Annotated in this window: 94 protein-coding genes and 1 pseudogene (1 of these 95 cut by a window edge); 81 read left to right on the forward strand and 14 right to left on the reverse strand. The window is 35.5% G+C overall.

The window, feature by feature from the left end; translation table 11 throughout:
- Together tnpB and tnpA are read right to left on the reverse strand one after the other, a co-directional pair.
- The coding region (gene tnpB, locus ACECE_RS28560) for an IS66 family insertion sequence element accessory protein TnpB (RefSeq protein ID WP_083878880.1) at positions 1-275 on the reverse strand (275 nt) is incomplete at its 3' end.
- Positions 269-571, reverse strand: a complete 303-nt coding sequence (gene tnpA / locus ACECE_RS0221875) for an IS66 family insertion sequence element accessory protein TnpA (protein WP_010245199.1) — start codon at positions 569-571, stop codon at positions 269-271. The genes tnpA and tnpB, both read right to left, overlap by 7 nt.
- A gap of 593 nt (positions 572-1,164) precedes the next feature.
- On the opposite strand from tnpA, the gene ACECE_RS0221880 reads away from it, so the two are divergent.
- The 36 genes and pseudogenes from ACECE_RS0221880 (at position 1,165) to hypE (ending at position 37,127) form a co-directional block, all read left to right on the forward strand.
- The gene (locus tag ACECE_RS0221880) at positions 1,165-1,659 is read left to right on the forward strand and encodes a chemotaxis protein CheW (protein ID WP_010251101.1); all 495 of its coding nucleotides are present in this window, start codon (positions 1,165-1,167) and stop codon (positions 1,657-1,659) included.
- A 57-nt stretch (positions 1,660-1,716) separates the two neighbouring features.
- Positions 1,717-3,570, forward strand: a complete 1,854-nt coding sequence (locus ACECE_RS0221885) for a methyl-accepting chemotaxis protein (protein ID WP_010251103.1) — start codon at positions 1,717-1,719, stop codon at positions 3,568-3,570.
- A gap of 338 nt (positions 3,571-3,908) precedes the next feature.
- Positions 3,909-4,814: an NUDIX hydrolase gene (locus ACECE_RS0221890; protein WP_010251105.1), complete on the forward strand. Its 906-nt coding sequence runs from the start codon at positions 3,909-3,911 to the stop codon at positions 4,812-4,814.
- Between the two features lie 39 nt (positions 4,815-4,853).
- On the forward strand, positions 4,854-7,406 hold the full coding sequence (locus tag ACECE_RS0221895) for a class I SAM-dependent methyltransferase (RefSeq protein WP_010251107.1): 2,553 nt from the start codon (positions 4,854-4,856) through the stop codon (positions 7,404-7,406).
- A gap of 18 nt (positions 7,407-7,424) precedes the next feature.
- On the forward strand, positions 7,425-8,294 hold the full coding sequence (locus tag ACECE_RS31545) for an SWIM zinc finger family protein (protein WP_051033592.1): 870 nt from the start codon (positions 7,425-7,427) through the stop codon (positions 8,292-8,294).
- 12 nt (positions 8,295-8,306) lie between these two features.
- Entirely contained in the window at positions 8,307-8,846 is a 540-nt protein-coding gene (locus ACECE_RS31550; RefSeq protein ID WP_051033593.1) for a hypothetical protein, read from the forward strand.
- Between the two features lie 41 nt (positions 8,847-8,887).
- The gene (locus ACECE_RS0221905) at positions 8,888-10,699 is read left to right on the forward strand and encodes a HEAT repeat domain-containing protein (protein ID WP_010251109.1); all 1,812 of its coding nucleotides are present in this window, start codon (positions 8,888-8,890) and stop codon (positions 10,697-10,699) included.
- An 18-nt stretch (positions 10,700-10,717) separates the two neighbouring features.
- The gene (locus ACECE_RS0221910) at positions 10,718-11,809 is read left to right on the forward strand and encodes an AAA family ATPase (RefSeq protein WP_010251111.1); all 1,092 of its coding nucleotides are present in this window, start codon (positions 10,718-10,720) and stop codon (positions 11,807-11,809) included.
- Positions 11,806-14,190: a DUF5682 family protein gene (locus ACECE_RS0221915; protein ID WP_010251113.1), complete on the forward strand. Its 2,385-nt coding sequence runs from the start codon at positions 11,806-11,808 to the stop codon at positions 14,188-14,190. Before ACECE_RS0221910 ends, ACECE_RS0221915 begins: the two co-directional genes overlap by 4 nt.
- Positions 14,191-14,192: 2 nt before the next feature.
- The gene (locus ACECE_RS0221920) at positions 14,193-15,398 is read left to right on the forward strand and encodes a VWA domain-containing protein (protein ID WP_010251115.1); all 1,206 of its coding nucleotides are present in this window, start codon (positions 14,193-14,195) and stop codon (positions 15,396-15,398) included.
- 95 nt (positions 15,399-15,493) lie between these two features.
- A complete protein-coding gene (locus ACECE_RS0221925) occupies positions 15,494-15,883 on the forward strand; it encodes a tautomerase family protein (RefSeq protein ID WP_010251117.1) in 390 nt (129 codons plus the stop codon).
- 82 nt (positions 15,884-15,965) lie between these two features.
- Positions 15,966-16,083 (forward strand): annotated as a pseudogene (locus ACECE_RS30390) (RHS repeat-associated core domain-containing protein); the annotation flags it as partial.
- Between the two features lie 199 nt (positions 16,084-16,282).
- A complete protein-coding gene (locus ACECE_RS0221930) occupies positions 16,283-16,696 on the forward strand; it encodes a hypothetical protein (RefSeq protein ID WP_010251119.1) in 414 nt (137 codons plus the stop codon).
- 453 nt (positions 16,697-17,149) lie between these two features.
- A complete protein-coding gene (locus ACECE_RS0221935; protein WP_010251121.1) occupies positions 17,150-17,608 on the forward strand; it encodes a hypothetical protein in 459 nt (152 codons plus the stop codon).
- A 73-nt stretch (positions 17,609-17,681) separates the two neighbouring features.
- Positions 17,682-18,002, forward strand: a complete 321-nt coding sequence (locus ACECE_RS28570; protein WP_010251123.1) for a hypothetical protein — start codon at positions 17,682-17,684, stop codon at positions 18,000-18,002.
- A 78-nt stretch (positions 18,003-18,080) separates the two neighbouring features.
- On the forward strand, positions 18,081-18,533 hold the full coding sequence (locus ACECE_RS0221945) for a hypothetical protein (protein WP_010251125.1): 453 nt from the start codon (positions 18,081-18,083) through the stop codon (positions 18,531-18,533).
- On the forward strand, positions 18,526-18,819 hold the full coding sequence (locus tag ACECE_RS0221950; protein ID WP_162862620.1) for a hypothetical protein: 294 nt from the start codon (positions 18,526-18,528) through the stop codon (positions 18,817-18,819). Before ACECE_RS0221945 ends, ACECE_RS0221950 begins: the two co-directional genes overlap by 8 nt.
- Before the next feature lie 165 nt (positions 18,820-18,984).
- Positions 18,985-19,527, forward strand: a complete 543-nt coding sequence (locus ACECE_RS29790) for a J domain-containing protein (protein ID WP_010251129.1) — start codon at positions 18,985-18,987, stop codon at positions 19,525-19,527.
- A 196-nt stretch (positions 19,528-19,723) separates the two neighbouring features.
- On the forward strand, positions 19,724-19,960 hold the full coding sequence (locus ACECE_RS0221960) for a hypothetical protein (RefSeq protein ID WP_010251131.1): 237 nt from the start codon (positions 19,724-19,726) through the stop codon (positions 19,958-19,960).
- Between the two features lie 87 nt (positions 19,961-20,047).
- A complete protein-coding gene (locus ACECE_RS0221965) occupies positions 20,048-20,689 on the forward strand; it encodes a hypothetical protein (RefSeq protein ID WP_010251133.1) in 642 nt (213 codons plus the stop codon).
- A gap of 394 nt (positions 20,690-21,083) precedes the next feature.
- The gene (locus tag ACECE_RS0221970) at positions 21,084-22,925 is read left to right on the forward strand and encodes a right-handed parallel beta-helix repeat-containing protein (RefSeq protein WP_010251135.1); all 1,842 of its coding nucleotides are present in this window, start codon (positions 21,084-21,086) and stop codon (positions 22,923-22,925) included.
- 98 nt (positions 22,926-23,023) lie between these two features.
- The gene (yedF, locus tag ACECE_RS0221975; RefSeq protein ID WP_010251136.1) at positions 23,024-23,359 is read left to right on the forward strand and encodes a sulfurtransferase-like selenium metabolism protein YedF; all 336 of its coding nucleotides are present in this window, start codon (positions 23,024-23,026) and stop codon (positions 23,357-23,359) included.
- 199 nt (positions 23,360-23,558) lie between these two features.
- Positions 23,559-24,593, forward strand: a complete 1,035-nt coding sequence (gene selD / locus ACECE_RS0221980; protein ID WP_026073961.1) for a selenide, water dikinase SelD — start codon at positions 23,559-23,561, stop codon at positions 24,591-24,593.
- A 15-nt stretch (positions 24,594-24,608) separates the two neighbouring features.
- On the forward strand, positions 24,609-25,718 hold the full coding sequence (gene mnmH, locus ACECE_RS0221985; protein ID WP_010251138.1) for a tRNA 2-selenouridine(34) synthase MnmH: 1,110 nt from the start codon (positions 24,609-24,611) through the stop codon (positions 25,716-25,718).
- A gap of 466 nt (positions 25,719-26,184) precedes the next feature.
- On the forward strand, positions 26,185-28,068 hold the full coding sequence (locus ACECE_RS0221995) for an NADH-quinone oxidoreductase subunit 5 family protein (RefSeq protein ID WP_010251139.1): 1,884 nt from the start codon (positions 26,185-26,187) through the stop codon (positions 28,066-28,068).
- Between the two features lie 82 nt (positions 28,069-28,150).
- Positions 28,151-29,002 carry a respiratory chain complex I subunit 1 family protein gene (locus tag ACECE_RS0222000; RefSeq protein WP_010251140.1) on the forward strand — a complete coding sequence of 284 codons (852 nt, stop codon included), beginning with the start codon at positions 28,151-28,153 and terminating at the stop codon, positions 29,000-29,002.
- Positions 29,003-29,014: 12 nt separating this feature from the next.
- Positions 29,015-29,479, forward strand: a complete 465-nt coding sequence (locus tag ACECE_RS0222005; RefSeq protein ID WP_010251141.1) for an NADH-quinone oxidoreductase subunit B family protein — start codon at positions 29,015-29,017, stop codon at positions 29,477-29,479.
- Positions 29,476-29,820, forward strand: coding sequence for an NADH-quinone oxidoreductase subunit C (locus ACECE_RS0222010; protein ID WP_010251143.1), 345 nt, complete (start codon positions 29,476-29,478; stop codon positions 29,818-29,820). Before ACECE_RS0222005 ends, ACECE_RS0222010 begins: the two co-directional genes overlap by 4 nt.
- Before the next feature lie 33 nt (positions 29,821-29,853).
- Positions 29,854-30,933 (forward strand): hydrogenase large subunit, encoded by a 1,080-nt coding sequence (locus ACECE_RS0222015; RefSeq protein WP_010251151.1) that lies wholly within the window; start codon positions 29,854-29,856, stop codon positions 30,931-30,933.
- Positions 30,934-30,938: 5 nt separating this feature from the next.
- On the forward strand, positions 30,939-31,304 hold the full coding sequence (locus tag ACECE_RS0222020; protein ID WP_010251152.1) for a 4Fe-4S binding protein: 366 nt from the start codon (positions 30,939-30,941) through the stop codon (positions 31,302-31,304).
- Positions 31,270-31,617, forward strand: a complete 348-nt coding sequence (gene hypA, locus ACECE_RS0222025; RefSeq protein ID WP_010251154.1) for a hydrogenase maturation nickel metallochaperone HypA — start codon at positions 31,270-31,272, stop codon at positions 31,615-31,617. The genes ACECE_RS0222020 and hypA overlap by 35 nt, the downstream gene beginning before the upstream one ends.
- Before the next feature lie 61 nt (positions 31,618-31,678).
- A complete protein-coding gene (gene hypB, locus ACECE_RS0222030) occupies positions 31,679-32,329 on the forward strand; it encodes a hydrogenase nickel incorporation protein HypB (protein ID WP_010251156.1) in 651 nt (216 codons plus the stop codon).
- The gene (gene hypF / locus ACECE_RS0222035; protein ID WP_026073962.1) at positions 32,305-34,689 is read left to right on the forward strand and encodes a carbamoyltransferase HypF; all 2,385 of its coding nucleotides are present in this window, start codon (positions 32,305-32,307) and stop codon (positions 34,687-34,689) included. Before hypB ends, hypF begins: the two co-directional genes overlap by 25 nt.
- 73 nt (positions 34,690-34,762) lie before the next feature.
- Positions 34,763-34,990 carry a HypC/HybG/HupF family hydrogenase formation chaperone gene (locus ACECE_RS0222040; RefSeq protein WP_010251160.1) on the forward strand — a complete coding sequence of 76 codons (228 nt, stop codon included), beginning with the start codon at positions 34,763-34,765 and terminating at the stop codon, positions 34,988-34,990.
- The gene (gene hypD / locus ACECE_RS0222045; RefSeq protein WP_010251162.1) at positions 34,977-36,023 is read left to right on the forward strand and encodes a hydrogenase formation protein HypD; all 1,047 of its coding nucleotides are present in this window, start codon (positions 34,977-34,979) and stop codon (positions 36,021-36,023) included. Before ACECE_RS0222040 ends, hypD begins: the two co-directional genes overlap by 14 nt.
- A 105-nt stretch (positions 36,024-36,128) precedes the next feature.
- Positions 36,129-37,127: a hydrogenase expression/formation protein HypE gene (gene hypE, locus ACECE_RS0222050; protein WP_010251164.1), complete on the forward strand. Its 999-nt coding sequence runs from the start codon at positions 36,129-36,131 to the stop codon at positions 37,125-37,127.
- A gap of 157 nt (positions 37,128-37,284) precedes the next feature.
- On the opposite strand, the gene ACECE_RS0222055 is transcribed toward hypE, so the two are convergent.
- Positions 37,285-38,142, reverse strand: coding sequence for an AraC family transcriptional regulator (locus ACECE_RS0222055; RefSeq protein WP_010251166.1), 858 nt, complete (start codon positions 38,140-38,142; stop codon positions 37,285-37,287).
- A 313-nt stretch (positions 38,143-38,455) separates the two neighbouring features.
- Here ACECE_RS0222055 and ACECE_RS0222060 point away from each other — a divergent pair, with 313 nt between their 5' ends.
- From ACECE_RS0222060 to ACECE_RS0222085, 6 genes are all read left to right on the forward strand, one after another.
- Complete coding sequence (locus tag ACECE_RS0222060) at positions 38,456-39,370, forward strand: NUDIX hydrolase (RefSeq protein WP_010251168.1); 915 nt, start codon at positions 38,456-38,458, stop codon at positions 39,368-39,370.
- Positions 39,371-39,406: 36 nt separating this feature from the next.
- Positions 39,407-40,081, forward strand: a complete 675-nt coding sequence (locus tag ACECE_RS0222065) for a cysteine hydrolase family protein (protein ID WP_010251170.1) — start codon at positions 39,407-39,409, stop codon at positions 40,079-40,081.
- A 51-nt stretch (positions 40,082-40,132) separates the two neighbouring features.
- The gene (locus ACECE_RS0222070; protein WP_010251171.1) at positions 40,133-41,575 is read left to right on the forward strand and encodes a nicotinate phosphoribosyltransferase; all 1,443 of its coding nucleotides are present in this window, start codon (positions 40,133-40,135) and stop codon (positions 41,573-41,575) included.
- A gap of 30 nt (positions 41,576-41,605) precedes the next feature.
- The gene (locus tag ACECE_RS0222075) at positions 41,606-42,979 is read left to right on the forward strand and encodes a Mur ligase family protein (RefSeq protein WP_083878886.1); all 1,374 of its coding nucleotides are present in this window, start codon (positions 41,606-41,608) and stop codon (positions 42,977-42,979) included.
- Between the two features lie 202 nt (positions 42,980-43,181).
- On the forward strand, positions 43,182-44,978 hold the full coding sequence (locus tag ACECE_RS0222080; protein WP_010251175.1) for a phosphoenolpyruvate carboxykinase (GTP): 1,797 nt from the start codon (positions 43,182-43,184) through the stop codon (positions 44,976-44,978).
- Between the two features lie 250 nt (positions 44,979-45,228).
- Positions 45,229-46,035 carry a ZIP family metal transporter gene (locus ACECE_RS0222085; RefSeq protein ID WP_010251177.1) on the forward strand — a complete coding sequence of 269 codons (807 nt, stop codon included), beginning with the start codon at positions 45,229-45,231 and terminating at the stop codon, positions 46,033-46,035.
- Between the two features lie 45 nt (positions 46,036-46,080).
- Here the strand turns inward: ACECE_RS0222085 and cax are convergent, their stop codons facing one another.
- Entirely contained in the window at positions 46,081-46,893 is an 813-nt protein-coding gene (gene cax / locus ACECE_RS28580) for a calcium/proton exchanger (RefSeq protein ID WP_268871033.1), read from the reverse strand.
- A gap of 251 nt (positions 46,894-47,144) precedes the next feature.
- Here cax and ACECE_RS0222095 point away from each other — a divergent pair, with 251 nt between their 5' ends.
- Positions 47,145-47,654 carry a DUF2798 domain-containing protein gene (locus ACECE_RS0222095; protein ID WP_010251181.1) on the forward strand — a complete coding sequence of 170 codons (510 nt, stop codon included), beginning with the start codon at positions 47,145-47,147 and terminating at the stop codon, positions 47,652-47,654.
- A 112-nt stretch (positions 47,655-47,766) separates the two neighbouring features.
- Here the strand turns inward: ACECE_RS0222095 and ACECE_RS0222100 are convergent, their stop codons facing one another.
- The 3 genes from ACECE_RS0222100 to ACECE_RS0222110 form a co-directional block, all read right to left on the reverse strand.
- The gene (locus ACECE_RS0222100) at positions 47,767-48,741 is read right to left on the reverse strand and encodes a hypothetical protein (RefSeq protein WP_010251183.1); all 975 of its coding nucleotides are present in this window, start codon (positions 48,739-48,741) and stop codon (positions 47,767-47,769) included.
- Positions 48,742-48,860: 119 nt separating this feature from the next.
- Positions 48,861-49,616, reverse strand: coding sequence for a protein-glutamine gamma-glutamyltransferase (locus tag ACECE_RS0222105; protein ID WP_010251184.1), 756 nt, complete (start codon positions 49,614-49,616; stop codon positions 48,861-48,863).
- Complete coding sequence (locus ACECE_RS0222110) at positions 49,610-50,605, reverse strand: hypothetical protein (protein ID WP_010251186.1); 996 nt, start codon at positions 50,603-50,605, stop codon at positions 49,610-49,612. The genes ACECE_RS0222105 and ACECE_RS0222110 overlap by 7 nt, the downstream gene beginning before the upstream one ends.
- Positions 50,606-50,806: 201 nt before the next feature.
- On the opposite strand from ACECE_RS0222110, the gene ACECE_RS0222115 reads away from it, so the two are divergent.
- From ACECE_RS0222115 to ACECE_RS0222145, 7 genes are all read left to right on the forward strand, one after another.
- A complete protein-coding gene (locus ACECE_RS0222115; RefSeq protein WP_010251187.1) occupies positions 50,807-51,706 on the forward strand; it encodes a stalk domain-containing protein in 900 nt (299 codons plus the stop codon).
- Positions 51,707-51,949: 243 nt separating this feature from the next.
- Positions 51,950-52,891 carry a metal ABC transporter substrate-binding protein gene (locus tag ACECE_RS0222120; protein ID WP_010251189.1) on the forward strand — a complete coding sequence of 314 codons (942 nt, stop codon included), beginning with the start codon at positions 51,950-51,952 and terminating at the stop codon, positions 52,889-52,891.
- Positions 52,888-53,691, forward strand: coding sequence for a metal ABC transporter ATP-binding protein (locus ACECE_RS0222125; protein WP_010251191.1), 804 nt, complete (start codon positions 52,888-52,890; stop codon positions 53,689-53,691). Before ACECE_RS0222120 ends, ACECE_RS0222125 begins: the two co-directional genes overlap by 4 nt.
- Positions 53,688-54,527: a metal ABC transporter permease gene (locus tag ACECE_RS0222130; protein WP_010251193.1), complete on the forward strand. Its 840-nt coding sequence runs from the start codon at positions 53,688-53,690 to the stop codon at positions 54,525-54,527. The genes ACECE_RS0222125 and ACECE_RS0222130 overlap by 4 nt, the downstream gene beginning before the upstream one ends.
- A gap of 104 nt (positions 54,528-54,631) precedes the next feature.
- Positions 54,632-56,986: a stalk domain-containing protein gene (locus ACECE_RS0222135; RefSeq protein ID WP_010251195.1), complete on the forward strand. Its 2,355-nt coding sequence runs from the start codon at positions 54,632-54,634 to the stop codon at positions 56,984-56,986.
- 83 nt (positions 56,987-57,069) lie between these two features.
- On the forward strand, positions 57,070-57,798 hold the full coding sequence (locus tag ACECE_RS0222140) for an ABC transporter ATP-binding protein (RefSeq protein ID WP_010251197.1): 729 nt from the start codon (positions 57,070-57,072) through the stop codon (positions 57,796-57,798).
- Positions 57,788-59,452 (forward strand): putative ABC transporter permease subunit, encoded by a 1,665-nt coding sequence (locus ACECE_RS0222145; protein WP_010251199.1) that lies wholly within the window; start codon positions 57,788-57,790, stop codon positions 59,450-59,452. Before ACECE_RS0222140 ends, ACECE_RS0222145 begins: the two co-directional genes overlap by 11 nt.
- A 68-nt stretch (positions 59,453-59,520) precedes the next feature.
- Here the strand turns inward: ACECE_RS0222145 and ACECE_RS31555 are convergent, their stop codons facing one another.
- The 5 genes from ACECE_RS31555 to ACECE_RS28590 form a co-directional block, all read right to left on the reverse strand.
- Entirely contained in the window at positions 59,521-60,363 is an 843-nt protein-coding gene (locus ACECE_RS31555; RefSeq protein WP_205410217.1) for a hypothetical protein, read from the reverse strand.
- 155 nt (positions 60,364-60,518) lie between these two features.
- Complete coding sequence (locus ACECE_RS0222160; protein ID WP_010251204.1) at positions 60,519-61,238, reverse strand: tyrosine-protein phosphatase; 720 nt, start codon at positions 61,236-61,238, stop codon at positions 60,519-60,521.
- A complete protein-coding gene (locus tag ACECE_RS0222165) occupies positions 61,231-61,971 on the reverse strand; it encodes a CpsD/CapB family tyrosine-protein kinase (protein WP_010251206.1) in 741 nt (246 codons plus the stop codon). Before ACECE_RS0222165 ends, ACECE_RS0222160 begins: the two co-directional genes overlap by 8 nt.
- A gap of 12 nt (positions 61,972-61,983) precedes the next feature.
- Complete coding sequence (locus ACECE_RS0222170; RefSeq protein WP_010251208.1) at positions 61,984-62,649, reverse strand: YveK family protein; 666 nt, start codon at positions 62,647-62,649, stop codon at positions 61,984-61,986.
- Positions 62,650-62,671: 22 nt separating this feature from the next.
- Positions 62,672-63,007, reverse strand: a complete 336-nt coding sequence (locus ACECE_RS28590) for a hypothetical protein (protein ID WP_010251210.1) — start codon at positions 63,005-63,007, stop codon at positions 62,672-62,674.
- A 266-nt stretch (positions 63,008-63,273) separates the two neighbouring features.
- Between ACECE_RS28590 and ACECE_RS0222180 the strand changes: the two genes are divergently transcribed.
- From ACECE_RS0222180 to ACECE_RS0222320, 28 genes are all read left to right on the forward strand, one after another.
- Positions 63,274-65,103: a polysaccharide biosynthesis protein gene (locus tag ACECE_RS0222180; protein WP_010251212.1), complete on the forward strand. Its 1,830-nt coding sequence runs from the start codon at positions 63,274-63,276 to the stop codon at positions 65,101-65,103.
- A gap of 155 nt (positions 65,104-65,258) precedes the next feature.
- Positions 65,259-65,417 carry a hypothetical protein gene (locus ACECE_RS31350; RefSeq protein ID WP_162862621.1) on the forward strand — a complete coding sequence of 53 codons (159 nt, stop codon included), beginning with the start codon at positions 65,259-65,261 and terminating at the stop codon, positions 65,415-65,417.
- 67 nt (positions 65,418-65,484) lie between these two features.
- Complete coding sequence (locus ACECE_RS0222190) at positions 65,485-66,144, forward strand: sugar transferase (protein ID WP_010251214.1); 660 nt, start codon at positions 65,485-65,487, stop codon at positions 66,142-66,144.
- A gap of 2 nt (positions 66,145-66,146) precedes the next feature.
- Positions 66,147-67,004, forward strand: coding sequence for an NAD-dependent epimerase/dehydratase family protein (locus ACECE_RS0222195; protein WP_010251215.1), 858 nt, complete (start codon positions 66,147-66,149; stop codon positions 67,002-67,004).
- 21 nt (positions 67,005-67,025) lie between these two features.
- Entirely contained in the window at positions 67,026-68,237 is a 1,212-nt protein-coding gene (locus ACECE_RS0222200) for a glycosyltransferase family 4 protein (protein WP_010251216.1), read from the forward strand.
- Positions 68,238-68,256: 19 nt separating this feature from the next.
- Positions 68,257-69,279 (forward strand): polysaccharide biosynthesis protein, encoded by a 1,023-nt coding sequence (locus ACECE_RS0222205; RefSeq protein WP_010251217.1) that lies wholly within the window; start codon positions 68,257-68,259, stop codon positions 69,277-69,279.
- The gene (locus ACECE_RS0222210) at positions 69,276-70,385 is read left to right on the forward strand and encodes a capsular polysaccharide biosynthesis protein CapF (RefSeq protein WP_010251218.1); all 1,110 of its coding nucleotides are present in this window, start codon (positions 69,276-69,278) and stop codon (positions 70,383-70,385) included. Before ACECE_RS0222205 ends, ACECE_RS0222210 begins: the two co-directional genes overlap by 4 nt.
- Positions 70,386-70,388: 3 nt before the next feature.
- Positions 70,389-71,522 carry a non-hydrolyzing UDP-N-acetylglucosamine 2-epimerase gene (gene wecB / locus ACECE_RS0222215; protein ID WP_010251219.1) on the forward strand — a complete coding sequence of 378 codons (1,134 nt, stop codon included), beginning with the start codon at positions 70,389-70,391 and terminating at the stop codon, positions 71,520-71,522.
- A gap of 3 nt (positions 71,523-71,525) precedes the next feature.
- Positions 71,526-73,316 carry a glycosyltransferase gene (locus tag ACECE_RS0222225; protein ID WP_010251220.1) on the forward strand — a complete coding sequence of 597 codons (1,791 nt, stop codon included), beginning with the start codon at positions 71,526-71,528 and terminating at the stop codon, positions 73,314-73,316.
- 14 nt (positions 73,317-73,330) lie between these two features.
- Positions 73,331-74,497: a nucleotide sugar dehydrogenase gene (locus ACECE_RS0222230; protein ID WP_010251221.1), complete on the forward strand. Its 1,167-nt coding sequence runs from the start codon at positions 73,331-73,333 to the stop codon at positions 74,495-74,497.
- A 23-nt stretch (positions 74,498-74,520) separates the two neighbouring features.
- The gene (locus ACECE_RS0222235) at positions 74,521-75,867 is read left to right on the forward strand and encodes a glycosyltransferase (RefSeq protein ID WP_162862622.1); all 1,347 of its coding nucleotides are present in this window, start codon (positions 74,521-74,523) and stop codon (positions 75,865-75,867) included.
- Positions 75,842-77,092, forward strand: coding sequence for a hypothetical protein (locus ACECE_RS0222240; protein WP_010251225.1), 1,251 nt, complete (start codon positions 75,842-75,844; stop codon positions 77,090-77,092). The genes ACECE_RS0222235 and ACECE_RS0222240 overlap by 26 nt, the downstream gene beginning before the upstream one ends.
- Before the next feature lie 79 nt (positions 77,093-77,171).
- Positions 77,172-79,508: a polysaccharide pyruvyl transferase family protein gene (locus tag ACECE_RS31355; RefSeq protein ID WP_010251227.1), complete on the forward strand. Its 2,337-nt coding sequence runs from the start codon at positions 77,172-77,174 to the stop codon at positions 79,506-79,508.
- Positions 79,495-81,006, forward strand: a complete 1,512-nt coding sequence (locus ACECE_RS0222250; protein ID WP_010251229.1) for a polysaccharide biosynthesis protein — start codon at positions 79,495-79,497, stop codon at positions 81,004-81,006. The genes ACECE_RS31355 and ACECE_RS0222250 overlap by 14 nt, the downstream gene beginning before the upstream one ends.
- Positions 81,003-82,157, forward strand: coding sequence for a Coenzyme F420 hydrogenase/dehydrogenase, beta subunit C-terminal domain (locus tag ACECE_RS0222255; RefSeq protein ID WP_010251231.1), 1,155 nt, complete (start codon positions 81,003-81,005; stop codon positions 82,155-82,157). The genes ACECE_RS0222250 and ACECE_RS0222255 overlap by 4 nt, the downstream gene beginning before the upstream one ends.
- Positions 82,158-82,589: 432 nt before the next feature.
- Positions 82,590-84,992: a leucine--tRNA ligase gene (leuS, locus tag ACECE_RS0222260; protein WP_010251233.1), complete on the forward strand. Its 2,403-nt coding sequence runs from the start codon at positions 82,590-82,592 to the stop codon at positions 84,990-84,992.
- A 252-nt stretch (positions 84,993-85,244) separates the two neighbouring features.
- Positions 85,245-86,051, forward strand: a complete 807-nt coding sequence (gene zupT / locus ACECE_RS0222265; RefSeq protein WP_026073963.1) for a zinc transporter ZupT — start codon at positions 85,245-85,247, stop codon at positions 86,049-86,051.
- A gap of 41 nt (positions 86,052-86,092) precedes the next feature.
- Entirely contained in the window at positions 86,093-87,943 is a 1,851-nt protein-coding gene (locus ACECE_RS30400) for a DUF4846 domain-containing protein (RefSeq protein ID WP_010251236.1), read from the forward strand.
- Positions 87,944-87,979: 36 nt separating this feature from the next.
- Positions 87,980-88,546 (forward strand): rhomboid family intramembrane serine protease, encoded by a 567-nt coding sequence (locus tag ACECE_RS0222275; protein WP_010251238.1) that lies wholly within the window; start codon positions 87,980-87,982, stop codon positions 88,544-88,546.
- Positions 88,547-88,832: 286 nt separating this feature from the next.
- Positions 88,833-90,962 (forward strand): substrate-binding domain-containing protein, encoded by a 2,130-nt coding sequence (locus ACECE_RS0222280; RefSeq protein ID WP_010251240.1) that lies wholly within the window; start codon positions 88,833-88,835, stop codon positions 90,960-90,962.
- A gap of 81 nt (positions 90,963-91,043) precedes the next feature.
- Positions 91,044-93,176, forward strand: a complete 2,133-nt coding sequence (locus tag ACECE_RS0222285) for an ATP-binding protein (RefSeq protein WP_010251242.1) — start codon at positions 91,044-91,046, stop codon at positions 93,174-93,176.
- Positions 93,177-93,239: 63 nt separating this feature from the next.
- On the forward strand, positions 93,240-93,986 hold the full coding sequence (locus tag ACECE_RS0222290; RefSeq protein WP_010251244.1) for a DUF2161 family putative PD-(D/E)XK-type phosphodiesterase: 747 nt from the start codon (positions 93,240-93,242) through the stop codon (positions 93,984-93,986).
- A gap of 316 nt (positions 93,987-94,302) precedes the next feature.
- Positions 94,303-96,396, forward strand: coding sequence for an SPFH domain-containing protein (locus ACECE_RS0222295; protein ID WP_010251246.1), 2,094 nt, complete (start codon positions 94,303-94,305; stop codon positions 96,394-96,396).
- 256 nt (positions 96,397-96,652) lie between these two features.
- On the forward strand, positions 96,653-99,175 hold the full coding sequence (locus ACECE_RS0222300) for a transglutaminase domain-containing protein (RefSeq protein WP_010251248.1): 2,523 nt from the start codon (positions 96,653-96,655) through the stop codon (positions 99,173-99,175).
- Positions 99,176-99,198: 23 nt separating this feature from the next.
- Positions 99,199-100,374 (forward strand): hypothetical protein, encoded by a 1,176-nt coding sequence (locus ACECE_RS0222305; protein ID WP_010251250.1) that lies wholly within the window; start codon positions 99,199-99,201, stop codon positions 100,372-100,374.
- Complete coding sequence (locus ACECE_RS0222310) at positions 100,331-101,320, forward strand: AAA family ATPase (RefSeq protein WP_010251251.1); 990 nt, start codon at positions 100,331-100,333, stop codon at positions 101,318-101,320. Before ACECE_RS0222305 ends, ACECE_RS0222310 begins: the two co-directional genes overlap by 44 nt.
- Entirely contained in the window at positions 101,321-102,643 is a 1,323-nt protein-coding gene (locus ACECE_RS0222315; RefSeq protein ID WP_010251253.1) for a DUF58 domain-containing protein, read from the forward strand.
- Positions 102,640-103,263, forward strand: coding sequence for a hypothetical protein (locus ACECE_RS0222320; RefSeq protein ID WP_010251255.1), 624 nt, complete (start codon positions 102,640-102,642; stop codon positions 103,261-103,263). Before ACECE_RS0222315 ends, ACECE_RS0222320 begins: the two co-directional genes overlap by 4 nt.
- 175 nt (positions 103,264-103,438) lie before the next feature.
- On the opposite strand, the gene ACECE_RS0222325 is transcribed toward ACECE_RS0222320, so the two are convergent.
- A complete protein-coding gene (locus ACECE_RS0222325; RefSeq protein WP_010251257.1) occupies positions 103,439-104,023 on the reverse strand; it encodes a helix-turn-helix domain-containing protein in 585 nt (194 codons plus the stop codon).
- Positions 104,024-104,225: 202 nt separating this feature from the next.
- A complete protein-coding gene (locus ACECE_RS30405; RefSeq protein WP_010251259.1) occupies positions 104,226-105,695 on the reverse strand; it encodes a stalk domain-containing protein in 1,470 nt (489 codons plus the stop codon).
- Between the two features lie 302 nt (positions 105,696-105,997).
- On the opposite strand from ACECE_RS30405, the gene ACECE_RS31985 reads away from it, so the two are divergent.
- The 3 genes from ACECE_RS31985 to ACECE_RS0222345 form a co-directional block, all read left to right on the forward strand.
- Positions 105,998-109,729: an OmpL47-type beta-barrel domain-containing protein gene (locus ACECE_RS31985; protein WP_010251261.1), complete on the forward strand. Its 3,732-nt coding sequence runs from the start codon at positions 105,998-106,000 to the stop codon at positions 109,727-109,729.
- A 332-nt stretch (positions 109,730-110,061) separates the two neighbouring features.
- A complete protein-coding gene (locus tag ACECE_RS31990; protein WP_010251263.1) occupies positions 110,062-113,298 on the forward strand; it encodes an OmpL47-type beta-barrel domain-containing protein in 3,237 nt (1,078 codons plus the stop codon).
- A gap of 226 nt (positions 113,299-113,524) precedes the next feature.
- Positions 113,525-115,343, forward strand: the 5' portion of a protein-coding gene (locus ACECE_RS0222345) for a stalk domain-containing protein (protein ID WP_010251265.1). The gene runs 986 nt beyond the window's last position; the window shows 1,819 of its 2,805 coding nt (coding positions 1-1,819); the start codon lies at positions 113,525-113,527; the stop codon falls past the right edge of the window.

A 115,343-nucleotide genomic window follows, 5' to 3' on the forward strand; every position in this document is an offset into this window, starting at 1 on the left:
CTAGTACCCACCTGAATTGTCTCTTTAGAGTTATCTGAAGGCCATTTAAACGTTCCCTTTTCAAGTCGTCGGAAGTATAGCCAAAATCCGTTATGATCCCAATGTAATATTTTTATCATTGTCCTGTTTTTATTGCAAAACACAAAAAGATTCGATGAAAATGGGTCGAGAGAAAAACATTGCTGAACTATTGCTGCCAAACCGTCGATAGAGCGTCTCATATCAGTACTTCCAATAGCAAGATATACTTTTTCTGTTCCACTTATGCTCAACATATTGCCTCCAAGGATTTAACTATAGTTTGCAAAAGTCTTTCGTCATATCCGTTCTCAATTTCAATTATAGCTTTACCTATTCTTATGTTGAGTTTTGATGTCATCATTGGTTCAAACTGAATTGGCATCCAGTTTGTTTTGTTAATTTCTTCCTTGTTTTGATTATCTCTTCTATATTTTCTATATTGGAAATTGAATGCTTTGATTTTCAACCCCTTTTCCCTACACCACTGAGCCTGGGTTTTTCCGCTTTTTTCGAATTCTCTAATTAACTTTTCCCATTCTTTATATAACATAAGACGCCTCCTGGTTTTTGGTGTATTATCTCATGCTAACAAATTGATTAACAGATGGGTTGTATTGTACGCTTACGTTTGGGTTGCTTTGTTTTCCAGCGCACCTTAATTATGATAATTAAGAAAAATGTTGCAAATTGTAGAATATTGATATATAATAATATATGTTGTCACTTTTGATTACTTCTTTTGGTATGTATTACATTTCGATGGATATAGTTCAAGCAGTTCTGTTAATTGTAGTACCTTATTTTTCAATTTTTAGTATTGTTGGAGTTTGTGATATATCTTGTTGATGTGTCAGATAGCAGTTAAAAGCTATTGTCTTTTTTTGCATTTTATGATGTAACTAAAATATTAGTTACCATAATTTGTGTCTCATAACGAAGGCGGTTTTTTGAGGGCGAAAAGAACAAATACAGCAAGGATATTTTAATACCAAAGCTATAGGAAATTGGTTATGTTAAAAGCATTAGCTGAAACATAGCTATTATTTGGCATTGCTCAAAATTGTGAGCAAAGTTAATTATAACAATAAAGTGCTTGATATAAAAGAAACAGAAACACAACAAATCAAAGGAAGGAGACTAACAATGAAACAAGCATTAGAAGAGAATATGATGCTGGAAGAAGATACGCAGAAGGACAAGTATCTTACCTTTGTATTGGGAAGGGAGGAATATGGAATAGGGATTAACTATGTAACCGAGATTGTGGGAATTCAATCGATTACACAAATTCCTGAACTTCCCGACTATGTGAAAGGAATTATTAATTTGAGAGGTAAAATAATTCCTGTTATTGATGTTAGGCTCAGATTCGGTAAGGAAGTGAGGGAATACACTGACAGAACCTGTACAATCGTTATCGAAGTAAAAGACATAACTGTAGGGTTAATTGTAGATGCTGTGGCAGAAGTTTCTGCTATTACCGAAAAAAATATTGTCCCTCCTCCGCAACTTAGTAGAGGCTATCATCAAAAGTACATAAAAGGTATAGGTAAAGTTGGAGACACAGTGAAGTTGCTTCTCGATTGTGACAGGCTTTTGAGTGATGATGAAGTGGAAGATTTGAGCAATATTGCATAGGTGAGTAATTGCACTTTAGTTCTAAAAATAAAAGGAATATAAGGAGGCAATATATCTATGAAGTGGTTCTATAATTTGAAGGTTTCTGCAAAATTATTAATTGGTTTTTTGACTGTAGCGGTGATAGCAGCAGTTATCGGAATTGTTGGTGTAGTTAATATCAAGAATATAGATAATGCAGATACTCAACTATATGAACAAAATGTACGTGGGTTGGAATATGCAGGAAATGCAGATGTATATTTTCAGAGAATAAGAGTTAACTCTTTTAAAATGATTATGTATAGTGATTCAGAAGAGCGTACGAAGTTTATGGATAAAATTAGTAGCTATTTTGAAAAAGTAGATGAGTATGCACAAAAATATGAGAAAGAGACTTTAACCGAAGGAGACAAGGCGATATTTGCTGAAACGAAGTCTGCGTGGCAAAAGTATAAAGCAGAAATTCAAAGCGCAATGGACATGATAAAAGAAGGAAAAGATGCAGAAGCCAAGGATCAGGTTATGGTTAAAACAGCAGCAACAATAGATTCAGTACAGGAAAGTTTTGATAAATTATTTATATATAATTCATCCGCAGCAAAAGAAAAGTCCGACAGTAATGAGGATGCAGCAAATTCAGCAATAACAACAATGATAGTTATCATTCTTATTGGTGTTCTTGTAGCGATATCCCTTGGGATTTTTATCTCGCAAATTATAAGCAAACCGCTTAAAAATATGACAGACGCTGCTCAAAAGCTCGCACTTGGAGATGTAAATGTAAGAATTGAAGCGACTACAAAAGATGAAATAGGTAATCTGATGCATGCATTCTCGAAAATGGTTGAAAATATCAGGGAACAGGCATATGCTACCGAGAAAATTGCAGCAGGTGACATGACAGTACAAGTCAAAGTTAAATCTGAAAATGATCTGATGGGTATAAAACTTACAGAGATGATAAAGACAAACAATGAAGTTCTTGGCACTATAAGTTCTGCTGCTGCTCAAGTAGCTGCAGGGGCAAGACAAGTGTCTGCTTCAAGCCAGATGCTTTCGCAGGGATCTACAGAACAGGCAAGTTCTATTGAAGAGGTTACAGTTTCTATGACACAGGTTGCGGATCAAACCAAGAAGAATGCAGTAAATGCAAATCAAGCAAACGAACTTGCATTATCTGCAAAGGAAAATGCTTTAAAAGGCAATAGCCAGATGCAGGAAATGATTAAAGCAATGACTGAGATAAATGATTCGTCAGCTAGCATATCCAAGATTATAAAGGTAATAGACGATATAGCGTTCCAGACCAATATTTTGGCATTGAATGCTGCTGTAGAAGCTGCAAGAGCAGGTCAGCATGGCAAAGGTTTTGCTGTAGTGGCTGATGAGGTTAGAAATCTAGCAGCAAGAAGTGCAAATGCTGCAAAAGAAACTACAGAACTTATTGAAAATTCAATTAAGAAGGTTGAAGCGGGAAGCCAGATTGCAAATAATACTGCCCAAGCATTAAATGAAATTGTTGATGGAGTCGCAAAAGCCGCTGATCTTGTTGGAAATATTGCTTCAGCATCAAATGAACAGGCCTCGGGTATTGCACAGATTAATCAGGCAATTTCACAGGTTGCTCAGGTTGTACAGACCAACTCTGCTACTGCAGAAGAAAGTGCTTCAGCCAGTGAAGAATTATCAAGTCAGGCAGATTTACTAAAAGAATCAGTCAGCAGGTTCAAGCTTAAAAAGGCTAGGGGTAATATGGAAATTGAGGGACTGGATTCAGATACTATCCGTGCTATTGAAGATATTGTTGATAAAAAGAAGTCTCATAGGAATTTCGAACAATACGATAGTTATATGGGAGAAGATGTTCCGGTTAAAAGTAATTTAAAGAACACGATATCACTTGAGGATAATAACTTCGGCAAGTATTAATTTATATATAGTCAAAGGGGTAAAAGCAAAATACGGAATAGATTTAGTAGACAAGTTTTATGAATGTATGGAACCAGGAGGTTACTTGTTTATAGGGCATTCTGAATCCCTAGATCGTGATATGTGATGCCAGCTATATACACAAAACATTAGATGTTTTGTGTATATTTTTTTGTTAGCCAATACCCCTAGCTATGCTAGGAAAGCTAATGAGCTTTAACTTCAAGTAGAAAAATAAAACCAATTTAAAAAATAATCTCATTGACATAGATTTTGTGGAACAATAAAATGTTAATAACAAGCTGTTAAGAACGTATAATTATATCAAGGAGATTAGGATGGATAAAAAATATATTAAAAATAGACAGGGACTTACTGAGAAGGAGTTTCTGGGGCAATACGATGCCGGAATTTATGAAAGACCATCTGTAACAGTGGATATGCTGATCTTTACTGTAATGGATGAAGAGAAAGAAAATTATAGAAAACTACCTGAAAAGTCACTGAAACTGCTTCTGGTTAAAAGGGGTGACCATCCTTTTATTGCGGATTGGGCTTTGCCAGGAGGTTTTGTATCAGTGAACGAAAGTATTGATGAAGCTGCCATGAGGGAATTGAAGACTGAGACAAATATAGATAATATTTATATGGAACAGCTTTATACATGGGGAGATGTAAAAAGGGATCCACGTACAAGGGTTATAAGCTGTTCATATATGGCGCTTATAGATAGTACAACGCTTGATGTAAAGGCCGGCGACGATGCAGATGATGCTGCATGGTTTAATGTTAGCTATGATGTGATTGAGGAGAAAAAAAACGTACAGGAAAAGGGCTTTATTTTAGAAAAGTTAGTTAAAATAACTCTTTTTAACTCTTCGGATACCATTGAGGCAATCGTAAAAGTTGTGGAAACATGTGAAGGTAGTACTACAAGAGTAAAAAGGGAGGTTACCAAATCCGAAGGACTTGCATTTGATCATGCCAAAATGATCGAGTATGCTATCGAGAGATTAAGAAATAAAATCAACTACACGGATATAGCCTTTAACCTTATGCCGGAACTATTTACTCTATCAGAGCTTCAGCAGGTTTTTGAAATTGTCTTGGGAAAAGAGCTTCTTGCTGCCGCTTTCAGACGAAAAGTTGAGGATATGGTTATTGAAACAAACCAGTTTACTAAGGATGCAGGACATAGACCTTCAAAGTTATATAGGTTTAATCCAAATTGGCGGAATGCATAATAATGTTTAAAATATAAAAATGATAGAGGGTGTATAACAATGAAACTTTACAGACCTGTAGGAATAAGTGAGCTCGAACTAATAAAACAGTCAGGCATGACTAAATTTCCGCCTAGGCTTCCGGATCAGCCGATATTCTACCCTGTTCTCAATAGAAAGTATGCATGCCAGATTGCAAGGGAATGGAACACAAAAAGTGCACCTGGTTATGCGGGTTTTGTAACTGAGTTTGATGTTGATGATGATTATATTTCAAAATTTGAAGTAAAGACTGTAGGGGCGTTTGTACACACTGAATTGTGGATTCCAGCGGAAGAACTTGATGAATTTAACAGGCATATTATCGGGGAGATCAAAGTTATAGAATCGTATTATGGTGAAAACTATAAAGGATCAAAAACAGAGATACCTGTGATGGAAAAAGCCAAGCTGGAGGAACCTGTGATAGAGGTACGTAATATAGAGATACCCAATATAGAGGTAACTAATATAGAGATAAATGAGCTGGAGGTAGCAAAATCGGAGATATATTCCTTGCAAGCTATCGAAGTACTAAAGAATGGTGACTTTAGGAGCTTAAAAAGTGAAAAATGGTTGATGTATCTAGCTTTGACGGCAGAACGGAACATCAACCTTGAGAGGCTTTATTCTCTTGAAGAGACCAGGAGCAATTATGTATTGAACTATGTTGAGAAAACCCTTAAGCTCCTTTCTGAACTTGATCTGAACAAGTATCAAAAGCATATACTTGAGGAAACATTAAAGTGGTCTGAGGTGGCAAAATCTGGACTTAAACATCAAAGGGATCAGTGGATAAAGAATGGATACAACCTCTTTGCCCATAATATCGGATCAGCACAAATTTATCAGGAGCAATCGAATGAAGCAGATCTTGATATAAAGAGGATAGTATACGATCTGATTTTAACCCATGGCTTGATTGGTCAATACATCAGAGGAGAGATTCCTTTAATGGATAATAAACCTCTCTATCAACTTGTCATAGATAATAAACTTTCGGCCAAAGAATTGAAAGAAATATTGATGGCTCTGAATTTCTGTATCATAGCTGCAGTTGATGAATATATATGGCTGGATATAAAACTACAGGTTGAAGTAGTAATTGATTTTGTAATATCGGGACGGTTTGATAAGCAATATGAATTCAAAGACCGGTTAATACGTTTAAGACAGGTGTCTGCAAAAAACGGTGAAAACTTTGAAGCTGAATTTGCGAGAGTACTATCTGATTCGAGGCTAATATTGAGAATTGCCAGGTTGCTGGATAAGGCTGATTTGTGGTATGTAGAGGCAGCAACGTATGACTTCTCCTTTGAAGAGTTTGTAAAGGTGTTTCTGATTATTGATCATGAAGTAAAGGTTGAAGAGATTAAACATATCAGTTTTGAGAGGTTCATGAAAGGTCTGTATTACCAGCATGAAGGGAAGAAGCGGGTTAATATTTATAAAAAGAGGATTATAGAAAAGTACCTTTCCGAAATCTCAATGGAGGACATATTGGAAGGCAGATTTAAAGAAAACCCCCATGTTGTGCATGAGATAGCATTCCTCGAAGATGTAGAAGATACAATGTTTTTTAACTTCAATTTTTCTGCAGCAGGGAGCAAACTGATCGACTTTTGTATTGAAGCAGAGAAATCTGATGTGCTCTATGAAAGTGCTATTATCATGTTGTTTGACCTGTTTGGACTTAGAAAAGATAAATATGACCGCTTCTATGAAGAGGAATCCTATCTTCAGACTATGAATCAGACAATAGATTATAAAAAAGTTATTTTAGATTATATTACAGGAAATAGTATTATTGATATAGGGCCTGGCGGCGGTGCGTTGATGGATCTCATATCGGAGAAGTTCCCGCAGAAGAAAGTATTTGGTGTAGATATTGCGCAGAATGTACTGGATAGTCTGAAAAAGAAAAAGCAGCTTGAGAATAGAAGTTGGGATGTACTTTACGGAGATGCTTTGAATTTAGGACAGTATATTGAAAAAGGGAAAGTGGATACAATCATTTTCTGTTCCATTTTGCATGAATTGTACTCCTATATTGAATTTAGCGGCAAAAAGTTTAACCACGACACGCTGGCAGCTGCATTTAAAAGTGCATTTGAAGTCTTACCGTCAGGAGGAAGGATTATCATACGTGATGGTATCATGACAGAACCCATTAGCCAGAAGAGAATAATAAGATTTTTATCTCAAGAGGGTATGGAATTCCTGATTAGATATACAAATGATTTTCAAGGAAGAGAAATCGAATATTCAGTAGTCGGGCAAAATGAAGTGCTTATGCCTGTAAACGATGCAATGGAGTTTTTATATACATATACCTGGGGAGAAAAGTCCTATGTTCATGAAGTTAATGAGCAGTTTGGATACTTCACTCCGAGCGGCTTCAGGGATTTCATAACAAAGGTGCTTGGCCCAATGGCAAGAATAGTAGAATTCAAACATTTTCTGCAAGAAGGTTATACGATTGCATTATCGCAGAAAATTGAGTTTTTCGATGAAAAAAGAAATCCTGTAAGGCTTCCGGATAGTACGTGTATTGTTGTAATTGAAAAAGGTTGAGGTAAGGGGGAGATTACTTTGAAAATTACTGAAGAATTCATAAATTCAATAGCTCCAAATCAGAATGCTGTTACAAATGGTTTAGGGCTTGTTAAAAAGAACAGCTTTGCAAAGCTGAACATTTCAAATGACGAGACAGTTTTGTTTGGTGAGTGTAAAGGAAGCGGAGCAAGTAATTATATCACATCTGCTGATTTTATAAATCAGGACACTCCTGTTTTCCGCTGTACTTGCCCTAGCAGGCAGTTTCCGTGTAAACATTCAATAGGACTTTTGTTTGCTTACATAAATGGAAAGAAATTTGAAGCAGCAGAAATTCCGGCAGATATATTAGAAAAGCGTGAAAAGATTGAGCAGAGAGAGGAAAAGAAGAAAGCTGAGGGTGAAAAAGGACCTAAAAAGATCAATAAATCGGCTTTGAAAAAGAAGATTGCTGCCCAGATTGAAGGCTTAGAGCTGCTTGAAAAAATCGTAGGGAATTTTGTTCAGGCTGGACTTGGAACAATTAATGCCAAGACGATCCAAATCATGAATGAACAGGTCAAACAGTTAGGCAACTATTACCTTTCCGGACCTCAAACCGTATTGAAGGATTTCTTGCTTCTGTTTGAACATGGTAATGACCGTGAGGAAATCTATTCACAGGCAGTTGATTTGCTTATTATGATGAATTCATTGTGCAGGAGGGGTAAGGAGTACTTGAATAAAAGGATTGAAGACCCTGAACTTGAGTCAGAACAAGATAGTATGATTGCTGAATTATTAGGTCATGCATGGCAGCTATCAGAGCTTAAGACACTTGGAAGGGTTCAAAACGATGTTGGATTGATACAGTTGTGTTTCAACTGTTTTGCCAGTGAAGGAAGAAATGAGTATGTGGATTATTGAATATGGATTAACTTGAAAACGGGCGAAATACAGGAAACAATAAATTACAGGCCTTTTAAAGCTGTAAAATATATACGTGAGGATGATTCCTTCTATTCGGTTGCACAGGTGAAGGAACTTTTTATATACCCGGGAGAGTTAAATCCAAGAATCAGGTGGGAAAACATGGAGATTAGAGAGGTTGCTTCAAAGGATTACAAGCTAATAAAATCATTTGCTAAAACCTCATATACTGAAGTTATAAAGACTGTAAAAAATCAGATTAAAAATCCTCTTTCAGACAAAAATCCTCTGGCGTTATTAAGCTATGCAAGGATTGGACAGGTGGAAGGGCTATTTGTTGCAGAAGATGAAAAGGGGCAGAGAGTGCTGCTCGAAGACAATTACCTTTGTTTTGAGCCTCATAATACATATATGTTGGAACTTGTTGATGAGAGTGTACTTAACAACAATTGCATGCTTGTGAGATTTCACCACAACCCGGATACCGGCAAACTTAGGGCTCAACCGTTAAGCCTGATTACTGATGACAGGATAATACGCTTGATTTGAGTTCAAAACTATTTGAAGTATAGGAACGAGGAGTTGATATAATGAGTATGGCTTTAATTTTTGAAGCACATGATGAAGTGAGAAAGCTTTTAATTGCAGGAAGTGAAATGGCAGTTGATAATTCCAAACTGAAAAAGATACTACCGGGCATGAGAAAATCGGGTGAGAGTGTTCCTGTTTTTGCAAAGTTAGCTGATGCAATCGAAGTTGCTATAAATCCCGGTACAGGAAAGTCACAGGAAAAACTTCTTGAGTTGGCAAATTTAATAAATGCAGTTGTATATACGCAGGGTGAGACTGGGGTTCAGGGCAAAATAGAAAAAGTTGATACGGCAGGATTGGATTTTTTAACGGAGGTTTCTTACAGAAAGCTTAACCCGGTGATAAGTGCATTAACAACAAAGGGCTCCGGCAGGCTTGAAGTAATAAGGCAGTTTTTTGCTGAAAGCTTTTATAAAGATTTAAGACTTGTTGTTCCTCTTATATCTGCACTTGGAGATGGTTATTCTGAGATTGCCGATTTGGCGTATGAGGTTCTGAAGAAATACGGTGATTCAATCATTCATGTTTTGAAAAAGAGTTTGAATATGAATGGCAGTAAGGGAGATGCAAGGATTATTGAACTTATTTCGGACTTGAACGGCAAAAAAGAAAAGGAGTTTTATCTTGATGCAATTGAAAAAGGATCTATAGAGGTCAAAGTTAGTTCAATTAAGGTCCTGAAAGATTTCCCGGAATGTGAAGATTTGTTGATAGAGCTATCAAATGATAAGAAGAAGGAAGTTCGTGAGGCAGCATTTTATGCTCTTGGGAAAATCAAATCAGGAAGTGCTGTTAAGTGCTTGTTTAATGCATTCAGGGGAAAGGACAGAGATATTGTCTCTGAGCCAATCAGAGAAAACGATTCGCAGGAAATTGTAAAAAGCCTTTTGGAAGAGGCTGAAAAAAGTATGGAATTGATTATGAGTTCTGATACCGGAAATAAATCCGAGAATGAAAAATTGGAAGTTGAGTATTTTGTTACGGTTTTAGATTGTATGCTTGGGAAAAGGGATAATGGCATTTTTGAGTTTCTTAAAAAATGTATTGACCTCTCGAAAAAATTGACAAAGTTCAAGATTAACAATGCAGATGATACTATAATTCGTACATCAGCAAGGAATATTCTGGCGTTTGAAAGTTATGAGGCTTATGATTTCCTAGTATCAACCTTGGGGAAATATAATAATTCAATTATAGAGTTTTCCTTAGAAGCTGCAATAAGGTCAAAATCATCTGAATATGTATTTGAAAACTATTCACCTCTGATGGAAAATGGTAAAAAGTCTTTTGAGCGTAGTGAAATTATAAAGGTTATGTCATTTTACTGCGATTTTGATGAAGCGTACCGGATTCAGGATTATTATTACTCAAACATAAGGAACTACTATATAAATACAATTAATAAATATAATATAAGATGGGATAAACGCTGGGCAAAGTTACTTTTGAGTCAGGATGAAATTTCGTTGGGTTGCAAGCTTATTTCAAGGGGTGATATGAATTCATGTTTAATTTTGCTTGAAAAACTGAAAGCCCATATGAAATTTGGCGACAGATACTTAAACTATATAATATTGGGTCTGTTTCAGGCTGGATATGAGAAAGTCAGGGAAGAGATTCTCAATGTTTTGGAGTTTAATTTCAATAACAATAAAAATTATATGAGATACTATTTGAATGACTTTGCGGGTGTAATGAAATTATTGCCAGCGAGTGATGTTCAATATATAGAGGAATTTGCAGCAAAGTTTAATAACGAAGGAACAGAAGTGCTAGCAGACGTTACATGGTATCTGAAAAATAAAAAATAAAGTGGGGGAGAATGGAAAATGGCTGAATCTAATGAAGTATTGAGGTTGCCGGCGGAGCAAATGTATGCTCATGAAATAGAGGCGTTGATTTCTGCAGAAACTGAGCGTATACCGACCGGATGGAAAATGTCGCCACGTTCAGTGCTGACTTATATAACCGGGGGAAAAGTTAAAGGAGTAGAGATTACTCCAAAGTACATAGGAAATAAAAGATTGGTTGAAATAGCTATATCTACACTTATAACTGATAGGGCGCTGCTCCTGATTGGAGAACCAGGAACCGCGAAGTCCTGGCTTTCAGAACATCTTACAGCTGCTATACATGGTGATTCTACAAAGGTTGTCCAGGGGACAGCAGGTACAACGGAAGAGCAAATTCGCTATTCATGGAATTATGCAATGCTCCTTGCTAATGGTCCATCAAAGGAAGCATTGGTTAAAAGTCCAATATTTAGAGCTATGGAGCTTGGTGGAATTGCGAGATTTGAAGAAATATCCCGATGTGCTTCGGAAGTCCAGGATGCATTGATTTCAATTCTTTCCGAAAAGAGAATTTCCATTCCTGAATTAGGATTTGAACTTCCAGCGGCGAAAGGCTTTTCAATAATAGCTACTGCAAATACACGGGACAGGGGTGTAAACGATATGTCCTCCGCTTTGAAGCGAAGATTCAACATTATTGTGCTGCCTACTCCGGGGGATATTAATACGGAAATTGAAATTGTAAGAAAACGTGTAAAAGAACTGGCAGTAAACTTAGACCTTCAAGCGTCTCTTCCTTCTGAAGATGCAATTGAGAAGGTTGTTACAATTTTCCGTGAATTGAGAAACGGTATGACTTTAGACAGCAAAGAAAAGATTAAGCCACCGAGTGGCGTAATATCAACAGCAGAGGCTATATCTCTACTTGCAAACAGTATGGCTCTTGCAGCAAGTTTTGGAGCAGGAAAGATTACAAATGAGGACATTGCTGCGGGGCTTCAGGGAGCAGTTGTGAAGGATGAGGAAAAGGATAAACTGGTTTGGAAGGAATATATAGATAACGTATTAAAAAAACGTGGTTCCGAGTGGCGTGATTTGTACAATGCTTGTAAGGAGATGAATGTGTGAAGCATACAGAAAAGTCACCACATTTTTTTGGAGTCAGGCATTTATCACCCCAAGGAGCGCATCAATTGCTTAAATTTCTTGATGAAATAATGCCCACGGCTGTACTTGTCGAAGGGTTATCCGATGCAAATCCGCAAATTGAGCATTTTACAGGCAAAGCTACCAAGCCTCCTGTTGCAATATTGGCATACACAGAGGAATTGCCTGTAAGGACACTTTTGTATCCTTTTGCAGAGTACTCTCCAGAATATCAGGCTTTCGTATGGTCAAAAAAGAATAACGCCCATGCAGAATTTATTGATCTGCCTTCCGATGTTTTTATAAATCTGGAGTATTCAAATAAAGATAGAGACAAAACTGACGGTACCGTCAAAAGCGGAGATGGCGAAACCATAGAAAGTAAAGAAGAAGCTGATTTAAATAAAATTGAAAAGGGATCAGATAGCGAAAGTGAAGCAGTATATGCCACTACGATAAAAAACAAATCTGTTTATGAAAAATGGGCTCTAATGGCAGGAGATGATGACCATGATACATATTGGGAACGGAATTTTGAACATAATTTAAATAAAGATGCATACCGCCTTGCAGTTTTTGAGTTTGGGAAGAGTATAAGGCAGTTATCCCATGACAACAGATTTGAGGAAGCCAAAAACCTTGTCCGGGAAGCTTATATGAGGAAAAGAATTCAGGATACTATCAAATCCGGTCATAAACCGGAAAAGGTTGTAGTAGTAACTGGCGCATATCATTCGACGGCACTTGGCGGGGATTTACCACCTATGACCGATGAAGAATTTTCAAGCCTTCCAAGGGTTAAGACAAAGCTTACCCTAATGCCATATTCATACTACAGGCTGTCATCAAGGTCGGGTTACGGCGCAGGCAACACTGCACCCGCTTATTACGGCATGATGTGGGAATGCTTGAGAGAAAAGGACTTTGAGAAACTTCCATCTGAATATTTTTCGAGTATGGTATCATATTTAAGAGAAAGTGGAACACACAGGTCAGTGGCGGAGGTCATTGAAGCTGTGAGACTTTCGAATACACTTGCAGCGATGCATGGAGGCAGTGCACCAACACTTAAGGACTTAAGAGATGCTGCGGTAATTTGCCTTGGATATGGTGAGTTGACAGTGGTTGCCGAGGCTATGGCACATGTCGAAGTCGGTACAGCCATAGGAAGTCTTCCGGAAGGGGTAAGCAGGACTTCTATTCAGGATGATTTTTACAGGGAGCTTAAAAGGTTGAAATTGGAAAAGTATAAGTCCCCTGTTGCGATGGATCTGGAGCTTGATTTACGTGAAAACAGAAGGGTTAAATCCGAAGAGGCGGCATTTCTGGATTTGAACAGGTCTTGCTTCCTTCACAGACTAAAAGCTCTAAACATAAGCTTTCAGAAGTATAAGCCAAAAAGTCAGGATTCGGCAACTTGGGCAGAATCCTGGATTCTTAAGTGGACTCCTGAAGCAGAAATCGAACTTGTTGAATCTGTATTAAGGGGAGAAACTGTAGAGCTTGCAGTTGCTTTTGCCTTTAAGGAACGGTTGGAAAAGTGTGAGAAAATCGAAGAAGCTGCATTGGTAATTCGTCAAGCTTGCGAATGTGGAATGATGGAGTCTATGGAGTATGCAAGAGAGGTCCTGCAGAGACTTGCTGTTGATACAGGTGCATTTAATGAGGCAGCATTTGCAGCATTTCAGTTATCCCAGGTCATCAGTTATGGGGATATAAGGAAGTTTGACTCCTCAAAGCTTGTGCCACTGCTTGAACAGTTGTTTTTAAGGTCAACACTCCTTATGCTTGATGCTGCAAACTGCGACAATACGGCAGCTGCTGGGGTAGCGGAATCTATTAATATTTTGAATACAATAGCTCTGGAATACTATAATATAGTGGATGAGGAACTATGGATCAGAAAGCTTACCGAATTGTCCGAAAGGGATGACAAAAATCCAAAACTTTCAGGCTTTGCTTGTTCGATACTTTTAGAGAGGAACCTTATGGACAGTGAAAAGCTTTCACAGGAAGTAGCGAGAAGATTGTCTCCTGGGATTGATGCAGATCTTGGAGCAGGGTGGTTTGAAGGCTTATCTATGAGAAACAGGTATGTTTTGCTTGCAAGAACAAGCCTGTGGAATCAGATTTCGGAGTATGTATCACAACTAGACAATGAACAGTTTAAGAGGGCCTTGGTTTTTCTTAGAAGAGCATTTGCTGATTTTAATACAGCCGAAAAGCGGGGTATATGTGAGAAACTTGGAGAGGTATGGGGCGTAGATAGTGAGGATGCCAGTGACCTTTTAAGCAGGGAGCTCTCAGAAGAGGAAGAGCAGAGTATATCGGAATTAAACGACTTTGATTTTGGAGATATATAATTATGATGGATATGGAACAGGTAAAACGATGGAGATTGATTCTTGGAGAAGCCGGCGAAGAAATGCTTAATTCGTTTTCAGCATCCGATATTGGGCTTAGTGAAGACGAAATTGCTATGGATGAGGCACTTGCAGCTATATATGATAAATCTACTGAGGGTGATGAAGGAGCTGCAAGGGGAAATACGGGTTCATCGAAGAGCTCGGCAGGTAAAGGATCTTCAGCCCCAAAGCTTGCAAAGTGGCTTGCTGATATCCGTACATACTTTACAGAAGATGTAGTTTCGGTCATACAAACGGATGCTATTGAACGCAAAGGTTTGAGACAGTTGCTGTTCGAACCGGAAGTGCTCAGGAATGTACAACCGGATATAGACCTGGTTGCAACCTTTATGTCACTCAAAGGGAAAATACCAGAAAAGACAAAGGAAACAGCAAGGCAGCTTGTAAGAATGGTAGTTGAGGATATCAATAAGAGAATGGAGAACGATTTGAGAAAAGCTATAACAGGTGCTTTGAACAAGAAAAATCATTCTCCAATTGCAAGTGCGGTGAGTATTGACTGGAAATATACGATAAACCATAACCTGAAGAATTACAACAAGGAATATAAAAAACTCATTCCTGAACGGTTCTTCTTTTTTGACAGGGCCAGGAAAATGAACAACTGGAATGTAATTTTGGATATGGATCAGAGCGGGTCCATGGCTGATTCAATTATTTATGGATCTATAGCCGGATCAATATTTGCGAGCATGGCATCGCTGAATACCAAAATTGTGGCATTTGATACAGCAGTTGTTGATTTATCGGAGGAGTATGGCAATGATCCGGTCGATATGCTTTTTGGAATACAGCTTGGTGGAGGGACGGATATCAATAAGTCGGTAGCTTATTGCCAGCAATTTATTACTGACCCTTCAAAAACATTATTTATACTTCTTTCCGACCTTTACGAAGGTGGAAATCAGGCTTCACTCATAAAAAGAATGGAAGAAATGCATGAATCGGGTGTAAAGGTCATTTGTCTGCTTGCATTGTCAGACAGGGGAGTACCAAGTTATGATGAGGGGCTTGCACGCAGATTATCAAAAATAGGTATTCCATGCTTTGCATGTACGCCAACTCTTCTTCCTGAACTTTTGGAGGGTGCATTGAAAGGACATGATCTAAATGCACTTGCAGAGAGAATGAAGAATACTAAGTAAAACAATAGTTTATATATTGTTAGTTGATAGATAAGTTTTGTGAAACGTATATCCATGTAGAAAGCAATTGATAAAATTATGATGGAGGAAAGTTTATGCCGTTAACAAAGATAAGTATGATTGAGGGAAGAACACAGGAAGAAAAACTCAAAGTGGCAGAGGGTGTTCATAGTGCATTAGTTACATCATTTAAGATACCTGTCGGAGATAAAAATATAAGGATAGATGAATATAAAAAGCAGGATTTTATTCTTCCTGAAGGTAAGAGTGAACAATATGTAGTTGTTGAGATATCTGCATTTTCCGGAAGGAGTACAGATGCCAAAAGACTTTTGTACAGGACAATTGTTGAAAACCTTAGAAGTTTAGGGATTAAACCAGAAGATGTTTTTATACTTTTGCATGAGGAGCCACTGGAAAACTGGGGAATACGCGGAGGAATTGCAGCATGTGATATTGACTTTGGATTTAATGTAAAGGTATAAAGGTTAAATATGTATTAGAATAACTGACTTGAGATTTATTGGTTTGGGAAGTATAATAAATCAATGCACAATTTGTAGAAAAAAGAACCCTTACAGGTATAGGGGGTTATAGGTACGATAGTGAGACTGGACTGTATTATTTGCAGAGTAGATATTATAATCCAGACTGGGGCAGGTTTATTAATGCGGATGCATTGATTACCGGCAAAAGGAAAGCCAAATTCAACAGATAAACTTTATAATCCTGATGGTAGTGTAAAGCAAGAGAGATGGTATGGTCCTGATGGAAGGGTCGTTTTTTATTTAAAAAAATTTTTGAAACCCTTGATATATAGGCAATTTATTAAACTAGAAGTGTAAAGTAGTTTACACTAACAGGCAGACCGTGAGGTGATTAATATGAAAAAGAAACATATTGTTTTTATTAGTTGTAGCTTAATAGTCTTAACTGTTGTATTGTTGTATAATATGTTTTGTCAAAATGTAAATGTTGATTTTACAGAGAAGATAACATTTAAATATGACTATTTCGAAAAGGAAATTAACGTTCAGATAACAGATGAAAATGATAAAAGTCTACTTGTTTCAATGTGCAAAGGGATGGCAATTTCAGATAGTCCTTCTTGTGGGTTTGGAACAGCAGAAATAATATTTGAAGGAAAGAACAAAAAAATATCAATATATCCAGCTTGTGATGGATGTGACTTGATGAGAGTTAATAATACAGAAAAATATTTTTCGATTGGAAAAGAAAATAGGAAAAAACTTGTTGAGATTCTTGAAAAATATGGTGCGAAATTTCCGTGTATTTAACATTAGGATAGACCATACGTGGTCTATTCTGGCTACGCGGGTCAGGGAACATCACATATCATTTAGCAGTTATTCCGAAGTTTAAGGCGGAAAAATACCTCTGTAGACTTAAACCATAGAGGTACACTTGGTTCAAAAACGCACCTTAAATTTCGAAATTGCGTGATGAACGAAGCCGCATAACTAGAAGCACATATTATGGGGATTTAATTCTCCGAAGACTCCTTTGAATTAATACTTAATAAGTAACTTACTTAAATACTGGTAGCGTATTATGGCCAAAAACCTTTATCACCCTAAAAATGGGCATATGAAACTAGGTCCATGTATGAGTCTTTTTCAGAATTATGAAGTTAGCAATTGTCTATTCCAGTAAAGCTCAGCTTTTTCAAAACGCCTGTTTACATATCATTGCTGCATTACCATAAACAAAAGTTATAGGAGGTAGAATTTATGGATATGTATACTGCATTTTCTATGATATTGGATTCAATAAAAGATAACACTGGATATGAAGATAGTATATTTGATGAATTCATAATAGGATTTGAGGACGAATATAAAAAGTGTAAGGACATTCTTTCTAAGAAGTTTTCAGCATTCTTAGAGAAGAATGAATTTTTACATGACTCCGAAATAGTAGGAGTATCAGTTAAAAGCTACGTCTCAAATCAAAAGTACTTATGTGATATTGTTATGCAAATTAAGACTTCTCAGAGAAAAGAAGTGCGCACAATTATATATAAGAAAGCTAGTAAGTTTACTGTTGAGAGGTATAAAGAAAGTGATTATAGCTGGACATGGGGGTATGGATATTTTAAAAAGCTTGAAGATAATTACATTGAACAGGGCATTATTTGCTTCCCAGGTTCACTTATAAAAATTAAATGTAAAAAGATTGTACTCGGATAAGGGAAATTAAAAAGCCTCGATTGAGTTAAACTCTTTCGAGGCCACCATTTTAAGAATAGAGGAGCAATCGAAAATGAATGAAAGAATTTTTATGAATGAATTAACTGAGCTTTTAAAAATGGTTAAAAATAAACCTGGAATGTACATAGGAAAAAAATCATTAACCCGTTTAAGAGCATTTTTAGATGGTTATATATATGCAATGTATAGATTGAACGGCAATCAAGAGTATTTATGCTTTATCCCAGGATTCCAAGATTGGATTGCTGATAGGTATGAGATTAAATCTACACATGGATGGAGTGAAATTATCAATTTTTTTTCACAAGATGAAGGGGAAGCATTTGACACATTTTATGAATTGCTTGATGAATACTTATCCGAAAAAGACTGAATAATCTTGGTTAGCCAATTTAATATGGTATAATAAGAGGGGATAAATAGTTTACTAAATCGTTATTGGAGTGTGATTATGAAAAAAAGAATTATTTTTATTAGTGTTGTAGCCATTCTTATTAGTATTTTGTTTTTAGTCATAAAAATTGCAAGTATTAATTTAATAAATAATGCTGTAATTGTTATGGATACAAAAAGTAAATATACTAAAGATAAGAATTCATATCTTTATAATGAGCCTGTATTAAGAACTATATCAAGTCAAACAAACAATCGTGATAAGGATATTATCAGATATGATAAAGTAACTTTTTCGATTCCATGGAGTGACTTTACAAAAAAGAAAGAGTATGAAGGTTCTTTAGGTGTTTTTTCTGATAAGGAGTCTATATCTGTCTATAAGAAGAAAGAAAGCATAGAAAATATACTTAAAGAGACTGTTGATTCAAAGTCTATAGATGAATTTTTAAAGTTTGATAATGGTATTTTAAAAGATGAGTATAAGCTACAAAAAAATATTTATGAGTAGCCCAGATAAAATTTCTTTTTCAAAATCTTACAAAGAAAATCTGTCTGAAAAAGTTTTTTTAACATTAAAAGATATGGAAATGGTAATGTATCTAACAAATAAAATTATCGAATTTAAAACAGAAAATATTAAAGGATTTCAGTATCAAGAAATTGTAGAGGGAAGAGTTTCATATAATATTGATTTTTACAATGATAAAGGTGATATGTATATTATGTTAATACATCGTAAAAAAATGAAACAGAGTGATATGGATTATATTTTGTCATCTATTAAGATAGATTAGATATAAAAAGATTATGATATATATTTGAAGCTTAATATTTTACTTGGTTATTTAGGTCTGTAAAGTGCCATAATTGACGAGTTTGTTTTGTTAGACTTATCAATTATTGCAATGAAATTTGACTTATTAATAAGCTTAGTAGTATGTTTTCAAAGGAGGGGTTTTTTGGATCCGTATATAGTACTGGGAATTGATCCTGATTCATCTGAAATTGAGGTGAAAAAAGCATATAGAATGCTTGCTTTAAAATATCATCCTGATAGGTGTCCAAAAGAATTAAGACATAGCTATGAAGAAAAATTTAAGGAAATTACTGCTGCATATAAAAAAATAACTGAGAACAAGGATAATGCTTTCAGTAAAAAGGAAAGTATAAATATTGTTTTAGAGGAAGTTGAAGCCAAAGACAAAATTAGAAATTGGTTTGATAATAATTTACCAGTTTTGGGGGTTTGTTTAAAAATAGGTTTCTGGACAGCTCTTATTTTCATAGTAGCTGTTCGTGCTCTTTTAATTCTAGCGGAGTATTATTCATATTTTTATTCTATTATTGATATTTGTTTTTGGTCGGTGCCGGTTCTTATATTTATGTACTTATATTTGGTTTTAAGGCGAAATTATAATTTGATACCAATTTTGCTTTTTGCATTATTAACCTCAAGTATTTTTATAGGTATAATTGAATTTTTTGTAAATTTAAGACCTTAAATAACCTTTTAACCAACACATACGAATCACAGACCAGTAAACTGATGGGAATTACCTACGGAAAGGTTATGAATATGACAGTTTATACAGGGTTACTGCCAAAAAGTATAACGATAGCGTAAGGTATAAGTATACACACGATGAAAATGTGGGCTATAAGGAAGATCTTGTAAATGGTTAAACTATAGATATAATTATGATATGGCTGATAGACGATAGACTTGCAGTTGTAGAAGATTCAAAAGGTTACAGCACAAGCTTTGAGTTTGACTTAAACAACGCACTTGACCCTCATGGTTATGCAACAAAGAGGCTGCAAGATTACGCAAGTGGAGGCTGGGCAGGTGTAACATCTAATATTCCATCATTACCATGGAAAAAAATCGGACCAATTGATAACCCAACATACATTGTAAATCCGTTTGAAGAATAAATTCAAAAAACATGACACCAAGAGAATATATTAATATATTCTCTTGGTGTCATAAAACTTATTATTGCGAGGAAAGGGGTTAACATAATGAGAAAACGCTTATTGATATTTACAATCATACCATTACTTAGCGTGTTTTTATTATTAGGAACAGTTATATATTTACATGTTACACACTGGAGTAATAAATATATTTTTGATAATACAGAAATAAAATTATCAGTTCAGGTTACAAATGTTGCTGGAGCATTTAGTGAAATAGAAAGAGAGGCAAAGAAATGGAGAAAGGATGCAATTCTGACTAATATTTTAATGTATTTTGATAATGCAGAATCTATAAGTAACCGCAAGGGGATAATTACGTATTCGTTCTACGCAAAAAATAAGAGTTTTCTCGGGAAACCCTTTGCTATATATTTTATTAAGGTAGATATGGAGAAACAGGCAATTGTTGAGCGTACTTCCTTAGGTATAAAAAACTCTAGCTCAAAAAAACAAGTAAATATTAATAATGTTAATGTTGACATTACTAATATTTTCGATATTCTTGAAAAACAAGAAGGTAAAAACTTTATTGCTAACTATCCTAGTCCGAAGGTAATAATTTCATTAAAGGATAATGAGGCTGATTTTTTTATAGAATATCAAAATAACCAAAATAAAAGTAGGGACTTTTTCAAAGTAGATATTAAAAATGCAAAAGTAAGTGAGGTTAGAAAAGCTAAGTAAATTATTCCATCTATCCAATAGGCTTCTGGACGAGGGCTATGAGGTTATTGGTTTGGATAATCTAAATTCCTATTACGAAGTCTCTCTAAAAGAGTTCAGACTAAACATACTATGCAAAAGAGAAAAATTTAACTTCATAAAAGCCTCACTTGAGTCGAAAGAATTTTCTTGTTTGCAAATACAATTAAAGATTTTGAATAAAATTCTGATATTTCAGGGACTTGTTTCGACAAGTTCCTGTTTGTTACTTACCATGCCCTTAAAAAACAAATTTTGCTGAACGATGTATTCAGTAGGGTTAGCTTTTGCATATGATAGTTATGTAGTATAATAAGTCTTATAAATAATTTGGTAATATTGATGATGTAGTGATTTATATTAGGGGAGATATATTATGAGACTGGGAAGTTTTAAAATTGATCTAAACAGGAAGACTATCATAATATCATTGATAGTTTTAGTGACGTTGGCAGCTGTTTCAATTAGTCTGATGCTAATAAGGCGCAATGAAAAAGATGTTGCAAACAATAATAATGTACCTATAGCCACCTCGCCTAGGTATGCAAGCCCTACGCCTAACAATGTAAGCCCTACCCCTAATAATGAGGTTGTCGTAAATAATGCGAAGGAATTTGCAGATGCTCTAAAGCCGGATGTATTAGTTAAGCTGATGCCTGGGGACTACGACTTGAATAAACTTGCTGAAACTTTTTCGAATGAATATTTTAAAGACGGAAAAATAACAGGGATAAAGAATGTAACTATTGTGGGCTCAGGTGATACAACTTTGGATTTTATTACATATAATACTTATTTACCTGTACTGAATATTGATAATTGCGAAAATATAGTGATAAGAAATTTGAATATGGGTCATGACCCCAAAATAGGAAATGACGTGTGTGTAGGGTATGTGGTGTTAGCGTCTAACAGCAAGAACATAACTTTTGATGGATGTATTTTATTCGGATGTGGTTTGAGGGGACTAAACCTAAATGCTGTTGATGGTTTGGAGTTTAAAAATTCAACTATAAAGGAATGTTCAAGTCAAACTATGTCTCTTAGCAATTCACGCAATCTGAAGTTTGAAGATTCCAAGTTTGTTAATAACGGCGAAGGTGTAAGTACATTAAGTTGTCAAAATATTAAGATTTCAAATTGCAGTTTTGTTGGAGATGGGTATACTCCGAATATAGTTGATAGTGATTTTTCCGTATACCTTAGTGCTGAGGGTACTTTGTTTAGTGATCTTGGTGGATATGCCTCAAGGTATTTTGAAAGCTATGATGATGGGATTTCTAATGTAAGCCTTGAAAAAGTCTGGTTTTCAAATAAATTGTTTTATGATGAAAACTTAAAAATCTATAATAATTTTAAAGAGGCAATGGGAGATACTCTGAAAGCTGTCAATATACATGATGTAGGTGAAGGAAAACAAAAAGAGGAAGCATTATGGGAAGTTATACTGAAATTGGACAAAGAAGAAAAAACAATCTCTAAGGTTGATATTTCAAAAAACATAAAGAAGTTGTCCGGCAAAATTAATGAGATAAAAGATAGTTCACCTAAACAGTATATTTTTAAGTTGTTGTCAAAAGACAATAACTGCGTAATTGAAATTACGTTCAATAAATCAAATTTGGTCAATTTTTTAATGGACAAAAAAAGGAATGATTTTGAGGGCTTTTCTGAAAGTTCTATAAAATCAAGTCTGGTACCACCTTCTAAAATATTTGGTATGGATGTAGACTATCTAAGTGGTGCTGAAGCACTTGGAATTCTTGAAAAGCTTGTAGATGTAAAAAGGGAGGTGAATGACCCTGACTATGTAAATGGCGGAGACTTCCAGAAGTTTAATTATAAAGGTACGCAAGGTTATGGAGGAGAGTGCTGTCATTATATAGACCTGGAGCAAAAGTTGCCTCTGCTGGGGGATTTTATACACTATAGTAAAATAGGAACTTTCAAAGTAAGTTGTTCATCAGGAACGGTGTATTATATAAGTGGAGAGGAAGCTGAGCAGAAGTTGGAAAAGATAAGTGAAGATATCAAGCAGGCAGTTATTGATTATGCTAAGTCAGATGTAAATACATCAGGAAGATTTGATGAAGATAAATCGGTATTTATTCTATTGGATATTGGAAAAGATAAAAAGGCTGTTGATGTGGAATTGTTTAATAATGAAGGTGTATGCGGAACAAAAAGGTATTACCTTATGAAAAAGGAGAAGTATTGAGTAGTGTCCTCGGAAGAAAACTTTACTGATAGAAGTTGATTGTATACAGCGCAAATATTTGCGACACAAATAAATAAAAATATATAAGGAGACAAGCAATGAAAAAAGCAATTATAATTAACAGTGAAGTAATGGGTAAAGGCGATGATGCATTAGGAATCAGATTAATGGGAAATTTCTTGAGGAAGCTTTGGGCAAGCAATGATAAGCCGGACATAATTGCCTTTTATAATTCAGGTGTAAAGTTGATGGGAGAAGGGTCGTCTGTTTTAGATGCACTTACTGCCTTGCATGATCAGGGTGTGGAATTGGTTGCGTGTGGTACATGTATTGATTTTTATGACCTGGATAAGAAGATAAAAGTCGGCAGAAGAACGGATATGGTTGAGATTGTATCAATTATGATGGAAGCAGAGAAAGTTGTAACTATTTAGTTACAACTTTTTAAGAATCTTAGTAAATCCTTCGAAATCAAGTTTTGCTGCGGATATAGCAACTCTATATGGAGTAAAGTGGATTGTATTCCAAAATGTGTTTAGAGTTCAGATTCTATTTAGGAATGTTTTTTGGGACTTTAAATGTGTTATAATAAAATTCAAAAGCAAGAATTTAATCAAACAGATAAGGGATGTCATTATGGAAAATATTAAGTTAACTGAATACAGCCATGGTGCCGGATGTGGCTGCAAAATCGCTCCAGCTGTTTTAGAATCAATATTAAAAACACAAAGGGATACTATCAGTTATCCTAAATTACTTGTTGGATATGGCAGCAAAGATGATGCTGCAGCCTATGATTTGGGGAATGGAACCTCAGTTTTGAGTACTACAGACTTTTTTATGCCGATTGTAGATGATCCATTTACTTTTGGAAGGATTGCTGCGACAAATGCCATTAGTGATATATATGCAATGGGCGGCAGGCCGCTTATGGCTATTTCGATATTGGGATGGCCTGTAAAAGTTCTTTCAGAAGAAATAGCAAGACTGGTTATAGATGGTGGGCGTTCTGTATGTGATGCAGCAGGTATTCCTCTTGCTGGAGGTCACTCAATTGATTCACCTGAGCCATTTTTTGGACTAGCCGTTACAGGTTTGGTTGATAATAAACAATTAAAACAAAACAATAAAGCTGTTCCGGGATGTGACATATTTATAACCAAGCCGCTTGGAATAGGCATCCTGACAACTGCACAGAAGCGGAAGAAGATAGAAGCGGGACATATAGACCCCGCAATTGATGCAATGTGTACTCTTAATAAAATTGGTTCTGAGATTTCAGCTTTAGAAGGAGTAGTTGCCTTAACCGATGTTACGGGATTCGGACTGATGGGACATTTAGGAGAGGTTTGCGAAGGCAGCGGTATTTCGGCTGAGGTTTATTATGACAGGATACCGTTACTGCCGAATACAAAAAAATATCTTGAAATGGGTTGTACTCCTGGTGGAACAACAAACAACTTTAAGAGCTACGGGCATACAATTTCTGAAATATCAGATGAGCAAAAGTATGTTTTATGTGATCCACAGACTTCAGGTGGACTGCTTGCAATTGTAAAAAAAGAAAGTGTTGCTGAGTTCTTGAAGCTAACAACTGCCCATGGATTATCACTTGAACCTATAGGTAAAACAATAGAACATGGTGATAAACTGGTCAAGGTTATATAGATGGATGTGTGAAAAATGATTGATAAAACAAGCAGTGATTTTGAGCGGATTGTTATTGAAGGAATACCCCTAATAGATGTACGTGCTCCAATTGAGTATGAAAAAGGAGCATTTATAAATTCTGTAAATTTACCAATTATGGATGATGAGGAAAGACGCCTTGTTGGGATATGTTATAAGGAGAAGGGGAACGAAGAAGCGGTTAAATTGGGACACAAATTAGTGTCTGGTGAAGTTAAACAAGCACGTATAGATGCCTGGAGTTCTTTTGTTGAAAAGAACCCTGACTGTATGCTTTATTGCTTCAGGGGAGGGCAGCGCTCAGCGATAAGTCAGGAGTGGCTATATGAAAGGACAGGAAAAGTAATAACCCGTCTTGAAGGTGGATATAAAGCTTTCCGTAACTATTTGATTAATTCACTTGAACCATCTGAACAAAATGCAATACCTGTTTTGCTTGGAGGTTATACGGGTTCGAGTAAAACGAAATTATTGAAAATGCTAGAAAATTCGGTTGACCTTGAAGGGCTTGCAAATCATAGGGGTTCAACGTTTGGAAGATATATCACGCCTCAGCCTACGCAGATTGACTTTGAAAACAATCTGGCTTATGTAATGATACATCACAAACATAAGTCGTATAAGCATATTATACTGGAAGATGAAGGCTCCAATGTCGGTAGATGCTATATTCCGAAGCCTCTGCATGGGTTTTTCAGCAGTGGGGATTATGTACTTATAGACCTCCCGGTTGAAGAACGTGTTCAAAACACTGTGAATGAGTATGTAGTCCAATCACAAGCTGATTATGTTAAGACCTTTGGTGAAGAACAAGGATTAAAGGAGTGGTTTGGCTATATAAGCAGTAGTATAGAAAGGATAAAGAAAAGGCTCGGTGGCGATCGATACAAACTCATAATGGATTCATTTGAGCAGGCATTTAAAGAACAGATGACTTCAGGAAGTTATCACCATCACGAAGGCTGGATAGAATTGCTTCTAAAGGAATACTATGATCCTATGTATTATCACCAGATACAAAACAGCACGAGGAAAATCTTATTCAGAGGAAACTATGAAGATACTTGGGAGTATTTGAAAACCCTTAATCAAATTAGGGTTTAACAGGATAGAGTAAGGAATGCCGAAAATACAACTTTGGCAATAGTTTCACGATTTGGCCTTATTTTGATTCAATTTGGCCTTAGATGGATTTTTTGACAAGATAGGTTAGATTATAAGAGATAATGCCGAAATTAATGTGAATTAGAGTAATAATATAATCTAATTAGCGCTAATAACTAATATTTGGCGAATTTGTGTAATTGGCCAAATTTAAAATATTTGTGATTCATATTATAATTATTGTGGTTGAATATGGTTTAAAATACTAAAGAACATTAAAATAGCAGGTGCTATAAGGGGGTACAATGGCGTATGCCTTTGGTAAAACGGTTATTATAATTGCCGGTAATACTAATATGAGCGTAGGTCATTTGCTTTGTAAAGATTAAGTTTCATTTATTTATCCGTATAGTACTTTTAGCTATTATGTTGTATACAATATACAAAGAGTGAAAGAAGGGGTTGGATGGCTGTACTGATTTTCTTGGTGTTATTTCCTCTAGGTGTTGCATTATTAACAGCTTTAGCACCAAATTATCAATTGAGGAATTGGGTTGTAAGAATATCCGCAGTAATAGTTGCTGTAGCAACTATAGCATTGACTGTTTTAAATTTAAAACTTGAAAAGATTTCCTATAAAGTTGATGCTGAAATTATTAATAAGATAATGTTGTGTTTGGAGCTTGCAATTGGGGTATTTATTATTTATATGGGTATAAAGTATAAAAAATACCTTGTGTCATTGCTGATGGTGCTTCAGGGAATAGTTCTATGTTGGATAGAATTTAAATTGCTTCACGGTATAGAGATAGAGTCTAACATGTTTATAGATAAGTTTTCACTAATAATGGCTATAATAGTTGGAATTATCGGAAGCTTGATATGCATTTATGCAGTAGGTTATATGGATGACTATCACCACCATCATAAAGAAATAAAAGATGAGAGAAGAAAATTCTTTTTTGTGATATTTGTTTTCTTATCAGCAATGTTTGGTATAGTATTTTCAAATAATTTGATGTGGCTTTATTTCTTCTGGGAGATAACTACATTGTGTTCTTTCTTGCTGATTGGTTATACTAAAACAGAGGAAGCAACTAATAATGCCTTTAGAGCTTTGTTACTAAACCTTTTAGGCGGACTTGGGTTTGCAATAGCTCTTGCTTATCTTGCTCGTAATGTGGGAATTATGGAGCTTGATAAAATGGTTAGTGGAGAAAAGGCTATTATGCTAATTCCGGCAGTTCTGATTTGTTTTTCCGGACTTACAAAGTCAGCTCAAATGCCGTTTTCTTCATGGCTTTTAGGTGCCATGGTAGCGCCTACACCAACATCAGCTTTGCTGCATTCAAGTACAATGGTTAAAGCGGGAGTATATGTTATAATTAGACTTGCGCCCATATTGAACGGCACAGCAGCAGGTTTTATGGTAGCTTTGGTAGGTGGGTTTACATTCTTAGTGGCATCGCTGATTGCCATTGCGCAAAGTGATGCTAAAAAAGTGCTTGCTTATTCTACAATTGCGAATTTGGGACTTATTGTTACATGCGGTGGTATTGGAACCTATGAATCTGTTTGGGCCGCTGTTTTACTCATTATATTCCATGCAGTTGCCAAGTCACTTTTGTTCCTCTGTGTTGGAACGGTTGAACACAACATTGGCAGCAGAAACATTGAGGCAATGCACGGATTAATTAAAAAGATGCCTAAGTTGGCAGTTATGATGATAGTAGGTATTGCAGGAATGTTCCTTGCACCGTTTGGAATGTTGATTAGTAAGTGGGCTGCACTAAAGGCCATAGTGGATACAAATCCTGTCTTAACAATATTCATTGCTTTTGGAAGTGCTGCTACTTTGTTCTTCTGGACTAAGTGGATGGGGAAAATTATTGCAATTCCTCAAGATGAGCAACACATGGAGAGTAAAGTAAAAAAGAGTGAGGTATTACCGTTAGGAGTGCTGACTTGTTCGACAATTTTGGTATGTCTATTGTTTCCAATAATATCATCGGTTCTTGTAAACCCATATGTGGTAGAAGTATTTGGACATGGAGCTTCAATGGATCGGGGAAATGTAATTATTATGTTGATCATGATGGGCTTGGTTTTACTGCTTCCTATAAGGCTATTCACATATGGAAAGCATATGAAAGAGGTTTCGATATACATGGGAGGAGCAAATGCTGATGAGCCAAAAAGATTCCATGGCTCAATGGGTTCAGTTCAAAAGTTGTATATGGAAAACTACTATATGGATAGGTACTTTGGGGAAGGTAGTTTGCTTAAGTTTGGCAGTGGAATTTGTTTAGCAGTTATTTTATTGATGTTGGTTTTAGCATTTATTTACTAAGGGTGTTAAAAGCTCTTAGTAAATATTAAATGCTTATATAGAGTCTTTATTTAATTATACCTTGGATAAAGGGGGAGCAGGTTTGAGAATCGCAATTGCTGTTACATTATTTATAATATTAGGGCCTTTGGTAGGTGGATTGCTATCGGGCATAGACAGAATTATTTCTGCAAGAATGCAGGGAAGAGTAGGGCCACCATTACTTCAGCCTTTTTATGATGTTTTAAAATTAGTGAAAAAGGAAACTCTTATAGTTAATAAGTCGCAGAATTTTTATGTATTTGCTTTCTTAGTAGTAATTATCTTTACGGGTTGCCTGTTTTTTGCAGGAGAAGATTTACTGCTGGTAGTTTTTGCACTGACTCTTGCAAGTATATTTCTTGTTTTGGCAGGTTTTTCGACATCGTCTCCATATAGTCATATTGGTGCTGAAAGGGAATTAATTCAGATGATGTCCTATGAGCCGATGGTGATTATTATGACAGTTGGTATGTATATGGTCACAAAGAGCTTTTATGTTTCGAGTATTGTGTCATTTGATAAGCCTTTGATAGTATATCTGCCAGGAGTTTTTCTAGGATTTCTTTATATATTGACAATAAAATTCAGGAAGTCTCCCTTTGACTTGTCAATGTCGCACCACGCACATCAGGAAATCGTAAGAGGGATAACTACAGAATTTTCAGGTAAGAAGCTGGCTATGATCGAAATTGCTCATTGGTATGAAAATGTATTTTTGTTGGGCTTTGTTTATATGTTTTTCGGAAGCAACCCTGTAGTGGCAATTATAGCTACTTTACTGACATTCTTCCTGGAGATATTTATAGATAACAGTAATGCAAGAGCAAAATGGGAGTTTACAATGGGTTCATCGTGGATTGTTGCCATAGTACTCGGAATGGGCAATATAGTTGTATTGAATTTTATTAGATAGGAGGATAAAAAAATGTCTTCTTTAGCAAAATCACCCTGGATTCTTCATTATGATGCATCCAGTTGCAATGGTTGTGATATTGAAGTGCTCGCATGTTTGACACCAATGTATGATGCAGAACGTTTTGGTATTATTAATACTGGGAATCCTAAGCATGCAGATATTTTTGTAGTAACGGGCTCTGTAAATGAGCAGAATATAGATGTTATAAAAAATCTTTATAACCAGATGCCGGATCCCAAGGTAGTCGTAGCTGTTGGAATTTGTGCTGCGACTGGTGGAATATTCAGTGAATGTTATAATATTCAGGGCGGCATTGACAAGGTTTTGCCTGTTGATGTTTATGTAGCAGGATGTGCTGCACGACCTGAAGCAATAATTGATGGCATTGTGCAGGCAGTTGGAATACTTGAAGAAAAGCACAAAAAGATGAAGAATGGCAAATCTTTAAAAGAAGAAGGTAGGGAAAAACCATGAGTGAAAAACAGGAAATGAGAGAAGTAACTGTCGATAAATTGGTCAGCACAGTGAAGAACTTTTCAACTCAAGGATATAGGCTGGTGCAGATAAGCTGTACCAAACTAAATGAAAATCTTGAAATCAACTATTCCTTTGACAAGGATTACGAATTTGTATACTTGAAGTTAAATGTCCCAATGAATGCCGAATTGCCAAGTGTTAGTGAAGTATACTGGAGTGCAATGTTATATGAAAACGAAATACATGACCTGTTTGGTTTAAAGATCAACGGGATGGCAATTGATTTTAAAGGAAATTTATATAAAACAACAGTAAAAACGCCTTTCGGCAGCTGTTAGGATAAGCGAGAAGAGAGGCAGGAGGATATATATATGTCAAAAAGAACCATTATCCCATTTGGACCACAGCACCCTGTTTTACCGGAACCGATTCATCTTGACCTGGTGCTGGAGGACGAAAAAGTAGTTGAAGCGATTCCATCAATTGGATTTGTGCATAGAGGGTTGGAAAAGCTTGTAGAGAAAAAGGATTTTATTGAGTATATTTATGTAGCTGAGAGAATATGCGGAATATGCAGCTTTATGCATGGAATGGGCTATTCCCAAGCTATTGAACAGATTATGAAAATAGAAGTGCCTGAACGTGCGGTATATTTGCGTACTATTTGGGCGGAGTTCTCAAGGCTTCACAGTCATATGCTATGGCTGGGGCTTTTGGCAGATGCTTTCGGATTTGAAAATCTGTTTATGCATTGCTGGAGGGTAAGAGAAAAGATATTAGATATAATAGAGGAAACTACAGGTGGAAGAGTAATTTTTGGCTCCTGTAAAGTTGGTGGTGTTAGAAAGGATATCGATCCTGTAACACTAAAAAGAATGAGTAAATTTGTAGTTGATCTGGAAAAGGAAATTAAAGAAATAAGCAGCATGTTTATGAACGAATACACTGTAAAACATAGATTGGTCGGTGTAGGTGTACTTTCAAAAGAAGATGCGCATACTTTAGGTGCTGTTGGACCTATGATGCGTGCAAGCGGTATAGCTCAGGATATGAGAAAATTGGGCTATGGTGCATACTCACAATTAGAGTTTGAACCAATTACACGCACAAATGGAGACAGCTATGACAGGTGTGCAGTTAGAATTGATGAGTTGTTTCAGTCAATAAGCCTGATAAGACAGGCAATTGATAAAATACCTGATGGCCCTGTTGATGTTAAAGTTACAGGAAATCCTGACGGAGAGTTCTTTGCTCGATTAGAGCAGCCAAGAGGTGAGGTTATATACTATGTTAAAGGTAACGGAACAAAATTCCTTGATAGGGTAAGAGTTCGTACACCAACATTTGCTAACATTCCTTCACTGCTTAAGATGCTTCAGGGTTGCGATTTTGCCGATGTACCTATTTTAATATTAACTATTGATCCATGTATTAGTTGTACGGAGAGGTGATAAAAATGTTTGCTTTTAATATGGCAAAAACAATCTTTGCTAATTTGTTTAGAAAACCAGCGACATTAATGTATCCTGTTGTAAAGCGTGAGTTTACACGCAATACTAGAGGGAAGGTAGAACTAAATATTGAAACTTGTGTATTTTGTGGAATATGCCAGAAAAAATGCCCTACAGGTGCTATTACAGTGGACAGAGCGAATAAGAAATGGGAGATTGAGCGCTTTAAATGCATAGCATGTAGTTATTGCGTGGAGTCTTGTCCAAAGAAGTGTCTTGCAATGGGCAATGAATATTCCAAACCAAGTGCAACAAAAGATAAGGAAGTATTTGAAGATGCACGAGTACTCGATAACGCAACAAATAGTTAAGATAGCTGAAGAAAATGCAAAAAGTCATGGGGGTGTCAGAATTGAGCGGATTGCGCTGGTGGTCGGCGAATTGTCCGGTTTCATTGGGGAATCCATTCAAATGTATTTTGACATCCTTGCAAAGGGTACATTGGCTGAGGGGGCGCAATTAGATATAACCTACATTAAGCCGCAGTTAAAATGTACTAAGTGTAATACCTATTTTTACCGCAAGAGGTTCAGCTTTGAATGCCCTGAGTGCGGTGGGATGGGTGCACCTACAGATATCGGGAAAGCGTTCTATGTTAAGGATATTGATATTTGCACAGAGTAGGGGCATTTAATAATGCACTTCCTCTGTAAGTAACTAAAGTATTGGGGGAGGACTAAATCCTATGGAACTTCAAAAAGTTGAAGTGGTACAGAATATTTACAGTGAAAACGAGAAGATTGCCTTTTCTTTAAAGGAAAAGCTCAGTCATATGGGGATTTTTGCTGTTAATGTTTTAGGTTCGCCTGGAGCTGGTAAGACCTCAACATTAAAACAAATTATTACCAGATTGCCTGATGTTAAATCCTATGTTATAGAAGGTGATTTGGAATCGGATATTGATACACAAACAATGAGATCAATTGGGGTTGATACCTATCAGATAAACACTGGTGGGGCATGCCATTTAGATGCGCCTATACTCCAATCCGCGTTAGAAAAACTTGACCCAAAGGAAAAAGGTCTTCTGTTTATTGAGAACATTGGAAATTTGGTATGTACTGCAGAGTTTGTTATAGGAGAGCATGTCAAAATGCTTATATGTTCTGTTGCTGAGGGAAGTGACAAGCCATATAAGTATCCGATAATTTTTGAAAATGCCGATGTGATTATACTGAATAAAAGTGACTTAAAACCTTATGTAGATTTTGATGATAAGTTTTTTTATGATGGTATTGCAGCTTTAAATAAAAATGCTCCTGTTTTTGAAGTATGTGCAAAGACCGGAGAAGGGTTCGATAAGGTTGTACAATGGATAAACAAGGTAAGGATTTAACAAAGGTTTATAAGATAAGAATATGGGGAACTGTTCAGGGGGTTGGTTTTAGGCCGTTTGTTCACCGTATGGCTAAAGAGCATAATCTGGGCGGTTTTGTCTCAAATGATGGAGCAAGTGTACTTATTGTTGTCAGGGCAGAAGAAAAACAGCTAATAGATTTTGTTGAAGGTATAAGGGTTAAGAAGCCGCAATCTTCAGACATTGTAAGTTTAGATGTGACTGAAATGATTTGCGGCTGTGTTGATTTAGCCTCTTGTAGTGAAATAAAAGAGGATGAATGCCTCCGAGATATTGATTTTAATCATTTTAAAATCGACTTGAGTTCTGATAATCCAGATAGCCAGGTATTTATCACACCGGATCTGGCAATGTGTGACAACTGTCTAAAAGACTTGTATGAAGTCGGTAACCTAAGATATTTACATCCGTTTATCAGCTGTATGGAGTGCGGACCGCGCTATAGCATAATGGAGAGTATTCCATATGACAGAGGAAATACTACTATGTCGGACTTTTCCATGTGCAGTTCTTGTTCAAATGAGTATAAAAGCATAAAGGATAGGCGCTATCATGCTCAAACTATTTCTTGCCATCAATGCGGCCCTCAGTTAAAATTTAGAAAAACGGAAAGCCAAGATGACATAACGGGACCTGAAGCCTTCAGATCGGCTCTTGGAATTTTGAGGCAGGGCGGAGTTTTGGCTGTCAAAGGAATTGGTGGATTCCATCTCTGCTGTAGTCCTTTTGATACAGATTCAGTTGAGATGCTCAGGGAACTTAAAGGGCGGGAAGAAAAACCCTTTGCTGTTATGTTCGATGATGTTGAACAGGTTGAGAAATACTGTATTGTTACTGATGAAGAGAAGAAACAACTTTTATCTAGGGAAAGACCTATAGTACTGCTTAGAAGAAGAGAATCGGATATATCGAAAGCTGTTTTCAAATCCAGCAGATTTCTTGGCTGTTTCTTGCCATACACACCTCTGCATAAAATGATAATAAATTCATTAGGGCCACTTGTTATGACAAGTGCAAACCTTTCAGGAGAACCAATTATTACTGACAACGATAGGATGATGTCACTAGACAGTGAAAGGTTATCTGGTGTTCTATATAATGAGAGAAGAATATTGACAGGAATAGATGACTCAGTATTAAAAGTAAGTCCTGGAAATGGTATTCAGTTTATAAGAAGGGCAAGAGGTTTTGTTCCCTTACCCGTATATTTAGGCGAAAGGGCCAGAAATTGCAGACCCATACTTGCTTGTGGAAGTGATTTGAAAAACTCTTTCTGCCTTACGCAAAACGGTTATGCTTACTTGAGTCAATACGGCGGCGATCTTGAAGAAGTCGGAAATTACATCGCATATAAGCAAAATATAAACAGGCTTAAAGAGCTTTTGCGCATTAATCCCAAGAAACTGTGCTGCGACCTGCACCCTGGATACCAGTCCTCAAAATTTGCCCGGGAGTATGGTGTTGATGTTTTAGAAGTTCAACACCACTATGCTCACATTTTGTCTGTTATGGCGGAAAATAACTTGTCTCATAATGTTATAGGAGTAGCTTTTGATGGAACGGGTTATGGAACAGACGGTAATATGTGGGGAGGAGAATTCCTTATAGCATCGCCTGTTGGCTTTAAACGGGCAGGCCATTTGATGTATGTTCCTATGCTGGGTGGAGATTCAAGTGTAAAAGAAGCATGGAAAACAGGATATTCATATTTGTACAGTGCAGGTCTGGAGGCACGTATAGATGATGAAAGGTGGCCTGTTATAAAAGCGGCGCTTACTTATAATGTCAATAAGGTAATGTCCTCAAGTATGGGAAGGTTTTTTGATGCTGTGAGCTTTTTGGCCGGTATTAAAGACTATGCAAGCTTTGAGGGTGAATGTGCCATTTTACTGGAAAATCACGCCTCGGATTATATATCATCATACAAGAAGCCTGGTATATTTGGGAAATATAATGCTGAGCAGCCTGATGAGTGGTATAAGCCGTACAATTATGATATCATTGATATGAATGGAACGTTTGTTGGTAATATGAACCGATGTATAAGGCAAATAGTCACCAAAAGTATGGATGGAGTAGAAAAAGCTGTTATAGCATGGAGATTTCACATGACTATAATTGATTATATCTTAAATATGTGTACAAGAATTCGTGAGTTATTTAAAATTAATGATGTAGCATTAAGCGGAGGAGTTTTTCAAAATTCCATAATTTTTGAAGGAGCTGTAAATATTCTCAAGCAAAATGGGTTTAATGTGTTTTTTAATACCAAAGTACCCGTTAATGATGGTGGTATTTCGCTCGGACAGGCCTATGCAGCTACGTTTGCGGATGACTGATTCTTTGATAAAATACGAATTGAGGAAGTTTAAGTTTGGATGATTTTTAATAATATTTTAGGATGTGAAAATTATGTGTGTTGCAATACCAGGAAAAGTAATTGAACTCAATGGTAAAATTGGTAAAGTGGATTTTAACGGTAATATTATAGAGGTAAATGTAAGTCTGGTTGATGTAGAAGTTGGAAGTTATGTTCTTGTACATGCAGGCTATGCGGTTGAGACAGTTAAAAGAGAGCAGGCAGAAGAACTGTCCAACCTTTTTGCAGACCTGGAGGATGCCCTAAATGATGAACCTTGAAGATATTAAGCGTTTACTAATTGAATATTCGGGGCCGGAGATAAAGCTTATGGAGGTATGTGGTACTCATACCGGCAGTATAGTAAAAAATGGTATACGCTCTATACTATCAGCAAATATCAAACTTGTATCAGGTCCTGGGTGTCCTGTATGCGTAACACCAGCGAAATACATTGATTCAGCAGTTGATTTTGCTGGTAGGAAAAACTATACGGTTTTATCCTTTGGAGATTTGCTTAGAGTTCCAGGTAGCAAATTATCCCTGTCTGAAGCTAAAGCATTGGGTGGAAGTGTTGATATTATCTATTCTCCGGAAGAGGTAATAAAAAAAGCCCTGGATAATCCTGGATATAATTATGTTTTAGCAGCCGTAGGATTTGAGACAACTATTCCGGCATATGCTCTTTTAATGGATAAGTTGGTTGAACATTCTATAAAAAATGTCAGGTTATTAACCAGTTTAAAAACTATTGTGCCGGCACTTGACTGGCTGTGCACCAATGAACCGGATATTGACGGGTTTATTGCACCGGGACATGTAGCTACAATTACCGGTACGAAGGTGTATAATTATTTGGCGGATAAATACCACAAACCATTTTCGGTTGCAGGCTTTGAAGCAGAGCATATTCTGATTTCCATATATGACCTTGCAATTCAAATCAGTAAGGATAAGGCAGAGGTACACAATTTATACAAAAGTGTAGTATCGGCTCAAGGAAATGTTCAGGCAATGGAGATTATAAATCGATATTTTGAGCCTGCACCTGCTTATTGGAGAGGTATTGGTTTGATAGATAATTCCGGATACATTGTCAAGAAGGAATATATAGATTATAGTATGAATATTTCTATGATTGATGATACAACACCAGATACGACGTCAGGCTGTAGATGTGGTGAAGTTATTATCGGAAGAATTGAACCTTGTCAGTGTCCGTTGTTTGGAAAGGTGTGTACACCATCAAAACCTGTTGGGCCATGTATGGTTTCGCAGGAAGGAACTTGCGGTATTCATTATTCTGAAGTATAGATGAATGAAGGATATTGTTTCAGATATTAAGGTTTTAACTCAATTCTGGAATTAATATCAAGATAACTAAACTACAATGCAATAGAAGAAAGTCGGGTGGAGATGATGGAAGAAAATCAAAGAATTACAATGGCGCATGGAAGCGGTGGAAGTGCAACAAGGAAACTTGTACAAGACTTGTTTTATACTTATTTTAAAAACGATGCTTTAAATAAAATGGAAGATGCTGCTGTACTTGATGTTCCAGCAGGAAAAATTGCATATACAACTGATTCGTTTGTTGTAACACCGATTATTTTTCCAGGTGGTGATATTGGCAAATTGTCAGTTTGCGGTACATTAAATGATCTTGTGGTTATGGGAGCAGTTCCTAAATATCTTACAGCTGGTTTTATTATTGAAGAAGGACTGGAAATGAATGTGCTGGAGGAAGTAGTAAAATCAATGGCGCTAACCGCAAAGGAAGCAGGTGTTGGAATTGTAGCCGGAGATACAAAGGTAATTGAAGGACACGGCGGGATTTATATAAATACCTCGGGTATAGGCTTTATTAATCAAAAGCCATTGCATACGTCAAATGTGAAACCTGGGGATGCAGTAATAGTAAGTGGTGCTTTGGGCAACCACCATGCCTGTATTCTATCGCATCGAATGAACATTAAAAATACGATTATAAGTGATTGTGCTTATCTTGGTGACATGGTTCAAAACCTTATAAAAGAAGGAATAGAGATAAAGACCATGAGGGATGTCACGAGGGGAGGTCTCGCTACTGTTTTGAATGAAATTGCTGATGGTTCTGATACTACTATAGATTTGCTGGAAGAAAATATACCTGTAGACATTGAAGTTAAGAGCTTTTGTGGCATACTTGGGCTTGACCCTCTCTATATGGGTAATGAGGGTAAACTGGTTTGCTTTGTTGCTGAAAAAGATGCACAAAGGGCATTGGGGATAATACGAAACAGCAAATTTGGAGAAAAGGCTTCAATTACTGCAACAGTTTCAAAACGGGAAAATGCTCCTGTAACAGTAAAGACCAGAATCGGTGGCAGAAGAATATTGAATGTGCTTCAAGGAGAAGGCCTTCCTAGGATATGCTAGTATTGATAAATATTTAAGTTTGTTGAAAATGAAGAAATAGTAAATGTGTAAAAAGCAGGATTACCAAAAGGTATCCTGCTTTTGACGTCATAACTAACTTAATATAAAGTCTATTAAAAAGTTTTATGCCAACATCAACCTTTAACCTTTTAAAAAGTTATTTTTTCCTGACAGGAATCCAAATTTCACTGTAATAGTTTTCATCCTGATTGCCTTTTGGATAATCGGCTGTATTGGTGTACATTTCAATATTATAACCAGCTGCAATTTCGTAATCTTTACAGTTGGGCAGCCATTCTGAGAAGATTTTTTGATTCACATCATGCAGAGCTTTTGGCATTGGACCCTTGCACGCAAAAATAGCCCAAGTATGTTTCGGAATAACCTTTGTTACAAAACCTTCAGGAACTTCTGTGGAAGCAATATAATCATCGGCAATCAAATATTCAAATTCATCTGACCCCATGCTTTCATCTATACATACCCCGTACATTCCACATACTATTTCACCTTTTCCTGATTGAAAGTGCTCTTCCCAGAACTGCGGAATTTCTGAAGATCCACTGTCATATTTGTACATCCTCGATACTCCCATGACTGTAAATGCTTCCTTTTCAATAATTTTGTAATCCATAATATAACCACCTTCCAATGAAAATTTGATTTTAAGTGAAGCATATGACTTAATCATTGCTCCATCTTTTCGAACAGCAGTAGGTGTGACGCCATGGAAACGAGTAAAAGCTTTTGTGAAACTATCTGGTGAGTCATAGCCATATTTCAAAGCAATATCAATAATTTTATTATCGGTGAAAACAAGCTCACTGGCAGCAAGAGTAAGCCTACGCTGTCTGATATACTCTCCTACTGTAAAACCACAAAGCATTGCAAATCCTTTTTGAAAATAGAACGTAGACACGTGTGCCTGCTTTGCAATATTGTCTATTGTAAGCTCTTCGGTGATATTCTCTTCAATATAGTCGATAGCTTCACTAATACCTTCAATCCATCCCATAATAGCCCTTCCTCTCTGTATTTATATCTTATTACTTTTCAGGTAGGTGTTCCCGACATTTTGTGCTGTGTTTTGTCTTGAATGCAGTATATCTCTATATTCAACGTAGTTATCACTATATCCTCCTCAAAATAACTTCACCTAAATAATGTTTTGCATAATTATACTTTTGCGTAATTTTCAATTATTTATTTGCATTAGGCTGGCCTCAACAATTTAATATTTTTTATGTAAGTACATTGACAGGAAGAATAAATAGTATTATAATGATATTAACAAACGTATAATAACAAGTACTGCGAGGGTAAAAAATATGAATGAAAATAAACTGATAAATAAACAGGGGCTTTCAGAAGAGGAATTCTTAAAGACTTATGATGCGGGCAAGTACGAGAGGCCTTCCGTAACAGTTGATATGCTGATTTTTACTATAACTGACGAAGAAAAGAAGAATTACAGGAAGCTGCCTGAAAAAGTGTTGAAGTTACTTATGATCAAAAGGGGTGACCACCCGTATATAGGACAATGGGCGCTTCCAGGTGGGTTTGTGAATATGGATGAAAGCATGGATGAAGCTGCACGAAGGGAACTGAAAGAGGAAACCAACATTGACAATATATACATGGAACAGCTTTATACATGGGGAGATGTTGGCAGAGATCCACGTACAAGAATTATAAGTACATCCTATATGTCTTTGGTTGACAGTAAAACTCTTGATGTAAAAGCCGATGATGATGCTGATGATGCTGAGTGGTTCACGGTTTCTTGCAAATTGTATCAGGAGCAAAAGACGGTGACTCAGGGGGGATATGTACTGCAAAGACTTTTTAAGTTGAATCTGTCAAATGAAGAGGATAAACTTTCTGCAACTATAAAAATAGAAAAGACTGTTGAGAACAGAGTTACAAAAATTCACAGAGAAATTGTTGAATCAAAGGGAATAGCTTTTGACCATGCAAAAATTATTGAGTACGGAATCGAGCGGCTCAGAAATAAAATAGAATATACAGATATTGCCTTCAACCTGATGCCCGAGGTATTTACGCTAACTGAACTTCAGCAGGTATATGAGATTATTCTGGATACTGAACTGTTAAAAGCAAACTTTAGAAGGAAGATTGCAGATATGGTTATTGAAACAAATGAGTATACGAAGGATGTAGGTCATAGGCCTTCGAAATTGTTTAGGTTCAATCCAAATTGGCAGAATATCTTGGAAGCATAGAGTTTTAAAATAATGAAATGAAAGGGGAAGATCAAAATGAAAAATATAAATAGGAAAGAATTTTTGAAAAGAAGTGCACAAACTCTCGGAGAAATAGTTGATATGCTTGAAGGCCTTCCGGAGATAAAACTAAAAGATTTGCAATGCAAGCAAACAGCTCTGATTATAGTAGATATGATAAATGGTTTTGCAAGGGAAGGAGCCCTTAAAAGTCCAAGGGTTGAAGACTTAATTCCCGAGATAGTTAAATTATCAAAGAAGTGCACTAAAATGGATATTAAGAAGGTGGCATTTGCAGATTGTCACACTGAAGCTTCGCCTGAGTTTGGTGCATATCCTGAACACTGTATGGTGGGAACTAGTGAAGCTGAAATTGTTGATGAAATTAAAGAGGTAGGCGGATACAAGCTTATACCTAAAAATTCAACAAATGGTTTCCATGAAGAAGAGTTTAAAAAATGGCTTGAGGAAAATCCGCAGCTAAATACCTTTATAATTACCGGAGATTGCACGGACATATGTGTTCAGCAGTTTGCAATAACGTTAAAGACATGGTTTAATATGCAAAATAAGAAATACAGGGTAATTGTTCCTGTAAATGCTGTTGAAACCTACGATTTGGGGTTGCATAACGGTGATCTTATGAATGTAATGGCTCTATACAACATGGTGATTAATGGAATAGAATTAGTTAGGGAAATTGAAATCTAGGAATATTAATGCTGTATGTGGAACGAAGACAATAAACAGGGGGTAATTTAAATGGATAAGACTAATTTAACGATGTTAACTGACTTTTATGAGTTGACCATGGCTAATGGATATTTTCAGAATGGACTTAAAGACAAAATAGCATATTTTGATATGTTTTTCAGAAAGGTACCTGATGGTGGCGGATTTGCGATAATGGCAGGTGTTGAGCAGCTTATTGAATACCTGAAGAATCTGAAATTTGAGGATAGCGACATAGAGTACCTAAGAAGCAAGAAAATATTTGGTGAAGAGTTTCTACAATATTTAAAAGATTTTAAGTTTAGCTGCGATGTATGGGCTATACCTGAAGGGACTCCTATATTTCCTAATGAACCGGTAATAACGGTGAGGGGTCCGGTTATTGAAGCTCAGTTTGTTGAAACTATGATACTTTTGACAGTTAATCACCAAAGCCTTATAGCTACAAAAGCCAACCGTATTGTAAGAGCAGCGCAGGGGCGTGATGTAATGGAGTTCGGTTCTAGAAGAGCTCAAGGCTATGATGGAGCAATTTATGGGGCAAGAGCTGCATATATCGGTGGCTGTATAGGTACAGCATGTACTATTGCAGAGAGAGATTTTGAAATTCCGGCTATTGGCACAATGGCACACAGCTGGATTCAGATGTTCCATACAGAGCTTGAAGCTTTTAAAGCTTATGCTGAGGCTTATCCTGATAATTGTACACTTCTTGTAGATACATATAATGTACTTAAGTCGGGTGTACCAAATGCAATAAAGGTATTTAATGAAGTGTTGATTCCAAAGGGATTCAGACCAAAAGGAATAAGAATAGACAGCGGAGATATCACATATCTGTCGAAGGAAGCCAGAAAAATGCTGGATGAAGCAGGATTTAAAGATTGTAAAATTGTGGCATCCAATTCGCTCGATGAATATATTATCCGTGACATTCTAATGCAGGGTGCACAGATTGATTTATTTGGTGTTGGTGAACGCCTGATAACTTCGAAATCTGAACCTGTGTTCGGTGGAGTTTACAAGCTGGTAGCCATTGAAGAGGGTGGTACTATAATTCCCAAAATAAAGCTCAGTGAGAATGTAGTAAAAATAACCAACCCGGGATTTAAACTGCTTTGGAGGCTTTTTGACAGGGATACAGGAAAAGCCATAGCAGATGTATTGACTACCAATGAGGAGATAATAGATGATAGTAAACCCTATGAGGTATTTGATCCTGAGCATACATGGAAGAGAAAGACAATAACTAACTTCTATGCAAAAAGGTTGTTAGAAAGAGTTTTTGATAAAGGAACCTGTGTTTATGAAAGCCCAAGATTAAAACATATTAAGGGCTATTGTATGGAGCAGATAGAAAATTTGTGGGATGAAGTAAAAAGGTTTGAAAATCCGCATAATTACTATGTTGACCTGTCAACCCCGTTATGGGAGATGAAGCAGAGGCTGCTCCGCGAGTATTCGGTAAAGTAGTATTTAGCTTTATAAATATAATAGTTGGTAATGGAGATAAAAGAGGAAGTGAGCAATATTTTTGAAACCAGAAGGCAGGTAGAGAGCTTTATATATAGTTCTTATTTAAGAGCAATTAAAAATATTGATATCAGGCTGCCGGATAGGGAGACTAGAACTCCCAAACTTACGAAGCAGTTGCTTAACATGGTCCAAAATCCTGATTCGAAACAAAGAAATGTACTGGTTACCGGAAGCAAGGGTAAGGGGTCAGTAAGCAGAATGATATCAAAACTCCTTGAGGCACATGGCTATCGAGTTGGCCTCTTTACAAGCCCGCACCTGGTTAATTTCAACGAGAGAATCAGAATTAACGGAATTGCAATTTCTGATGAAAATCTAATAAAGTATGCAGAAATTGTAAAGCCATATGTTGATGAAATCGAAAAAAAGTTGCCGGATAATAAGTATATTGGCCCGGTTGGGCTGACATCAGTAATGGCAATGCTATATTTTTATGATAACAAGACTGATTTTAACATTGTTGAGTGTGGAAAAGGTGCTAGATATGATGATGTGTGCATGAATGAAAGCGAGATTTCCGTAATAAACAATGTTTTTTTAGAGCATGTTCCTCAGTTGGGAAATAATCTGGCAGAAATAGCGTATAATAAAGCCGGAATTGTTAAAAGCTCACAAAAAGCAGTCTTTTCAGCTGAACAACCTAAGGAAGTCAGTAATATAATAGAAGAGACAGCAAAAAATTTGAAGATTGAACTTAAAATTTATGGGTATAACTATATAAGCAAAAATATAAAAATTTCGAGTAAAGGTACTACTTTTGATATTATTACAGCTAATAAAGAATATCCGAATCTGCAATTAACCCTTTTAGGAAGGCATCAGGCGAAAAATGCCGCTTTGGCAGTTGGTGTTGCAGAGAGCTTGATAGGCGAGTTAGATCAGATTAGGGTAAGAGAGAGTTTTAGAAAGCTAACATGGCCAGGAAGACTGGAATTAGTAAACCTAAATCCGTTGACTATTCTGGATGGATGTATAAATAGGGAGTGTGCAAGTTATGTGAAGGAAATAATAAAGGAAATTGGAAAAGAGAAGATGGTGTTTGTTATTGGTATCCCAGATGATAAGGATTTTGAAGGAGTACTAGATGAATTCAGCGAAGATGCTTATAAGATAATAATGACAACGACGAAACACCAGCATCATAAGTTTTCAAGCTTACAGCAGGTTAGAGCGTTGGAGATGATAAAGGAAAAATATTTATATAAAGACATCGTAGATGACGCAATCAGAGAAGCATATGAGATTTTAGAAGGTGGTGGCTTACTGGTTATATTAGGTACACAGTCTTTGATAAGGGAGACAAAAGAATTCTTTAATCAGGACACAACCAATTTAGACTAAAGATTGAAAAATCCCTGAATAAAAAACCTAAAACACTTGTTGAAATTTATATTTATTTGTGGTAGGATGTTACTTAGTGAAAAAATTAACTAACTGAAGGTTTATTTTCCAGTTCATTACCGAATCTTAATTAAGTTCGGTTTACACATCTGATATTGCAGTTTTGCAATAGCATATAACACTATTTGGAGGGAGAATTTTAATGAGCACAAACAATCAAAAATTACAAGCTTGGGTAAAAGAAATGGCTGATATGTGTCAGCCAGACCAGATTTACTGGTGTGATGGTTCAGAAGCAGAATATCAACGTTTGCTTAAAGAAATGGTAGATTCAGGTGCAGCTACTCCGCTTAATCCTGAAAAACGTCCTGGATGTTATCTCTTCCGCAGTGATGCATCTGACGTAGCACGTGTTGAGGATAGAACTTATATTTCTTCTAAAAAGCAAGAAGATGCTGGTCCTACAAACAACTGGGTTAATCCTGATGAGCTCAAAGCTACAATGAGAGAATTATACAAGGGCTGTATGAAGGGAAGAACAATGTATGTTATTCCTTTCTCAATGGGTCCTATAGGTTCACCTATATCAAAGATCGGTATAGAAGTAACAGACAGCCCATACGTTGTTGTTAACATGCGTATAATGACTCGTATAGGAGGCAAAGTATTGGAAACTCTTGGAGACAATGGAGAATTCGTTCCTTGCTTACATTCAGTAGGCGCTCCATTAGCTGAAGGTCAAAAAGATTCTTCATGGCCTTGTGCACCAATTGAAAAGAAATATATCAGCCATTTCCCAGAAGAAAAGACTATCTGGTCTTACGGTTCAGGATACGGCGGAAATGCTCTTTTAGGTAAGAAATGCTTTGCACTTCGTATAGCTTCTTCAATAGCTCGTGAAGAAGGTTGGTTGGCTGAACATATGCTTATCCTTCGTCTTACAGATCCAAAGGGTAATGTAAAATATGTTTGCGGTGCTTTCCCAAGTGCTTGCGGTAAGACAAATCTTGCAATGCTTGTTCCAACTATTCCAGGCTGGAAAGTTGAAACAATCGGTGATGATATAGCTTGGATGAAATTCGGAAAAGATGGACGCTTATATGCAATCAATCCTGAAGCTGGATTCTTCGGAGTTGCTCCAGGTACATCCATGGATTCAAATCCAAATGCTATGCACAGTATAGAAAAGAACACTATATTCACAAACGTTGCTTTAACTGATGATGGTGATGTTTGGTGGGAAGGTATCGGTCATGATGCTCCATCACATCTTGTTGACTGGAAAGGTAAAGATTGGGCACCAGGCGCAGAAGCTCCTGCAGCTCATCCAAACGCTCGTTTTACAGCACCTGCAGAGCAATGTCCTGTTATAGCTCCTGAATGGGAAGATCCAAATGGTGTGCCGATTTCAGCTATATTGGTTGGTGGACGTCGTCCAAGCACTATTCCATTGGTTCATGAAAGCTTTAGCTGGGAACATGGTGTATTCATGGGTTCAATCATGGGATCAGAAATAACTGCAGCTGCTATATCAGCAAATATCGGTCAGGTTCGTAGGGATCCATTTGCTATGTTGCCATTCATTGGTTACCATGTAGGTGATTATTTGCAACACTGGTTGGATGTTGGAGCAAAAGCTGATGCTGATAAACTTCCAAAAATATTCTATGTTAACTGGTTCCGTAAAGATAAGAACGGCAAATGGTTGTGGCCTGGATATGGCGAAAACAGCCGTGTTCTTAAATGGATCTGTGAAAGAGTATCCGGTGAAGGTAGTGCAGTTAAGACTCCTATCGGTTACATGCCTACAGAAGATGCTATTGATACTGCAGGACTTGATGTTAGTGCAGAAGATATGGCGGAACTTCTCAAAGTAAATAAGGAAGAATGGTTGAAGGAAGTTGAATCAATCAGAGCTCATTATGCTAATTATGGTGCAAAAATGCCTAAAGAATTATTTGCACAATTAGATGCTTTGGAAAGCCGTTTGAAAGGCTAATTTAAATAATTAAAGTATTTTAATATGAACCGGCTGATTGTTAGGCTTACAGGCTTGACATGTCAGTCGGTTTTATATTTTAAAATCAAGATATAAATTGATTGAGGTCTAACGGATATGGGTATCTTATAGATGAAAAACACTAAATAAAATTTATAAGGATGTTTTTCAAAATTAGCTAGTGTTTAAGTGCTAGGTAGATTTAACTTAAATATTAGATAATTGATTAAAATGCAGGAGGTAATTCATCATGGATACTTTGGCAGGTCTGAATCCTGTAATTCAAGCACTTATAGCGACTGGTTTTACATGGTTTATGACAGCATTGGGTTCTGCTATGGTTTTTTTCTTTAAATCTATAAAACGTAAGGTTCTAGATACAATGCTTGGGTTTGCTGCCGGTGTTATGATTGCTGCCAGCTTTTGGTCGTTGTTAGCCCCCGCAATTGAAATGTCTGAAGCAGCAGGAAATATAAAATGGTTTCCACCATTGATAGGCTTTTTAGCCGGAGGGATATTTCTAAAACTTACTGATACACTAATGCCGCATTTGCATATCGGTATGCCGGAAAAGCCGGAGGGAATAAAGACTGATTGGAAGAGAAGTATACTTCTTGTAGCTGCCATTACACTTCATAATATACCTGAGGGGCTTGCGGTGGGTGTTGCTTTTGGAGCTGCTGCTTCAGGGTTACCTTCAGCTTCTATTGCCGGTGCTATTTCGTTGGCGGTAGGGATGGGCATTCAGAATTTTCCGGAAGGTTCTGCGGTTTCAATACCTTTAAGAAGAGAGGGCTTAAGCAGAAGAAAAAGTTTTTTGTATGGGCAGATGTCAGGTTTGGTTGAACCTGTTGCCGGGGTAATCGGTGCAGCAGCAGTAATGGTAATGCAACCTTTACTTCCTTATGCATTGTCCTTTGCTGCTGGTGCTATGATTTATGTTGTTGTGGAGGAATTGATACCGGAAGCCCAGTCATCCGGAAGTTCAGATAATGCAACTATGGGTACTTTATTTGGATTTGCAATTATGATGCTTTTGGATGTTGCATTAGGTTAATAGGTGCTATTAGCAGTGATTTTTAGAAGACAGCAAAAAATAATGTTACAAGAAGAAAAAGGCAACTCCTAGAATTAAATAGGAGACAATAAGGACAACTCCTTCAAACCAGTTTGTTTTACCGTCTTGAAAGACAAAAAGTGATAGTCCGATAGAGATTAGCATAGCTACAAGTTCAAATTCGTTATAGACATAAATCATTGGATTTCCAATGATGAAACTAATGAGGATTAGAAGAGGAGCTACAAAAAGGGCTATTTGAATACTTGAGCCTATTGCAATCTCAATACATAAGTCGATTTTGTTTTTTATTGCCATTAAAATGGCAGATATGTTTTCTGCAATATTGCCAAGGATTGGAATAAGGATAATTCCTATGAAGACTTCTGGAAGACCATAGTTTTTAATTATTTGTTCAACATAATTGACCAACATTTCACTTTCTATAGCAATGAAGAAGGCGGAAAAACAAAGAATGCATAGAGATTTGGGCAAACTCCACTTGGCAACCTCAGTTGTGTTAGCCTCCACGTTTTGATTTATAAATATATTTTTATGTGTCAAAAGGGAGAATATTAAGCCTGAAACGTAAGTAACCAGAAGAGCTATAGCTATACTGAAACTTATAGTATTAAGCCCTTTAGTTATGTTTGTATTTTTTTGCATTCTGATTGCATATTGAAATGCGAATGGTATTATTGTGGTCATTGCCACAAAAAACAGCAATATAAAATTGCTTCTTGCGATATTTTTGTTAAAGGTCTGACTCTGTTGTTTTAAACCACCTAGAAATATACTAAAACCGAGAACTAATAAAATATTACAAATAATAGATCCTGACATACTGGCAAGAACCAGGTTGTAAAGGGTAAATGATTGTGCTTGTCTTTAATACAACCTTAGTTATTAGCGAAGCGAATTTTCTTGACTTTTCATAAATATATATTTTATAATATACGAGTATTAAAAAAATATTGAATTAAAACTGACACATGTGGTGCTTAGCACGTAAATCTGATTACGGTTTAAGCAGTCGTCATGTGTTTTTTTAATGTCTATAAGAAATCATGGCATCAAATTTTTAAATTAAAGGAAGGAGAATGTTATTTATGCCAACATCAAAATTTCAGAGGGTAGTTTTTGCTTTTTTGACTGTTACAATTACGGTCCATTTATTTGTGTTTTATAATCTTGCTATTTCCATGGGAGGAATGTCCAATGAGGTGTTTAAAGCATCTCGTGGTATAGTTGGAATTGAATTTGTTTTTGCGTTTTTACTTGAAGTATTTATTGTAGGATCACTAGCAGAAAAACTGGCTTTCAAAGTTGTAAACCCGGCTGAAGAAAAACCATATATCATAACAACAGCAATCATATGTGCAACAGTAGGTCTCATGTGTCCAATGATGAGCTTTATCGCAACCATTCTATATAACGGTATTAACATAGAGTTTCTTGCAAATTGGATGCAGAAAATAGTAATCAATTTTCCATTTGCACTTTTATCACAACTGTTTTTTATACAACCCTTTGTAAGATTCCTTTTTGGCACTATTTTCAAAAAGCAAGGGGAAAACAAGGAAAACCAATATGTACCAGAAAGTATGGAATTTGAGTAAATATTTGAGATAGATCAGTTTAGCCCTGTAGGAGTTTATTGCCTGCAGGGTATTTTATATATTTTGGATATTTTGGAGATAAAGAATTGTACAATTAACCTAAAATGGTCGTTTATGCGCAAAAAAATTTAAGAAGTATGAGGCATACACCTAAAACACAAAGGTAAAGAGCAGAAACGGGAAATGTAGGAAAAGCTAAAAGCAGCATTATACTTGTTGCTATACAAATAACTCCTGGGATTGTCAGCTTGTTACGGTTAATGAATTCGTTAAAGGTGCTTTTTGATATGAAAGTTTCAATAGGCAAATGCTCAATATATGGGATAGTTTCAGTTTTAGTAATAATAGGTACATATCCGGTTAAACCACAAGCATAAATTTCCAGCCATACATCATCATAGTAGTTTAGAGTATCTAGGAAATCACCACCAAAAAGAAAATTTAATTCTCTTTCATCAAAAAGAGTATATAAATCTTCTTCACCAAAAATAAGTTCCATATCCTCATCATTAAAGCAATATTGAGAACTTGTATCTAAACCCGTATTGTGCCTGTAAGCTACGAGTCTGTTTACACTTAGCTTAGTCTTCTTCTTTAACCTTATAGGTTTATATATACCGTTCCGGGCAGAAGTAACATACATAATAGTGCTTTCAGCTAAAGTTGTTGAATAGGGGATGAATTTGTTGGGGCAAATACATGAATTGCCTGAAATATAACAACAGAAGCCATGTTTATCATAAACTTTCAACCATAGTTGTCCCTTGATAATCAATTTTGATATTAAATAAATTTTGTCAAAGCGATATAAGCTAATAGTAATTTCAGAATTTAAATCAGGTTTTTCATAGCAAGAAAGTGAATCTTGAATCACATAGCAGTAATTCCGAAGATCAACCAATTTGGTTTTACTGTTGATAAAGCCTATGAAAAAGTTATCTTCAAGGACTTCGATCCATTGCTCGTCATTTTCCCAGGAAGAATAACCAAGATCTATTATTCCGCCATCTCTGATTTTCCTGATGGCATTATTGGAAAATCCTTTTCCACTATAAATGTAAGTTCCACCAATAACCATTTTTTTCATTATGTACAATGCTCCACCAATTTTTTCAATACTTCTAACATTTTACCACGAAATATAAAGGGTGTACATATGTGCTCAGATAAATAGTGGTATAGGAAACATATTCTGTAGAAATGATATCATGTATTCTTAAATAAATGAAACAGGTGTTTAAAATCTGGGAGTGTACAAGATTCAAGGAGATACGCTGATACTTCTGAACCATCCTTTCTATGAGCATTCAGAGCATGAATTATGCCATCGGAAGTTGACATACCAAGCCCGTGGCCATAGTAATAGCTATCCCCTAAATCAATAGTGTTTTCACCCTGCCACTCAGGTGTTAAAGGGTCAACATCTGGATTTCTGAAATATCTGCAGTCCCCGGGAAAGTAATCGGATGGTTTTCTATAATTAATGACAGTAAGGTTTCCATCGAGGTTTTGCCAGTCCATTAAATAAATATCAGTGAACAAACTGTTAAATAAATTATCACCGAAAGTGTCCAGTACAGCTTTGTAATAGACGATGACAATTGCAGTAGCGCATTCAGTGCCATAAATTCGTCCGTGTTCAAAAATATCATTAATGGCATCCGTGGGTTTTATATCGTCTTTTACCAAAAAGCCACCTTCCTCACTTCTCTTCCAGAAGTATTCATTACATTCTGATTCATCAAATGTTCTGAAACGTATACGGCTTCTAAGTAGCATTTTTGAAGCTTTTACGATGTTTTTTCTCATATTGAGTACAAAGAGAAGTTCTTCATTTGAAGAGAAATTGTATGTGTTAGTGCTGGTATGCATTATGCCCAGTATTTTAGCCTGGATTTCATCAGGATTAAGACTTGAGGATATAGTTTCCGGATCAATAGTTTTATCTGATATTATCAGCATAGTGTACCTCCTAATCTAGCACATGCTATTTTTAATTGTTCACTTACCGGATTATGGATCCAGTTGTTCCACAAATAGATGTTTTGATTGTGCAAAATAAATGAATAATTGGAGAGTAGAAGCTTGTTTTTTTCATCTATGCTGTTAAAAATATTCTCAATCCTTAGCTCATCTTCAGTTAGTTCACTTTCGATTATACCGTTATCAACTGATACTTTTTTGTACAGGTACTTAGAGGCTAAAGATACTTCAAAAGGTGAGGGGTTAGGCTTTTGCTGGAAGCTCTCGTCGGTATAATATAAAAATGGAAAGTTGTCTCTAAACCAATAAAATATACTTAAGTATTGCATCTCTTCATTAAGCGTATTGTTTTTGACACATGGAATAAACCTTAGGAGTTTTTTGGATATTTCAACATCCTTTTTGTCATCTGATTTCAGACCTTCTGCGAGCATCATTATGCAGTTTGGATCGCGCGATTCAAAAAATGCCCAGACCAGGTCATGAATAAACAGACCTTTTCTATTGCGATTATATATGATATCCCTGACTACAGGCAGTATTGAATTGTCTTTGTATTCCCTGACAAGTATTAAAGAACAAGAATCCAAAATTTTATCATATTGGCCCCTCAATCCGCTTTCATCTTTGCCAGTTTCAAGTATCCATTTTAGTATTGACGGTGTATTGTCGCCAATATTGCGTGATATGTAACTAAAACGGGAAAAGTTTTTAGAATTTATTGCGTTTGTAAGCATTAGAACATTTTTATTCCGTGTATTCAAGTATCGATTAATAGGAGTTCGATTAATTTGAGGTTCCAGCAAAAATAGCGATGGAAAGCTAAGCGTATCCTCATTAATTAATGAGATAGCTTTAGTAGTATCAGTTCTAAGAAATTTATAAAAATAATTGGATAATTCACGATTTCCCCTGCTGGTCCGCACTTTATCGAGGGTGCTCAAGGAGTTTGGGCTAAAATCGGGCATATAAAACCTCAAAAACAATAAGTTTACTATTACTATTAATATGCTTGCTGGCACAAGATTGGAACAGAAATGTAAAAAATATAAAATTATCATATTTGTAATAGATACCAAATCATGCATGTCAATTTCTTATTCCAAAAACTATAGATTGTATGGTAGAATAGTACATAGCCATAAAATATATTTTAAAGGGAGGTCTTGATGAGGAATTTAAAAAGAAAGGGCATTCTTATTGCTCTAGTTATTATGGTATGTTTGAGTTCAGTGTTTTATTGTGATGCGAGTACGTTAACCGAGCAGATATTTGTGACAGTAAAGGTAAACGATAAGTGTATTAAGATGGATTCCGAGCCGTACATAAAGGATGGTAGGACCTATGTTTCGGTACGTTTTATCGCAGAAGCTTTAGGAGCCAAAGTTGAGTGGTTTCCTGAAGGAAAGAAAGTTTTAATTAGAAAAAGTGATGAGGAAAAGGAAGTAAAAACCAATGCAAATGAAACTGTTGCCGGTGCGGTTTATGCTAATGAAAATGAAGCAATAAAACTACTGATCGGCAGCAAGGAATTAGTTGCTTATGGTGAAAAGAAACAAATGGACGCTGCTGCCCAAATAGTAAATGGGCGTACAATGGTACCACTAAGGTTTGTTTCTGAAAATCTTGATTGCGATGTAAAATGGGACGAACTAACCTATTCCGTATTGATTTATAAAAAAGGCATTGTAGTTCCACAACAATATATTGAAAACAGATCTTATACAGATGAAGATTTAATATGGCTGGCACGTATAGTACACGTAGAAGTTAAGGGGTTGTCAATTAATGGGAAGGTTGCGGTTGCCAATGTGGTGTTAAACAGGGTTAAGAGCCCGGAATTCCCCGATACTGTATATGATGTTATTTTTGCCAGTGGACAGTTTCCACCTGTGAAAAAAGCTGGTTTTAAGGAATTAATACCTTCAAAGGACTGTATTATTGCCGCAAAGATGGCTCTAGAAGGTGTAAATAATGTGGAAAACTGCGTGTATTTCAATAATGTAAAATTCAAAAGCAAGAATGTTACTCTTTATAAGAGAATCGATGGCGAATATTTTTACTATTAAGATGACACAGAAAATTCCACACTATAATAAACATTCTAATTTTGAGAAAAGTTATACCAAGAATTTAAAAGCTATTTTTAAACTGCCTGGACTTCACTGACCAGGCAGTTTATTTTTTTTTGAAAAGTTTGAAAAGTAAAAAAATTAGGGGAAATAATCTATAGGGGTATTACATTTACTTAAATAGGTGTATAATATAAATGCAAATGATTTGCATTTGCGAAAAAATACGTGGAGGTTTTTATGAAGTCAATCAGGATTTTACCGATAATATTAATAATGATGTTGATATTTGGTGCATGCAGCAATAATGGAACGAAAAATACAAGTAATGTTGCCGGTGGAAGCAAGGTTAAAATAGTGACCTCCTTTTATCCTATGTATATATTTACCCAAAATATAACAAAGGATATTGAGGGAGTAAGTGTAGTTAATATGGCTGAACCAAAGACCGGATGCCTTCATGATTATCAAATGTCTCCAGCAGATATGAAGACGGTTGAAGATTCTGACATTATGGTAATTAACGGAGCAGGTATGGAATCTTTTTTGGAGAAGATTATAAATGAAGCACCTGACCTTAAGATAGTTGAAGCTAGTAAAGGTCTTGAGTTGTTGAAGGAAGAAGAAGGAAATGATGTTAAGCATGAAGATGATGAATCGGAACATAATGTAAATGCACATATATGGGTAAGCATTTCTGGAGCAATAGAAGAAGTGAAAAATATAGGTGAGCAACTGGCAGTTGCTGATCCTGACAATGCTGAAAAGTATAAAAGTAATACTGAGGAATATGTAAAAAAGCTGGAGGACCAAAAGAAAAAAATGGTTAGTGCCTTAAAGGATATTAAGAATAGGAACATAGTGACATTTCATGAGGCATTTCCATACTTTGCAAAAGAGTTTAATCTGAATATAGTAGAGGTAATACAAAATGAGTCGGGCAGCGAACCTAGTGCGGGAGAATTAGCTGATTCAATCAAGAAGATAAAGGAATCGAATGTTAAAGCACTTTTTGCAGAACCACAGTATTCAACAAATACTGTAGAGACTGTATCTAAGGAAACAGGTATCAAGGTTTATGAATTGGATCCTGTTGTTACAGGTCCTGAAAATCCAGATCTGGATGCGTATGTAAAGGCTATGGATGAAAATTTAAAGGTATTGTTAGAGGCGTTGAAATGATGAGTACAAAACATAATGGATGTTGTCAGAATGGATGTTGTGGGTTGTGTTGTACCAAAATTGAAAACTTTGGAGTGACATTCGGAAAGACTCAGGTCTTAAAGGATGTCAATCTACATATACATTGTGGAGAGCTTACAGCTTTGATAGGACCGAATGGTGCTGGCAAAAGTACTCTTTTAAAAGCTATTCTTGGAGAAGTAAAGCATACAGGTGAGTTAAAGTTCATGGATTCCAAAGGGGAGAAGAATGACAAGCTGATTGTTGGTTATGTACCCCAACATTTGAACTTTGATACTGGATCACCTGTTAGTGTATTCGATTTGTTTATGTCAAGTATTGTAAGATCACCTTCGTGGCTGTACAAGCCAAAGGGGCTGAGGAAAAGGGTACAGGAAAGTCTTGCCAAAGTAAAAGCAGAATACTTGATAGACAGACGTTTAGGTGCCCTTTCCGGGGGAGAGCTTCAGAGAGTTCTTCTTGCACTGGCACTAGAGCCAATTCCACATCTTTTGCTTTTGGACGAACCCGTCTCGGGCATAGATCAAAATGGACTTGAGATGTTTTATAGTACCTTAATGGAGCTCAAAGATAGCTATGATCTTTCAATAATACTTATTTCCCACGATCTTGATCTTGTAATGGAATATGCAGATAGAATTGTACTGGTAAAGGGTACTGTTTTGGGAAGCGGAACTCCAAAGGAAATGTGTAAAAATGAAATGCTGTTAAAAACTTTCGGGATGTCATGGTATAAAGAGAACACTGATAAAGGTAATGGGGGGGATAGGAAGCAATGATTAGTTTTTGGTATTCACTTATAGACACTATCCTGCCTTTTCAATGGGTTGAGCTTGATTTTATGAAAAATGCTTTACTTGCGGTGTTGCTTATTTCTCCGATTTTCGGAATACTTGGAACAATGATAGTTAATAATAGGATGGCCTTTTTTTCGGATGCATTAGGCCATGGAGCATTCACAGGCATGGCAATCGGAAGTATTATGGGGATTTTTAATCCTGTTTTTGGTGCAATTGGTTTTTCAATAGCGTTTTCAGTGCTGATAACAATTGTCAAAAATAAAAGCAAAACTTCTACAGATACGATCATTGGTGTGTTTTCATCAATAGCCATATCAGTGGGTCTTATTCTTCTTTCTATTGGAGGAAAAAATAAATTACCAAATTATCTTTATGGTGATCTGCTTAGCATTACCCCTTCCGACATAGTTATGCTGCTGATTGTTTTTGTAGGTGTAATTGCATTATGGTTGCTTATGTTTAATAAAATGCTCCTAATCAGTGTAAATCAATCATTGGCTAGAAGCAGAGGGATCAATACTCTTGCGGTTGAGATAATATTTACATCCGCAATCGCAGTAATAGTAACTGTGGCAATTCAATGGGTAGGGCTCCTAATCATAAACTCGCTTGTAGTACTACCGGCGGCTGCAGCAAGGAATGTGACCGTTAATGTAAGGCAGTACCATTTAGTGTCCGTCCTTATTGCCCTTGTTTCAGGATTATCAGGACTTATACTTTCTTATTACTGGAATTCAACAACTGGAGCAACAATTGTTCTTTTTTCGGCATGTATATACTTTATTACACTTGCTTTAAGAAATAGAGTTGGATAATATAACGAGGCAAAACTTCTGCCTTGTTGAAATGGTGTGTTGCAATTGAAAACTATTGATTTCATATATTATACAAGAATAATTTTAATTTAAGGGTGAGGCATGTGAGGGTCAGGTTTAATTTTAAACTATGGATTTCGTTAACAGTTTTTATTATTGTATCAGGACTCTGGTGTTCAGAAAGCTTTTTAACAGTACAAGCGGCTCCGGCAGCAAAGCAGATCACGATGTCTGTGGACTGGGAGGAATTAAAATTTGATGTTCCGCCTACAATAATAGAAGGCAGGACGATGGTTCCCTTAAGGGCTATTTTTGATGCACTGGAAGCAGAGTTAGAATGGGCTGGCGCAACAAAGACTATAACGGGATATCGGGGTAATACAAGCATTAGTCTTGTTGTAGGTAGCAAGCTTGCTACAGTAAATGGAGAAGAAGTTCAGCTGGATGTGCCAGCAACTATTATTTCAGGTAGGACTCTTGTGCCGACAAGATTTATATCAGAAAGTCTTGGGGCAAAGGTTTCCTGGGATGGTAATTTACGCAAAGTTACAATACTGACGCAGGATGTAATTGATATTCCTGACAGTAATTTTAAAAAAATAATTAGAAAAAAAATAAAAAAATACTCAGGAGATATATTTTCGAGTGATTTAAAGCAGATAGAAGTTTTAGAAGCTAGAGAAGCAGATATATCCAACCTTGAAGGTATTCAGTATATGAAAAATGCCAAGTCAATTTATATGGAAGGGAATAATATTGGGGATATCAGTTTCCTATCAGGTTTACATGAACTTGAAACAATCAGCCTTAATGAAAATAAAATTGCAGATATCAGCCCACTGGCTAAGTTGACAAATCTTAAAATAGTTTATCTTCATACAAACTTTATAAGAGATTTAACACCGATCAGGTCTCTAATTAATTTGGAGGAATTGTATTTAGGTGGAAACGATATTAAAGACATCGAACCGTTATCTTCTCTTTCGAAGCTTAAGTACCTTTATCTTGGAGATAATCAGATAAGTGATCTGAGTACTCTTAAGAACTTAAGCAATCTTAAGTATTTGGACATTTATGAAAATTCTACATTGGATATATCGGCACTGAAGTCTTTGAAAAAGCTGGAAGAAGTCTATATAGAACACTATGAGGAAGAATCTGAACTGAATGATAAACTTTTCGAAAAATATAATGATATGATGGTTAAAGCAAAAGATATAGTCGCAAAGGTTGTAAAACCCGGTATGTCCGATCTGGAAAAGGAACTTGCACTTCATGACTATCTGGTTTTCAACACTGTCTATGATTATGAAAACTATCTGGCAGATACAGTGCCTGATGAATCACACGAACCTTATGGTGTTTTGGTTAAAAAGGTTGCGGTTTGTGATGGTTTTGCCAGGACAATGCAGATTTTATTGAATATGGTTGGAATAGAGAATGAGTTTGTGCATGGTGATTCAGATGGAGAAAAGGGATGGATTGGCCATGCCTGGAATATAGTTAAGATTGATGGAGAATATTTTCACCTGGATGTTACCTTTGACAATATAGATAAGGATAATACAAAAATAGAAAATGACTCCATAACTCACACATACTTTAACATATCCGACAAGCAGATAGCTATTGACCATAGATGGGAAAAAAGCCCTTATCCTTCCTGCAATGTCGATAGTGATTATTTTACACGGATAAGTGAGCTGAATGGGGACCGGATTATTAATGGAGACAATGCCTTTTACTTGGATTCAGAAAATAGTATTGTAAAATTAAATCTTGTTGATTATACATCTTCAAAGCTAACTAAGAATAGGGCTGAAAGAATAGTTTTGGATAATGATTTTATTTATTATTTAAACACTTCGGAAGAAACTGGGGATGTGATCTATAAAGTTAGAACTGATGGCGCTGATGAAACAAAAGTATATGAAGGTGACATAAACTCTCTTAAAGAGAATGACGGGGAAATTTACTTTATTGATGGAGAAGGCATACTTAACAGATTAAATGAATCCGGCACAGGAGTTCGGGAAATCAATAACGGATCAATAACATCTGTAACGTACTTTACAGAGGATTATATTATCTGTAAGGCGTATAAATGGAATTTAGGGGGCGGACTTTATAGAATATCAAAAGATACCGAGGATACAGAAATGATTGTTTCCGACATGCCTTCAGGTTTTTCGTATTCGTCCGATTCGGGGATTTTGACGTATTATTATTCTCCACTTGAAAGGGTTATTGATGACTGGATTTATTACGTTAATGAAGAAGACGGAAGCAGTTTATATAAGGTGAAAGTAGATGGAACAAACAGAACCAGGCTCAATAGCTTTGATAGCACCATAATTGATATAATTGGAGACTGGCTGTACTACCATAATAATAGTGATATGTCCAAAGTTTATAGAGTAAAAATTGATGGTAGCGAGAATAGTAAGGTGCAGGGATAGATTTAAAAAAGTAGTTTACATTCTAATGGAAATTGGTTAAGATATACACATAAACTATAAACTAACAAGAGAGGCTAATAGGTATGATCGAAGTTGTAAACATAACGAAAACCTATAGTGGAGCATTAAAAGCCGTTGACAACCTGAGTATTACAATAGAGGATGGCGAAATATTTGGTTTCCTGGGACCTAATGGTGCTGGAAAAACCACAACTATAAAAATGATAACAGGTATTTTAAGGCCTGACAGTGGAAATATAAGAATTAACGGGACAGATATAAACGAAAGTCCTTTAGAGGCAAAAAAGAAATTCGGGTTTGTGCCGGATGACCCAAACATATTTTTGAGATTAAAAGGAATAGAATATCTGAATTTTATGGCGGATATGTATGATGTGTCAGCGGGTGACAGAAAGCAACGGATTGAAAGCCTTGCTGAGAGATTCGAAATGTCCAGTGCACTTTATGACCAGATCCAGAGCTATTCACATGGTATGCGCCAAAAAATTGTTATTATGGGTGTGTTAATACATAACCCGCCTGTGTGGGTATTAGATGAGCCGATGACAGGGCTGGACCCAAAATCGTCATTTACCTTGAAGGAAATGATGAGAGAGCATGCATCCGGGGGAAATACGGTGTTCTTCTCAACGCATGTACTTGAGGTGGCTGAAAAGTTATGTGACAAAGTTGCAATAATCAATAAGGGTAAGATACTTTTTGCAGGAAAGCTTGAAGAAATGAGAGAGCATTTTAAGAACAACCAATCTTTTGAAAAAATGTTTTTGGAGTTGACTGAAAATGGGCAATAAACTTATTCTACTGACAAAAGTACTACTTAAAAATGGTTTTGGTATAAAGGCAAATGGTAAAAAGAAAATAAGGCAGATAGCTTTTATATTTCTAATTGCTTTGTGCTTTGTACCTGTTGTTACCGGTCTCATTTCTTTTATTTCTATGCTGTATGATTCACTTAAAATTATAGGGCAGGAAGAGGTAATCATAAGTCTTGGAGTTGCAATAACGTCATTTACCATATTTTTCTTCGGCGTGTTTTATATAATTAATGTCTTTTACTATTCAGATGATGTCGAAAACCTTCTTCCGCTTCCCCTAAAGCCTTCAGAAATAATAGGGGCGAAGTTTCTAGTCACGGTAATATATGAATATCTTACTGAAATTGTAATATTGCTGCCACTGTTTATTGTTTATGCCATAAAAAGTGGAGCATCGTTGATGTATTACATCTATGCATTGGTGGTTTTTGTCTTTGTTCCTGTTGTACCTCTTGCAATTGCTTCAATTATGGTTATGATAATTATGCGTTTTACTGGACTCGCTAGAAATAGGGATCGTTTTAAAATGGTAGGAGGCTTAATAGCAATGTTTGGGGCTATTGGGTTTAACTCTGTGATACAGAAGTTTGCATCACGGGGCGCTGATCCGGAGCAACTTCAGCAAATGTTTAGTCAGGGGAAGAATTCAATGGTTGATTTAGTTGCAAGAATTTTTCCTGGTGCAAGGTTTGCAGCATTAAGTATTGTCAACAATTCCAATATTAATGGCATAACTAATTTGTTTATTTTTGTTTTAATTACTTTGGTAAGCTTTATATTGTTTTTGTATATTGGCGAGATCCTATATTTTAGAGGTGTAATTGGTATTTCTGAGATGTCAGCAAAGAGAAAGAAGGTCAGCGGTGATGAAATTGGAAAGCTGAGCACCCGTAAATCAAAACTAAAGGCATGTACTCTAAAAGAGCTAAACATTCTTTTCAGGACCCCAATTTATTTTATGAACTGCGTTTTGATTAATTTTATATGGCCTATAGTTTTGCTAATACCATTATTTACTCAGTCACAGGATCTCAGTGATCTTGAGAGTCTCAAGTTTTTTTTGCAAAATGAAAAATATGCAGGTATTGTTATTGCAGCCGGATTCGCAGCAGCAATGTTTATTTCGGCATCTAATGCTGTAACATCATCATCGATATCAAGGGAAGGCCAAAATTTGTATGTAAGCAAATATTTGCCTGCTCCATATAAAGTTCAGATAATGGCAAAAGTACTTTCAGGTGTGGTTATTTCTCTTATAGGTTTGACGCTTATGCTTATAATTGCCGGAGTGCTTTTGAAGATACCATTATATATGATAATACTGATAGCTATAGCTGCTCTAGTTGGAATAATATTTATCTCTTTTACCGGAGTAATAATTGACCTGTTCAATCCAAAACTCCACTGGGACAACGAGCAAAAGGCTGTTAAGCAGAATTTGAATGTTTTGTTTAATATGCTTGTAGGTGCCATTTTTGCAGGGTTAACTGTATTTGTGTCGGTTGAATTTGAATTTGACATATTTATGGTTTGCGGTATTATTTTTATTGGGTTTGGTCTTATGGATGTTATGCTTTACAGGTTTATATCATCAAAAGGTGTAAAGTTGTTTAATGGTATTGAAGTGTAAAGGTTATATGTAGAGTATAGTAACAGGAAGGTGATGAGTGATTATCACCTTCCTGTTTTTAATTTATTCTACTTTTTGCAGCACTTATCATGTTTATGTTTCTTTAAGCACATACATATCAATAACAATATGGCTGCTAATGCAATTAATGCGAGTAGTATCAAAAGGATACAAAAACACGGAGTTATAGGACACGGAGGTTTTGGTGGACAAGTATGTGTAGGACATACAGCTGTACTTGTCGGAGTAACAGTTGGCGTCGGTGTAACAGTCGGAGTAGCGGTCGGTGTTGGTGTTTCAGTAGGCTTTGGTGTTTCAGTAGGAGTAGCAGTCGGTGTTGGTGTTTCAGTAGGAGTAGCAGTAGGCTTTGGTGTTTTAGTAGGCTTTGGTGTTTCAGTAGGAGTAGCAGTCGGTGTTGGTGTTTCAGTAGGGGTAGCAGTAGGCTTTGGTGTTTTAGTAGGAGTAGCAGTCGGTGTCGCAGTAACAGTCGGTGTAGGAGTTCCTACAGGTTTGTATATGACAGACACATGACTCACGTCGTATGGCCTGCCTGTGTTAGGGTTAATAGGAGCATACAGGAAGTAATCGCTGCGCACGTCACTAGTGTAAATATATTCGTTAAAACCTGGCCCTCCTTTTACAATTACTGCATAGATAGGTATCTGGCTAACCCAGGATACTCCTTGGCCGATATCAGTGTTTACGATGTTTACTGTTATAACTCCAGGAATAGTGAATGAATCAGGAAGAGGAGGTGTTACATCATGTTTGGAATACACATATCCAACTGGAGTTAGTACATTTGGGTCATCGTTGACTGTTCCAACAACTAAAATTACAGCTGCGGATACTGTTGCAGTGAGTAAAAACATTAGTGCAACAATAATGCTTAAAAAGCTTAGTTTTTTCACGCAAAAACATCTCCTTATTTATATATTATGTCTACTCTAAAATATGCATGGAAATGTTTATGTGTTACTTTTAGGATAGAATTTTATGAAGATAATTAATTCTGCTTACGAAATGTAATGAAAGAGAAAAATCCCAAGTAATTTTCAGTTGTTTATTATATGAATTCTTCTTCCAGTGTGATTTGAGGTGCTATAATAATCTTTTGATTATTAACAAATACTTTATCACTGTACTCTTTTCCAGCCCAATTTTTTACTGTATTATATGCCTTCAGATATATGTCATAATCCTCAAGCTTATGAGCATCAGAAGCTACAAAGTTTACTAAATTTAACTCAATAAGCTTTTTGGCAAATTTTTTGACCTTTATACCATAAACTCCAACTATGCTAGCTGCATCCAGCTGTACGAAACAGCCTGTTTCAATAAAATCAATGAATTTGCTCATGGATTTTACGAAATAGTTGTTTCTCTCAGGATGTGCTATAACAGGAACTATTCCTTCTGAGTGAAGTTTCAACAAGACTTCATTTAGATTGATCGGCATAATATCAAAGGGAAGCTCAAATAATAGGTACTTGGATCTGTTAAGGGTATACTTTTCTTTTTTGGAGATAACATCAGTAAGTGACGAACATAAAAAGACTTCATGTCCTAGAAATAATTCTATTCCAAAGCCCTTTACTCTTGACTTAAGGTCATAAAAATTATCAAGTACCCTATCAGAGTGAAAAAAGCCATTATGAAAATGAGGGGTAGCAATTAATGCTTTTACTCCAAGTTTTTCGGCCTCCAGTACCATTCTGATAGAATCTTGAATTGTTGCAGGACCATCATCGACGCCAAAAATAATATGACAATGCATATCAATCATGTTTTTTCCTCTTTTGGTCCTTAAGTAAATCGGACCATTTTTTTAAATACTTTTTTTGGGAGTTATAATAATCGTAACTTCCATAGTAGCTTTTATAATCCGATTTACTTATCTTATTGAGAACGGCCCCAAGTATATTGGCGTTTGCTTTTTGAAGCTGTTCCTTCATTCTTAACATATTTATGCGCTTTATAGCATTTGATTCAATAACAATAATTGTTCCATCCACTTGTGCAGCAATAACAGCGGCATCGATAACACTGCCAAGTGGTGGTGTGTCTATAATAACCAGATCGAATAATTTCTCAACTTCGTGAAGGAAATTGGTGAACTGGTCAGAAGATATAAGTTCGCCTGGATTATTTGTTTTTACACCGCAGGTAATAAAGCTGAATCCATCAATATCAGATTTGTTAACTATTTCTTCAAGTTTGACCTGTCCCAGTATATAATTGGTGAGGCCTTTCAAGTTGCTGCTTGTAAAATATTTGAAAGGCATTGGTTTACGTATATCTGCATCTACGTACAAAACCTTCATTCCAGCATTCGCCATAGATATCCCAAGATTTATTGAAGTTGTTGATTTTCCTTCTCCAGGGCTATAACTTGTAATAGCTATTGTTTTGATTTTTTTATTTAACCCGCAGAACTGGATATTTGCTCTTAAAACTTTGTAGGATTCCTCTGCTGTCTTGGTTAAGTTATATTTAACTGCGTAGCAAATTTCTGCCACTTATAGCACCTCCTATTTGATGTTAAACGAAGGTATAGTCCCAAGAACATTTAGTCCCAAGTATGTTTCTATATCTTCTGATGTTTTTATAGTTTCATTTATTATTTCTAATATATAGAATATGACTAGAGTTATTAAAATGCTTATTAAAAAAGTTAATACTGTATAAACCAGGGGTTTTGGTTTTACAGGACTGGTTGGTATTTCAGCAGGGTCTACAATACTTACATTATAGGTTTTAGTAAGGTCTGAAGATTTTTTTATAAAAATCTCGCATATTTTGTTTGAAATTTCCATACACCTGGTTGGATATATATCTTCTACCTTTATTTCCAATACTCTGGTGTCATTTTTTGAGCTTACAGTAATTTTTCTTGATAATGCAGCAGGAGTAATATCACGTATATTTAATTCTTCTAGAACTGTTTTTATAATAAGTTTGCTTTTTATAAGTTCCCTATAGTCATTAACCAATTGCTGATTTGTCAGCATTTCTTCATAAGTTACCTCGCTTCCTAAAACATTTTGATTAATAATATAGAGAGTTGAAGAAGCTATATATGAAGGTGTAATTAAAAATGCACTTGCAAAAGAGGCAATAGTTGACATGAAGATAGGAATTAAAATAATAAATATTAACTTTTTCTTTATCATTATAAAAAAATGTACGAGTTCCATTTAAATCTCCTTTTTAAAAATCTCAAATCTCAATTCTATGGCATTTTTTGCAAACAAATCTACCGATTATACCTAATATAACACCTAATATTATTGCTGCAAGAATGCTAAGAAGCCCATATAGCTTATCAAAATGTACCCAGTAAAAATGCTCTGCAAGATCGTCTACAGTTTTAATGCCCTTAAAACAAAATAGACCTGTAATGTTTATTATAAAAATGAATAAATCAAATATCAGTCCCACAATTACAAAACTTTTTTCTTTGCACCGGGATATTAAATAAAACAACCTTTCGGAAATAAATCCTGGAACTATGAGTAACAGGAATAAAATAATAGCACCTAACACCTTTAACATATTTCATTCTCCTTTCAATACAAATCGAAAATTATTTCATTATTATAATATTCTAGAGGGGGGGGGTGAGTTCCATGTATTTACAGAAAAATAAATATTACATTTTAAATTTTTAATTTTTAATTAACATTTATCTGGAGTATTACATAATATGAATGGTATTATGATTCAAAATATGACAAATATAACATACACATGTAGCGGTGTTGAGATCTGCTTTGTTTAGTGCTGTTTTGAGCAGATTTTTGAAACGGGAGGTAATTGATTTGAGAAATGCTAACAATAGGATTTTCTTAGTACTGGATTGTTTTCTTGTAAACATAGCATTATGTATTGGACTGATGATAAAATTTGATGCAAGTATTCCAGCATCGTTTTTGGGAGTACTTCCTATTACTTTTGTTTTTACAACAATAATAAGTATTGCAGTTTATTTTTTGTTTGGCCTTTATTCGACGCTATGGACTTATGCAAGTGTAAATGAGCATATAATGATTTTTTTTGCCACTGTAACGGCATCAATAGTGCAATGTTTTTTTGCTGCTTGCTGCGGGATGATGTTCCCGGTTATGTTGTATATTCTCAATTGGATGATTACATTTTTTTTAGTAGAAGGTATTAGAATTATAAGCCGCGTGATAAAGAATATAAAAATAGTGAAAAAAAGAAATTCTCATAAGAAAAGAATAATGATAGCAGGTGCGGGTGAAGCTGCTTCTATTTTAATTAAGGAAATGAAGAATAATCAACGCAGCACATTTGAACCTGTAGTTGCTGTGGATGATAATCCTGAAAAATATAAAACACAGATAAATGGGGTCCCTGTGATTGGTGGGAGAGAAAAAATTGTAAGAGCTGCAATGGAAATGGATATTGATGAAATAGTTATTGCTATACCCTCCATTTCAAGGAAAGAAACTGTAGATATTATAAATATATGTAAAAAAACTTCATGCAAATTAAAGGTACTTCCAAGTGTATATAGTTTGGTAAATGGAGAAGTGAGTATTAAGGAAATAAGAGATGTTACAGTTGAAGACCTTCTGCAAAGAGATGAAATTTCATTGTCAATAGAAGAGATATCCGATTATCTTAAAGGTGAAACAATTCTGGTTACTGGAGGGGGAGGGTCTATTGGTTCGGAACTATGTAGACAAATAGCATCCTATGGCCCTAAAAACCTCATCATTTTTGATATATATGAAAATAATGCCTATGATCTTCAAAATGAACTGCTTCAAAAATATAAAGACAGGTTAGATATCAAAGTAATAATTGGCTCAATAAGAGATAGAAACAGATTAGATTATGTGTTTTCAAAATATAAACCGGGAATAGTGTTTCATGCAGCTGCACATAAACACGTGCCTCTTATGGAATACAATCCTCAAGAGGCTGTTAAGAATAATATATTTGGGACACTCAATCTTGCTGAATGTGCTCATCAATACAACACGAAAAAGTTTGTATTGATATCTACTGATAAAGCGGTTAATCCAACTAGCATTATGGGAGCAACTAAAAGAGCGGCAGAATTGATAATACAGTATATGAATGCAAACAGCCAAACCCAATTTTGTGCTGTAAGGTTTGGTAATGTTCTAGGAAGTAATGGCAGTGTTATACCTCTATTCAAGAAACAGATTGAGTATGGAGGCCCCATAACAATAACTCACCCCGAGGTTACCAGGTATTTTATGACTATACCTGAGGCTGCAAGCCTTGTTGTACAATCGGGGGCAATGATGGATGGGGGAGAAATATTTGTACTTGATATGGGTAAACCGGTTAAAATATTAGATCTTGCAAAATCGTTAATTGCATTATCAGGACTAGAACCAGAAATTGATGTAGAGATTGAATATGTTGGCTTAAGACCTGGTGAAAAACTTTATGAAGAACTACTTATATCTGAAGCTGGAGTAAATATAACTAAAAACGACAAGATTTATATTGAAAAAACTAAGGATATTGATTTTGACCATTATTTACAACAAATAAAAACGTTCAATTTTGATGAAATTGATAGTAAGGAAAAAATAACTGATTTTATTAAGAGGTTAATTCCAAATTATTACAGCAATTGTAACCAATAACCAAACACTTGCATATCATATTATAAAAGTAAATCAACTCACAAGATGATCTAATATTTATAAAAAGCAAAAATCTAGCAAGAAATAATCTGTATGAGAAAACAAATTTCATAAAACAGATAACCTAACCATGCGGCTAAGAGAGGAGAAATGTTATGGAAGATTTCGACAATAGCAGATCTGATCAGAACGTTTTTATAAATGAGGTTGCCACTGAAATTGTACCGGAGATAAATATTTCTATACCGTTAGGAGAATTAAGAAAAACTTCACATTTAGAACGACTTGGGTATTCGTTTGAGGTTGGAGTATAAGAAAAATAGCTGTTTTATTTTGCAAACACTAGAGTCGCTTAATGGTGAATGGGGGGATGTAGTTTATATGTATTTTGTTATTAAGAGAATAACGGATGTAATAATCGCATCAATAGGAATCATTGTTCTATCACCGCTTTTGTTGATTCTTGCAATCGCAATCAAGATAGATTCATCTGGACCGGTATTTTTCAAACAGAAGAGAGTTGGAATTCATAAGACTCATTTTAATATTCTAAAGTTTAGGACAATGCGAATAGATACACCTCAAGATACGCCTACGCACCTGCTTGAAAATCCGGAACAGTGGATTACAAGAGTAGGAAAATTCCTAAGAAGAACAAGTCTTGATGAGCTTCCTCAAATTTTTAATATAGTAGCTGGAACCATGGCAATCATAGGACCCCGCCCGGCTCTTTGGAATCAGTTTGATTTGGTTGCAGAACGGGATAAATATGGTGCAAATGATATAAGACCTGGATTAACCGGCTGGGCGCAGGTAAATGGTAGAGATGAGCTTCCAATTGAAGTGAAAGCAAAGTTGGATGGGGAGTATGTCAAGAAAATTGGCTTTATGATTGATGTTCGGTGTTTTTATAGAACAATTATGGCAGTACTTAGATCTGATGGGGTAGTTGAGGGCACTGCAGGGAGTGCATCTAAGTCAACTTCAATGGCCGTAAGTGCTTCTCATACTTCAAGTATAGAGAACAAGGAGACACTATAAAAATGAAAAGAGTATTAATAACAGGAAAAGACAGTTACATTGGTAATTCACTTGAAAAGTGGTTAGAGAAGTATCCTGATAATTATAAAGTAGATACAGTTGATATGAAAGATGGCTCGTGGAAGAAGAAGGATTTCTCTGAGTATGATGTTGTGTTTCATGTGGCTGGTATAGCTCATGTGTCAGCGGATCCTAATCTGGAAGCTCTATATTATAGAGTGAATCGTGACCTGGCTATTGATACAGCAGAAAAGTGCAAAAAAGAAGGTGTGAAGCAGTTCATTTTTATGAGCAGCATTATTGTTTACGGTAGTAGCAGCAATGGGGGAGTAATTGATAGGAATACGATACCAACACCGAGCAACTTTTATGGAAATAGCAAACTCCAGGCAGAGGAAGGAATAAAAGCTCTAGAGTCGGATGACTTTAAGATAGTTTTAATAAGGTCGCCTATGATTTATGGCAAAGGTTCAAAGGGGAATTATCCTAAGCTTGCAAATATTGCAAAAAAGGTACCTGTATTTCCTAACATCGATAATAGGAGAAGTATGCTCCATATTGATAATTTATGTCAGTTTGTAAAGGTCATGATTGATTATGAAGAGTCTGGACTGTTCTTCCCACAAAACAAGGAATATGTGAAGACAGGAGAAATGGTCAGATTGATTGCTGAAGTGCAGGGAAAAAAGATATGGATGACTAGGATTTTTAATGGTCTGATTAGAATAGTTGGCTTGAAAGTTAAATTGATTAATAAGGTATTTGGTAATTTAGTTTATGAGCAGTCGATGAGTAGCTATGATAAGGAGGATTACCGAGTTAGAGATCTTAGAGAGTCGATTGAGTTAACCGAGAAATGATATAGAAGGGTGGATAATAGGTTGGGAAAACATATTTTGGTAATATCACAATATTTCTACCCTGAGCATTTTCGAATTAATGATATATGTACTGAGTGGGTAAAGAGAGGATATAAAGTAACTGTTATTACAGGCATTCCTAACTACCCGCAAGGTAAATATTATGATGGTTATGGACTTGTAAAGAAAAGGAAAGAAACCTTTAATGGTATTGAAATACTTAGAATCCCACTTATACCAAGAGGGGATAATGCAATTATGCTGGTACTGAATTATCTGTCATTTGTTGTAGCTGGTTTTCTATGGAAGTCTTTCACTAATATAAAAGCTGATTATGTCTTTATTTTTGAAGTTTCACCAATGACACAGGCTCTTCCTGGTGTTTGGTTTGCAAAGAGTAGAAAGGTTCCATGCTATTTATATGTGCAAGACTTATGGCCTGAAAATGTTGAAATTATTACTGGAATCAAGAACAAATATATAATTGGATCAATTGGTAAAATGGTGAACTATATATATGCAAGGTGTACTCGAATTTTTACCACATCAAATAGATTCATAAAATCAATTCATGATAGAGGTGTGCCAATTGATAAGATTGAGTATTGGCCACAATATGCAGAAGATTTTTATATACCACTCGAAAAAACAAGCATACCTGAAATACCGGATAATGCCTTTAATATAATTTTTGCTGGAAATATTGGAATAGCACAAGGCTTAGACATACTACCCAAAGCAGCGGCTCTATTAAAAGAAAAGATCTGCAAGAAGATTAGGTTCATTATTGTTGGAGATGGGAGATACAAGAATGAATTGATAAATATAGTTGAATCAAGTGGATTAACGGAAGTGTTCAAATTTATTCCTAAACAACCAGCCGAAAAAATACCAGAGTTTATAGCGGCAAGCGATGCTGCCTTCCTTAGCTTGAGTGATAATGCGTTGTTTGCAATGACTATTCCAGCAAAACTTCAATCATATATGGCATGTGGTATACCAACAATTGCTTCAGCAGCTGGTGAAACTGATGACATTATTAACGAGTCGAATTCTGGTGTTTGTAGTTTGCCGGGAGATGTAGAAGGGTTAGTTGAAAATATCATTAAGCTATCTAATAAGACTGAGGAAGAATTAAGGCAACTTGGAAGCAATGCTCGTAAATATTATGATGTTCATTTTAATAAAAAAATGCTCCTGGAAAATATGGATAAATATTTTAATGTTATGTGAGTAGTAGGAGAAAAATTATATGTTTAAAGAAAAGACTTTATTAATTACAGGTGGTACAGGATCCTTTGGGAATGCAGTAATGAAGAGATTCTTAAATACGGAAATTAAAGAAATTCGAATCTTTTCACGTGACGAAAAAAAGCAAGATGATATGAGAAGAGCTTACAAAAATGATAAACTCAAGTTTTATATAGGTGATGTTCGAGACATAGCAAGTGTTATGAACGCTATGCATGAAGTTGATTACATTTTTCATGCTGCAGCACTAAAACAGGTTCCTTCCTGCGAATTCTTTCCACTTGAGGCTGTAAAGACAAATGTACTGGGAACAGACAATGTACTGTCAAGTGCAATCGAGATGGGGGTGAAGAAAGTCATTTGCCTTTCAACGGATAAAGCTGCTTATCCCATTAATGCGATGGGAATTTCCAAAGCAATGATGGAAAAAGTGTTTATAGCAAAAGCAAAGACTGTGGATCCGTGTAAAACGCTTATCTGTGGTACCAGGTATGGTAATGTAATGGCTTCAAGAGGATCTGTTATTCCTCTATTTATTGAGCAGATAAAGAATGGGCGGCCGTTAACTGTCACAGATCCTAATATGACAAGATTCTTGATGAATCTTGAAGAGGCTGTAGAACTTGTTTTATTTGCATTCAAAAATGCTGAAGCAGGAGACATTATGGTTCAGAAATCACCGGCTTCAACCATAGGTGATTTGGCTCAAGCGTTGAAAGAAATGTTCAACGCTGATAATGAAATTAAAATTATTGGAACACGCCATGCAGAGAAGCTATTCGAAACACTGTTAACTAAAGAAGAGCATGCTGTTGCAGTGGATATGGGTGGATTTTATCGTGTGCCAGCTGACAAGAGAGACCTTAACTATGATAAGTATTTTGTTGAGGGTAATCAGAAGCTAGCTTTTGAAAATGAGTATAATTCTCATAACACAGGTAGGCTTAATGTTAAGGAAATTAAGGAGAATTTATTACAGCTTGATTATGTAAGAGAACAATTGGAAGGTTGGAATAATCAATGAAGATATTAGTTACTGGGGCAAAAGGCTTTATAGGAAAAAACTTAATAGCAGAGCTAAAGAATAGAGGATACAATTATATTTTTGAGTATGACACGGATACAAATACTGAACTCCTTAGAGAGTATTGTAAAGAAGCGGAGTTTGTATTCCATTTAGCAGGTATAAACCGTCCAAAGAGTGAGGATGAGTTTATGAAGGGTAACTTTGGCTTTACTTCTACATTGTTGGATACACTTAAAAAAAACAAAAACACTTGCCCTGTAATGATTTCGTCTTCTATCCAAGCTATGCTTAATAATCCTTATGGTGAAAGTAAAAAAGCAGGGGAAGACCTTCTGTTTGAATACCGTAAAGAAACTGGTGCTAAAGTTCTTGTTTATAGATTCCCAAATGTATTTGGCAAGTGGTGTAATCCAAACTATAACAGTGTAGTTGCGACTTTTTGCCACAATATAGCTCGTGATTTACCTGTTAAAGTGAACGATCCAAGTGTTGTTATGAATCTAGTATATATAGATGATGTTGTAATTGAACTTATTAATGCTATTGAAGGAAAAGAAAATGTTGCAGGTAAATTTTGTGAAGTACCTTTAATATATACCATCACACTAGGTAAGATAGTTGATTTGATTCATTCTTTCAAAAAGAGTAGGGAAGAGAGATCAATTCCCGATTTATCTGATGCTTTTACAAAGAAGCTTTACAGTACATACCTAAGCTATTTACCGGAAAATAAGTTTAGTTATGATCTTAAAATGAATGTCGACCAAAGGGGATCTTTTACTGAGTTTATTAAAACACCAGATAGGGGGCAGGTTTCTGTTAATATTTCTAAAACTGGAATTACAAAAGGAAACCATTGGCATAACACAAAGCACGAAAAATTTCTTGTAGTAAGTGGCAAAGGTGTTATTCGCCTTAGGAAAATAGGTTCAGACGAAGTTCTGGAGTATTTTGTAAGCGGAGACAAGATGGAAGTTGTGGACATACCAACTGGCTATACCCATAATATCGAAAATCTTGGAGATACAGATATGGTAACCATTATGTGGGTGAATGAGTTGTTTAATCCTGAAAATCCTGATACTTATTTTTTGGAGGTTTAATTAATGAAAAAATTAAAGGTTATGACAGTTGTAGGAACAAGACCAGAGATAATCAGACTGTCAGCTGTTATTAATAAATTAGAGGCCTCAGAAGCAATAGATCATGTGTTGGTTCATACTGGACAGAACTATGACTATGAACTAAACGAAGTGTTTTTCAAAGATCTTAATCTCAAAGAACCTGACTATTTTTTAGATGCTGCAACTGGTAATGCAATTGAAACGATAGGAAATATTCTTATCAGGATTGATCCGATTCTTGAAAAAGTAAAACCGGAAGCGTTTCTGGTATTAGGTGATACCAATAGTTGTCTATGTGCCATCGCTGCAAAAAGGAGACATATCCCGGTATTTCATATGGAAGCTGGAAATAGATGTTTTGACCAGAGAGTTCCTGAAGAAACAAACAGGAAAATTGTAGACCATATTGCAGATATCAATTTAACGTATAGCGATATTGCTAGAGAGTATCTCCTACGAGAAGGCTTACCAGCGGAGCAGGTAATTAAGACTGGCAGTCCTATGTTCGAAGTACTTAATTCCCGAAAAGATGAAATTAATAAATCTGACGTACTTGAAAGACTAAGTCTTAATACAGGAAAGTACTTTGTTGTATCTGCACATAGAGAAGAAAATATTTGCTCAGAAGATAATTTTAAGGATTTAGTATATAGCCTTAATTCTATTGCGGAGAAGTATGAGTTACCAATAATCGTTAGTACGCATCCAAGAACAAGAAAGATGATTGCGGTAAAGAAAATTCAATTTAATGAATTGGTGAAAACGATGAATCCACTTGGATTTATTGATTATGTAAAACTGCAGAAAGATTCAAAAGCGGTTCTTAGTGATAGTGGAACGATCAATGAGGAGTCATCAATCCTTGGATTTAAGGCACTCAATCTTCGGCAGGCGCACGAAAGACCAGAGGCTATGGAAGAAGCTTCAGTTATAATGGTTGGTTTAAAGAATGAAAGAATCCTTCAGGGATTAGAAGTTTTGGAGACACAAAGCAAAGACACATTGAGATTGGTAGCAGATTATAGTATGCCAAATGTTTCTGATAAGATTCTGAGAATTATATTATCTTATACAGATTACGTAAATAGAGTTGTTTGGAAAAAATGGGGGCATTAGAAAATGGGTCTTTTGTATTATTTAGCAAAGATGATAAAGAAAATTCAAATTCCTGCAATCAAGGACTCAAAGATTCATAGGACTTCTAAAGTCGGATCTGCGACAAATTTATTAAATGTAAATATGGAGAAATACTCATATATTGGGAGTTACTGCACAGTGGTTGGTACGAAAATTGGTTGCTTCTGTTCAATTGCAAATAATTGCAGTATTGGTTGCGCCAATCATACAACAGGGTGGGTATCTACTTCGCCTGTATTTCATGAGGGGAAGAATTTTTTAAAAAAGCATTTTTCTACCCATTCTTTTTCACCGAATGACAGCATCACAGTAATTGGAAATGATGTGTGGATTGGTAGTAATGTTGTCATCAAGAGTGGTGTTACTATTGAAGATGGTGCCGTTATAGGAATGGGTTCTGTTGTTACAAAAAATATTGGCAAGTATGAAATATGGGCAGGAAATCCCGCTAAATTAATTAAAAAGAGATTTTCTGATGATATAATAAGCGAACTTTCTGAAACAGAGTGGTGGAAAACAGATGATTTAAAATTGGCTGAATATGCTGCTAAGTTCAATGATGTCCAAATGTTTTTATCTAATTATAAGAAAGATAGCAAAATCAAAAAGGTTTTACATTTATGTTTGGCAAGTTTTTATATAGATAACTATTCGTATCAAGAGAATATGCTTCCCAAATTTCACAAAAAGTTAGGCCTGGACGTGGAGATAATTGCATCTTTAGTATCGTTTGATTCAAGTGGTAAACCAAGTGTGCTTGACAAAGAGGGGAAGTATATAAATGAGTATGGAATACCTGTCACAAGGTTAGGGTATAAGAAAACTGTTATTAATAGAATCCTCAGAAGATATAACGGTACATATGATGCTATAAAAAAGTCAAATCCGGACATTATATTTATCCATGGGTGTCAATTTATGGATATAAAATATATAAAAAAATATTGCAGAAAAAACCCTAATGTAAAAATTTATGTTGATAATCATGCAGATTTCTCCAACAGCGCTAAAAGTTTTTTTTCGAAAAATATATTGCATAAAGTAATCTGGAAACATTGCGCTAAATTGATCGAACCGTTTACTGAAAAGTTTTTTGGGGTGTTACCTGCCAGGGTTGATTTTCTTAAGAATATATACAAAGTTTCTGAAGATAAAGTTGAATTACTTGTTATGGGAGCAGATGATGAAATCATTGATAGATTGAATAAATCTGACTCCAAACAAAAAATTCGAGTTAAGCATGATATAAAGGATAATGATTTCTTGGTTGTTACTGGTGGCAAGATTGACAAAGCCAAATTACAAATAATTAATCTTATGGAGGCTGTTAAAGGTCTTGAAGATAAAAATGTAAAGTTAATTGTTTTCGGGTCTGTTATAGACGAGTTAAAAGATAAAGTTAGTGAACTGGTTGATGGAGGTATTATTCAATTCGTTGGTTGGGTAAATGTAGAAGAAAGCTATGAATATTTGTCCGCTGCAGATTTGGCATTATTTCCGGGGAGGCATTCCGTTTACTGGGAGCAAGCTGCTGGAATCGGAATCCCGATGATAGTAAAGTATTGGGAAGGTACTACACATGTAAATATTGATGGAAATTGCAGGTTTTTATACAAAGATAGTATAGATGAAATAAGAAGTGGACTTTTGGATATATTAGAAAACCCTGAAAAATTTAAGCATATGATAGATGTTGCTCAAAATAGAGCGAAGAATGAGTTTTTATATTCAAAAATATCTTTAAAAAGCATTGATTACATGCAGTATTTATAGATGAGGTGAAATAAATGAAAATAACTGTGGCTGGGACTGGTTATGTTGGTTTATCTATCGGTGTTTTATTAGCACAACACAACGAAGTCATAGCACTCGATATAAGTCAAGAAAAGGTGAATATGATCAACAATAAAAAGTCACCAATTACTGATTTGGAAGTTGAAAAGTATTTAGAACTTAAAGATTTAAATCTAAATGCAACAACTGACAGTTTTAAAGCATATAAAGATGCGGAATACGTCATTATATCGACACCTACAAACTATGATCCGGAGAAGAACTATTTTAATACTAGAAGTGTTGAAGCAGTAATAGCAAACGTACTTTCAATAAATCCAGATGCTATTATGGTCATTAAATCCACGGTACCTGTAGGATATACGGAAAAAGTGAAAAAGATGTTCGACACAGAAAATATTATTTTTTCACCTGAGTTTTTAAGAGAAGGTAAGGCGCTTTATGATAACCTGTATCCGTCAAGAATCATAGTTGGGGAACGTTCGGAGAGAGCAAAGGTATTTGCAGAGCTTCTAGCACAAGGTGCTATTAAGAAAGATATTACCATTCTTTATACTAACCCAACAGAAGCAGAAGCTATCAAACTTTTTGCCAATACGTATCTCGCAATGAGAGTGGCGTACTTTAATGAACTGGATTCTTATGCAGAAATTAGGGAGATCGATACCAAACAGATTATAGATGGCGTGGGCTTAGATCCACGTATAGGGACGCATTATAATAACCCGTCTTTTGGTTATGGTGGTTACTGTTTGCCAAAAGATACTAAGCAGCTTCTTGCAAATTATGCAGACGTACCACAAAACATTATGTCTGCAATCGTGGATGCCAACCGAACTCGTAAAGATCATATTGCGAATATGATTTTGAAGAGGAATCCGAAGATAGTTGGTATTTACAGACTTACCATGAAGAAGGATTCTGACAACTTCCGTCACTCAGCAATACATGGGGTTATAAAGCGTATCAAATCTAAAGGCATTGAAGTTGTAATATATGAACCAACACTCAAGGAAGATGAGTTCTACCATTCGAGAGTCATCAAAGATTTTCTTGAATTCCAGAAAATTTCTGATGTTATTGTAGCGAATAGGCTATCTGACGAGATTAAAGATGTAGTAGATAAAGTCTATACAAGAGATTTATTTGGTAGAGATTAAAAAAGTAGCATTTATCTTATGAGATGGATATAAAAAATAAACTATGGAGTGATATTTTGAACAAAATATTAATACTGACAAGCAAATATTTACCGAATCCAACTGCAAACGGAATTAATACGAAATATATAGTGGATGAACTGAAAAACCGGAATTATTTAGTTTCATGTATTAGTACTAAAGGAGAAAATGAAGTTGGTTTTGAGATTCTTGAAGATACAAAAATCTATAGACTTGAGCCTTCTTCTTACACAAAGTTTTTACTTAATAAATCAACAAAAAGAAATAAAAATATTATTAAGTACTATTCAAAAATACGAAATTTCTTGAGAAAGTTAAAACTAATAATGCTTTTACCGATATTCCCGAATTTTGATCCGATACACGCAAGTAGAGTATATAGAAAACTTAACAAGTTATACAAGCAAGAACAATATGATGCAATAATCGGGGTGTTTAAACCCTATTCGAATATAGAGGCACTTAAAAGATTTAAAAAAAAGTACCCAAATGTAATATGTATTGGATATTATTTAGATCTAATTAATAGTATGCAAAGGCCTAGATTTATGCCGGAAAGATTATATGACTGGTTATTGATGAGAGAAAATCTTTCTGCAGGTAGTTTGTTTGATATGAGCTTAATCCCTATTGGTGGAAAGAAATTATTCTCTGCAACAGAGTATAAAAGTATTTTAAGCAAGATTCGTTTTGTTGATTTTCCTACCTTTATATCAGCTGGAAAAGAGCTTGGAACCAGCGATAAAAGGTCAAAAGAATCAAGAACTGTAATCACATATGCAGGAACACTTGACACTATATATCGTAATCCGGATATGTTGTTAAATACCTTAAACGATGTTAGCAAGGAGACCGGGAGAATAGATTTAAATATTTATGGCATAAATGATTGTAATGAAATATTTGCTAAATATAATTCTAATCCTTTGTTTCAAATTAACAACTTTGGATTTGCTACTCATGATATTGTTATTAATGCGATGCTTGAATCAGATTTCCTGGTTAATGTATCAAATAAAATACAGGATGCCGTACCAAGTAAGATTTTTGAATTATTTTCGATGGGTAAACCGATAATTAATTATGTTTTTGATTCTAATGATATTACTACACAGTATTTTGGAAAATATCCCTGTGTGATGAACATTTATTCATGGGAAGATTTGAACATTAAGACTATGGCATTAAGTATGTTTATTAAAGACTACAAAGGGATTAATTATGATGCTGATAAAATAAGGGAGAGATATATTGAAAATACTCCAGGATATACAGTTGATATAATAGAAGAGTATTTAAACCTTTCCTTAGGAGTTAATCAATATGGAGAACAAAATAGAAAACATTAATAGAATAGAATGTAATAAGCTAGTAGCGATTACTATTTTTATAATCATTTATTTTAGTAGTAGTTATAATGCAGTTGTAATGAATGGAACGATGAAAGTCGGTATTTTGTTAATAAGTTCAATTTTTTTGTTAATATTAGAGAATAACGTGAGAGTTAGTAAAGGACTAATATTTAGTGGCTTGACTCTAATAATTTGCATTTTAATAACAACACTTATTGTAGGTGATGCATTGAAAGATGCTTTCATTATGATATCAGCAGTATTTATATCGATGATTGTAGTTTCAAGTATTAATTTTAGTAAATTCAGCAATATTTTTGTGAAAGTAATGTTAGTAATTGCTGTATTTTCATTATTTGCATATGCAATTAGCATAATTTCGCCGTCTATAATCAGACTATTCCCAAACACCTATTTCCGACCCCATTTTGAGGTGTACAATTTGGGTTTGTCTTATGTAAATTTGGCAACATATCAAATAAGAAATATGGGGATTTTTTGGGAGCCGGGAGCATATCAAACATACTTGGTATTAGCCATAATTTTAGAGGTGTTTTATGTTAGAAGCAAGAGTCGCTTGTCATTAATTATTTTATTTACAGCATTAATAACTACATGGTCTACTACGGGGTTGATTAACGCTGCATTGCTGTTTTTGATTTATATAATTGAATCTAATAAGGATTCTAAATATAGAGCCATTAAGATAATTGTAAGTTTGGTTATTATAGCAATAATTGTCTATAATATTTATTTAGTTCTTCCGACTCATTTGCAATATGCTGTCTGGAGAAAGATCACGTTGTATCTTAATGATGAACACGTCGTTAATACATCTGCAGCTGTAAGAGTTGATTCAATTATCTATCCGATTAGGGCTTTTTTTGAGTCACCTTTAGTTGGTGTGGGATATTCTGGACTTAAAAACTCAGTACTAATTGCTGGACACAATATGACAACTAACACCCCTGTAAATTGGTTTGCTTCATACGGGTTGATCTTTGGCAGTATTTTTACTTACACATTACTTACGTTTGCAAGATCAATGACTACTCGAGTAGGTTTATTCTTTTTAATATTTTTATCGATTTTTCTTAGTATTTCAACTGAAAATTATCTATGGAATATATCAGTCATTAGTTTTCTATTGTTCCCGCTGGTAAATTGTAATGACGAGCAAAAGATTGTCAGAGCAAAAAGCATGAATAGAAGGATTCTATAAAAATGTCTTATATACTAATTAAACGGGATAAGATGAAATTATTAAGCTACATTCATAATATAGTTTTGGGGTGGTTAATGTGGAAAAGAAAATTAAGGTGCTCCAAATAAATGAGGGTAATTACGGGAGTACTGGGAATATAATGTTGGATATATCAAAAGCATTAGATATTCGCGGAGACGTAAGTTATGTAGCTTATGCAAACTCTAGAACAAATAATAAGAAAAGTATCTCTAATAGTATAAAAATTGGCACAATTATAGAAAGAAATCTACATTTGAAGTTGGCTTATATAACTGGAATGAATGGTTTATTTTCTCAAATAGGAACTAGGGTTTTTTTTAAAAAAATAGATATTATTAAACCTGATATTATACATTTCCACAATTTGCATAATTGTTTTATAAATATACCAATGCTTTTTAATTATATTAAAAAGTCAAATATCTCAGTTGTGTGGACATTACATGATTGTTGGGCTTTTACAGGCCAGTGTCCCCATTTTTCAATGGTTAAATGTTATAAATGGAAGACAGGATGCTATGATTGCCCACAGTATAAGGTATACCCGGCAAGTTATGTTGACAAGACAAAGGTCATGTATTCTATGAAGAAGAAATGGTTTAACGGCATAAATGACATGAAGCTTGTAACGCCATCAAATTGGCTAGCAGAAAGAGTTGCGGATTCGTTCATGAATGGATACCGGATTAGTGTAATCAATAACGGTATAGATTTAAACATTTTTAAGCCGACACAAAATAATTTACGGGAACATTACAATTTAAGAAATAAAGTTGTTTTATTAGGTGTTGCACACTCGTGGGGAAAGAGAAAAGGAATAGATATTTTTATGGAACTTGCTGAAATGCTGGATGATACATATCAAGTTTTATTGGTGGGACTGACAAAAGAACAATTAGACAAACTGCCTAGTAATATTATTGGCATATCCAGAACACAGAGTCAAAATGAATTAGCTGAAATATATACTATGGCAGATTATTTTATTAATCCAAGTAGAGAAGAGTCTATGGGTTTGGTAACAATTGAAGCATTAGCTTGTGGAACTCCAGCAATAGTATCAAATTTCACAGCTGTTCCAGAAGTAATAGATTCTAAAAGTGGCATTATTGTTAAGAAAGATAATGCAATAGAATACTTAAAAGCAATTATCAATAATACTATTGAGTTTAAAAGCTCTGATTGTATAAACCGGGCCAAACAATATGATATGAATAAGAAATATAAAGAGTATTTAGCTTTATATGATGAAGTAATTCAATCAAAAAAGTTGTATGAAAAGGAAGACACCATGGCAAACAAAATAAAAATTGCTATTTTAACTTTCCATAGAACAATAAATTATGGTGGTGTGCTACAAGCTTATGCATTAAAAAAAGTTTTAGAGAAATTTAATTGCGAGAGTAATATTATTGATTATAAAAACGAGCATATAGAGAAAATTAACAAAGTTAGGCTTCTTAACTTTTGCAGTTTAAAGGAATTTTTAAATGGACTTTTTTCTTATAAATCAAAGAGAATAAAGCTGATGAAATTTAGAGAGTTCAACAAAGAATTTTTATGTCCGGTTGGTAAAATAGACAATGAGATTGAATATGAATATGATGCATTTATTGTAGGAAGTGATCAGGTATGGAATTATTTGCTTTCTGATTTTGATAAAAAATATTTCTTAAACTTCTTAAATGATGGAAAAAAGAAAAATGCGTATGCAGCTAGTTTCGGATTTTCAGACATACCAAACGAACTTGCAAAAGAGTATGAAAATATGCTAAAATCCTTCAACAAAATTTCTGTAAGGGAAAAGAGCGGAGAAAAGCTTATTAAGGAATTGATTGGAATAGATGTACCCGTAGTTTTAGATCCAACTTTGTTATTAAATCAGACTGAGTGGAAAGTGTTGTTAAATATAACTGCTAAGTCTACCGAAAAGTATATTCTACTATATTTAATGGTACCGGAAGAGAATATCATCAGATTTACAAAAGAACTTTCAGAAATGACAGGTTACAAGATCAGATATATTACGAGCAAGATAAAACGTACCATGAATGCAGAGTATATGAGAGAGGTGTCTCCTGTTAATTGGATAGAGTTATTCATGAATGCTGCTTATGTGGTTACAAATTCTTTTCATGGTGTGTCATTTTCAATTAATTTTAATAAAAACTTTTTTATGGGCTTTTTGCCAGAGCCATCTAAAGTGAACTCAAGATTGGAACATGTTCTTCAACTATTCGGTTTAGAAGATCGTAAAATTAGTAAAAAGAGTAAACCACGTGACTTCAAGGAAATTGATTATGAGCCGGTTAATAGTATTTTATTGGCTGAAAGAGATAAATCCTTTAATTTCTTAAGGTCAATTATTGGGGATAATTATGAGCAGAACTAGACGTTTTTTTTATAATTCAATTTCAACAGCCTTTTATCAAATAGTGTTAATGTTAGCGGGATTCATTACACCCCGCATTATATTGAAGTACTATGGGTCTGAAATTAATGGCATTGTATCTTCGGTCAATCAATTTATTATATATTTCAATTTAGTTGAAGCTGGGTTGTCTGGGGCAGCAACCTATGCTTTGTATAAGCCTTTGGGAGAAAAAAGGTATGAAGCAGTAAATGCAATTGTATCGGCAGCAAAGAAATTTTATACACAAGCAGGATATATATTTGTTTCATTAACATTAGGTCTAGCTATATTTTATCCATTATATCTAAAGACAGAGTTATTAACTCCTGTTAATATGGGTCTACTAGTATTGATTTTAGGGGTTAATGGAGCGTTGGAATTTTTTACGCTTGCTAAGTATAGAGTGCTTTTAGCAGCTGATCAGAGATCCTATGTAATTTCTTTGGCTTCATTAATTCATATAGTGATCAATACAATTATTGTTGTTATTTTTGGTTCAATGCAGGTAAATATAGTAATATTGAGAGCTATAGCGTTATTGTCCATTTTTACAAGATCATTTATATTGTTGATATATACCAGGAAGAAATACCGATTCTTAGATTATAAAGAAGAACCTAATTACAATGCCTTGAATAAAAGGTGGGATGCTTTATATCTTCAAATACTTGGAGCTGTTCATACTGGGGCTCCGGTAGTGATATTGACACTGTTAACCCAAAACCTGAAGTTAGTCAGTGTGTATACTATATTTAATATGATTATCGGTGCTATTAATGGAATATTGGGGATTTTTGTTAGTGGCCTTTCTGCTTCATTCGGTGAAGTGATTGTAAAAAATGAGACAAATGTCCTTCGGAAGGCTTTCAGTGAGTTTGAGTTTGCTTACTATGGTTTGATAACTATTGCGTATTCAATTACGCTTATTACTCTTATGCCGTTTATTGGTATTTATACAAAGGGAATTACTGATATTAATTATAATGAGCCGTTAATAGGCTTTTTATTTGTACTAAATGGGGTACTATATAATATAAAAACACCTCAGGGTATGTTAGTAATATCCGCTGGATTATTTAAGGAAACAAAACTTCAAACAACGATACAAGGTGGTATTGCTGTATTATTGGGAATTATACTGACTCCGTTTTTGGGGATTGTTGGTGTGCTAGTCGCATCAATATTATCAAACCTGTACAGGGATATAGATTTGATTTTTTTTATTTCCAGACATCTTACAAAATTATCTCCAAAAAGCACTTTCTATAGAATTTTACGTATGCTGATTGCAATTGTAATAATTTATCTTCCGTTTTTATTCATTGAGTTTAGTACGGCTGGTTATTTTTTATGGATACTCTTTGCAACAATTATTTCTATATATGCAGTAGGTGTGGTTATTTTAACAAATCTGATTTTTGAAAAGAGTACTATGCAAGACATGGTAACTAGAGTTATAAGGATGGTGAGACGGTGATCAGTGTTTTCGATAATAAAGTAGAATGTTGTGGTTGTTCAGCGTGCAAAAATATATGTCCAACTAATGCAATTAAAATGTCATTAGATGATGAAGGTTTTATGTATCCTGAGATTAATCAAGAATTATGCAGTAATTGTGGATTGTGTAGAAAAGTATGCCCAATGCAAAATTCAGATGAGTCTGAAATAAATATTGAAGTTTATGGATGTAAAAATAAAGATGTGGATGAAAAGCTCAATAGTTCATCGGGAGGTATGTTTTCTATAATTTCAAGGTATATCCTTGATAATGAAGGAGTTGTATTTGGAGCTGCTTTTGATTCGAAATTTCGAGTTGAGCATTTAGGAATTGATGCAATCCATGACTTAGATCGTTTAAGACGGTCGAAATATGTTCAGAGTGATATAGGAAATACTTATAAAGAAGTAAAGGAAGTTTTAGCGTTGGGAAGAAAAGTACTTTTTTCAGGAACACCCTGCCAAATTGCAGGGTTAAAAAATTATATCAAGGGAAAAAATGAAAACCTATACTTAATAGATGTTATATGTCATGGGGTACCATCTCCTCAAATTTTCGAAAAGTATCTTGAATACCTGTCGAAGAATTATGGCAGTAAAATAAAAAGTATAAATTTTTGTGCGAAAGAATTATCAATAAAAGCGTTGAAAATTAACTTTATAAACGGAAAAGTCTATCTAAAAAATGCAACCGAAGATTACTATTATAAAGCATTTTCAAATAATGTCATGCTAAGGCCTTCTTGTTATAATTGCAAGCATAATAATTTCAGAAGCTGCAGTGATATATCTTTGGCTGATTATTGGGGCGCATCAGAGCGATTCGAAAATTATCAGGAAAAAACAGAAGGGGTTTCACTAGCGATTATCAAGACAACAAAAGGTAAAGAACTGTTTGAGTTAATAAATGATAAAATGGAATTTGTTGAAACGACACTGGAACATGCAATAAAGGGTAATCCCAATATTACAAGTCCAAGTATGGTAAACAAAAACAGAGAAGCTTTCTTCAAGGATTATGAAAACAAAGTTGAAATTGCAAAGTTGTTGAAAAAGTATACAAAAGTTAACCCTATAAAAAAGATTCTACCTAAACTAAAATATGAGTTAAGCAAAATTCGAAATAATTAATGCTATTCTATAGAAATATGTATAAATGACAATACCCCAAATTAGCAAGACAAGTTTTTGGTTGCGCTGAGTTAGGGGCTCCTTTCTTTGTTTGTACTCTATGTTTCACTGTTGCGTAATGACATTTATTGTATTGGCAAATGATTGACAAAGTTGCTTAAATGCGTTATAATTTCTGAATTGTGATAATAGGTGAGAATTGTCAAAAATGAAATGTAGGCTCAATTTGAAATGCACAATGTAGGAGCAGGAGAAGCTTACTTATTTACATTAGGAAAGCCAAGTTTGATGGTTCTTTTACGGAATGATATGGAGCATTTTTATAGGATTCTATGAATGGTTTAGGACAATTCCATTTTAATAAAGAAGTTATATACATATTTGTACACATAAATGCAGAGATTTATAGTGTTACGCATGGAGGTATAATAGATGAAACATGAGTTTAAAGACATAGAAGCTAAATGGCAAAAGAAATGGGAAGAAGCGAATGTTTTTCAGGCAGTAGATAATAGTGAAAAAACTAAGTTTTACGCATTGGTAGAGTTTCCGTATCCTAGTGGAGCTGGTATGCATGTAGGACATATTAAGGCATATTCTGGTCTGGAGGTTGTTTCCAGGAAGCGTAGGATGGAGGGATACAACGTCCTTTTCCCAATCGGGTTTGATGCTTTTGGATTACCAACTGAAAATTATGCTATAAAGACAGGAATGCATCCAAGGGTAATTACGGATAAGAATATTGTAAAGTTTACTGAACAGCTTAAGCGCGTAGGATTTTCATTTGATTGGTCACGTGTGATAGATACCACTGATGAAGATTATTATAAATGGACACAGTGGATTTTCCTTAAGATGTTTGAAAAGGGTCTTGTCTTCCGCAATACAGCACTAGTAAATTATTGTCCATCATGTAAGGTTGTTTTATCTAACGAAGACAGCCAGGGTGGCAAGTGCGATATCTGCCACAGTGATGTTGTACAGAAATCTAAAGATGTTTGGTATCTGCGTATTACTGAGTATTCGGAAAAGCTTCTGCAAGGTCTTGAAGAGGTTGACTATCTGCCAAATATCAAGCAGCAGCAAATGAATTGGATCGGTAAATCTACAGGTGCTTTTGTTAATTTTTTAATAGACGGTAAAGAGGATAAGCTTCGTGTTTATACCACTCGCCCTGATACTTTGTTTGGTGTGACATTCATGGTAATGGCACCTGAGAATCCGCTTATTGATAAATATGCCGGTGAAATTACCAATATGAAAGAAGTTGAAGAATACCGCAATGTATGTGCTAAAAAGACTGAATTTGAGCGTACACAACTGGTAAAGGAAAAGACCGGTGTATGTCTTAAAGGTATAAGCGCAGTGAACCCACTGACTGGAAAGTGCATTCCAATTTACATAGCTGACTATGTAATGATGGGTTACGGTACTGGCGCAATCATGGCTGTTCCTGCACATGATGAACGTGACTATGAGTTCGCAAAAAAGTTTGGAATAGATATCATTGAAGTTATAAAAGGCGGAGATATCTCTAAGGCTGCATATACCAGTGATGGTGAGATGATTAACTCCGAATTCTTAAATGGATATACAAATAAAAAAGAGTCCATAGACAGAGTAATTGAAGAAATTAAGAAGCTCGGTATTGGTGAAGCTGGAGTGCAGTATAAGATGAAGGACTGGGCGTTTAATCGTCAGAGATATTGGGGTGAACCTATTCCTATCATTCATTGTCCGCAGTGTGGTGTAGTTCCTGTTCCATATGAAGAATTGCCTTTGCGTTTACCGAATGTGGAAAATTTCGAACCTGGTTTGGAAGGTGAATCACCTCTTGCCAAGATAGATTCTTTTGTAAACTGCACTTGTCCAAAGTGCCATGGAGCTGCAAAACGTGAAACGGATACAATGCCCCAGTGGGCAGGTTCTTCATGGTATTTCCTGCGGTACATAGATCCGCATAATGAAGATGCTTTGATAAATGAGGAAAAATTAAAATATTGGATGCCTGTTGATTGGTACAATGGCGGTATGGAACATGTTACCCGCCATATGATATACTCTCGTTTTTGGCATCACTTTTTGTATGATATAGGTGTGGTTAATACTCCTGAACCATATGCTAAACGTACTGCGCAAGGTCTGATACTAGGACCTGACGGTGAGAAAATGAGTAAATCCAAGGGTAACGTCGTCGATCCGTTAGACGTAGTTGATGTGTTCGGTGCTGATGTGTTGCGTACGTATGTCCTTTTTATGGGTGATTATGCTTCTGCTGCACCATGGAGTGATAGTTCCGTGAGAGGTTGTAAACGGTTCCTTGAACGTGTAGCAAATTTATATGATATTGCTAATGGAGAAGGATTTACACCGGAATTGGAAACAATTTTCAACAAGACTATCAAGAAGGTTTCAAATGACATTGAAGAAATGAAGTTCAACACAGCAATTGCAGCTTTGATGGGGTTGATTAATGAGATTTTTGATCATGGTTCTCTCACAAAGGACGAGCTTATCATTTTTATTAAATTGCTTTGCCCGGTTGCACCGCATATATGTGAGGAAATTTGGGAGAAAATTGGAGGAAAAGGCTTCCTGGCCTTGGCATCCTGGCCGGAATATGATGAAGCAAAGACTGTAGATGCAACTTTAGAAATTGCAGTTCAGGTAAACGGTAAACTTCGCGGAACTGTTACACTTCCATTGGATTGCTCACAGGATGAAGCGTTGACAAATGCCAAGAAAGTTCCTGATATTGTACCTTTCATTGAAGGTAAGAGTATTGTGAAAGAAATTTATGTTCCTAATAAGATTATCAACATTGTAGTGAAGTAAACAATGAGTATGAATATTTGGTAAAATCCTAAGTATGGCTCTTGATGAGTGGAAATTTATTTATAATATCATACTGATGTTTACAGCAAAATGACATGAAAATGCCCTTAATCTGTTGAAAAAACAGGCTTTGGGCTTTTTATTTTTCAAAAATTATTCTGTTACAAGGCACAAGTAACTTATTGATAAATGAAGGTAAATAGTTCATAATATACTCAATAACAACTGGGAGGAGAATAAAATATAGTGTTGATTGAAAATGTTTTACTGGCTTTTGGACTTACTCTGTTTGCAGGTCTTTCAACAGGAATTGGAGGACTGGTTGCTTTTATATACAGGAGAACAAATACAAAACTTTTATCCGTGGTTCTTGGCTTTTCAGCGGGTGTAATGATTTACGTATCCTTTGTTGAGATTTTGGATCAAGCTAAACATTATCTGACTTCTACTATGGGAGACAGGCTGGGAATATGGATAACCGTTGCAGGATTCTTTGGGGGTATGTTTTTAATTGCAATTATTGATAAACTGATTCCTTCCTATGAAAACCCTCATGAGTCCCATAAGCTAGAGGAAATGGATGTCTGCAGTGTAGACAACAAAAGCGTGAAACTATTGAGAACAGGGTTGTTAACTGCTCTAGCCATAACAATACATAACTTTCCTGAAGGCCTTGCTACTTTTACTTCGGCTGTAACGGAACCAAAGCTTGGAATAGCTATTGCAATTGCTGTTGCAATACATAATGTCCCTGAAGGTATTGCGGTGTCTATACCTATTTATTGTGCAACAGGGAGCAGAAAACGTGCATTCGGTTTGTCTTTGTTGTCGGGTTTTTCCGAACCGTTGGGAGCATTAATTGGATTTCTCATATTGATGCCTATTTTGAATGATCTTGTGTTTGGAATATTGTTTGCAGCTATTGCAGGGATTATGGTTTTTATATCGTTGGATGAGCTGCTGCCTACAGCAAGGGAATATGGAGAACATCACTTATCCATGTATGGAGTGATAGGTGGTATGATTGTAATGGCGTTGAGTTTGATCTTATTTGTATAAAAATATGTAGGAAATTTGGCTAATTTAAAGGGGTTTTTAGTATGGAGAAAATGAAAGAATCTTTCCCATCAAAACTAAAGAGATTCCTATTTAACAAGAAGATATCTGTTACTGGTATTTTAGAAGTTATTTTGCTTTTTTCAAGTGTATTTACTATTGGGGGCTTTTTTAGCAGATATACATGGTACTTTGACATATTTTCTCACTTTCGTTTTCAATATTTTGTGTTTTTCTTTGTTATAACCCTATTATGTATACTGCAGAAGAAGTGGAAGGTATTTTTGGTTTCTTTGATACTGTGTGTTATAAACTTAATACAGATAGTACCTATATATGTTCCTTACGGAAGTTTGGATACTTTACAGCCAGACAATTCACGTGATTTGAAAATTGTTCATTTTAACGTTCTCACCAGTAACGGAGAGTATAAAAATGCTATAGAATATATAGATAAGAAGGATCCTGATATTGTTGTATTGAACGAGGTTAACAAAAGTTGGATTGATAAACTGAAATTATTTGAAAAGTATAAATATAGCGTTGTAGAGACCAGGGATGATAATTTCGGAATAGCTCTATACAGCAAGATAGAACTACAAAATGCAAGGATAGAGTATTTTGGTGACGATGGTCTTCCTAGTGCTGTTGCGGAGTTTAATGTTGGAGATAATGAGGTGTCTATACTTGGAACACATCCGCTTACTCCTTCGGATAAGATAAGCTTTAATTCAAGAAACAAACAGTTTGAATCACTTATTGAAAATAGGAATAGTTTCAGTAAGAGTATGGTTTTGTTTGGAGATTTGAATACCACGTCATGGTCATATGGCTTTAAGAATTTAGTTAAAGGTATGAACCTGTATGACTCCAGGCAGGGGCATGGTATTCAGTTTTCATGGCCAACGACAATACCAATATTATCGGTGCCCTTAGATCACTGCCTTGTCTCAAAGGATATAAAAGTGCTAAAGCGTGAAATGGGACCTAACCTTGGATCGGACCACCGTCCTCTCTACGTTGAACTGAGAATATCAAAGACCTCTCATACTGATGGTAATGATTATACTAAGAAATCTGATAAAGCCGATAAGTTAGAGGGTAAGCCGCAAGATACTGTTGAAGAACCTGTTATTGAGAGTATTATTAGAACTGAGGGTTCTACTATACAGGATAGATTTAAGGTACCTGAGGGTTTTGAACGCATACAGGTTGCAGAGGGCTCTTTTGCAGAGTATTTAAGAAACCTGACTTTAAAACCTCATGGCGCTGTCGTTCAGTACTTTGATGGCAGGAAAAAGGGAAGAGATGTATATGAGGCAGTAATAGATATAGATGTTGGAGAAAGAGACCTTCAGCAATGTGCTGATGCTGTAATGCGGCTTAGAGCAGAGTACCTGTATGGTAAAAGGCTCTATGAAAAGATACATTTTAACTTTACAAATGGTTTTAAAGCCGATTATTCAAAATGGATGAATGGAAGCAGAATTGCAGTTAAAGGTAATGATACTTCTTGGGTGAAGAAAACTAATTATTCTGAAGAATATAAGGTTTTCAGGCAGTATATGGATATGGTTTTTTCATATGCGGGTACACTATCACTTGAAAAGGAAATGAATAAGGTGAATGTTGGAGAAATGGAGATAGGAGATGTATTTATAAAAGGGGCATCACCTGGACATTGTGTAATCGTTGTAGATATGGCGGTAAACAAAACTACCGGAGAGAAGCTGTTCATGATAGCACAAGGCTATATGCCTGCTCAGGACATTCATGTTTTGAAAAACTATAATGACCCGGGAATAAGCCCGTGGTACAGTACCGATTTTGGTGAAGTACTTGAAACCCCTGAGTGGACTTTCTATAAAGAACAGCTTATGAGATTTGGAGAATAAGACGAAATTTATTTATGGAATGTGTGGAGGTTTGTCATGCTTAAACGTTTTCATTATAATGCCCCGGTTATACTGACTTATACAATTTTATCCTTTATAGTTTTAATTATTGGTGAAGCAACAAATTTTGCTTCTACACGCTTGCTTTTTTCAGTATATAGAGGAAGTCTTACCGATGTTTTCTTTTATTTCAGACTGTTTGGGCATGTATTGGGACATGCGGACTGGAATCACTACCTGAGCAATTTCCTTATCATACTTATAATTGGACCAATGCTTGAGGAAAAATACGGTTCAAAAAACTTATTTATAATGATTGCAACAACAGCACTTGTAACAGGCCTGTTGAATATTTTGTTATTTGACACAGGGCTGCTAGGGGCAAGTGGGATTGTATTTATGTTTATTTTGCTGGGGTCATTTGCTAATATCCAGAAGGGACGAATTCCAATAACCCTTATATTGGTGGTTGTTGTATACCTTGGAATGGAGTTTGCCGATGCCATATTTCAGAAAGATAATATTTCACAGCTTACACATATAGCTGGCGGTATTTTTGGGTGTATCTTCGGTTTTATGCTTCAGAGTGGCAGAAGGTCGTAGGGTGGTTTTGTGTGACATTTTATCAGAAACTAAACAAAACTTGTTATTTCTATGTTATGTGTATTATGGTATAATTATTAAGTAGTACTAAAAATGCAACTTCGGTTATAATTTCACGGTCTAGCTTTGTTTGACCTGATTTTGTCTTTGTATTATTGATAAAGGGTCAGGTTGTGAATCTCATTTTGGCAATTCATTTTAATATCAAGAAATGTGTTTATTCTTTACTTTCAACTTAATATCTTGAAGACTTACAGGGAGTTTATTAACTTTTTGGGGTGATTTAATGAAAAAGCGCAAGACATTAGGGCTTCTTATTAATGAGATAGATGCTAGTTATCAAATGTATTTGTGGATATTGATAAAACAGGCTGCCGAGGAGTTGGACTGCAACTTGATAGTATTGGAAGGAAGGACTTTGAGGACCGATAACTATGCTGATAGACAACATCACATAATTTATAACTTTGTTGATAAAGAACGAATAGACGGACTTATCATAGCGGGTGGTGCAATAGCAAACTATATAACGGATGAAGAATTCAAACAATTCTGCAAAAAGTACAGAAATATTCCAATAGTATCTTTGGGCATTGTGTTACAAAATGCAATAAATTTAATTTCTGATAATAAGGAAGGCATGAGAAGTCTGGTCAGGCACTTGGTTGAGGACCATAGATATAAAAAAATCATTTTTGTAACTGGACCTGATAACAATTTAGACTCAATAGAAAGGTTTGAAGCATATAAAGAGGTTCTTGAGGAAAAAGATATAAGTTTCGATAAGACGCTTGTATATAATGGTGATTTTTCGCCCCATATAGGTTATACGTTAATGGAAGAAATTATTCTATCCAATGTGGAGTACGATGCAATAATATTTGCAAATGACGATATGGCTTTAGGTGCTATAAAATGCATAAAAAAAATGGAGGAAACAGGGCGATATGTTTTAAATAAAAAGTGCATAATTTGTGGGTTTGATGACTCTTTAAACTCAAGCAAGGTAGATCCCCCTCTTACAACAGTAAGGCAACCCTTTAAAGAGATGTGCTATAAAGCAGTTGAAATATTAGTTAATGGTACATTCAGCGAGAATAAAGAGGAAATAATTGTTTTTCCTTCTGTTTTGGTAAAGAGGGAATCTTGTGGCTGTAACTATAAGAATACGGAGAAGGCAGCAGCTGACAATTCTGTAAGGTTGGTGTCGAATTTCAGAATACATGAAAATATACAAACTTACATGATGGGCGAACTTTTTGATAAACTTACTTCTACCTTAAAATATTGTTATGTTGAAAGCTGTTTTGTTTTCAAATACGTTGAAGGCCCAATTTTTTATGATGGGGAAATGGTTTTTGATGAATCTTTTACTGTGCCATTGAATTCGGAAATGCTTTATGCATATTACAAGGGTGAGCGCAAGCCCGTCGATGAGAGTAATAGGTTTATAAAGACTACCCGAATTCTTTCTGATGACTTAATACCAAATGACAGTAGATTTATATTCTTTGTAGAACCTTTGTTTTTTATAAATGAACATTTCGGCTTCATATGTTTTGAAGTAATTGATAGTGATGTAGTTATGTTTGAAACGATAAGGGGACAGATAAGCAATACACTTAAAGGTGCACTTATGCTGCTGGAAAGGGAAAGAATGGAAGAGAGCTTGAGGGAAAATGAAAGGTTGGCATCATTAGGACAGCTTATAGGCGGCATCTCTCATAACCTTATGACTCCCATTATGTCAATTGCAGGTGTGAGTACTGCGTTGGAAGATTTGATTAATGAATATGGGGATTCTATAGGAGATTCATCAGTAACCATTGAAGATCACTATGAAATTAAGGCTGAAATGGAAGGCTGGGTCAAAAAGTTAAAAGACTACAACGCTTATATGTCCAATGTCATATCAACTGTTAAAGCACAAGCTGTTCAATTGAACTCCCAATCAAATAACGATTTTACAGTAGACGAACTGGGGAACAGGATTAATTTCTTGAAAAATAGCGATATTACAATCAAAAAGGCTGATCTTAAATTGTTTATAGAGGCGGATAAAAGTATAGTAATCAATGGAGATATATCCAACATAGTACAGATAATTGATAACTTAATAAAGAACGCAATCCAAGCATATGAAAATAAAGAACTTCGTGAGTGCAGGGTTGAGTTGTATATTCGGAAAAGTGAAAATATGATAATAATCATGGTAAAGGATTATGGGAAAGGTATACCTGAGGAAATCGGTTTCCGCTTGTTTAAATATATGGTAACCACAAAAGGTAAGAATGGAACAGGTCTGAGCCTCCTGCTATCATATTCAACAATTAAAGGTAAATTTGGAGGCGATATTTGGTTTGAATCTGACGAAAATCAAGGGACAATATTTTATATTGCAATTCCTGTAAGTTAGAACTTTGTTTTGATTTTAGCTATAGAGCCGCCTAAGATAAGGAGTATTTGATGCTTCTAAATTAACTTTAGGGGTGATATAATGAAAAAACGCAAGACACTAGGTCTGCTTATTAATGATTTAGATGGAAGTTATCAAACAATCCTGTGGTTATTGTTAAAGCGTACGGCTGAGGAATTGGACTGTAACTTAATGGTTTTCGAAGGAAGGTCATTGAGGAGAGATATATATGCGGATAAACAGCATCATATAATTTATAACTTTATTGATAAGGAAAGAATAGATGGACTTATTATTATAAGTGGTGCATTAGCTAACTACATAACACAAGATGAGTTCATGAAATTTTGCAAAAAGTATGCTGGTATTCCGATAATATCCATTGGTATCGTAATACCTAATGCAATAAGTCTTATTTTTGATAATAAGGAAGGGATGAAAAGTCTTGTCAGGCATTTGACTGATGACCATGGATATAAAAAGATTATATTTGCGACAGGACCTGATGGCAATATAGATTCAGTTGAACGTTTTGAAGCATATAAGGAGATCCTTGAGGAAAAGAATATAGGATTTGATGAGAAGCTTATATTCCATGGTGATTTTGTAACTAATACGGGTTTTAAGATTATGGAAGAAATTATTCTTTCGAATATGGAGTATGATGCTATTGTATTTGCAAATGATGATATGGCTTTAGGTGCTTTAAAGAGATTGAAAAACATAGAAGGTATGGAAAAATGTGATTTAAATAAGAAGCCGGTTATATGTGGATTTGACGACTCTTTATATGCGGGTAAATCATCCCCGGCTCTCACTACTGTAAGACAGCCACTTAAGGAAATGTGTTATAAAGCTGTTGAGCTATTAATAAACAATACATCCAATGAATGCAAAGAAGAAGTGATTATATTTCCTTCTGTTTTAGTAAAGAGGGAATCTTGCGGTTGTAGTTATAGCAAAGATGGTAACGACTTGAACGCTAACAATTCAATAAAGTATAAACAAAATTTTAGAATACATGAAAATATACAGACTTATTTGATTGATGAACTTTTTAGTAAACTTACACCTGTACTGAAACAATGTTATGTAAAAAGCTGTTTTGTTTTAAAATATGTTGAAGGTCCTATTTTCTATGATGAAGAAATGGCTTTTGATGAATCTTTTAAGGTGCCGCATAGATCAGAGTTGATCTATGCATACTGCAATGGTAAACGCAGTGATATAAATGACAACAATAGGATTATAAAGACTACGGAAATTGTTCCGGATTCTTTTATTCCAAGGGATAGAAGATTTGTTTATCTTGTCAAGCCTTTATTTTTCAGAAATGAACATTTCGGTTTTGTATGTTTTGAAGTGACCGATGATGATGTAATAACTTTTGAATTGTTGCGAGGACAGATAAGCAATGCACTAAAAGGTGCTCTTATGCTTCTTGAAAGAGAGCGAATTGAAGAGAGCTTGAGAGAAACTGAAAGACTGGCATCGCTAGGACAACTTATTGGGGGCATTTCTCATAACCTTATGTCTCCGATTATGTCGATTGCAGGTGTATCTGCTGCTTTGGAAGATTTGATTAATGAATACAGGGGATCGATAGGAGATACATCGGTAACCAATGAGGACCACTATGAAATTTGTGATGATATGACAGAATGGGTTAAGAAGTTAATAGAATACAATGCTTACATGTCTCAAGTTATATCGACTGTTAAAGCTCAGGCAGTTCAGCTAAATGCTCATTCAATTAATGATTTTACAATAGATGAACTGGTAAATAGGATTAAATTCCTGAAAAACAGTGATATTACTATTAAGAAGTCCAATCTTGAGTTGTTTGTAGATGCAGATAAAAGCACTACAATTGCAGGAGATATATCAAATATGATTCAGGTACTGGATAATTTAATAAAAAATGCAATCCAATCATATGAAAGTAAAGAACTTAATGAGTGCAGGGTTGAGTTATATATTAGGAAAAACGAAAATATGATAATTATAATGGTTAAGGATTATGGTGAAGGAATATCAGAGGATATTAAGTCACGCATATTTAAGTTTATGGTGACTACCAAGGGTAAAAATGGAACAGGGTTGAGTCTTTTGTTATCCTACTCAACTATCATAGGGAAATTTGGAGGAGAAATTTGGTTTGAATCTAAAGAAAAGCAGGGGACTGTATTTTGTATAGCGGTGCCTATAAGTTAGAAGATTCGCTAAATATAGTTTATTGACCGGAAATTTATTTGGTGGTACTTTATAACTATACTTATGAAAAAAGAAGAGGACGAAATGAAAGAGAAGAAGAAAGGCACGTTATACGAAGAAGATTTATATGCTCCAATAAGAGATTATCTTACAGGAGAAGGCTATACAGTAAAAGGTGAAGTTAAGCACTGTGATGTTATGGCTGTAAAATATGATGAGATGCTGGTTGTGGAAATGAAGAAAACCCTAAACCTTGATGTCATTCTTCAAGCTGCAATTAGGCAGAGGTTAACAGACAGGGTTTATATAGCTGTTCCCAAAAAAGGCAAATTGATGTTTACTAAGAGGTGGAAGAATATATGTTACCTCTTAAGAAGGCTTGAACTAGGACTGTTTCTGGTATCCTTTAAAGGTGATATAGCCTTTGTTGAAGAGGTTATTACTCCTCAGCCATTTAACCGGAATGTCAGCATAAAAAGGTCAAACAGAAAAAAAAGAGATGTTCTCAATGAATTTTCAAAAAGGCATGGTGATTACAATACTGGGGGGTGCACAGGCAAAAAGCTTGTAACTGCCTACAGAGAGGAGGCAATACACATTGGTGCTCTGATTAGCAAGTATGGAGATTTAAGTCCTAAAAGCCTTAAAAAGCTAGGTGCGGATAAGGATAAAACATCAAAGATATTGCAGGATAATCACTACGGATGGTTTGACAGGGTGGCGAGAGGAGTGTATGCCTTGACGGACAAGGGAAAGGCGGAACTTTATGAATACCATGAACTTGTAGACTTCTATTTGAAAGAGAATTGAACTATATAGAAAATACACTGCTATTAAGGTGGCTTAGCACTAAAATAGCAGTTTTTTTGTAAGTATTTGCTTATCAAGTATTTGAGGTTTATACTTATATAACTTTTTGATTAAATTATTTTGGATATGAAAACATGAGAGATTTTGAGAAAACATATGATTGAAGTATGTATATTATTTTAAAGAGGCGAATATTGATTATGGGACGATAAAACGTAGAGTGTGACACTTTAAAATGCAGATTTGCGGATGTATAATCGTGTTAATTAATTAACAACGAGTAAAACTCAATAAATAATAAAGGGGGCAAATTTATATGTTAGTCGATTTAGGTTCGATTTTTGTACCGGTACTGATAGTTTCAATTATACTGGTTTTATTCTTAGTCTGGAAAATCATAGGCCTTAGAATAATTCCAAACAACAAAATCGGTATAGTAGAAAAATGGTGGTCTACTAAAGGCTCTTTGAATGAACAAATTATAGCTTTAAATGGTGAAGCTGGTTATCAGCCTGAGGTATTAAGAGGAGGTATTCACTTTAGAACGCCTCTACAGTACAAGGTACACATAGTACCACTTGTAACAATACCACAGGGGCAGATTGGATATGTGTTTGCAAGAGATGGAAAACCTCTTGAACCTACTCAGACTCTAGGCTGTATTGTACCTGATAGCAATAACTTTCAAAGTACACGTGACTTCATTGTAAATGGTGGACAGAGAGGTCCACAGAGAGGGATAATCCGTGAAGGTACCTACGCTTTTAATCTGGCACAGTTTATGGTAATAACTGAGGAAAAAGTTTATTACCTCCCGATGGGAACAGCAGGTGAACATGAGACAATAAACAGAATGACAGAGACATTGAGGGAAAGAGCCGGGTTTAGACCTATAGTTATCAGTGGATCTGATGACATGATTGGGATAGTTACTATACATGACGGACCTTCACTTAATAAGGATGATATTATAGCACCAACTGTAGGTGATAACTCTGCCAACAGCGAGATATATCATAACAACTTCCAGGACCCTGAGAAGTTTCTGAAGGCAGGTGGCTTCAGAGGTAGACAGCATCAGGTACTTGTTGATGGAACATACTTCATAAACAGATTGTTTGCAACAGTTGAGTTTATTAATAAGACTATTATTGAAGTAGGATTTGTAGGAGTAGTAATATCATATATAGGTCCTAAAGGTTCAGATTATTCAGGTGAAGAGTATAAGCACGGGGAACTTGTTGAAAATGGGTACAGAGGTGTATGGAGAGAGCCTCTAATGCCAGGTAAGTATGCTTTCAATACTTATGCAGGAAAGATTGTGAGGATACCTACAACAAACATTATTTTGAAATGGATAAGTAACCAAACTGGTAATCACAGATATGACGAGAATTTGAAAGAAGTAAGTCTTATAACAAAGGATGCTTTTGAACCGTCACTTCCGCTATCAGTCGTAATGCACATTGACTATAAAAAGGCTCCGTTGGTTATACAGAGGTTTGGAGATATAAAAATGCTGGTTGATCAGACATTGGACCCAATGGTATCGGCATACTTTAAAAATATTGGTCAGACTAAGACACTTATACAGATTATTCAGGATAGAAATGAAATACAGGAAACTTCATCAAATGAGATGAAATTAAAATTCAATCATTACAGCTTGGAACTTGAAGAGGTTCTTATAGGTACACCTTCATCATCTGCAAATGATAACAAGATAGAGCAGATACTAACTCAGCTAAGGGATAGGCAGGTTGCATTAGAACAGGTTGAAACGTATTCACAGCAACAAAAGGCTGCCGACAAGGAAAGAGAACTCAAAGAATCCGAAGCAAAAGCGGCTCAACAAAGACTCTTAACGGAATCCGATATTAATATACAGATTCAGGCTAACCAGGGTAAAGCTGAATACCAGAGATCATTGCAGGAGGCATCAAAGATAAAAGCCATAGCAGATGCAGAAGCAAGCAAAATTAAGAGTATATCTCAAGGTGAAGCAGCTAAAATTAAAGCTATAGCAGAGGCAGAAGCTGAAAGAGAGGCAAAGGTTGGTATAGGTAAGGCGATGGCAATTGAAGAACAGGTAAGAGCGTATGGCGGTTCAAGATACCAGCTTGTACAGGATATTATGAACAGGTTTACGGCAGCTATTGAAAAATCCGGTGTTGACCTGGTTCCTAAAACTGTTATCAACATGGGTTCAAGTGAGGGTGGTAATATAACAAATGCCTTTGAACTTCTTTTAGGTCTCGTAGTTAATGAAAAACTTAGCTTGGGAGATGGATCTGGTGAGAAAGAAGAGAATACAAGAGTTAAAGAGATCAAAGAGTTGATTCTAAGTACAGCCGGAAGCAAGTTGCCGGTTAAGGATCAGGAAGTGAAAGATACAAAACCGAAAGAGTAGTCCTCTTATAATTTAGTTTTAGAGTTTTTCATCTAGAATAAATATTGAAACAAGAAACTTAAATTTCGTGATACCTATTGGTTGAAATTTAAGTTTCTTGTTTTTGTTCCAAATCTAGAAATGATATATGACAGCGAGTTGATTCAATGGAGACCTCAGTGATTTCTTTACACGCTTAAGTTTCATAATTTGTGAAAATATACCTTGTGCTGGCATATACAAATACAGAAAAATCTTATATAATATATACTTATATATGAATAAAAAAGATTCCAATATAAAAAACAACTTAATAAAATTAGCTATGTTTCTTTCAGTTGTATTATTGTCAGCTTTTTTCCTTATGACTGCAATAAATATGTTGAAATTACCCAATACCGGACTGGGTGGAGGCGAGAATACCAACAAAAGTTCTTCGGGGGAGAACAGTAAACCACCAAAGGTGAGCTCTGACTCAAAAGATTATGGCTCTGATTTTGATGATTGGAAAGATAGGGTTGATAAGAGAAGAGCTGAAAGAAAAGGCAACATAACTCCCGGAGAGGAATACTCATATGGGGAAAACCCTGAAGGCGGTAGCAATGGTGAAGGAGAATATCAAATACCTGAAGATGTTCCCAATATAGATATTTCCGGAGATCAGGAGATTCCCAATATTCCGTTTGGTAGTGGAGATTCCGGAAGTACTATAGCGATTACCAATAAGAAACCGCCTCACACTGCTGCGTTTGAAGTTCTTGGTTACCCCAATTATCCATTCTTAAAGGTAATGGTAATGGAAAACTACTTTAATAACCACTGGACTGTAGCAAAAGAGGAGTCCGAAGTCAAGATCAATTTTGATAAGAAATTGGATGAAAACTATAGTGCCAATTCAGTCAAGATTAAACCTGTTGTGCCTTCAAACGGTTATTTGCCTGTCTTATCGGGTAATATTGATTTTAAATACCGTACAAGTGTTGATTGGTATAAGAACTCAGAAACATATTATTCTAATGAGCCTGTAAGTGATTCTTATGAAATGGATTATGAGGCACCGGCAAATATTGAGCAGCTTGCATTTGCAAATACAGATGACTCATATGCGTATACTATATCTGTACCTGATGAAATTGATAAAGTTGTTGATAGTATAATTGAAAACTGTGTTAGTGATTATGATGTAATAAAGGCTGTGGGGGATTACCTAAATATCAATTATGTATTAAGCGATGAAACTATAAACAACTATGGTGAAAATGATGGTATTGTAGCATTCCTCAGGAATAAAGGCGGTAAGGGAAATACCCTAGACTTTATGTCAGCCTATGCTTATTTATTAAAGGTGGCAGGCATACCATGCAGGTTGGCTGTTGGTTATAGGATTAACCAGAGTCTGCCATATCAGGTGGTTTATAAGGATCAGACATATATATATCCTGAGATTAAGTTTGAAGGATACGGATGGGTACCAATGGATGTTTTTGGTTATAATCCTTCTTTTACACCGCCTAATGCGACTTTTACAGAAATAACTTATGCCAGTGCAGAGGCAAAAAGGGGTACCAGCTTTACTGTAAAAGGTACGGTGAAGGATGCAAAAGGAACAATGCTTGATAACATGGCAGTATTGATTTATGTAAAGCAATCGAAATCTGAGAATACTCTTTCATATGTCAAAGCGGATGTACACGGCGGATATTTTGAGGTAAATTGCGAATTGAAATTCAACACTGGTGCAGGAAAATATCAGGTTGTAGCAGATCTTCTTGAAAATGATTTATATCGAACATCTACAAGTGATCCTGAAATGAAAGTCTTTACCGATACCTCGATAGAGCTAAATACAAAAGCTTCTGTTGTAGGCAGCAGCTTTAAAGTAGAGGGAAGACTTTTGGACAGCTACTCAAATGAAGGAGTAATAGGCCAAGAGTTAAATGTGGAGTTTCAGAGCAGGACTGAATTGGGAAGCATCACATCGAGTGATGAGGGAAAGTTTTCTACAGTAATTGAGCTTAACAAACTTGGAAAGCTGTCGCCAGAAAAAGATTTTTTCCTCGTGAAGAGCTATAATATACCCTATAAAATGAATTTTACAGGTACAGATATCTTTTTTCCTTCAAGCAGTAATGGCAGTATTTATGTATGGCAGATCCTCTGGTTGAGGATTTGGCTGACTTTAGCAGCATTGATAATTATGGTGGTTGCTCCAATCATCATATATAATTTCAGGAGAAGAAGGGTAAAGGATCTGGAAAGCATGGATATGGTTCTTGCTTTCGATGGAAGTTCGCAGAAAGTAACAGTTCCTGCTGCAACCTCTTTAGTGAAAAAGGAATCGCATGAGCAGATTTCTATTTTGTTTCCGCAGATAAAGGATGGTTATCCTGATGTATGGGGAGTTAATGAAGAACTGCTTATGAGGTTTGAGGACAGTTCACAAAATTGGGATGAAATCAAAGAAACATTCTGCAAAAAAGGTGTTTATTCTATATCTGTATCAGCAGGAACAGGTAAGATAGCAAAGAAATATATAAATATAGTAGATTACAGAGAAGAAGTCATAGCAAACGGAAAGAAACTATTAAAAGGTCTTTCCAAAAGTATTGTTATCAATGACAAGATGACTTTAAGAGAGATACTTTCACTAACAAGCGCTGAATTAACTACTCTGAAATATATGATACTAGAACAGATTTTTGATATAATGGAGAAGGCTGTATATAGTTTGAATGATATTACAAGAGATGATTATGAGCTGTTTTATATGTGTATTCAGAAATATATGAATCAGGCTTAATTAATTTTATATGGGAGGATAGGATGTATCCGGATAATGCAATGGCTTTAAAAGCATCAGCAAAGAAATTTGCACTTTACTCAGTGATGCTTATCGTGTTTGGAGTATTCTCGTTTTTGGTATTCTTTTTACCCGGAAGCCTTTTATATAACTTTCGGGAATACTTCTATTTTTTAATATTTCCTATTATTGCAATACTTGCCGGTGCCTCTGTTAAAGCTTATGTAAACAGCTACTTTGTTGGCAGGTGGGCTAGCCTTGCTGCAAGCTTTATACAATACTTTGCAAACGGTCTGGCTGCAGATTTGTTTTTGGCTTTTGCTTATAAAAATATGATATTCCTGACTGCGCTTGTCTGGGTTTTCTTGCTGGTTACCTCGATAATTGTTTTTAAAGCATCAAAGTACTTTTATACAGGAATATATGATGGATGTGCAATAAGAGCATTTTCTTATATACTTATGGGTTTATCGATAAAGAGTATGTTTGGCGGAATGTTGAAAGAGGAGTATTTTGGGAGCAGGTTCTGGACCTCACTTACAAATATTGTGATGATTTCGTTCATAATATTGGCGCTGGTACAGATGGCGACGCTTGTAGAACTTTTTTATACTACAAAGTCAAGAAGAATATCTATATGGCTTAAACGTAAACATCATTTGAAATTTTTATTTATAAGTGCCTGGGTATTTACGCTGACTGATTTGAGGAGGGGTGTCGTGGGTGGTTTTGGAGAATGGATGTTCGTATTCCTGATATTGTTGTTAATATTTATAATTTTTGCGGCAAAGCTGTGGGGAAATGTGAAAAACTCTCCTGAGGAGAAGCTGGCCAAGCACATCCAGAATATGAACTTTGATAAAAGCAAGGACCTTGAAAATGTATCAAGGTATATTGATGAGTATGTTAACTATGGGAAAAAAAGCAAACTTGTATCTTATATGACCTTTTTAGGGTATAAGACAGGTATTCCGTTTAATGCAGTCAGTAATATAATTGCTCCACTTGTTGAGTATAGCGATCCTGAAATCCCAGGTATGCTGACGAGCGAACAATATAAAGCCATAGAAGAAAGAAATCGGCAGAACAGGTCAATAGTAATTGAAAAAATAACATCAAATTTACAGCTTTTTGGAAAGGGTGTATATGGGTACAATGGATACAGTACAGGTTCAAACACTATGCAAGACTATAATTGATGAGGTAGAAAAGGTATTTGTTTCAGGTGACAGGTTATTGCTCAATAAAGTTCTTTGTGGCTTTTTATCGGGAGGACATATTCTATTTGAAGATAATCCTGGGCTAGGAAAGACACTGCTGGTAAAGGTGCTCGCAAAGGTAACAGGATGCGAATGGAAGCGTATTCAGTTTACACCTGACTTGATGCCTTCTGATATATCTGGGACTAAAATATGGAAAAGTAACTCATCTGCTTTTGAACTTGAGAAGGGACCGATATTTACGAACTTTCTGCTTGCCGATGAGATAAACAGGGCGATGCCAAAGACTCAATCAGCACTTCTAGAAGCGATGGAAGAAAGACAGGTTTCAATAGAAGGAACAACTTATTCTCTTGAACCGCCTTTTATTGTAATGGCTACCCAGAACCCCATTGAAATGGAGGGGACTTATCCGCTTCCTGAAGCTCAGATGGACAGGTTTATAATGAAACTGTCATTAGGTTATCTTGATAGTAGCGAGAAGGAATGTGAGGTCTTAAAGAGGCGTATTGAATGGAAAAAGGATGACCCAACAAATGATATACGTCCTGTGGTAACCATGAAACAGCTTTTAATGCTCCAGCAGGAAGCTGAAAAGGTATTTGTGGATGATAATATACTTATGTATATAACTGAAATTGTAAGGAGCACCAGAACAAATCCTAATGTCAGACTTGGAGCAAGTCCAAGAGGTGCTTTAGGTCTTCTAAAGCTTTCCCGTGCCAATGCTTTAATATCAGGCAGGGATTATGTAGTTCCAGATGATGTAAAATTTATAGCGGTAGAAGCATTATCGCACCGTATAATTCTTCATGTGGAGCACATCATGGAAGGACGACTTCCTACTGCAGTTATAAAGAGCATTATAAGCAAAATTGATGTTCCTAAAAGTTTTACCAGGGAAAATGCAGGAGGGTTATATTAAATGCCCAGATATGTGTCCAGATTAGGTACAACTTTTTTATTCCTGATACTTACAGGGTTCCTGCTTGCTAATAACATACTTATAGCCGTTTCTATAATACCGCTGTGTCTTATGGCTATCGGCTATTTTATAGATGTACCTGGGGATATCGGTGTAATAAAAAGTATATCTAAGGATAGGGCACGTGTAGGTGAAGTGTTAGATATTAGTCTTGACATATCTATTGAGTCCGGATTTGGTCTGGTAATCATTTGTGACATTTTGTATGGAAGCTTTGAACTTGTTGAGGGCAATAACTTTCATGTAATGTGGAAAGGTTTGACTCCAAAAAAGGCTAAAATCAACTATAGAATGAGGTGCACTTCATCTGGAACATACTCTTTGGATGTAACAAAATGGAGATCTAAGCATCCTGTATGTGACTACTCTGAGAGTGGAGAATGCCATAATGAAATATCCTTAAAGATAGTCCCAAGACTATTAGAACTTCATAAAATAAGAGGGTTATCAGCAAAGTGCAGAGTACCCATGCCTCAAGGAGCATTATCTACCCTTGGCATGACTACTCACGAATTTAAAGAGGTCAGGATGTATTATCCAGGTGATCCTTTTAAATCAATTAACTGGAAGGTTACTTCGAGAAACCTTTTCAGGGGAAAGATTCAGCCTGTTGTAAATGAATTTGAAAAGGAAGGAAAGAAAACAGTATATATTTTTCTTGATACTTCACCAACTATGAACTATGGCACAAAATCCAAAAATGTAATAGAGTATTCCATTGAAGCAGTAAACGGTCTTGCGGACCATTATCTAGGGCAAAACTGTATAGTGTCTCTTATATCCTTTGGCGATAAGAAATTTACTGTTCATGCGGGAGCCGGAAAAAGACAGTATCATAGAATACTGAGAGAACTGATGAAGATTAGGGATAATAACGAGGCGAAGAAAGAAATTAAAAAGAAAATAACAGGGCTTAATGAGGTTGTTTATTCTAACCGTGAACATTTCTCGGGTGTGAGGCCTTTATTTATAGTGGTAACAAGGTTTTGCGGAAGCAATTGTGAAACGCTGAAAAAGGCAATTGAGGATATGTCTAAGTATACAATGAGAAATGGAAACTTGCCAAGTATAATGATTATAAATATTATCGGTTATGAGATGAAAATTAAAAAGGAGACTGAAAGACAGGCAGCAGGTGTGCTTGAAGCATTTGTAAATATTATGTCAAAAGAGCTAAGAAACCAATGTATATGGATTGACTGGAATCCTGAAAGGGAAAGCCTTACCAGTGCACTTTTAAAACAGGTGGTGACTGCGAGATGAAAGAATGGATATTACCTGTGAGAATTATACTTATGCTGGCATCGTATTTTTTATCCTTGGTTCTTTTTATGAATACGTCAGCATTTGATTATGGAGATTTTTGGACCTCATTTATTACAGTGAATGTGATAGCTGTTATAATAATTGCAATGTGTTTTGGTGTTTCACGAAATGCACTTACTCCAACCTTTGTTGTGTGCATGGGGTTTTGTGTTCCGTCACTTATGGCGTATTCAAAATTGGGGGCAGCAGTATTCGATATTGATGTTAAAAGTAATTTTAATGCTTTTTTTACTGCAATATTCTTTGTTACAATAATTTTAATGTTTTTATCAGCAGGAAAACTTAAGAGGCAGGAAAATGAATACATTTCTTTGGTGTCAAATGGTGCAGATGAGGAAGCTGTAAAGAATATTGTAATTAACAGCCTGAAAGTATTTTTTGCGTTTTTAGCCCCTATATTTGTTTTGACAATTGTTGCTATAACGTTTGGATTTATTGTATTAAATGTTGAAGGTTCAATGCCTGTTGCTATTATGACAGCAATTATCGGCATAGCTTTATTTTCTGGAAGCATGTATTATCTTTCTAGAAAGTGGTCAAATCAATCACGCAAGTAGTAGATCAGTGGTCTTTATGGCGGTTTTTTTTGCACATTTATTTCGCAGTTCTTTTTATTTAAGGAATTTGCAAGACAGGAATAGGCTATTGGGGCCTTTTAGAAAAGTAGTAAAAGATTTGACCCCTAAGCCATGTTTGTAAATTAATAGGTGAAATTTCACCTCAGATTACCATTTATATAAGTTGGTAAAGTAAACCGTGCTTTGTGCAATAGCTGTATAGCTTTCCGCGGCCGAACTTTTGAAAACGTAATTGGATGGGCCATTCGGGATACTGCTTGGCCATTAATACTTTATCTCCAGTAGCAAAGGCTACAAAAGAAATGTAATGATCTTTTGTCATTTCATGTTCAGTTGAGATAAACCATTCATCTTCCACTGGTTCAACATTCAAAGTGTGCTTGCCATCTGCCTTGGCATCTTCTAATGCTTCAAGTTTTCTGCCACAACAGGAAATGGAAGCCGCACCTGTACTGGTAATTATATTGCCGCATTCGGCGCAGACATAAAATTGTATCCTTTTCATATTACCTCCTACGTAATCGTTCGGATTTAGATCACCCGATAGAATTTTTTCAATATTTACACCAAGGAGGGCAGACAATTCGGGTAGAAGCGACACATCCGGACACCCAAGACCACGCTCCCACTTGCTAATAGTCTTATCGCTGATGTTCATGGTATCTGCAAGTTGCTTTTGTGTCATACCTTTTTCTTTTCGTAGTGAACAGATCAAATTTCCCATTTTACTGCAATCCATAGTAATCCCCTCCATAATATTAGTATACCCATCTCAGAAAAATTTTCAATAAACGCTCCGTAGAGTATATAAATTTTGGTTAACGTTCAAAAGAGGATTGACAACATTGCAATGCGTAAAGAAGCTAAGAAAGAGGAGGCGGCGAACAGGAAAATAGCCATTGCACATCTTATATGCAATGGCTACAATACATCCAAAAGGATTATTTGCTATAATAGTATCTGTATGTAACGTTATCGGTATCTTGTTCTACAACATTAACAATCATTCCAAGCTTGTAAGTTTCCAAATCCAGCTCATTTATATTGGCTTCATATGTTGTATTAAGTCTGTAATACATTTTGCCATCATAAATAAAAGATGCCTCAATGGGATTACATCCAATAACATCACCATAGTTTGATTGTACTAAATTGTTTAAATATTCGATTTTTTCACTTTTGCTCAATGAATTAAAAAGCTTTAAATCATCCTCTGTTTTTGCAACAAAAAGCATCTTTGCTTCCTTGGCGTCAAGCTTATAAGGCTGGTAAAATAGACCATCTATCGGAAGTATATCTAAGGATGAGTTCAATTTTTCAAAAATCGCTTGTTTTGTAAGGCCTGTATTGTTTGTATCTTCATATTTTGAAGTAACATATACGGTTTTGGTATCATTATCCCATTTTACACCTGCCCCAAAAGACTCTGATACAAATCTAACTGGAACAAGTGTCCTGCCATTTACTATTTTTCCCGGAACATCCAGACTAACTTCTTTTCCATTTACGGTAGCAGTTTTAGAACCTATCTGAAGTGAAAGTGATATATTGCCCATCTGACCTTTTACAGTTTTTGTGGAATCTACCCATTCAAGAGAAGCCCCTAAAGATTCAAATACAACTCTTAGGGGAAGTAACACTCTTCCATCTTCTAAGGAAGGAGGAACATCAAACTCCAAAGACTTTCCATCAACATAAACACCTATGCCGGTAAGTACGTTAAATGCTCCAGTATTTTTAATATTGCTTAATTCGTCGTCATCAATAGCATATATTTTATTCTTTGGAGATAGCACAATAGCTTTTTTCAAACATGAAAGTGCTTCATCTGGTTTGTTTATCAGAGAATATGTGCATGCAAGATTGTATAAAGCTTCCTCGTGATATGGATCCTGTTCTATTAACTTTTCCAGGCATTCTAAAATTTCAGTGTTATCGCCGGTTTCAAAGAGAATATAACTTAGCTGCGTATAAAGCGTGAGATCTTTGGGATTGTCTTTTATACCAAGTTTATAGCATTTAACAGCTTCATCGTATTTTTCAAGTTGTGAGTAAATAGATGCTTTTTCGCTGTAGGCATTAGTATACTGAGGAAATAAAGCTATTGCCTGATCCAGGGTATTTAATGCCTCGTCATATTTCTCTTGATATATTAAGATTTGGGACTTCAAAGAGTAGAAAATTGGTTGGGAAACAACTCCGATAGCTTTATTACAGTATTCGAGTGCCAGATCAAAATTCTTCTCATTTATAGCTGCATATGCTTCTGTAATATATTCAGAAGCTTCGTTACTCTTTGTATCATCTGCATAAACCGTTAAACCTGAGCAAAATATTGACATAATGATACAAAGTACTGCTAAAATTGTTGTGCTTAACTTGCTTTTCACGTTTGATTTTTTTGTTTTCATTAATTACACCCCCACGATATTTTAACAAAAATAATTAAGGTTTACAAGATTTGCAATTATAATCTTAAATGCAAAAAATTATATGTATTCCATTGTAGGCTTAAAGGAGAATTGGATACCTAGTGCTTTAACTTTGTGCGAATTACATAATTCCTGAAGTAATATTGGTGTTTTTTTTTACAAATCAGTGGTATGTATTTAGTTGTAAAAATTCTGATAATTGTGTAATATAGAATAGGATAATGAAGGGTTACCAGAATTATCCACGATTATTATTTATAAGAAACGGGGGGTATAGCAAAATGCAAAGGAAGAAATGTAGTAAGGTTTTGGCGGTTATGGCATGTTTATGTATACTGATTTCGATGATTTGCCAAAATTCAGTTTTAGTATTCGCAGATGTAAAAACGACGGCAGTAACGGTTAATTTTACAGAAAGCCCATATCAAATCCGTTCTAATATTACTGAAGTAAAGGATATTTTCGGTATTTCAGATATTTCTGTAAATACGGGAAAAGTAGAGTACAGTATTAGCGGAGATAAAGTTACCATAAAGGTATCCGAGGGTGTGCCATCAAGAATAGGTCCCCATACAAAATCTGTTACAGTTACGGAAGAAAATACATATGATGATTTCCCAGAATCGTTTACGTATAGTTTGGAAGGATATAGTGGAATTCTGCCTAAAGTGGATTCAGGCTATGATTCAAGCCGGGATTTATTCTGGGCAAAGTATAGTGGTAATGTAACAAACCCAGAAACTAAGTTCTATAAATATACTGTTAATTATACCTATACATTGAATGTTGCACCTCAAGTAACATTGACTTCACCTATAAATGGTGATGCTATAAAAGACAAAATTAACGTTCTTGGTTTTGTTAAAGATGAAAATGTTGGTGATATATTAAATGTATATTATGCTTTTGATACCTATACAGAAAGCACAATAGGTACAGCCTATAAAAGTTCAGTAACTGCTGATGGAACAGAGCAAGGTATAGATGGCACAATTGATATTACACCTTTTAGCCTAATAGATGGTAACCATAAGATATACATTTGGGCAGTTGATAAAAGAGGTGTTAGATCAGTTCCAGTGGAGACAAGTTTTATAGTGGATACAGTTGCTCCAGCTGCTCCTACGCTTTCTCAAGATCCTACAATTCCTACAAATAAGAGTGTCGATGTGAATGTGTCCTACCCTGCTGATGCAGCAGTAAAAGAAGTAAGAATAAATGGCGGAAGTTGGGTGCCATTTGATACTGCAGCAAAATACGGTAAAATAGTGATGGATGATAATGGAACTGTAGAGGCAAGGGCTACTGATTTGGCTGGAAATGTTTCCGAAATAGGAAAGCTGGATGTAACCAATATAGATAAAGTAGCTCCAGCAAAGCCTGTAATATCCCAGCAGCCAGACAACAGTACACCTACTAATGGTGATGTAGAAATAACAATAACATATCCGGCTGATGCGGCAGAAAAGCTTTATAAAGTAGGAACTGCCGGAACATGGACAAAATATGATACTGCATTTAAAATTCCCGCTAATGATACAGTTTATGCAGTATGTAAGGATGCAGCAGGTAACACTAGTGAAGTGGCGTCAATTGATGTTATGAATATAGACAAAGTTCATCCAGTTGCTCCGACGCTTGTTGCAGATATAACAACTCCTACAAATAAGGATGTTAATGTAACTGTGTCATATCCTGCTGATGCAGCAGTAAAAGAAGTAAGAATAAATGGCGGAAGTTGGGTGCCATTTGATACTGCAGTAAAAGGCGGAAGAATAGTGATGGATGCTAACGGAACTGTAGAGGCACGAGCTATAGATTCGGCTGGAAATGTTTCAGAAATAGGAAAGCTGGATGTAAATAATATAGACAAAGTATCTCCTGTAATGCCAGTTATATCGCAAGAACCAGTTAACACTATTTTTACAAATGGTGATGATACAATAACTGTTACATATCCTGCGGACGCAGTTGAAAAGCTTTATAAAATAGGAACCAGTGGAACATGGACAGAATATAAAGATACGTTTAAACTTACTGAAAATAACACAATTTATGCAGTGTGTAAGGATGCAGCAGGAAACACGAGTGAAGAGGCGTCTATTGTTGTTACAAATATAGATAAAATTCCTCCAGTTGCGCCTACTCTGGTTGCAGATATAACAACATCTACAAACAAAAGTGTGTCTGTAGATGTTTACTATCCTGCTGATGCAGCAGAAAAAGAAATCAGAATTGATGGCGGAAAATGGGTAGACTTTGACGATGTAGCAAAAGACGGAAAAGTAATAATGGATGAGAACGGAACTGTAGAAGCAAGGGCTATAGACGCCGCAGGAAACATATCAGATATAGGACGTTTGGTAATAAGTAATATTGATAAGACTTCGCCTGACACACCAGTATTAACTCCAGATACTACGGAACCTACAAATAAGTCAGTTACTGTATCGGTTTATTATCCTGGAGATTCAGTAACTAAAGAGATAAAAATTGGAGATGGCGATTGGGTGCCATATAAAGATCCGGTTGAAGTAGACAAAAATACAACAATTGAAGCAAGATCTGCGGATGATGCCGGAAATTATTCTCCTATAGGTAAGTATGAAGTTTCCAATATTGATACTACACCACCAATGGCTCCAGTTATAACAACAAGTGATGATGAAACAATAGCCAAACCAATAACTGCAACAATTACGCGTGGAAAGGATGAAGAATCCGGAGTTGATAGAACGGAGTATTGCTTGGAAGGCGCTACAACCAGCGATTGGCAGAAGTATGTAGAAGGAACTAATATACCAATAAAAAATATAGGCTCAACCAAGATTAGTGCCAGAACAATTGATAAGGCAGGTAATATTTCGCCTGTTGCAACCAAAACAGTGGTTATTAAAGAAGAAATCAAAAATAATGATGACCATAACAATAATAATGGTGGAATGCCTGTAAACAATGATACAAATTCAAATAATAATGGTGGCAATGTAACTGAAGATGACACGACTGTACCGGCAGTTACAGCTGTTGATCTGGCTGTTTTCCTAAGCTCAGACAAATCCAAATATGCTGAAGGCGATACAATCACATTTACCATAGAATATAAAAATAAATCTTCCGTGGCAGTAAATGATGTAATTGTAAAAGCTGAAATCCCTGCATATACAACTGTTGTTGACTTGGCAGGAGGCACTGCAAACGGAACAGCAATTGAATGGAAAATTGCAAAGTTAGCTGCTAATACTTCAGGTAAAATTGAGTATAAAGTTAGCGTAAATAAGTTGGATAAGGCTGAAATAAGCTCCTCAAACACAGCTACAGTTAAGAGTGCAAATGTGACAAAGACAGAAGATGATTCATCTAAAACCATATTCCTTTTGTACTCAGGCATAGATAACTATCATCCTAAGTATATTGCAGGTTATCTTGATAACACATTCAGACCAGGCAATAATGTTACTAGAGCTGAAGTTGCTGCTATGATGTATAGAGTGCTTGGAATTGATAAAATGGAATCAACTACTAAGAATTATACTGACCTGAAAAACACCCATTGGGCATATAAAAGCATAGTTGCTGTTACAAATGCAGGGCTATTTGCTGGTTACATAGATGGTTCATTCCATCCAGACAGTTATATAACAAGAGCTGAATTTGCTACCGTACTTGCAAATTATCTGGGACTTAAGAATGTTGAACATGATAAAATGAACTTCTCAGATATAAACAATCACTGGGCAAAGAACTTCATTGAAGAGATATATAGAGTTAAGTTGATAGAAGGATATATTGAAAACGGTGAAAGATTATTCAAACCTGACAATAATATCTCAAGGAGTGAAGCAGTAACTATAGTTAACAAGATGTTGTTCAGAGGTCCTCTATCAGGTATAGAGATGCCATTTAAGGATGTTGCCGAAACTCATTGGGCTTATGGTCAAATACTTGAAAGTGCGTTAGATCATAATTTCACAAGAAACGATGATGATTCGGAAACAGCAGTGATAAAATAATAAATGATTTAAAATGTGGGAAAGGGGCTGCTTTGCAGCCCCTTTTTTGTTGGTAGCAGAAATTGACTCAAATTTTAAATAAGCTAAAGTTCCTTCGATTTAAGGAATTTGCAAAGAAAATATTCTAAAATCTCAGGGGTTAAATTCCTACTGAGATTTTTTTGTGCAAAATGCATAACTTTGTGTGTAAATTCTGAAAGTATTTTTACAAAGGAGACTTGTATTTATTTTCGAAAAACTGTAACAATTGGAAAAAGTTGAATAGGATAATATATGGAAATACCATATTTCCATATATATTTATGTGATTGAAAACGGGGGTGCATAGCAACATGCGTAGGAAGAAATGCAGTAAAGTTTTGTCAATTGCAATTTGCTTTTGTCTAGTATTTGCAATGATTTGGCAAAACGTAGTTTTTATATCCGCTGAAGTAAAATTGGAACCAAGAACGGAAAACTTCTCGGAAAGTCCGTATCAAGACCGCTCTAAAACTGTAGAGATACAGGACATTTTTGACATCTCGGGTATTTCTGTAAATACAGGAAAGGTATCTTACAGTATAAGCGGAGATAAGGTTATACTAACGGTATCCGAGGGTGTGCCTTCGAGAGTGGGTCCCCATACAAAAGCTGTTACAGTATTGGAGGAAAACACTTATGATGATTTCCCTAATTTGATTCCCTACGATTTGGATGGTTATATTGGTGAAATCTCAAAAGTAGATTCAGGATATGACTCAATAAAAAAATTATATTGGGCAAAGTATTTTGGTAATGTGACAAAGGCTGAGTGCAACTTCTATAGTTATACGGTTAATTTTAATTACACTTTAAATGTTGCGCCGCAGTTATCTCTGTCTTCACCGAAAAGTGGAGATTTTGTCAAGGATAAAATTGATATTAAAGGGTTTGCAAAAGATGAAAATATCAGTGATATACTAGATGTAAATTATGCTTTTGATACATATACATCTAGTACAAAAGGGACAGCTTACATAAGTTCACTAATATCGGATGGTAAAGAACAGGATATAGATAACACAATTGAAATTAAACATTTTAAACTTAATGATGGAGCACATACCCTATATATGTGGGCAGTTGATAAACGAGGGGTAAGATCTGCGCTGGTAGAAACAAGTTTTACACTTGATACAATACCTCCTGATGCTCCGACGCTTACTCAAGATCCTACGACACCTACGAACAAGACTGTTGACGTGACAGTGTCTTACCCCGATGATGCAGCAGTAAAGGAAATCAGAATTAATGGAGCAAGTTGGGGGGGATTTGATAGTGCCGCAAAAGATGGAAAAATAACGGTGGACGAAAATGGAATTATAGAAGCAAGGGCTATAGATGTAGCCGGGAACATTTCCGATATAGGTATAATTAAAGTTACGAATATAGATAAAATAGCTCCGGCAAAGCCAGTTATATCTCAGGAACCAGTTAATAGCATTCCTACTAATGGAGATGTTGCGATAACTATTGCGTATCCTGCCGATGCAGCTGAAAAGCTTTATAAAGTAGGTATTGATGGTGCATGGATAGAATACAAGGACTCGTTTAAACTTATTGAAAATGAGACGGTTTATGCAGTATGTACGGACGAAGCTGGGAATAAAAGCGAGGAGGCTTCTATTGTTGTTACAAATATAGACAAAATTCCTCCGGAGGCTCCAATATTGAGAGCCGATATTACAATACCAACAAACCAGAGTGTTAATGTGACAGTTACTTATCCTGCTGATGCAGCAGTAAAGGAAATCAGGATAAATAGTTCTGCATGGGAGAAGTTTGACACTAAGGCAAAAGACGGGAAAATAATAATGGATCAAAACGGAACTGTAGAAGCAAGGGCTATAGATGCGGCTGGAAATATATCAGATATAGGACGTTTGGTTATAAGTAACATAGATAAGACATCGCCAGATACACCTATATTGAAGCCAGATACTACAAAGCCCACAAATAAATCGGTTACTGTATCAGTTTATTATCCTGGGGATCCAGTTACAAAGGAAGTTAAAATAGGGGATGATGGTTGGAAACCATATGATGGAAAGCCTATTGTAGTAGACAAAAATACAACAATTGAAGCAAGATCTACGGATGATGCCGGAAATTATTCTCCAACAGGTAGACTTGTGGTTGACAATATTGATACTACACCTTCTACAGCGCCTGTAATAACAACCAGTGCGGACAAAACCACAGAATCGCCAATAATAGCAACAATTAAGCCTGGAAAGGATGAAGAATCTGGAGTTGACAGAACGGAATACTGTTTAGCTGGTGCAACAACTAGTGATTGGCAAGAATATGAAAATGGAAGTCTGATTACAATAACAAAAATAGGAGAAACCAAGATTAACGCAAGAACAGTTGATAATGCAGGTAATGTTTCGCCTGTTACAAGTAAAACAGTAACTATTAATAAATCAACAAATGGTGACAGCAACAATAATAATGACGATAGGCATACACCTCCACCTCAAGATAAAAATTCAAATGACGATAATAACAATAACAAAAATACCAATCAATCTTACTCACCTGTACCGAACATTACGGTTGTTGATTTGGCTGTTTTTCTAAGCTCGGATAAATCCAAGTATGCTGAAGGTGAGATAATTAAATTTGCTATTGAATATAAAAATAAATCAGCTGAAACAGCATCTAATGTAATTGTAAAAGCTGAAATCCCTGCATATACAACTGTTGTTGACCTGGCAGGTGGTACTGCAAAAGGAACAGCAATTGAATGGAAAATTGCAAAGTTAGCTGCTAATACTTCAGGTAAAATTGAGTATAAAGTTAGCGTAAATAAGTTAGATAAGGCTGAAGTAAGCTCCTCAAACACAGCTACAGTTACTAGTACATATGTGACAAAGACGGAGGATGATTCATCCAAAACCATATTCCTGTTATACTCAAACGTAAATAACTATCATGCCAGATATATAGCAGGTTATGAAGATAATACATTTAGACCGGGCAATAATGTTACCAGAGCTGAAGTTGCTGCTATGATGTATAGAGTGCTTGGTATTGATAAAGTGGAATCACTGAATAGGAATTATTCTGATGTGAAAAGCACGCACTGGGCATATAAATGTATAAATTCAGTTACAAATGCAGGTCTGTTTATGGGCTATAGAGATGGTTCATTCCATCCTGACAGTTATATAACAAGAGCAGAGTTTGCTACGGTGCTTGCAAATTATCTGAAACTTAAGAATGTTGAACATGATAAAATAAACTTTTCAGATATAAACAATCACTGGGCAAAGAACTTCATTGAAGAGATATACAGAGTTAAATTGATAGAAGGATATATTGAAAACGGTGAAAGGTTATTCAAACCTGACAATAATATCTCAAGAAGCGAAGCAGTAACTATTGTTAATAAAATGTTGTTCAGAGGACCACTTTCAGGAATAAGAATGCCCTTTAAGGATGTTGCTGAAAATCATTGGGCTTATGGGCAAATCCTTGAAAGTGCTTTGGATCACCATTTCACCAGAGCAGAAGATGATTCGGAGATAGCAGCAGTTGAAAAGTAAAGATTAAAGGGAAAAAAGGGGCTGTTTTTTGACAGCCTCTTTTTTCTTACTGAAAGAAGCTCTTAATAAAGCATGCAAATTCATAATCGCGTTTGCATATTTGTATGATCTAATAATAAAATTCTGTGATTTGCGCGGAATAAATATAAAGTTTTAGTTTTTATATACCTAAAAAAGTGATAGAATATGTAAAAGATTTATATAATTATGAAAATGAGGGATTACTTTGGGGAGAAATTTACTGAGGATACTGGTTTTATTACTTGTTGTTTCAACAATGCAGATAACAACAAAGGCAAGTACAGAGAATTTGGATGTTAGAATAAACGATGTAGATGTAAATTTTAATACATATCCTTGTTTGATTGATAATAGGGTTATGATACCTGTAAGGGAAGTATTTGAAACTTTTGGTTTTGAAGTTGGATGGGACGATAAGGATAGGACTGCTATATGCACAAAAGATAACAATAAGGTTTTATTTGATGTAGGTAAGGGTTGCTTAGTTATTGATGGGAAGGATGTAATGGTAAATCCAGGATTACCTGTAATCAATGGAAGGGTCCTTGCGCCGGAAGAAATGATTGAAAAGGGTTTGGGTATTGAAGTTAAGTTGGACAAGAAAGAAGGAATAGTTTATTTTTCAGAAAAAAGCACCGGGGATATTTCTGTTTCAGGCAGCGATAATGTTGTTGCAAAGGGCGAAGATATAATAGTTAATATTTCGAGGTCGCATAGTATTGATAAAGTGAATGAAATTATAACAGAGGCAGATAAACTATATGATGAAAGTAATCTAGTTGGTGCCATTAATAAGTATAAAGAAGTGCTTAAAAATATTTCATGGGCGAAAAATCCGGAGGAATACATTTATGTAATGAATAACCTTGGATGCTCTTATGTAAAACTATCATCAGCGATAAACAGCGAAGAAAATCTGATAAAGGCAATTTCACTGTTTGAAGAAGTTTTGGAAAAAGTTGATGATAACAAATTTGCATATGAGAGAGCTTACACCTATAAATTATCAGCGGCTGCTTATATGTCATTGTCTTCGGTAAGGGATATGGAAAGCAATGCTTCAAAAGCTATGTCGGAAATTGATGAGGCATTGAAGTTTTTTAATAAAAAAGATTATCCTTATGATTATGCAAATATTCAAAATATAAAAGGAATAAATTTTACTCAGCTTTCAGTTACAAATAGTATGGAAGAAAATATAAAAAAAGCTTTTGAATGTTTTGATGAGGCTTTAGGAATATTTACAGAGAAGGATTGCCCGGCTGAATTTGCATATACGCGATTTATGCAAGGTATAGCTTATACTTATTATTTTAGGGTGAGGGGGGAAAATGAGTCATTAGATAAGGGAATTGCTGCATTTAAAGACGCTACCAAGTATATTACTACGGATAGTGATCCTGAAAAATATGCTCGAATCCAAACTAACCTTGGGAATTTGTACCTGCAATACTTGATGGTTATACCGAATGAAGAAAATATCAACAATGCTGTTAAAGCCTACGAGGAAGGTTTTAAATTTTATACATTGGAAAGATATCCTTTTCAGTATGCGGCTAACCAGAATAACTTAGGTTTTGCATATTTTATATCTTATGCTGGTGATACCAACAGAGAAAAGTTGGAGAAAGGGCTTAAAGCATTGGACGAAGCATCTAAAGTATTTACTATAGGCGATTACCCTTTTTGCTACGGACTCGTGAGTGTAAACAGGGGACGAATTTATACTGCATTAGAAAATATAGGAGATGGTGAAAACAACTGCAAAAAAGCTATAAGCTTTTTTCAGGAAGCACTGAAGGTTTTTACGTCGGACAAGTATTTGTTTTATAATTCAGAAGCTAGCGTGCATCTAGCAACAGCATATGCTACTTTGGCAGACTATTGTGATTTTGAAGATAATTTAATGAAGGCTATAGATTATTACAATAAAGCATTGGATTTTTATACTCTTGAAGGCTATCCTGTTTACTATGGTGATATAAACAATAGTCTTGGAAGAGCTTATTATAATCTTGCGTTGG

Source organism: Acetivibrio cellulolyticus CD2 (genome assembly GCF_000179595.2).
GTDB lineage: Bacteria > Bacillota > Clostridia > Acetivibrionales > Acetivibrionaceae > Acetivibrio > Acetivibrio cellulolyticus.

Excerpts from the sequence above, each read along its gene's own strand:
- ACECE_RS0222100 (WP_010251183.1), bottom strand. The coding sequence starts at position 48,741 with ATGAAAAAAATGGTTATTGGTGGAACTTACATTTATAGTGGAAAAGGA.
- ACECE_RS0222120 (WP_010251189.1), top strand. The coding sequence starts at position 51,950 with ATGAAGTCAATCAGGATTTTACCGATAATATTAATAATGATGTTGATA.
- ACECE_RS0222225 (WP_010251220.1), top strand. The coding sequence starts at position 71,526 with ATGGGTCTTTTGTATTATTTAGCAAAGATGATAAAGAAAATTCAAATT.
- ACECE_RS0222015 (WP_010251151.1), top strand. The coding sequence starts at position 29,854 with ATGTCAAAAAGAACCATTATCCCATTTGGACCACAGCACCCTGTTTTA.
- ACECE_RS0222010 (WP_010251143.1), top strand. The coding sequence starts at position 29,476 with ATGAGTGAAAAACAGGAAATGAGAGAAGTAACTGTCGATAAATTGGTC.
- ACECE_RS0221880 (WP_010251101.1), top strand. The coding sequence starts at position 1,165 with ATGAAACAAGCATTAGAAGAGAATATGATGCTGGAAGAAGATACGCAG.
- ACECE_RS0222080 (WP_010251175.1), top strand. The coding sequence starts at position 43,182 with ATGAGCACAAACAATCAAAAATTACAAGCTTGGGTAAAAGAAATGGCT.
- ACECE_RS0222210 (WP_010251218.1), top strand. The coding sequence starts at position 69,276 with ATGAAGATATTAGTTACTGGGGCAAAAGGCTTTATAGGAAAAAACTTA.
- ACECE_RS0222170 (WP_010251208.1), bottom strand. The coding sequence starts at position 62,649 with ATGGAACTCGTACATTTTTTTATAATGATAAAGAAAAAGTTAATATTT.
- ACECE_RS0222250 (WP_010251229.1), top strand. The coding sequence starts at position 79,495 with ATGAGCAGAACTAGACGTTTTTTTTATAATTCAATTTCAACAGCCTTT.
- hypB (WP_010251156.1), top strand. The coding sequence starts at position 31,679 with ATGGAACTTCAAAAAGTTGAAGTGGTACAGAATATTTACAGTGAAAAC.
- ACECE_RS31990 (WP_010251263.1), top strand. The coding sequence starts at position 110,062 with ATGCGTAGGAAGAAATGCAGTAAAGTTTTGTCAATTGCAATTTGCTTT.
- ACECE_RS0222145 (WP_010251199.1), top strand. The coding sequence starts at position 57,788 with ATGGGCAATAAACTTATTCTACTGACAAAAGTACTACTTAAAAATGGT.
- ACECE_RS0222125 (WP_010251191.1), top strand. The coding sequence starts at position 52,888 with ATGATGAGTACAAAACATAATGGATGTTGTCAGAATGGATGTTGTGGG.
- ACECE_RS0221885 (WP_010251103.1), top strand. The coding sequence starts at position 1,717 with ATGAAGTGGTTCTATAATTTGAAGGTTTCTGCAAAATTATTAATTGGT.
- ACECE_RS30405 (WP_010251259.1), bottom strand. The coding sequence starts at position 105,695 with ATGAAAACAAAAAAATCAAACGTGAAAAGCAAGTTAAGCACAACAATT.
- ACECE_RS0222085 (WP_010251177.1), top strand. The coding sequence starts at position 45,229 with ATGGATACTTTGGCAGGTCTGAATCCTGTAATTCAAGCACTTATAGCG.
- ACECE_RS0222310 (WP_010251251.1), top strand. The coding sequence starts at position 100,331 with ATGGATACAGTACAGGTTCAAACACTATGCAAGACTATAATTGATGAG.
- ACECE_RS0222295 (WP_010251246.1), top strand. The coding sequence starts at position 94,303 with ATGTTAGTCGATTTAGGTTCGATTTTTGTACCGGTACTGATAGTTTCA.
- wecB (WP_010251219.1), top strand. The coding sequence starts at position 70,389 with ATGAAAAAATTAAAGGTTATGACAGTTGTAGGAACAAGACCAGAGATA.
- ACECE_RS0221920 (WP_010251115.1), top strand. The coding sequence starts at position 14,193 with ATGATGGATATGGAACAGGTAAAACGATGGAGATTGATTCTTGGAGAA.
- ACECE_RS0222060 (WP_010251168.1), top strand. The coding sequence starts at position 38,456 with ATGAATGAAAATAAACTGATAAATAAACAGGGGCTTTCAGAAGAGGAA.
- ACECE_RS0222235 (WP_162862622.1), top strand. The coding sequence starts at position 74,521 with ATGGATATAAAAAATAAACTATGGAGTGATATTTTGAACAAAATATTA.
- ACECE_RS0222160 (WP_010251204.1), bottom strand. The coding sequence starts at position 61,238 with ATGATTGATATGCATTGTCATATTATTTTTGGCGTCGATGATGGTCCT.
- ACECE_RS0222240 (WP_010251225.1), top strand. The coding sequence starts at position 75,842 with ATGGAGAACAAAATAGAAAACATTAATAGAATAGAATGTAATAAGCTA.
- ACECE_RS0222315 (WP_010251253.1), top strand. The coding sequence starts at position 101,321 with ATGCCCAGATATGTGTCCAGATTAGGTACAACTTTTTTATTCCTGATA.
- ACECE_RS0221925 (WP_010251117.1), top strand. The coding sequence starts at position 15,494 with ATGCCGTTAACAAAGATAAGTATGATTGAGGGAAGAACACAGGAAGAA.
- ACECE_RS28590 (WP_010251210.1), bottom strand. The coding sequence starts at position 63,007 with ATGTTAAAGGTGTTAGGTGCTATTATTTTATTCCTGTTACTCATAGTT.
- ACECE_RS0222190 (WP_010251214.1), top strand. The coding sequence starts at position 65,485 with ATGTATTTTGTTATTAAGAGAATAACGGATGTAATAATCGCATCAATA.
- ACECE_RS0221960 (WP_010251131.1), top strand. The coding sequence starts at position 19,724 with ATGATATGGCTGATAGACGATAGACTTGCAGTTGTAGAAGATTCAAAA.
- ACECE_RS0222095 (WP_010251181.1), top strand. The coding sequence starts at position 47,145 with ATGCCAACATCAAAATTTCAGAGGGTAGTTTTTGCTTTTTTGACTGTT.
- ACECE_RS0222055 (WP_010251166.1), bottom strand. The coding sequence starts at position 38,142 with ATGGGATGGATTGAAGGTATTAGTGAAGCTATCGACTATATTGAAGAG.
- ACECE_RS0221945 (WP_010251125.1), top strand. The coding sequence starts at position 18,081 with ATGAAAAAAAGAATTATTTTTATTAGTGTTGTAGCCATTCTTATTAGT.
- ACECE_RS0222105 (WP_010251184.1), bottom strand. The coding sequence starts at position 49,616 with ATGCTGATAATATCAGATAAAACTATTGATCCGGAAACTATATCCTCA.
- ACECE_RS0222230 (WP_010251221.1), top strand. The coding sequence starts at position 73,331 with ATGAAAATAACTGTGGCTGGGACTGGTTATGTTGGTTTATCTATCGGT.
- ACECE_RS0221935 (WP_010251121.1), top strand. The coding sequence starts at position 17,150 with ATGGATATGTATACTGCATTTTCTATGATATTGGATTCAATAAAAGAT.
- ACECE_RS0222140 (WP_010251197.1), top strand. The coding sequence starts at position 57,070 with ATGATCGAAGTTGTAAACATAACGAAAACCTATAGTGGAGCATTAAAA.
- ACECE_RS0221950 (WP_162862620.1), top strand. The coding sequence starts at position 18,526 with ATGAGTAGCCCAGATAAAATTTCTTTTTCAAAATCTTACAAAGAAAAT.
- ACECE_RS0222290 (WP_010251244.1), top strand. The coding sequence starts at position 93,240 with ATGAAAAAAGAAGAGGACGAAATGAAAGAGAAGAAGAAAGGCACGTTA.
- ACECE_RS0222020 (WP_010251152.1), top strand. The coding sequence starts at position 30,939 with ATGTTTGCTTTTAATATGGCAAAAACAATCTTTGCTAATTTGTTTAGA.
- tnpA (WP_010245199.1), bottom strand. The coding sequence starts at position 571 with ATGTTATATAAAGAATGGGAAAAGTTAATTAGAGAATTCGAAAAAAGC.
- ACECE_RS0221930 (WP_010251119.1), top strand. The coding sequence starts at position 16,283 with ATGAAAAAGAAACATATTGTTTTTATTAGTTGTAGCTTAATAGTCTTA.
- ACECE_RS0222285 (WP_010251242.1), top strand. The coding sequence starts at position 91,044 with ATGAAAAAACGCAAGACACTAGGTCTGCTTATTAATGATTTAGATGGA.
- ACECE_RS0222275 (WP_010251238.1), top strand. The coding sequence starts at position 87,980 with ATGCTTAAACGTTTTCATTATAATGCCCCGGTTATACTGACTTATACA.
- ACECE_RS0222040 (WP_010251160.1), top strand. The coding sequence starts at position 34,763 with ATGTGTGTTGCAATACCAGGAAAAGTAATTGAACTCAATGGTAAAATT.
- ACECE_RS0222305 (WP_010251250.1), top strand. The coding sequence starts at position 99,199 with ATGTATCCGGATAATGCAATGGCTTTAAAAGCATCAGCAAAGAAATTT.
- ACECE_RS0221965 (WP_010251133.1), top strand. The coding sequence starts at position 20,048 with ATGAGAAAACGCTTATTGATATTTACAATCATACCATTACTTAGCGTG.
- ACECE_RS30400 (WP_010251236.1), top strand. The coding sequence starts at position 86,093 with ATGGAGAAAATGAAAGAATCTTTCCCATCAAAACTAAAGAGATTCCTA.
- ACECE_RS0222130 (WP_010251193.1), top strand. The coding sequence starts at position 53,688 with ATGATTAGTTTTTGGTATTCACTTATAGACACTATCCTGCCTTTTCAA.
- ACECE_RS0222005 (WP_010251141.1), top strand. The coding sequence starts at position 29,015 with ATGTCTTCTTTAGCAAAATCACCCTGGATTCTTCATTATGATGCATCC.
- ACECE_RS0221890 (WP_010251105.1), top strand. The coding sequence starts at position 3,909 with ATGGATAAAAAATATATTAAAAATAGACAGGGACTTACTGAGAAGGAG.
- ACECE_RS0221905 (WP_010251109.1), top strand. The coding sequence starts at position 8,888 with ATGAGTATGGCTTTAATTTTTGAAGCACATGATGAAGTGAGAAAGCTT.
- hypF (WP_026073962.1), top strand. The coding sequence starts at position 32,305 with ATGGATAAACAAGGTAAGGATTTAACAAAGGTTTATAAGATAAGAATA.
- hypD (WP_010251162.1), top strand. The coding sequence starts at position 34,977 with ATGATGAACCTTGAAGATATTAAGCGTTTACTAATTGAATATTCGGGG.
- ACECE_RS0221995 (WP_010251139.1), top strand. The coding sequence starts at position 26,185 with ATGGCTGTACTGATTTTCTTGGTGTTATTTCCTCTAGGTGTTGCATTA.
- ACECE_RS0221895 (WP_010251107.1), top strand. The coding sequence starts at position 4,854 with ATGAAACTTTACAGACCTGTAGGAATAAGTGAGCTCGAACTAATAAAA.
- ACECE_RS0222205 (WP_010251217.1), top strand. The coding sequence starts at position 68,257 with ATGTTTAAAGAAAAGACTTTATTAATTACAGGTGGTACAGGATCCTTT.
- ACECE_RS0221970 (WP_010251135.1), top strand. The coding sequence starts at position 21,084 with ATGAGACTGGGAAGTTTTAAAATTGATCTAAACAGGAAGACTATCATA.
- ACECE_RS0221910 (WP_010251111.1), top strand. The coding sequence starts at position 10,718 with ATGGCTGAATCTAATGAAGTATTGAGGTTGCCGGCGGAGCAAATGTAT.
- ACECE_RS31350 (WP_162862621.1), top strand. The coding sequence starts at position 65,259 with ATGGAAGATTTCGACAATAGCAGATCTGATCAGAACGTTTTTATAAAT.
- ACECE_RS0222110 (WP_010251186.1), bottom strand. The coding sequence starts at position 50,605 with ATGCCCGATTTTAGCCCAAACTCCTTGAGCACCCTCGATAAAGTGCGG.
- ACECE_RS31985 (WP_010251261.1), top strand. The coding sequence starts at position 105,998 with ATGCAAAGGAAGAAATGTAGTAAGGTTTTGGCGGTTATGGCATGTTTA.
- mnmH (WP_010251138.1), top strand. The coding sequence starts at position 24,609 with ATGATTGATAAAACAAGCAGTGATTTTGAGCGGATTGTTATTGAAGGA.
- ACECE_RS0222325 (WP_010251257.1), bottom strand. The coding sequence starts at position 104,023 with ATGGATTGCAGTAAAATGGGAAATTTGATCTGTTCACTACGAAAAGAA.
- hypA (WP_010251154.1), top strand. The coding sequence starts at position 31,270 with ATGCACGAGTACTCGATAACGCAACAAATAGTTAAGATAGCTGAAGAA.
- ACECE_RS0222070 (WP_010251171.1), top strand. The coding sequence starts at position 40,133 with ATGGATAAGACTAATTTAACGATGTTAACTGACTTTTATGAGTTGACC.
- ACECE_RS0222280 (WP_010251240.1), top strand. The coding sequence starts at position 88,833 with ATGAAAAAGCGCAAGACATTAGGGCTTCTTATTAATGAGATAGATGCT.
- ACECE_RS0222320 (WP_010251255.1), top strand. The coding sequence starts at position 102,640 with ATGAAAGAATGGATATTACCTGTGAGAATTATACTTATGCTGGCATCG.
- ACECE_RS0222195 (WP_010251215.1), top strand. The coding sequence starts at position 66,147 with ATGAAAAGAGTATTAATAACAGGAAAAGACAGTTACATTGGTAATTCA.
- ACECE_RS0222075 (WP_083878886.1), top strand. The coding sequence starts at position 41,606 with ATGGAGATAAAAGAGGAAGTGAGCAATATTTTTGAAACCAGAAGGCAG.
- ACECE_RS0222115 (WP_010251187.1), top strand. The coding sequence starts at position 50,807 with ATGAGGAATTTAAAAAGAAAGGGCATTCTTATTGCTCTAGTTATTATG.
- ACECE_RS0222065 (WP_010251170.1), top strand. The coding sequence starts at position 39,407 with ATGAAAAATATAAATAGGAAAGAATTTTTGAAAAGAAGTGCACAAACT.
- yedF (WP_010251136.1), top strand. The coding sequence starts at position 23,024 with ATGAAAAAAGCAATTATAATTAACAGTGAAGTAATGGGTAAAGGCGAT.
- hypE (WP_010251164.1), top strand. The coding sequence starts at position 36,129 with ATGGAAGAAAATCAAAGAATTACAATGGCGCATGGAAGCGGTGGAAGT.
- leuS (WP_010251233.1), top strand. The coding sequence starts at position 82,590 with ATGAAACATGAGTTTAAAGACATAGAAGCTAAATGGCAAAAGAAATGG.
- ACECE_RS28570 (WP_010251123.1), top strand. The coding sequence starts at position 17,682 with ATGAATGAAAGAATTTTTATGAATGAATTAACTGAGCTTTTAAAAATG.
- ACECE_RS0222300 (WP_010251248.1), top strand. The coding sequence starts at position 96,653 with ATGAATAAAAAAGATTCCAATATAAAAAACAACTTAATAAAATTAGCT.